The 115,343-nt window shown below is 27.3% G+C and carries 123 protein-coding genes, 1 tRNA gene, 1 other RNA gene, 2 pseudogenes, 1 riboswitch and 1 other annotated feature (2 of these 129 cut by a window edge); of the genes and pseudogenes, 17 read left to right on the top strand and 110 right to left on the bottom strand.

Going from position 1 to position 115,343, the window contains the following annotated elements; translation table 11 throughout:
* The 4 genes from T352_RS06045 to T352_RS0101150 all read right to left on the bottom strand — a co-directional run.
* On the bottom strand, positions 1–8 hold the start of the coding sequence (locus tag T352_RS06045; protein ID WP_051615673.1) for a GNAT family N-acetyltransferase. Its footprint begins 490 nt before the window's first position; the window shows 8 of its 498 coding nt (coding positions 1–8); its start codon is at positions 6–8; its stop codon lies off the left edge, out of view.
* A gap of 203 nt (positions 9–211) precedes the next feature.
* Positions 212–649 carry a D-aminoacyl-tRNA deacylase gene (gene dtd / locus T352_RS0101160; RefSeq protein WP_026391402.1) on the bottom strand — a complete coding sequence of 146 codons (438 nt, stop codon included), beginning with the start codon at positions 647–649 and terminating at the stop codon, positions 212–214.
* Positions 646–2,823, bottom strand: coding sequence for a RelA/SpoT family protein (locus T352_RS0101155; RefSeq protein WP_162151078.1), 2,178 nt, complete (start codon positions 2,821–2,823; stop codon positions 646–648). The genes dtd and T352_RS0101155 overlap by 4 nt, the downstream gene beginning before the upstream one ends.
* A gap of 19 nt (positions 2,824–2,842) precedes the next feature.
* Positions 2,843–3,355 (bottom strand): adenine phosphoribosyltransferase, encoded by a 513-nt coding sequence (locus T352_RS0101150; protein ID WP_026391400.1) that lies wholly within the window; start codon positions 3,353–3,355, stop codon positions 2,843–2,845.
* A gap of 118 nt (positions 3,356–3,473) precedes the next feature.
* Between T352_RS0101150 and T352_RS0101145 the strand changes: the two genes are divergently transcribed.
* On the top strand, positions 3,474–4,721 hold the full coding sequence (locus T352_RS0101145) for a replication-associated recombination protein A (protein ID WP_051615670.1): 1,248 nt from the start codon (positions 3,474–3,476) through the stop codon (positions 4,719–4,721).
* Positions 4,722–4,773: 52 nt separating this feature from the next.
* Here the strand turns inward: T352_RS0101145 and T352_RS0101140 are convergent, their stop codons facing one another.
* Both T352_RS0101140 and T352_RS0101135 read right to left on the bottom strand, forming a co-directional pair.
* Complete coding sequence (locus T352_RS0101140) at positions 4,774–4,998, bottom strand: hypothetical protein (RefSeq protein WP_026391398.1); 225 nt, start codon at positions 4,996–4,998, stop codon at positions 4,774–4,776.
* 211 nt (positions 4,999–5,209) lie between these two features.
* Positions 5,210–6,883, bottom strand: a complete 1,674-nt coding sequence (locus T352_RS0101135) for a ribonuclease J (RefSeq protein WP_026391397.1) — start codon at positions 6,881–6,883, stop codon at positions 5,210–5,212.
* 168 nt (positions 6,884–7,051) lie between these two features.
* Between T352_RS0101135 and recU the strand changes: the two genes are divergently transcribed.
* Positions 7,052–7,630 (top strand): Holliday junction resolvase RecU, encoded by a 579-nt coding sequence (recU, locus tag T352_RS0101130; protein ID WP_026391396.1) that lies wholly within the window; start codon positions 7,052–7,054, stop codon positions 7,628–7,630.
* Here recU and thiT read toward each other — a convergent pair.
* Both thiT and T352_RS0101120 read right to left on the bottom strand, forming a co-directional pair.
* Positions 7,606–8,604: an energy-coupled thiamine transporter ThiT gene (thiT, locus tag T352_RS06790; protein ID WP_051615668.1), complete on the bottom strand. Its 999-nt coding sequence runs from the start codon at positions 8,602–8,604 to the stop codon at positions 7,606–7,608. The two genes, recU and thiT, sit on opposite strands and share 25 nt — an antisense overlap.
* A gap of 52 nt (positions 8,605–8,656) precedes the next feature.
* Positions 8,657–8,754, bottom strand: a riboswitch (TPP riboswitch).
* 63 nt (positions 8,755–8,817) lie between these two features.
* Positions 8,818–10,113: a pyrimidine-nucleoside phosphorylase gene (locus tag T352_RS0101120; protein ID WP_035344717.1), complete on the bottom strand. Its 1,296-nt coding sequence runs from the start codon at positions 10,111–10,113 to the stop codon at positions 8,818–8,820.
* A 65-nt stretch (positions 10,114–10,178) separates the two neighbouring features.
* Between T352_RS0101120 and T352_RS0101115 the strand changes: the two genes are divergently transcribed.
* A complete protein-coding gene (locus T352_RS0101115) occupies positions 10,179–10,760 on the top strand; it encodes a histidine phosphatase family protein (protein WP_026391394.1) in 582 nt (193 codons plus the stop codon).
* 57 nt (positions 10,761–10,817) lie between these two features.
* On the opposite strand, the gene T352_RS0101110 is transcribed toward T352_RS0101115, so the two are convergent.
* The 15 genes from T352_RS0101110 to tgt form a co-directional block, all read right to left on the bottom strand.
* Positions 10,818–11,615: a lysophospholipid acyltransferase family protein gene (locus tag T352_RS0101110; protein ID WP_026391393.1), complete on the bottom strand. Its 798-nt coding sequence runs from the start codon at positions 11,613–11,615 to the stop codon at positions 10,818–10,820.
* The gene (locus T352_RS0101105) at positions 11,616–12,086 is read right to left on the bottom strand and encodes a dihydrofolate reductase (RefSeq protein WP_026391392.1); all 471 of its coding nucleotides are present in this window, start codon (positions 12,084–12,086) and stop codon (positions 11,616–11,618) included.
* Positions 12,083–12,949, bottom strand: coding sequence for a thymidylate synthase (gene thyA, locus T352_RS0101100; protein WP_162151077.1), 867 nt, complete (start codon positions 12,947–12,949; stop codon positions 12,083–12,085). The genes T352_RS0101105 and thyA overlap by 4 nt, the downstream gene beginning before the upstream one ends.
* A gap of 19 nt (positions 12,950–12,968) precedes the next feature.
* Positions 12,969–14,342: a dipeptidase PepV gene (pepV, locus tag T352_RS0101095; protein WP_026391390.1), complete on the bottom strand. Its 1,374-nt coding sequence runs from the start codon at positions 14,340–14,342 to the stop codon at positions 12,969–12,971.
* A gap of 98 nt (positions 14,343–14,440) precedes the next feature.
* Positions 14,441–14,791 (bottom strand): single-stranded DNA-binding protein, encoded by a 351-nt coding sequence (locus T352_RS0101090; RefSeq protein WP_026391389.1) that lies wholly within the window; start codon positions 14,789–14,791, stop codon positions 14,441–14,443.
* A gap of 166 nt (positions 14,792–14,957) precedes the next feature.
* Entirely contained in the window at positions 14,958–15,665 is a 708-nt protein-coding gene (gene deoD, locus T352_RS0101085; RefSeq protein WP_026391388.1) for a purine-nucleoside phosphorylase, read from the bottom strand.
* Positions 15,646–16,320: a deoxyribose-phosphate aldolase gene (gene deoC, locus T352_RS06035; RefSeq protein WP_162151076.1), complete on the bottom strand. Its 675-nt coding sequence runs from the start codon at positions 16,318–16,320 to the stop codon at positions 15,646–15,648. Before deoC ends, deoD begins: the two co-directional genes overlap by 20 nt.
* 47 nt (positions 16,321–16,367) lie before the next feature.
* A complete protein-coding gene (locus T352_RS0101075) occupies positions 16,368–17,057 on the bottom strand; it encodes a hypothetical protein (protein ID WP_026391387.1) in 690 nt (229 codons plus the stop codon).
* Between the two features lie 10 nt (positions 17,058–17,067).
* Positions 17,068–17,922, bottom strand: a complete 855-nt coding sequence (locus tag T352_RS0101070) for a hypothetical protein (RefSeq protein WP_026391386.1) — start codon at positions 17,920–17,922, stop codon at positions 17,068–17,070.
* Positions 17,923–17,966: 44 nt separating this feature from the next.
* The gene (gene surE / locus T352_RS0101065) at positions 17,967–18,698 is read right to left on the bottom strand and encodes a 5'/3'-nucleotidase SurE (protein WP_026391385.1); all 732 of its coding nucleotides are present in this window, start codon (positions 18,696–18,698) and stop codon (positions 17,967–17,969) included.
* On the bottom strand, positions 18,695–21,400 hold the full coding sequence (gene ileS, locus T352_RS0101060) for an isoleucine--tRNA ligase (RefSeq protein WP_162151075.1): 2,706 nt from the start codon (positions 21,398–21,400) through the stop codon (positions 18,695–18,697). Before ileS ends, surE begins: the two co-directional genes overlap by 4 nt.
* A gap of 226 nt (positions 21,401–21,626) precedes the next feature.
* Complete coding sequence (sepF, locus tag T352_RS06785; RefSeq protein WP_026391383.1) at positions 21,627–21,953, bottom strand: cell division protein SepF; 327 nt, start codon at positions 21,951–21,953, stop codon at positions 21,627–21,629.
* A gap of 75 nt (positions 21,954–22,028) precedes the next feature.
* Positions 22,029–23,126, bottom strand: coding sequence for a redox-regulated ATPase YchF (ychF, locus tag T352_RS0101050; RefSeq protein WP_026391382.1), 1,098 nt, complete (start codon positions 23,124–23,126; stop codon positions 22,029–22,031).
* Between the two features lie 36 nt (positions 23,127–23,162).
* A complete protein-coding gene (ftsZ, locus tag T352_RS0101045; protein ID WP_026391381.1) occupies positions 23,163–24,290 on the bottom strand; it encodes a cell division protein FtsZ in 1,128 nt (375 codons plus the stop codon).
* Positions 24,291–24,351: 61 nt separating this feature from the next.
* Positions 24,352–25,464, bottom strand: a complete 1,113-nt coding sequence (gene tgt, locus T352_RS0101040) for a tRNA guanosine(34) transglycosylase Tgt (protein ID WP_232361954.1) — start codon at positions 25,462–25,464, stop codon at positions 24,352–24,354.
* Between the two features lie 102 nt (positions 25,465–25,566).
* Here tgt and T352_RS0101035 point away from each other — a divergent pair, with 102 nt between their 5' ends.
* Both T352_RS0101035 and T352_RS0101030 read left to right on the top strand, forming a co-directional pair.
* Positions 25,567–26,049 (top strand): QueT transporter family protein, encoded by a 483-nt coding sequence (locus tag T352_RS0101035; RefSeq protein WP_026391379.1) that lies wholly within the window; start codon positions 25,567–25,569, stop codon positions 26,047–26,049.
* A gap of 70 nt (positions 26,050–26,119) precedes the next feature.
* The gene (locus tag T352_RS0101030) at positions 26,120–26,725 is read left to right on the top strand and encodes a nitroreductase family protein (protein ID WP_026391378.1); all 606 of its coding nucleotides are present in this window, start codon (positions 26,120–26,122) and stop codon (positions 26,723–26,725) included.
* 49 nt (positions 26,726–26,774) lie between these two features.
* On the opposite strand, the gene T352_RS0101025 is transcribed toward T352_RS0101030, so the two are convergent.
* Together T352_RS0101025 and ssrA are read right to left on the bottom strand one after the other, a co-directional pair.
* The gene (locus T352_RS0101025; RefSeq protein WP_026391377.1) at positions 26,775–27,116 is read right to left on the bottom strand and encodes an iron chaperone; all 342 of its coding nucleotides are present in this window, start codon (positions 27,114–27,116) and stop codon (positions 26,775–26,777) included.
* A gap of 200 nt (positions 27,117–27,316) precedes the next feature.
* Positions 27,317–27,654, bottom strand: a transfer-messenger RNA (tmRNA) gene (ssrA, locus tag T352_RS07010).
* Positions 27,655–27,739: 85 nt separating this feature from the next.
* On the opposite strand from ssrA, the gene T352_RS0101020 reads away from it, so the two are divergent.
* Complete coding sequence (locus tag T352_RS0101020) at positions 27,740–28,843, top strand: AI-2E family transporter (RefSeq protein ID WP_026391376.1); 1,104 nt, start codon at positions 27,740–27,742, stop codon at positions 28,841–28,843.
* Between the two features lie 40 nt (positions 28,844–28,883).
* On the opposite strand, the gene T352_RS0101015 is transcribed toward T352_RS0101020, so the two are convergent.
* From T352_RS0101015 to T352_RS07225, 14 genes are all read right to left on the bottom strand, one after another.
* Positions 28,884–29,726 carry a hypothetical protein gene (locus T352_RS0101015; RefSeq protein WP_026391375.1) on the bottom strand — a complete coding sequence of 281 codons (843 nt, stop codon included), beginning with the start codon at positions 29,724–29,726 and terminating at the stop codon, positions 28,884–28,886.
* Between the two features lie 171 nt (positions 29,727–29,897).
* Entirely contained in the window at positions 29,898–31,169 is a 1,272-nt protein-coding gene (locus tag T352_RS0101010) for a hypothetical protein (protein WP_026391374.1), read from the bottom strand.
* A 131-nt stretch (positions 31,170–31,300) separates the two neighbouring features.
* Positions 31,301–31,570 carry a hypothetical protein gene (locus tag T352_RS0101005; protein ID WP_026391373.1) on the bottom strand — a complete coding sequence of 90 codons (270 nt, stop codon included), beginning with the start codon at positions 31,568–31,570 and terminating at the stop codon, positions 31,301–31,303.
* A 9-nt stretch (positions 31,571–31,579) separates the two neighbouring features.
* Positions 31,580–31,732 (bottom strand): hypothetical protein, encoded by a 153-nt coding sequence (locus T352_RS07185; RefSeq protein WP_162151074.1) that lies wholly within the window; start codon positions 31,730–31,732, stop codon positions 31,580–31,582.
* On the bottom strand, positions 31,732–32,763 hold the full coding sequence (locus T352_RS0100995; RefSeq protein WP_035344713.1) for an ABC transporter permease subunit: 1,032 nt from the start codon (positions 32,761–32,763) through the stop codon (positions 31,732–31,734). Before T352_RS0100995 ends, T352_RS07185 begins: the two co-directional genes overlap by 1 nt.
* A gap of 12 nt (positions 32,764–32,775) precedes the next feature.
* Positions 32,776–34,275, bottom strand: coding sequence for a sugar ABC transporter ATP-binding protein (locus T352_RS0100990; protein ID WP_026391371.1), 1,500 nt, complete (start codon positions 34,273–34,275; stop codon positions 32,776–32,778).
* A gap of 72 nt (positions 34,276–34,347) precedes the next feature.
* Positions 34,348–35,373 carry a galactose ABC transporter substrate-binding protein gene (locus tag T352_RS0100985; protein WP_026391370.1) on the bottom strand — a complete coding sequence of 342 codons (1,026 nt, stop codon included), beginning with the start codon at positions 35,371–35,373 and terminating at the stop codon, positions 34,348–34,350.
* 110 nt (positions 35,374–35,483) lie between these two features.
* Entirely contained in the window at positions 35,484–36,434 is a 951-nt protein-coding gene (locus T352_RS0100980; protein WP_026391369.1) for a substrate-binding domain-containing protein, read from the bottom strand.
* Positions 36,418–38,142, bottom strand: a complete 1,725-nt coding sequence (locus tag T352_RS0100975; protein WP_026391368.1) for a sensor histidine kinase — start codon at positions 38,140–38,142, stop codon at positions 36,418–36,420. Before T352_RS0100975 ends, T352_RS0100980 begins: the two co-directional genes overlap by 17 nt.
* On the bottom strand, positions 38,123–39,706 hold the full coding sequence (locus T352_RS0100970; protein ID WP_026391367.1) for a response regulator transcription factor: 1,584 nt from the start codon (positions 39,704–39,706) through the stop codon (positions 38,123–38,125). The genes T352_RS0100975 and T352_RS0100970 overlap by 20 nt, the downstream gene beginning before the upstream one ends.
* Before the next feature lie 45 nt (positions 39,707–39,751).
* Complete coding sequence (locus T352_RS0100965; RefSeq protein WP_026391366.1) at positions 39,752–40,909, bottom strand: galactokinase; 1,158 nt, start codon at positions 40,907–40,909, stop codon at positions 39,752–39,754.
* Complete coding sequence (locus tag T352_RS0100960) at positions 40,906–42,375, bottom strand: UDP-glucose--hexose-1-phosphate uridylyltransferase (protein ID WP_162151073.1); 1,470 nt, start codon at positions 42,373–42,375, stop codon at positions 40,906–40,908. The genes T352_RS0100965 and T352_RS0100960 overlap by 4 nt, the downstream gene beginning before the upstream one ends.
* Positions 42,372–42,770 carry a substrate-binding domain-containing protein gene (locus T352_RS07230; protein ID WP_210994337.1) on the bottom strand — a complete coding sequence of 133 codons (399 nt, stop codon included), beginning with the start codon at positions 42,768–42,770 and terminating at the stop codon, positions 42,372–42,374. Before T352_RS07230 ends, T352_RS0100960 begins: the two co-directional genes overlap by 4 nt.
* A gap of 26 nt (positions 42,771–42,796) precedes the next feature.
* Complete coding sequence (locus tag T352_RS07225; protein ID WP_051615662.1) at positions 42,797–43,348, bottom strand: LacI family DNA-binding transcriptional regulator; 552 nt, start codon at positions 43,346–43,348, stop codon at positions 42,797–42,799.
* A 111-nt stretch (positions 43,349–43,459) separates the two neighbouring features.
* On the opposite strand from T352_RS07225, the gene T352_RS06020 reads away from it, so the two are divergent.
* Positions 43,460–44,419 carry an aldose epimerase family protein gene (locus T352_RS06020; protein ID WP_026391364.1) on the top strand — a complete coding sequence of 320 codons (960 nt, stop codon included), beginning with the start codon at positions 43,460–43,462 and terminating at the stop codon, positions 44,417–44,419.
* A gap of 94 nt (positions 44,420–44,513) precedes the next feature.
* On the opposite strand, the gene T352_RS07355 is transcribed toward T352_RS06020, so the two are convergent.
* The 18 genes from T352_RS07355 to rny form a co-directional block, all read right to left on the bottom strand.
* Complete coding sequence (locus T352_RS07355) at positions 44,514–44,642, bottom strand: P-loop NTPase family protein (RefSeq protein ID WP_269146495.1); 129 nt, start codon at positions 44,640–44,642, stop codon at positions 44,514–44,516.
* A 155-nt stretch (positions 44,643–44,797) separates the two neighbouring features.
* On the bottom strand, positions 44,798–45,055 hold the full coding sequence (locus T352_RS0100945) for a hypothetical protein (protein WP_026391363.1): 258 nt from the start codon (positions 45,053–45,055) through the stop codon (positions 44,798–44,800).
* A 106-nt stretch (positions 45,056–45,161) separates the two neighbouring features.
* Positions 45,162–46,112, bottom strand: coding sequence for an ankyrin repeat domain-containing protein (locus T352_RS0100940; RefSeq protein WP_026391362.1), 951 nt, complete (start codon positions 46,110–46,112; stop codon positions 45,162–45,164).
* 68 nt (positions 46,113–46,180) lie between these two features.
* The gene (locus T352_RS0100935) at positions 46,181–46,456 is read right to left on the bottom strand and encodes an HU family DNA-binding protein (protein WP_026391361.1); all 276 of its coding nucleotides are present in this window, start codon (positions 46,454–46,456) and stop codon (positions 46,181–46,183) included.
* A gap of 88 nt (positions 46,457–46,544) precedes the next feature.
* Positions 46,545–47,546, bottom strand: a complete 1,002-nt coding sequence (locus T352_RS0100930; protein ID WP_051615660.1) for an NAD(P)H-dependent glycerol-3-phosphate dehydrogenase — start codon at positions 47,544–47,546, stop codon at positions 46,545–46,547.
* A complete protein-coding gene (gene der, locus T352_RS0100925; RefSeq protein ID WP_162151072.1) occupies positions 47,543–48,850 on the bottom strand; it encodes a ribosome biogenesis GTPase Der in 1,308 nt (435 codons plus the stop codon). The genes T352_RS0100930 and der overlap by 4 nt, the downstream gene beginning before the upstream one ends.
* 14 nt (positions 48,851–48,864) lie before the next feature.
* Entirely contained in the window at positions 48,865–50,265 is a 1,401-nt protein-coding gene (locus T352_RS0100920; RefSeq protein ID WP_026391358.1) for a S1 RNA-binding domain-containing protein, read from the bottom strand.
* Position 50,266: 1 nt separating this feature from the next.
* The gene (gene cmk / locus T352_RS0100915; RefSeq protein ID WP_026391357.1) at positions 50,267–50,926 is read right to left on the bottom strand and encodes a (d)CMP kinase; all 660 of its coding nucleotides are present in this window, start codon (positions 50,924–50,926) and stop codon (positions 50,267–50,269) included.
* 54 nt (positions 50,927–50,980) lie between these two features.
* The gene (locus tag T352_RS0100910) at positions 50,981–51,709 is read right to left on the bottom strand and encodes a pseudouridine synthase (RefSeq protein WP_026391356.1); all 729 of its coding nucleotides are present in this window, start codon (positions 51,707–51,709) and stop codon (positions 50,981–50,983) included.
* A 40-nt stretch (positions 51,710–51,749) separates the two neighbouring features.
* A complete protein-coding gene (gene efp / locus T352_RS0100905; protein WP_026391355.1) occupies positions 51,750–52,313 on the bottom strand; it encodes an elongation factor P in 564 nt (187 codons plus the stop codon).
* Between the two features lie 57 nt (positions 52,314–52,370).
* Positions 52,371–52,856, bottom strand: coding sequence for a shikimate kinase (locus T352_RS0100900; protein WP_162151071.1), 486 nt, complete (start codon positions 52,854–52,856; stop codon positions 52,371–52,373).
* 3 nt (positions 52,857–52,859) lie between these two features.
* Complete coding sequence (miaA, locus tag T352_RS0100895) at positions 52,860–53,720, bottom strand: tRNA (adenosine(37)-N6)-dimethylallyltransferase MiaA (RefSeq protein ID WP_084301339.1); 861 nt, start codon at positions 53,718–53,720, stop codon at positions 52,860–52,862.
* The gene (gene mutL, locus T352_RS0100890) at positions 53,717–55,414 is read right to left on the bottom strand and encodes a DNA mismatch repair endonuclease MutL (RefSeq protein ID WP_162151070.1); all 1,698 of its coding nucleotides are present in this window, start codon (positions 55,412–55,414) and stop codon (positions 53,717–53,719) included. The genes miaA and mutL overlap by 4 nt, the downstream gene beginning before the upstream one ends.
* Before the next feature lie 9 nt (positions 55,415–55,423).
* Positions 55,424–57,946, bottom strand: coding sequence for a DNA mismatch repair protein MutS (gene mutS, locus T352_RS0100885; RefSeq protein WP_026391351.1), 2,523 nt, complete (start codon positions 57,944–57,946; stop codon positions 55,424–55,426).
* Positions 57,947–57,964: 18 nt separating this feature from the next.
* Entirely contained in the window at positions 57,965–59,368 is a 1,404-nt protein-coding gene (locus T352_RS0100880) for a hypothetical protein (RefSeq protein WP_026391350.1), read from the bottom strand.
* Between the two features lie 95 nt (positions 59,369–59,463).
* Positions 59,464–59,799 carry a YlbF family regulator gene (locus T352_RS06015; RefSeq protein WP_051615658.1) on the bottom strand — a complete coding sequence of 112 codons (336 nt, stop codon included), beginning with the start codon at positions 59,797–59,799 and terminating at the stop codon, positions 59,464–59,466.
* Positions 59,799–60,554, bottom strand: a complete 756-nt coding sequence (locus tag T352_RS0100870; RefSeq protein WP_026391349.1) for a TIGR00282 family metallophosphoesterase — start codon at positions 60,552–60,554, stop codon at positions 59,799–59,801. The genes T352_RS06015 and T352_RS0100870 overlap by 1 nt, the downstream gene beginning before the upstream one ends.
* Before the next feature lie 78 nt (positions 60,555–60,632).
* Positions 60,633–62,213: a ribonuclease Y gene (gene rny, locus T352_RS0100865; protein WP_051615656.1), complete on the bottom strand. Its 1,581-nt coding sequence runs from the start codon at positions 62,211–62,213 to the stop codon at positions 60,633–60,635.
* A 164-nt stretch (positions 62,214–62,377) separates the two neighbouring features.
* On the opposite strand from rny, the gene T352_RS0100860 reads away from it, so the two are divergent.
* Positions 62,378–62,962, top strand: coding sequence for a hypothetical protein (locus T352_RS0100860; protein ID WP_026391347.1), 585 nt, complete (start codon positions 62,378–62,380; stop codon positions 62,960–62,962).
* Between the two features lie 66 nt (positions 62,963–63,028).
* Here the strand turns inward: T352_RS0100860 and recA are convergent, their stop codons facing one another.
* On the bottom strand, positions 63,029–64,024 hold the full coding sequence (gene recA, locus T352_RS06010; protein WP_035344709.1) for a recombinase RecA: 996 nt from the start codon (positions 64,022–64,024) through the stop codon (positions 63,029–63,031).
* Between the two features lie 40 nt (positions 64,025–64,064).
* Complete coding sequence (gene pgsA, locus T352_RS0100850) at positions 64,065–64,616, bottom strand: CDP-diacylglycerol--glycerol-3-phosphate 3-phosphatidyltransferase (RefSeq protein ID WP_026391346.1); 552 nt, start codon at positions 64,614–64,616, stop codon at positions 64,065–64,067.
* Positions 64,617–64,766: 150 nt separating this feature from the next.
* Between pgsA and rpsT the strand changes: the two genes are divergently transcribed.
* Positions 64,767–65,030: a 30S ribosomal protein S20 gene (gene rpsT / locus T352_RS0100845; protein WP_026391345.1), complete on the top strand. Its 264-nt coding sequence runs from the start codon at positions 64,767–64,769 to the stop codon at positions 65,028–65,030.
* Between the two features lie 27 nt (positions 65,031–65,057).
* On the opposite strand, the gene T352_RS0100840 is transcribed toward rpsT, so the two are convergent.
* From T352_RS0100840 to T352_RS05985, 18 genes are all read right to left on the bottom strand, one after another.
* Positions 65,058–65,711, bottom strand: a complete 654-nt coding sequence (locus T352_RS0100840) for a 3'-5' exonuclease (RefSeq protein WP_026391344.1) — start codon at positions 65,709–65,711, stop codon at positions 65,058–65,060.
* A 2-nt stretch (positions 65,712–65,713) separates the two neighbouring features.
* A complete protein-coding gene (gene holA, locus T352_RS0100835; protein WP_026391343.1) occupies positions 65,714–66,661 on the bottom strand; it encodes a DNA polymerase III subunit delta in 948 nt (315 codons plus the stop codon).
* A 41-nt stretch (positions 66,662–66,702) separates the two neighbouring features.
* Positions 66,703–68,598 (bottom strand): ComEC/Rec2 family competence protein, encoded by a 1,896-nt coding sequence (locus tag T352_RS0100830; protein WP_162151069.1) that lies wholly within the window; start codon positions 68,596–68,598, stop codon positions 66,703–66,705.
* A gap of 121 nt (positions 68,599–68,719) precedes the next feature.
* Positions 68,720–69,235 (bottom strand): helix-hairpin-helix domain-containing protein, encoded by a 516-nt coding sequence (locus T352_RS0100825; RefSeq protein WP_026391341.1) that lies wholly within the window; start codon positions 69,233–69,235, stop codon positions 68,720–68,722.
* A gap of 49 nt (positions 69,236–69,284) precedes the next feature.
* Positions 69,285–69,602, bottom strand: coding sequence for a ribosome silencing factor (rsfS, locus tag T352_RS0100820; protein ID WP_026391340.1), 318 nt, complete (start codon positions 69,600–69,602; stop codon positions 69,285–69,287).
* Positions 69,577–70,149 carry a bis(5'-nucleosyl)-tetraphosphatase (symmetrical) YqeK gene (gene yqeK / locus T352_RS0100815; RefSeq protein ID WP_162151068.1) on the bottom strand — a complete coding sequence of 191 codons (573 nt, stop codon included), beginning with the start codon at positions 70,147–70,149 and terminating at the stop codon, positions 69,577–69,579. The genes rsfS and yqeK overlap by 26 nt, the downstream gene beginning before the upstream one ends.
* Positions 70,146–71,144, bottom strand: a complete 999-nt coding sequence (locus tag T352_RS0100810) for a GTPase (RefSeq protein WP_162151067.1) — start codon at positions 71,142–71,144, stop codon at positions 70,146–70,148. Before T352_RS0100810 ends, yqeK begins: the two co-directional genes overlap by 4 nt.
* Positions 71,128–71,682: a YqeG family HAD IIIA-type phosphatase gene (locus T352_RS06005; RefSeq protein ID WP_035344706.1), complete on the bottom strand. Its 555-nt coding sequence runs from the start codon at positions 71,680–71,682 to the stop codon at positions 71,128–71,130. Before T352_RS06005 ends, T352_RS0100810 begins: the two co-directional genes overlap by 17 nt.
* Entirely contained in the window at positions 71,669–72,154 is a 486-nt protein-coding gene (gene greA, locus T352_RS0100800; RefSeq protein ID WP_026391337.1) for a transcription elongation factor GreA, read from the bottom strand. The genes T352_RS06005 and greA overlap by 14 nt, the downstream gene beginning before the upstream one ends.
* A gap of 39 nt (positions 72,155–72,193) precedes the next feature.
* Entirely contained in the window at positions 72,194–72,874 is a 681-nt protein-coding gene (locus tag T352_RS06770; protein WP_026391336.1) for a YgjP-like metallopeptidase domain-containing protein, read from the bottom strand.
* 7 nt (positions 72,875–72,881) lie between these two features.
* Positions 72,882–73,151: a DUF1292 domain-containing protein gene (locus T352_RS0100790; RefSeq protein ID WP_026391335.1), complete on the bottom strand. Its 270-nt coding sequence runs from the start codon at positions 73,149–73,151 to the stop codon at positions 72,882–72,884.
* A gap of 1 nt (position 73,152) precedes the next feature.
* Positions 73,153–73,575 (bottom strand): Holliday junction resolvase RuvX, encoded by a 423-nt coding sequence (ruvX, locus tag T352_RS0100785; protein WP_026391334.1) that lies wholly within the window; start codon positions 73,573–73,575, stop codon positions 73,153–73,155.
* On the bottom strand, positions 73,572–76,145 hold the full coding sequence (alaS, locus tag T352_RS0100780) for an alanine--tRNA ligase (RefSeq protein ID WP_162151066.1): 2,574 nt from the start codon (positions 76,143–76,145) through the stop codon (positions 73,572–73,574). The genes ruvX and alaS overlap by 4 nt, the downstream gene beginning before the upstream one ends.
* A 47-nt stretch (positions 76,146–76,192) precedes the next feature.
* Positions 76,193–76,360: a binding site (T-box leader), on the bottom strand.
* 31 nt (positions 76,361–76,391) lie between these two features.
* On the bottom strand, positions 76,392–77,276 hold the full coding sequence (locus T352_RS0100775; RefSeq protein WP_026391332.1) for a phosphatase PAP2 family protein: 885 nt from the start codon (positions 77,274–77,276) through the stop codon (positions 76,392–76,394).
* Entirely contained in the window at positions 77,276–78,154 is an 879-nt protein-coding gene (locus T352_RS06765; RefSeq protein ID WP_026391331.1) for a patatin-like phospholipase family protein, read from the bottom strand. Before T352_RS06765 ends, T352_RS0100775 begins: the two co-directional genes overlap by 1 nt.
* A gap of 1 nt (position 78,155) precedes the next feature.
* Positions 78,156–78,599, bottom strand: coding sequence for an SsrA-binding protein SmpB (gene smpB, locus T352_RS0100765; protein WP_026391330.1), 444 nt, complete (start codon positions 78,597–78,599; stop codon positions 78,156–78,158).
* A gap of 10 nt (positions 78,600–78,609) precedes the next feature.
* On the bottom strand, positions 78,610–80,586 hold the full coding sequence (gene rnr, locus T352_RS05990) for a ribonuclease R (protein WP_026391329.1): 1,977 nt from the start codon (positions 80,584–80,586) through the stop codon (positions 78,610–78,612).
* A gap of 42 nt (positions 80,587–80,628) precedes the next feature.
* Complete coding sequence (locus tag T352_RS05985) at positions 80,629–81,525, bottom strand: alpha/beta hydrolase (RefSeq protein WP_051615655.1); 897 nt, start codon at positions 81,523–81,525, stop codon at positions 80,629–80,631.
* Positions 81,526–81,663: 138 nt separating this feature from the next.
* On the opposite strand from T352_RS05985, the gene T352_RS0100750 reads away from it, so the two are divergent.
* From T352_RS0100750 to T352_RS06995, 4 genes are all read left to right on the top strand, one after another.
* Positions 81,664–82,230 carry an NAD(P)H-dependent oxidoreductase gene (locus tag T352_RS0100750; protein WP_026391328.1) on the top strand — a complete coding sequence of 189 codons (567 nt, stop codon included), beginning with the start codon at positions 81,664–81,666 and terminating at the stop codon, positions 82,228–82,230.
* Between the two features lie 71 nt (positions 82,231–82,301).
* The gene (locus T352_RS07180) at positions 82,302–82,439 is read left to right on the top strand and encodes a helix-turn-helix domain-containing protein (protein WP_162151065.1); all 138 of its coding nucleotides are present in this window, start codon (positions 82,302–82,304) and stop codon (positions 82,437–82,439) included.
* Positions 82,440–82,469: 30 nt separating this feature from the next.
* Positions 82,470–82,808: a helix-turn-helix domain-containing protein gene (locus T352_RS07175; protein ID WP_162151131.1), complete on the top strand. Its 339-nt coding sequence runs from the start codon at positions 82,470–82,472 to the stop codon at positions 82,806–82,808.
* A gap of 41 nt (positions 82,809–82,849) precedes the next feature.
* Positions 82,850–83,224: an IS3 family transposase gene (locus T352_RS06995; protein WP_084301337.1), complete on the top strand. Its 375-nt coding sequence runs from the start codon at positions 82,850–82,852 to the stop codon at positions 83,222–83,224.
* Here T352_RS06995 and T352_RS05980 read toward each other — a convergent pair.
* Positions 83,138–84,316 carry a phage portal protein gene (locus tag T352_RS05980; protein ID WP_051615653.1) on the bottom strand — a complete coding sequence of 393 codons (1,179 nt, stop codon included), beginning with the start codon at positions 84,314–84,316 and terminating at the stop codon, positions 83,138–83,140. The genes T352_RS06995 and T352_RS05980 overlap by 87 nt on opposite strands.
* A gap of 18 nt (positions 84,317–84,334) precedes the next feature.
* A pseudogene (locus T352_RS07295) lies at positions 84,335–84,766 on the bottom strand (MepB family protein).
* 83 nt (positions 84,767–84,849) lie between these two features.
* On the opposite strand from T352_RS07295, the gene T352_RS06755 reads away from it, so the two are divergent.
* Entirely contained in the window at positions 84,850–85,176 is a 327-nt protein-coding gene (locus T352_RS06755; protein WP_051615649.1) for an IS3 family transposase, read from the top strand.
* A 293-nt stretch (positions 85,177–85,469) separates the two neighbouring features.
* On the opposite strand, the gene T352_RS0100725 is transcribed toward T352_RS06755, so the two are convergent.
* The 4 genes from T352_RS0100725 to T352_RS0100710 form a co-directional block, all read right to left on the bottom strand.
* Positions 85,470–87,614, bottom strand: a complete 2,145-nt coding sequence (locus T352_RS0100725) for a heavy metal translocating P-type ATPase (RefSeq protein WP_026391326.1) — start codon at positions 87,612–87,614, stop codon at positions 85,470–85,472.
* Positions 87,604–87,975, bottom strand: coding sequence for an ArsR/SmtB family transcription factor (locus tag T352_RS0100720; protein ID WP_026391325.1), 372 nt, complete (start codon positions 87,973–87,975; stop codon positions 87,604–87,606). Before T352_RS0100720 ends, T352_RS0100725 begins: the two co-directional genes overlap by 11 nt.
* 221 nt (positions 87,976–88,196) lie before the next feature.
* Positions 88,197–89,216: a nucleotidyl transferase AbiEii/AbiGii toxin family protein gene (locus T352_RS0100715; RefSeq protein WP_026391324.1), complete on the bottom strand. Its 1,020-nt coding sequence runs from the start codon at positions 89,214–89,216 to the stop codon at positions 88,197–88,199.
* Positions 89,209–89,817 (bottom strand): DUF6088 family protein, encoded by a 609-nt coding sequence (locus tag T352_RS0100710; protein WP_026391323.1) that lies wholly within the window; start codon positions 89,815–89,817, stop codon positions 89,209–89,211. Before T352_RS0100710 ends, T352_RS0100715 begins: the two co-directional genes overlap by 8 nt.
* A gap of 902 nt (positions 89,818–90,719) precedes the next feature.
* Here T352_RS0100710 and T352_RS07390 point away from each other — a divergent pair.
* Positions 90,720–90,923: an integrase core domain-containing protein gene (locus T352_RS07390; protein ID WP_162151063.1), complete on the top strand. Its 204-nt coding sequence runs from the start codon at positions 90,720–90,722 to the stop codon at positions 90,921–90,923.
* A gap of 164 nt (positions 90,924–91,087) precedes the next feature.
* Here T352_RS07390 and T352_RS0100705 read toward each other — a convergent pair whose 3' ends face one another.
* The 4 genes from T352_RS0100705 to T352_RS0100690 form a co-directional block, all read right to left on the bottom strand.
* Positions 91,088–92,113, bottom strand: a complete 1,026-nt coding sequence (locus T352_RS0100705; protein WP_162151062.1) for a hypothetical protein — start codon at positions 92,111–92,113, stop codon at positions 91,088–91,090.
* Between the two features lie 319 nt (positions 92,114–92,432).
* Positions 92,433–92,627 (bottom strand): hypothetical protein, encoded by a 195-nt coding sequence (locus tag T352_RS0100700; RefSeq protein WP_026391321.1) that lies wholly within the window; start codon positions 92,625–92,627, stop codon positions 92,433–92,435.
* Positions 92,628–92,688: 61 nt separating this feature from the next.
* Positions 92,689–93,591, bottom strand: a complete 903-nt coding sequence (locus T352_RS0100695; protein ID WP_156951168.1) for an IS3 family transposase — start codon at positions 93,589–93,591, stop codon at positions 92,689–92,691.
* Positions 93,528–93,902 carry a transposase gene (locus T352_RS0100690; RefSeq protein WP_026391319.1) on the bottom strand — a complete coding sequence of 125 codons (375 nt, stop codon included), beginning with the start codon at positions 93,900–93,902 and terminating at the stop codon, positions 93,528–93,530. Before T352_RS0100690 ends, T352_RS0100695 begins: the two co-directional genes overlap by 64 nt.
* A gap of 64 nt (positions 93,903–93,966) precedes the next feature.
* Between T352_RS0100690 and T352_RS05965 the strand changes: the two genes are divergently transcribed.
* Entirely contained in the window at positions 93,967–94,497 is a 531-nt protein-coding gene (locus T352_RS05965) for an IS3 family transposase (protein ID WP_051615644.1), read from the top strand.
* 94 nt (positions 94,498–94,591) lie between these two features.
* On the opposite strand, the gene T352_RS0100680 is transcribed toward T352_RS05965, so the two are convergent.
* The 18 genes from T352_RS0100680 to T352_RS0100595 all read right to left on the bottom strand — a co-directional run bounded on the left by T352_RS0100680 (position 94,592) and on the right by T352_RS0100595 (position 108,555).
* Positions 94,592–94,668, bottom strand: a tRNA-Arg gene (locus tag T352_RS0100680).
* A 105-nt stretch (positions 94,669–94,773) separates the two neighbouring features.
* Positions 94,774–95,418: a tRNA (adenine(22)-N(1))-methyltransferase gene (locus T352_RS05960; protein ID WP_051615642.1), complete on the bottom strand. Its 645-nt coding sequence runs from the start codon at positions 95,416–95,418 to the stop codon at positions 94,774–94,776.
* Entirely contained in the window at positions 95,405–96,631 is a 1,227-nt protein-coding gene (rpoD, locus tag T352_RS0100670) for an RNA polymerase sigma factor RpoD (protein WP_026391318.1), read from the bottom strand. Before rpoD ends, T352_RS05960 begins: the two co-directional genes overlap by 14 nt.
* The gene (gene dnaG, locus T352_RS05955; protein ID WP_162151061.1) at positions 96,621–98,396 is read right to left on the bottom strand and encodes a DNA primase; all 1,776 of its coding nucleotides are present in this window, start codon (positions 98,394–98,396) and stop codon (positions 96,621–96,623) included. Before dnaG ends, rpoD begins: the two co-directional genes overlap by 11 nt.
* Positions 98,397–98,409: 13 nt before the next feature.
* On the bottom strand, positions 98,410–99,777 hold the full coding sequence (locus T352_RS0100660) for a glycine--tRNA ligase (protein WP_026391317.1): 1,368 nt from the start codon (positions 99,775–99,777) through the stop codon (positions 98,410–98,412).
* A 15-nt stretch (positions 99,778–99,792) separates the two neighbouring features.
* Complete coding sequence (gene recO, locus T352_RS0100655) at positions 99,793–100,458, bottom strand: DNA repair protein RecO (RefSeq protein ID WP_162151060.1); 666 nt, start codon at positions 100,456–100,458, stop codon at positions 99,793–99,795.
* Positions 100,451–101,350 carry a GTPase Era gene (era, locus tag T352_RS0100650; protein ID WP_051615637.1) on the bottom strand — a complete coding sequence of 300 codons (900 nt, stop codon included), beginning with the start codon at positions 101,348–101,350 and terminating at the stop codon, positions 100,451–100,453. The genes recO and era overlap by 8 nt, the downstream gene beginning before the upstream one ends.
* Complete coding sequence (cdd, locus tag T352_RS0100645; protein ID WP_026391314.1) at positions 101,340–101,735, bottom strand: cytidine deaminase; 396 nt, start codon at positions 101,733–101,735, stop codon at positions 101,340–101,342. The genes era and cdd overlap by 11 nt, the downstream gene beginning before the upstream one ends.
* Positions 101,736–101,739: 4 nt before the next feature.
* The gene (ybeY, locus tag T352_RS0100640) at positions 101,740–102,156 is read right to left on the bottom strand and encodes an rRNA maturation RNase YbeY (protein ID WP_051615636.1); all 417 of its coding nucleotides are present in this window, start codon (positions 102,154–102,156) and stop codon (positions 101,740–101,742) included.
* Positions 102,146–103,099 (bottom strand): PhoH family protein, encoded by a 954-nt coding sequence (locus tag T352_RS0100635; RefSeq protein WP_026391312.1) that lies wholly within the window; start codon positions 103,097–103,099, stop codon positions 102,146–102,148. The genes ybeY and T352_RS0100635 overlap by 11 nt, the downstream gene beginning before the upstream one ends.
* 116 nt (positions 103,100–103,215) lie before the next feature.
* Positions 103,216–103,389: a 30S ribosomal protein S21 gene (rpsU, locus tag T352_RS0100630; protein WP_026391311.1), complete on the bottom strand. Its 174-nt coding sequence runs from the start codon at positions 103,387–103,389 to the stop codon at positions 103,216–103,218.
* A gap of 78 nt (positions 103,390–103,467) precedes the next feature.
* On the bottom strand, positions 103,468–104,145 hold the full coding sequence (locus tag T352_RS0100625; protein WP_026391310.1) for an RsmE family RNA methyltransferase: 678 nt from the start codon (positions 104,143–104,145) through the stop codon (positions 103,468–103,470).
* Positions 104,146–104,187: 42 nt separating this feature from the next.
* The gene (gene secG / locus T352_RS0100620) at positions 104,188–104,421 is read right to left on the bottom strand and encodes a preprotein translocase subunit SecG (RefSeq protein WP_035344698.1); all 234 of its coding nucleotides are present in this window, start codon (positions 104,419–104,421) and stop codon (positions 104,188–104,190) included.
* A 58-nt stretch (positions 104,422–104,479) separates the two neighbouring features.
* Positions 104,480–105,508, bottom strand: a complete 1,029-nt coding sequence (locus T352_RS0100615) for an ABC transporter substrate-binding protein (RefSeq protein ID WP_162151059.1) — start codon at positions 105,506–105,508, stop codon at positions 104,480–104,482.
* Positions 105,508–106,302 (bottom strand): iron ABC transporter ATP-binding protein, encoded by a 795-nt coding sequence (locus tag T352_RS05950; RefSeq protein WP_051615634.1) that lies wholly within the window; start codon positions 106,300–106,302, stop codon positions 105,508–105,510. Before T352_RS05950 ends, T352_RS0100615 begins: the two co-directional genes overlap by 1 nt.
* Positions 106,295–107,287: an iron chelate uptake ABC transporter family permease subunit gene (locus T352_RS0100605; protein WP_162151058.1), complete on the bottom strand. Its 993-nt coding sequence runs from the start codon at positions 107,285–107,287 to the stop codon at positions 106,295–106,297. The genes T352_RS05950 and T352_RS0100605 overlap by 8 nt, the downstream gene beginning before the upstream one ends.
* Positions 107,280–108,242: an ABC transporter permease gene (locus T352_RS0100600; protein ID WP_035344692.1), complete on the bottom strand. Its 963-nt coding sequence runs from the start codon at positions 108,240–108,242 to the stop codon at positions 107,280–107,282. The genes T352_RS0100605 and T352_RS0100600 overlap by 8 nt, the downstream gene beginning before the upstream one ends.
* On the bottom strand, positions 108,235–108,555 hold the full coding sequence (locus T352_RS0100595; RefSeq protein WP_026391305.1) for an antibiotic biosynthesis monooxygenase family protein: 321 nt from the start codon (positions 108,553–108,555) through the stop codon (positions 108,235–108,237). Before T352_RS0100595 ends, T352_RS0100600 begins: the two co-directional genes overlap by 8 nt.
* A gap of 184 nt (positions 108,556–108,739) precedes the next feature.
* On the opposite strand from T352_RS0100595, the gene T352_RS0100590 reads away from it, so the two are divergent.
* A complete protein-coding gene (locus T352_RS0100590) occupies positions 108,740–109,339 on the top strand; it encodes an MBL fold metallo-hydrolase (RefSeq protein ID WP_051615633.1) in 600 nt (199 codons plus the stop codon).
* A gap of 17 nt (positions 109,340–109,356) precedes the next feature.
* On the opposite strand, the pseudogene T352_RS06750 reads toward T352_RS0100590, so the two are convergent.
* The 5 genes and pseudogenes from T352_RS06750 to mgtE form a co-directional block, all read right to left on the bottom strand.
* Positions 109,357–110,877, bottom strand: a pseudogene (locus T352_RS06750) (carboxypeptidase M32).
* A gap of 13 nt (positions 110,878–110,890) precedes the next feature.
* The gene (gene fni / locus T352_RS07165) at positions 110,891–111,820 is read right to left on the bottom strand and encodes a type 2 isopentenyl-diphosphate Delta-isomerase (protein ID WP_162151057.1); all 930 of its coding nucleotides are present in this window, start codon (positions 111,818–111,820) and stop codon (positions 110,891–110,893) included.
* Positions 111,821–111,829: 9 nt separating this feature from the next.
* On the bottom strand, positions 111,830–112,822 hold the full coding sequence (locus tag T352_RS07160; protein WP_162151056.1) for a mevalonate kinase family protein: 993 nt from the start codon (positions 112,820–112,822) through the stop codon (positions 111,830–111,832).
* A 21-nt stretch (positions 112,823–112,843) separates the two neighbouring features.
* Positions 112,844–114,178, bottom strand: coding sequence for a magnesium transporter (locus T352_RS0100575; protein WP_026391303.1), 1,335 nt, complete (start codon positions 114,176–114,178; stop codon positions 112,844–112,846).
* Between the two features lies 1 nt (position 114,179).
* Positions 114,180–115,343, bottom strand: the 3' portion of a protein-coding gene (gene mgtE / locus T352_RS0100570) for a magnesium transporter (protein WP_026391302.1). It continues 147 nt past the right edge of the window; only the last 1,164 of its 1,311 coding nucleotides appear in the window; its start codon lies off the right edge, out of view; the stop codon is at positions 114,180–114,182.

Below are 115,343 nucleotides of genomic sequence, written 5' to 3'. Positions count from 1 at the left end.
TAAATCATAAATCCTCCTATATAAATAAAAAATATTCGTCTTTAAAAAAGATAAGGACGAATACTTTCCGCGGTGCCACCTTAATTCTAGTATGTACTAGCGCTTAATTATGTATGTATGTCTCAAAAGGTGTCACAGTTGTTTCCAACATCCTTTGTCATCAACGATTTAATTACTTCTATATTTTATATTATAAATGCTTATTTGTCAATTATAAATCTTCGATTATAATTGTCACTGGGCCATCATTCGTGAGTGATACTTGCATATTTGCTCCAAACACTCCAGTTTGGACTGGTATTTCCTTACTTAGATCATTTATAAATTCTTCATAGATTATTATTGCTTCAGTCGGATTTTTAGCATCTATAAAAGATGGTCTATTACCTCTTCCAACATTACCATATAGTGTAAACTGAGAAACAAGTAAAATCTCACCTAAGACATCTTTAATGCTTAAATTTAATTTACCTGCTGAATCTTCAAAAATTCTAAGATTAATTAATTTTTTTACATATTTAGGAATTAATTCTAAACTATCATCTTTATGAATACCAAGTAGAACTAAAAAACCTGTATTTATGCTTCCTGTTAAGACTCCGTCTGAAACAACACTTGCAGAGCTTACTCTTTGGACTACTAATTTCATCTATAATCACGCTCCACGCTATAAACATCACTAACTTTTTGAATATTTGCAATTAGTTTTTCTAACTTTTCTTTATCTTCAATTAATATTTTTAACTTTATAACTGTTTCTAATGATTGTGTTGTATTTGAGTTCATCTCAGCAACGTTAACATTAGAAGCATTAACGATTTTTACAATGTCATAAAGGAATGTCGGTTTACTTGGTCCAATGATTTTAAGGAGAGTTGGGAATTTTCTATCAACTTTAGTTGCCCAATAAACTTCTATTTTTCTATTTTGATCAAGGCTAATTACATTAGGGCAATTAATATCATGCACTACAATTCCACCAACCTTTGACACATAACCTAAAATATTATCTCCAGGTATTGGAAAACAACAACTACCTAGTTTAATTTGTGGATTAGTTAATCCTTCAACAATTACACCAGTTTCACTTGTTGAGTGAATTGCTCTTGTGGTTTTTTCCATTTGACGTTGTAGATATTGTTCTTTATTAATTTCAGTACCAACAATTTTTGCAATAACTGTTTTTGCACTAATATTATTTTTAGCAATTTCAACATATAAATCTTCTAGATTTCTAACGCCATTTTTACTAAAGTGTTCTTTTACAAATTCATCTGTAATGTCTTCTGATATTTTATTATTATTTAGTTCTCTTAAAATAATATCTTTACCAGTTTCAGCTAACATTTCTGCATTTTTCTTATTTAAAAATGACTTTATTTTATGTTTAGCATGATTGGACTTAGCAATCTTTAACCAAGATTCACTAGGACCAAATGAGCTTTTATTTGTCCTAACAGAGACAATATCACCAGTCTTTAACTCTGAATCAAGTGATACTATCTTATTATTAACGGTTGCACCAACCATTTTATTTCCAACATCACTATGAATTCTATAAGCAAAGTCAATTGGTGTTGCTCCCTTAGGTAATTCTATTACTTCACCTTTAGGTGTAAAGACATAAACATTGGCACCTAAAATATCACCTTTGACACTTTCAACAAACTCTTCAGAACCACTAGAAATGTCATCAATATCTTCACTCATTTTTAGTAATTCACCATACCATTTGAGTTTTTGTGCCATTTCAAATTGTTCACGTTCTTTTGAATAGTTTTTATTTTCTTTATAAGCCCAATGTGCTGCAACCCCTAATTCAGCAACATCATCCATCTCTTTTGTTCTAATTTGCACTTCAAAAAGTGTTCCGTCATTAAACAAAACAGTAGTATGTAATGATTGATAAAGGTTAGGTTTTGGAACAGCAATATAGTCTTTAAATCTTCTTGGAATCGGGGTGAAATTAGCATGAATTAGCCCTAGGGACTGATAACATGATTCAACTTTATCAACTATTATTCTAATTGCTAAAAGGTCATAAATATCTTCAAAACTACGTTTGTTAATATACATTTTCTTATATATACTGTAAATATTTTTAATTCTACCTTTTATCTTATAATTTGTTAAACCATTGTCTTTTAATAATTTATCAATTACACCTGTAATATTATTAATACTTTCTTCTCTTTCATCTTTTTTAGATTGAATAAGTCTTGATACTTCATAATATTTTGCTGGTTCTGCATATTTTAAAGCACGATCTTCTAGTTCTGCTTTAATCACGAATAACCCTAATTTATGAGCTATAGGTGCATATATTTCAAGAGTTTCTTTAGCAATTCTAATTTGATTTTCTGGTCTCATTGAATCAAGAGTTCGCATATTGTGAAGTCTATCTGCAATTTTAATTAAAATTACTCTTATATCTTTAGCCATTGCAATTAACATTTTTTGATGATTATCTGCTTGTGATGGTGCATCATGAAACTCTAGTTTCGTTAATTTTGTTACCCCATCAACGATGAATGCAACATCTTTACCAAATTCTTTGCTTAAATCCATTAAAGTTACACTTGTATCCTCAACAACATCATGAAGTAGTGCAGCTTGTAGTGTATTTGGTCCACTGCCTACGTTAGCTAAAATAATTGCAACAGCAACTGGGTGAGTAATATATGGCTCACCAGATTTTCTAAGTTGGCCTTGGTGACTATTACGTGCTAAAATATATGCTTTTTCTATCTGGTTTCTATCTTGTTCATTTAAGATATATTCTTCATATACCTTAGCGAGTGATTCAAATAATGAATCTACCATAATATCACTTCCTATTTTCTTAGTATTTTACTAATGATAAACAATCATACTCTTTGATTAATTCTCTACCTTTTAAATCTTCTAATTCAATTAAAAATCCAACTCCCACAACAACTCCACCTTGACTTTCAACTAAGTCAATTGTAGCTTTAACTGTCCCACCTGTTGCTAGTAAGTCATCAATAATTAAGACACGTTCACCTTTTTTAATATCATTTTTATGAATTGAAAGTGAGTTACTTCCATATTCCAAATCATACTTTATGTCTGCTGTTTCTCTAGGTAATTTACCAGGTTTTCTAACTGGAACAAAACCAATTGATAAACTATGAGCAACTGGACAACCAAAAATGAAACCTCTAGCTTCTGGTCCAACAATTAATGTTGCTTTTTTTTCTTTTGCAAATTCAATTAATTTATCATTAGCATATTTATATGCTTCTCCATTTGCCATTAATGGCGTAATATCTCTAAATAATATTCCTTCTTTAGGAAAATTTTCAACACTTGCTATATATTTTTTTAAATCCATGTTAACCTCCAACATATAATTTATACGTTACTATTTTACCACAAAATGGTACTTTTTAACAATAAGTACCACCTTATATTATAGTAATAATGGTATAATTAATTTAGGATGTGATTTAATGGAACCACTAGCAAGCAAAATGCGACCAAAGAGCTTTGATGATATTTTAGGTCAAGATCATTTAGTAGGAGAAAACGGAATAATTAGAAAAATGGTTATGAAAAATAAACCATTATCTTTTGTGTTATATGGGCCACCTGGAACCGGTAAAACAACAATTGCAAATATTTTTAGTAAAGAGATTAATATGGAATCCTTCATTTTCAATGCTTCTACTGATAATAAAGCAAGACTTCAAGATATCATTCATACTACTAATTTTAATAATATAGTATTAATTGTTGATGAAGTTCATCGCATGAAAAGCGATATTCAAGATTTTTTATTACCTTATTTAGAAAATGGTAAAGTAACTATGATCGGTTTAACTACTACTAATCCAAATCATAGTGTAAACTGGGCGATTAGGAGCAGGGTTAATATTTATGAATTAAATCCAATTAGTGATAAGGATTTAAAAAACTTAATATTTAAAGCTTTAAAATATTTAGATATAGAAATTAGTATTGATGATGAGGCTATGGATTTATTAATTAGATATGCCAACAATGAAGCAAGATCTCTTCTAAACTTAATCGATACCGCAACACTCTACCTAGAAGATGGCGCAACTCTAACGAAAGAACTAATCAAATCTATTTTAGGTAATCCAAAATTTAATTTAGATAAAAATCAAGATAATTATTATCTTTTATTAAGTGGCCTACAAAAATCAATCAGAGGATCTGATGTTGATGCAAGTCTTCACTATCTTGCAAGACTAATTACACTTGGTGACTTAGAAAGTATTCTTAGAAGACTAATTGTAATAGCTTATGAAGATATTGGTCTAGCTCAACCTGCAATGGGTGGTAAGGTAATGGATGCATATCATGCATGTAAGACTATTGGTTTTCCTGAGGCTTCAATTATTTTATCAGCAGTTGTAATTGATATGGCGGTTAGCCCTAAATCAAATACCGCATATCTTGCAATTGATAAGGCGCTTACTAGATATAATCAAACAAATGCTAGTGATGTACCTAATTATATAGACAATAACTTAATAAAAGCTGATCCATCAATTTACCATTATCCCCATGATTCAGCTGGTTCATTAAACGATCAAAGATACTTACCTAAAAAAATTGAATCTGATATTTATTATGAACCTAAAGATGAAAGTAAATATGAAGCAGCGTTAAACAAAAGATTGCTTGAAATAGATAAAATAAAAGGCATTCGTAGAGTTAAAGAAAAAAAGTAAATATATATAAATAAAAGAAGTGCTAATTACCTAATTATAATTAACACTTCTTTTAATTTAGTTCGAAGTTTGCTTTATTGTATTCGTATTCAATAACTTCGTTTCCATACTCAACGATTAACTTGTAAAGTTTTTTAATTTCACTTTTTAATTTGAAAGTATTTAATAATCCTGTAGTATTACTTAATTGTCTTTCTTTTTCTAAAAGTAATCTATCTAATTCTGCAACTCTTCTTACGTTAAATTCGTATTTGTTTTCTGATATATGTTTAAACATTTTTTCTTCCTCCTTCTTATCTTTACACATAAATTATAGCATTAAATTTTCTTAAAAAAAGTGTTTCGATTTTTAATAACGCTTACTTTTTATGAAAATGTTTTCTTTTTTAAATGGTAGCGTTTCAATTTTTTTAAATGTTTTATAAATAAAAAAATCCCACATTTTATCGATATTTATTACTAAATATTTCATAAAGTGGGACTATTTTTTATTTAATTTCTGTTGAAACTATGACAGGAATAATAATTGGATTACGTCTTGTTTCAGTATAAATGAATTTTGCTAAGTCATTTCTTACATCTTTTTTAAAATCATTCCAATTAATATATTTATTATTTAAATGATCTTTACTTGTTTCTAAGAATGTTTCTTTAATTTGATTTAATAATTCTTCTGCTTCCTTAATATAAACAAATCCTTTAGTTACTATTTCAACATCACCAACAATTTCTTTTTTTCTTGGATTAACATGAGCAACTATTATTAATGCCCCATCTTCTGCTAGTATTTCTCTATCTCTAAGTACGTAGTCATTAACATCACCAACTGCAGTTCCATCAATCAAGATTTCTCCAGCTCCAATTTCACCTTTACTTACAAATGGTTCATCAGCAAATGTTAAAACATCACCATTATCCATATTAAAGATTCTATCATCACTGTATCCTAAGCCATTAGCAAGTTTTCTAACGCGATACTGATGTCTAAACTCACCAATTACTGGAATAATATACTGTGGTTTTAACATATTGATCATCATTTTTATTTCATCACTACTTGCATGATTTAATGATAATAATCTTGGGTTTACAACTTCAACTTTTGCATCACTTCTAAATAAAATATCTAGTGTTCTTGCTGCCATTTTTTCAGTACCTGGTACTGGTGCTGTCATAATCAAAACTGTGTCACGATCATTAATATGAATTAATCTATCACTTCTTTTACACATTCTTTGAATCATATAAAATGGTTCATGTCTGTTTCCGGTAATTAAAGCAACAATATTCTTATCATCATTTTTATTTTTATCATCAATAAATTTTAAGTTAATTAAAGATGCTTCAGGAATATTTAAGTAACCTTCGTTAATTGCAATATCAACTATTCTTTGAGCTTTTCTTCCAATAATTGCTATCTTTTTATTGTGTTCGATTGCGATATCAATAATTCTTTGAATTTTTTGCAGATCCGAAGAAAATAATGAAACTAAAATTCTACCTTCTGCATTTGAAAAAACACTATTTAATTTATGATCAAGTTCTAATTGCATATTACTTGTTCTAACATCATTTGCACCAATTGATTCAATTAAAAGTGCTAAAACATTTTTTTCTGCTAATTGATTGATTTTTGCAAAGTCTGTCTGATATTTAATATCACCAGATTGATCAAATGTAAAATCACTAGTATATACAATATTTCCTTTAGTAGTTTGAATTGCTATACCAACTGATTCTGGAATTGAATGCGTAGTATTAAAAAATGTAATTCTAACATTGCCAAATTTAATTATATTATTTTGACTTATAACATTTAATGTATAATCTTCTAATTTTAAACCTGCTTCTTTTAAATTATCTTTCACTATTTCCATTGTGAAATTAGTAGCATAAACAGGTACATTAATATCTTTTAAAATATGTGATAAGGCTGCTATATGATCCTCATGAGCATGACTTAAAAAAATACCTTTTATTCTATTCTTCACTCTTATTAACATTTTGTAGTCTGGTACTATTTCATCAACCCCAAAGAGTTCGCTACCTGGATATTTAATACCTGCATCTAAAATAAATAAATCATTATCTACTTCTATTACAAACATATTTTTTCCATTTTCAGCTAATCCGCCTAGGGCAAAAAAACGAATTTGACTCATTATATTCACTTCCTTTATCGTCTTATTACTTTCTTATTATAACATGTTTTATTTAAAATATTCATGAAAGCATTTTATTTATTTTAATAAATTAAATAGCTAATGTTTTAGAACTCTTTTTACCTTTAAAAAATATCTAAATAATGTTAAAATAAAAATGGTGATTAAATGAAATATCCAAATAAAAAAACTTTAGTTAAACAGGAAACTAATTATGCAAATCTAGGCATGACTCTAGAAAGTGATTTAGAGTATACAAATAACTATTATTTAGTTAATGATATTGCTGTGATTCATAAAAAACCTACCCCAGTACAAATTGTAAATGTTAGTTATCCGTCAAGAAATAAGGCTAAAATTACTGAGGCTTATTATAAAACTCCATCTACAACTGACTTTAATGGAATCTATAAGGGTAAGTATATTGACTTTGATGCTAAAGAAACTAATAATAAAACAGCTTATCCATTAAGTAATATTCACGAACATCAAGTAACTCATTTGAGAAATGTTGAAAAACATGGTGGGATTGCTTTTTTAATTGTTCATTTTAAAAAACATAACAAGTATTTTTTCTTGCCATTTAGTATTTTAGCTAAATATTGGGATAAAAAAAGCACTGAGAGAAAGTCGATTCCTTATACCGAATTTCTACAAAGTGCTTATGAAATTAATATTAAATATAATCCAAGATTAGATTATTTAAAAATTATTGATGAATATTATTTAAGTCTTGTTTCTAAATAAATAAATTTCTTACTTAGCATAATAACGAAAATTAAACTAGCTAATGCTGATACAGCCATATATGGTAAGTTATATAAAATAAATGAATAAAACCATACATTTTTACCATCAGCATAATCGCTAAAGAAAATAACCCCTGATAAACCATGCATTACATATCTTAAGAATGAACCAATTAAAACTGCCAAAATAACTGACTTTAAAGAGCCTTCTTGGGCTTTTTTGCTAAAAAGACCACTTACTGCTACTAATAAAGTAAAAGGGATTAAATAGTCAAAAAAGATTGATCCAACATGTAAGATAAAGCCATCTGTAAGTAGATTTACTACTCCATAAGTAAATCCCATGATTGCTCCAGCTTTTACTCCTCTTCTTAAGCCAAAAATGAATAGTGGTAACATTGATAATGAAAAACTTCCACCATTTGGTAATTCAAGTGCAGGAATCATTTTTGAAATTAATGATAATACTACTGCAAGAGCAGCAAAGATAGCACCTTCTGATAAAACTTCTACGGTAATTTTAGAAGTTTCTTTTTTCTCTATAAATGAAAATACAAGCTCTAAAATTAAAGTAATACTAATAATTGCATTTGCGAGTGAAAATCCAAAGGCAAATCCGTTTCTTTTATCTTGATCAATCGGAAATATTATTAAAGTATATATATTTATTATTAAGAATAGAGCATATAAAGTAATTTTAATATACTTTTTATTCTTAGAATCTTCTAATAAATGATTACCTAATTTAATCAAATCTAATATAACTAGTATAGCAATTAAAACTATGCTAATTATAACTAATACTTTTGGCAGTAATAAACTCATGTTACTATATATAAGTTCTTTATTCTCTGTTCTACCAATAACAATTCCATTACTCAGGCTTCCTAAAATTAGGCTTGCTGAAGTAACTAATATCAAGTTTAGTATTAATCTTAAAATAAGACTTACTAACTTTTCTTTATTTTGCATATTTCTCCTCCTATAAATAAAAAATTCTTTGGCATACCAAAGAAATAGTTAAAAAAATATTTTAAACTATCCCTCCGCTAGTACTAACTAGATCAGGTTATGCGAGTCGATGTTAATCTCTCAGCCCATTGGGCACCCCGTAGCAAAACTATAGTAACATTAATTAATAAAAAAATAAAGTAAATCGATTTGAGATCTACTTTATTATAAGTTTTATTTAATTATTCCTAAAATAAGTTTATTAGTTAAGTGCTTATCGCCAATTATAATATTATTAATAATTAGATTAGTTGCTTCTTCAATTCCTTTTTCTGTTACATATAAAGTTGCAATTGTATCACCTTTATTAACCTTGTCACCTATTTTAACATGGAGATCTAAACCAACTTTTAAATCAATTATATCTTCTTTAAACTCACGTCCAGCTCCAAGTCTACTTGCTGCAACTCCTATTTCACTAGCATTAATCTTTTCGACATATCCTGATTTTAATGCTTTAACTAAAACTTTTTTATGGGAAAATAGTTTCTCTGGATTATCAATATAAGAAACATCACCACCCTGAGCAATTACCATTTCTCTTAATTTTTCTAAAGCTTTACCATTTTTAATTACTTCATCTAACATTTCTAGAGCTTCATCGATATCTTTTGCAAGTTTAGCATCTACTAATAAATGAGAACTAATCACATTTGTTACTTCTAAGACATCTTTAGGTCCTTTTCCTGATAATGCAAGAATTGCTTCATATACTTCAAGACCATTACCAATATAATGACCTAGTGGTTCTTCCATGCTAGTTAAGATTGCAGTTACTTTTTTACCTGCTAAATTACCTATACTTACCATTAATTTTGCAAGTTTAGTTGCATCTTCAACTGTTTTCATAAAGGCACCAGAACCTACTTTAACATCAAGACAAATAGCATCGCTACCACTTGCAAGTTTTTTAGACATAATACTTGATGCAATTAAAGGAATGATATCAACAGTCCCTGTTACATCTCTAAGTGCGTATAACTTTTTATCGGCTGGCGCAACATCACCACTTTGACCAATAATTGAAACACCAATTTCGTTTACTTGTTTTAAAAAGTCAGTAAAAGGAACTTCTACTCTAAAACCAGGAATACTTTCTAATTTATCAATAGTTCCACCAGTATGGCCTAGGCCTCTACCACTCATTTTCGCAACCTTTGCTCCACATGCAGCTAGTAATGGTCCTAAAATTAAGGTAACTGTATCACCAACACCGCCAGTTGAATGTTTATCAACTTTAATTCCATTAATTGAACTTAAATCAAAGATATCACCACTATCTCGCATTGCAAGAGCTAAGTTGGTTGCTTCCTCATCAGTCATACCTACATAAAAAAGACTCATAAGTAGTGCACTCATTTGATAATCTTTAATATTACCATTTGTATAGTTGTCAATTAAGTAATAAATTTCTTCCTTTGATAGTTTATTACCATCTCTTTTTTTAATGATTAAATCTACAATATGCATATAATCAACTCCTCTAAGATTATTTTACTATATTATGTTATAATAATAAAGGAAAAGGTGATAATATGCGTATATATTTAGTAAGACATGGTCAAACAAACTATAACTTAAAACGACTTGTCCAAGGAAGAATTGATGAACCACTAAATAAAACAGGAATAAAACAAGCTAAGCAAACTGGTCAATTAATTAAACAATTAAATTTCAAGTTTGATAAAATAGTTTCAAGCCCGCTTTCAAGAGCGTTTGAAACAGCTTATTTAATAGCTAAAAAAAATAACTATAAAGATAATATTATATTAGATAATTTACTAGTTGAGCGTGACTTTGGGCAATATGAACTAACAGAAATTAAAGAGTCATTTCCTATAGTTATGCAAGATGGATTTAATGAAAATGGCTTTGAAGATACAGAAACACTTAAAAAAAGAATTAAAAGTGCTATAAGTAATCTTTATTTGAATCATTCTGATCAAACACTTATTTTAACAGTTCATGCTCATGTTATTAGAACAATTTATGTTTTAATGGATGAAAACAAATATAATTATACTAATTTTTATTTAGGTAATTGTTCAATTCACGTCTTTGATTTTGATGGATCAAATTTTAATTTAATTGAAACTCATAATAATGATGAAGCGTAATTTATAAATTAATAAAAATAGTTTAGTCAGGTTTAATCCAAACTAAACTATTTTTTATTATTTTAAGTTACTAAATGGTTCATTAATTGTATCTTTTATTAATTCTCCAAGTTCGGTTGTTTGAAGATGAGATACTGTCTCATATTTAATAATCGGATGAATTATGAGTCTGACCTTGTAGAATTTCAAGAAAAATCTTTTCTTAGAAAATTTTGTACCACCAATAATTGTTATTGGTAAAAAATCAGACTCTGCTTTTGTTCCAATTTTGAATGCTCCACCTTTAATTTCAAGAATTTCCTCAGTTTCCCTAGTTTTAATTCCACCTTCTGGGAAAATTAACATTGCATGTCCTTTTTTCACATTTTCAATTGCTTTTATCATTGTCTTAGCAGTTTTTCTATTGTCATCTCGATCAATTGGCAAACACCCAACATATGACATGTAATTTGATAAAATTGGTATTTTATATAGTGAAATTTTAGGGGTAAAAGCTAAACCACGATTTAAAGCTGTCATAATTAATACTGGATCTGTTTGTGATTTATGATTAGCATACAAAGTTAGTTTACCATTTTTTGGAATATTTTCTTTTCCCTCAACATCCACTACTGCTCTAAATATAAAGAAACTGAGGAATTTAGCTGCACTTTTTGATAAGTAATACTTAAACTTAGTGTTTACTTTTGTAATTTTCATTAAAGGCATTAATAAAATTAATAAAATAGCTAAAACTAGTATACCAACAAAATAGCCTAGAATTATATAAACTGGTATTAAAAACCAAAATGAGAATAACGTATAGCCAAAATAAATGGTTAACATCCATGTGACTAAAAATATTATAGATATCATTTATTTTATCCTTTCATATTCAGAAAAAATTAACATATTTTCTGTCTTATAGTTTAATAATTTAAATTTATTTAAATCAAATTTTGGAAAATAAACATTTCCTTCATATCTATTTAAGATATATGTGATTAAAAGTCTATCTGCATAAGGAAGAGATAGCCTATAAATTGTTGGGCCACCAATTACAAACAAATTTTCTTTATTGTTTGCTAAAAATGCATTAATGTCTTTTATTAGTGTTGCATCTTTGTAGGTTGTATCTTCCAAATTAGCAACATACACTTTTTTAAATGGAAAAGGTTTATCTTTGTAATAACCTTTCATTGACATATAGGTTATATGTCCCATTAATACAATTTGATCATTAGTTTTACTCTTAAAGTACTTTAAATCTTCTTTAATATGCCAAGGAAGCTTAGAATCTTTGCCTACAAGCCAATTTTCATCCATGGCCCATATTAATGTAATCATACAGCAACAACTCCCTTAATTAACGGATATGGGTCATATTCTTCTAAGGTAAAGTCTTCATATTTGAAGTCAGTTATATTAACTATATCTTTATTAATTACCATTTTAGGTAATTTTTTAGGAGTTCTAGTTAACTGTAGGTTAATTTGCTCAACATGATTTAAATAAATATGAGCATCTCCCATAGTATGAATAAACTCTCCCACTTCTAAGTTAGTAACTTGTGCTACCATCATTAAGAATAGACTATAAGATGCGATATTAAATGGTACTCCTAGAAAAATATCTGCACTTCTTTGATAGAGTTGAAGTGATAATTTATTATCATTTACATAAAATTGCATAAATGCATGACATGGTGGTAACATCATGTCTTTTATTTCTGCTGGATTCCAAGCAGAGATAATATGTCTTCTTGAATCTGGATTATTTTTTAATCCATTAATTAATTCACTAATTTGATCTATGCCATTGAAGTTGCGCCACTGACTACCATAAACAGGTCCTAAATTACCATATTTATTAGCAAACTCTTCATCATTTTTTATTTTTTCAACAAATTCTTTTAATGTTTCATTTTGATAGTCTGGACTTTTCTTATAATTGTCATATGGCCATTCATTCCAAATGTTTACGCCATTTAATACTAGATATCTAATGTTTGTATCTCCACTAATAAACCATAATAGTTCATAAATAATCGATTTTAAATGAACTTTTTTAGTGGTAAGTAAAGGAAAACCCTCACTTAAATCATATTTAACTTGATAGCCAAACATACTAATTGTTCCTGTATTTGTACGATCACTTTTCTTAGTTCCATTAGTTAAGATATCTAAACACATATCTAAATACTTACGCATAAAATCTCCCCTTAAATTTTTATTTTGCTAATTCATATAAACTCTCAGTATAAATAATTGTTGCTAAAATAAAATCATCAATATCGATATATTCATCTTTTTGATGGATAAATGATGGTTTACCTGGGAAATGTGGTCCAAAAGCAACTACATTTGGCATTGCTCTAGCAAATGTTCCCCCACCAATTGTTATAGGTTTTGCATCTTGGTCATTTGTATGTTTTTGATAAACTTTCATTAATTTACTTACCAATTCTGAATTTGGATCATTATACAATAATTTTTGATGATGATTATAACTTACTTTATAGTCATTAAATAATGTTTTGATTTTATCAAATAATTCTTCAAAAACTACACCATTTGGATATCTAATGTTAAGAACTAACTTAAATTCATTCAACTTAGATTCTAATACACCTAAGTTAACTGTTAAATCGCCCATTTCAGCATCAGTGTAATTGATTTTTAATTTACTTCCTCTTGTTTCATTACTTAAGTACTTATCGATTGTAGTTGTTAATTCATTTTTAATATTATTTTCAATTAAGAAGTTATTTAATAAATCAATTGCATTACTACCTAGTTCAGGTGTTGATCCATGAGCACTAATACCATCTACTGATAGTACTAAGTTATTGTCTACAACTTCGTATTTACCATTAATATTATTATCATTTAAATATTTCTTAAAATTATTTAGTAATTCTTTATCATTTACTAATATTGCTTTTGCATTATCGGGAACCATATTATCTCTAAGTCCACCAGTAAAGCTAATTAATTTTGATTGATCGAAAGTTCCTTCAATATTTATTCTTACTATCCCTTTTTCAGCATAAATTAAAGGAAAATCTGCATCAGGAATAAATCCTGAAACTGGTGTTTCTGGATGTTTTGAAAAATAATGATTTACACATCTCCAACCACTTTCTTCATCACTACCTAAAATAAGTTTAACTCTCTTTGTTAAAGGAACATTTAGTTTTTTTAATATTTTAAGTGCATAATACGCTGCCATTGTCGGTCCTTTATCATCTTCTGTTCCACGACCATACATTTTATTATCATGAATTTCTGCACCGTATGGTGGATATGTCCAACCACTTCCTGCTGGAACAACGTCAAGATGACCAATAATTCCAACAAAATCTTTGCTATCTCCGTACTCGATGTGACCAGCATAGTTATCGACATTTAATGTTTTAAAACCATCTTTTTTTCCTAAGTTTAACATAAAATCAAGTGCTTCCTTATTACCTTCACCAAAAGGAGCCTCTACTCTATTTGGGTCAAATGTTGTAAGTTCTGAATTAATTTTAATTAAATTACTTAAATCTTTAATAATTTCTTCTTTTCTTTTTAATACTTCTTCTTTGAAGTTAATGTTCATAATAATCACTCCTTATAATATTCTATCATATTTTTACTGTTTTAATGAAATTAATACTAAATTTTTAACGACTAATAAAAAAGGAATAAGATATACTCCTATTCCTCTAATTCCTTTTCCAATTTTTGTTTGCTGCTAGATAAAAAAGTAATTTTTTCTGCAATAACTTCTATCATACCTAGTTTTTTATCATCAGGTAATTTATATTGCCATGACTGAATTCTGCCTTTTACTGCAAGCATAACTCCCTTTGACGTGTAACTTTTAACTGTACTTGCTAATCCCTCCCATGCTGTGACTGAAATAAAATCAGTATCATACTCACCATTATAATTTTTAAATGATCTTTGAACAGCTAACTGAAATTTAAGTACTTTTTTTCCATCTTCTAAGATAAGTGGTTCTGGTTCATGTGTAATTCTTCCTACTAATACTAGTTGATTCAACATTATAATCTCCTTTTTTTATTTTATTATAACCAACTAGTATAAATAATAAAAATTACCAAATTTGATTTATTATTATATAATACTTTATATTTTAGTAAAAAAAATAACTTATAAACCTAAGTTTACAAGTTATTATCTAAGTTTTATTAATTAATCAGTTAATTGATTAAATACTATTTAGAGCAACAAGAATCATATCTTTAAATGATTTTTGTCTCTCTTCTGAAGAAGTTGCTTCTCTAGTTACTAATGAATCTGAAATTGTTAATAAACAAGCTGCTTTTTTGCCTAATGCTTTTGCATTTGCAAATAATGCAAATGATTCCATTTCAACACAAACTGCATTATGTTTTTCATAAATTTCTTTATATTCATTGTGATTATTACGGTAAAATACGTCTGAAGAGTGAATTGTTTCTTCGTGTAATTTAATATCTAATTTTGCAGCTGCTTTTTTCAAACGATTATTTGTTGAAGTAGTTGCTGATATTTTTTTGCTTCCTGTTACTCCCATTGTTTTAGCATAGCTTGATTCTGTCCATGCATTTTTTGTTAAAACAACATCGTATAAATTAAGTCTATCTGTATATGCACCAGCTGAACCTACTCTAATAATTGTTTCAACATCATAAAATGCATATAATTCGTATGAATAAATTCCTATACTTGGCATTCCCATTCCTGAACCCATTACAGTAACAAGTTTTTTACCAAACTTTCCAGTATAACCTAACATATTTCTTACACCGTTGATTTGTACTACATCGGTTAAGAATGTTTCAGCAATAAATTTTGCTCTAAGTGGATCTCCTGGCATAATTACTGTTTTAGCAATTAAATTTTTGTCTTTTAACTCAATATGTGGTGTTGGTATCATTTTTATTCTCCTTTTTCATAACGATGTCGACTCCATTAGAAGTACCAATTCTTGAAGCACCTGCATCGATCATTTTCATAGCATCTTCATAAGTTCTAACTCCACCTGAAGCTTTAACTAATGCATTTTCTTTAACTGTATCTTTCATTAATTTAACATCTTCAACATTTGCTCCACCGGTACCAAATCCTGTTGATGTTTTTACAAACTGTGCGCCTGCTTCAACTACAAGGTTTGATGCTTTAACAATTTCTTCTTTTGTTAAATAACAAGTTTCAATAATTACTTTAACTGTTCTACCACTTGCAGCTACTACAACACCTTCAATTTCATCTAAAATGAGGTCATAGTTACCTGATTTAAGGGCATGAACATTAATAACCATATCAATCTCGTCGGCACCGTTGATAACAGCATCTAGTGTTTCTTGTGTTTTAACGATTGCTGTATGAGTTCCGTGTGGGAATCCAACAACTGTACAAACTAAAACGTCTGTATTTTTAAGTGCATCTTTGGCATATGAAACCCAAATTGGATTAACGCAAACACTCTTGAAGTCATATGTCTTAGCTTCACTAAGCAGTTTATCTATCTGATCCTTAGTAACATTTGCCCCTAACTTTGTATGATCAATATACTTGTTTAATTTCATCTGTCTTACCAATAATATATTCTCATATATTAAATCCTTTCATATTTTTATTCACTAACTACTAATTGTTTTTTATTTTTAATTCCATTTGTAAACAAATTTGTAAATAAATTGATAAGTGGTCCTAAACCAAATACAATTATCAAACTAAATACATTTATTTGTTCTGTAAAATTAACACCTTTAGTTAAAATTGCAATTAAGAATGCAACTAACATAAATGTTCCATCTAGTAATATTTTTGCTAGAGAATAATTGTTTAATTTATCTGCTAAGAATATAGCAAACTCATCATATGGTGATTTAACAGTTTTCTCTTTAATCATAATTGCAACACTAATTGCCATAACTACAAGTGACACTAGTGCAATAATAATTGCTATTAATAACCTATCGGTACTAAATAATGTTTGACCATCTTTTAAAACTAGATTAAATATTTTTTCAAAACTATTAATCCAAATATTAATTGCCTCTCCCATAACAAAGACAACTAAAAGGGTAAATAGTACTGCTAATTTTCTAGTTGTTATTAATAAAAATAAAACTAATGAAACATTAATTATGATTGTCCAATTTCCAACATCTAGTAACTTTGTACTTCTCATTAAAAAGTATGCGAGAGCATCAACTGCACCAGCACCAAGTCCTGATATAATAACACCAGCTACTCCAAGAGCGAGTAAGATTAGTGATAATATTTGGAAAAAGGCAAATCTAATATTTTTTCTGTTCACACTTTCTCTCCTAATCTATTAATTTAGTATGTTTAATAAATTCAAATGCTTCTTTAATTTTACTAAATTTATACTTCTTTAAAATCTTATTTATTTTTTTTAAGTTTTTCTTAGGAACAACATATGTTCCTTTTAAAAAACCAGGTACTTCTTCTAGATATTTTCCTGCTACTTCATAAAACTCATCTGCATTAATTATTGAAGAATCATTTCCTCTATTAACTATTATATAATCTAGATATATTGGTAATACTGTTAAGGTATCATATTTCCATTCAAATGCTACTTTTACACTTTTATCTTCCATTTTCATAAATAAATAAAATGGAACAATCGTTTCTTCTTGTTGATAGTGTTTTTGAAGTTCATAAATGTCATTTAAATATCTTAATATTCCGTGTAATTTATCTTTTCTAACAAGTGCATATTCATTTAGTAATTTAGGATTCAACTCTAAATATTTTTGTTTAATACGCATAAAGATATTCATAACTAAGTCTCTTCTATATTGTAAGACATCAACAAATGTTTCATGGAAAACAAATAGACTAAACTTATCTACTAATCTTTTTGTTATTTGTAAAACTTTTTCAACAAAAAAGTCTGGAGCAAGTGTTGAAATTTCTAATTGGAAATTTAAATCATAATATTTTGGATCTAAGCGATAAATTTCTTTAACTTGAGATTTAGGCATGAAAAAAAATCTACAAGTTAAATCCAGTCTAGGATCTACATAGTTAAAAACTAAGCGATTGTTTGAATCATCAATTGTTATACCGTCAATAACTTCAAAGAAAGCAATAACTGCTTCAATGTTGATATCTCTAGTATTTGCTTTAAAGAAATGCAAGCGAAAAAAATCCATATAATCACCTCTGTCTATACTATTTTATCATATAAATGTTTTTTTTATTTATTTAACTTATTTAATAAGTCAAAATCAGTTCTTGATAATGTAACTGGTGTAATTGAAATATAGCCATTTTCAAAAGCCCAAACATCACTTGTTAATTCTTCGTTATATCTAGTCAGACTTCCCTTTAAATAATAAGTATCTTCTTCATTTGTTTTTTTCACAAATTCTGAATGATAATATCTTCTTCCTTGGTGAGTATAAATAACACCTTTAGGTTTTTCAAAACTAAATTTAGGGAAATTAATGTTTAAAATACCATCATTAATATAACTTTTGTTTTCAATTACTTCATCTAATGTTTTAATTGCTTCGTCATATAAGTAATCTAATTCTAGATTGTCAGCTGAGATTGCAATTGCATTTACACCGTAAATTTTAGCTTCTTTTGCAGCACCAACAGTTCCTGAATATAAAATATCCATCGCAATGTTAGGTCCATCATTAATTCCTGATACTACTAAATCAAATTCAATATTAAATAAGGAAAGTCCTGCTCTTGTAGCATCGGCTGGTGTCCCATAGACTTTAAGTGCCCCAAGTGTACCTGGTATTAGCGGTGCTTGTTCAATTTTTAAAGTACTTGAAAGTGAAATAGCATGACTTTTTGCACTTTGCTGTACTGCAGGTGCTGAGACATAGACCTTACCATGAGGAGTAAGTGCTCTTGCTAAAATTTCTAATCCTTTTGATTCAATTCCATCATCATTAACTAATAAAATGTTCATTTATTTAATTCCTCCACAACATTATTACATCTTTCACATAAATTGTTTGAATTTAATTTCTTAAATGTTCTCCAACATCTTTCACAAACATGTCCGCCATATTTACTTACTTTAATTTCTAACATATTTCCTTCAGTTACAATAACTTTTGAAGAAATTAAGACTAACTCTAAATCAAGATCTAAATATTTTATTGCTTCAATTTGTTCTTTTGTTAATTTTAATTCAATTAATGATTCTAATGACTTACCAATTACTTTCAAAATTCTTGCTGTTTCTAATTCTTTTAGAACTTCTTCTCTTAATTCTTCAAAAATTGCAAATGAATCAACTAATTTTTGATCGGTAAAATCATTTTTCTCAGGCATACTTTCTAGATAAATATCTTCATATTGTCTATGTGGTAATTCCCAGTATGCTTCACTTGTTGTATGTGGAATAATTGGATTTAATAATTTTAATAATCCTAGTAAGATATCATATAGAGTTGATTGAATTGCTCTTCTTTCAAAATTATTTTCTAATTCAATATATAAAACATCTTTAATAAAGTCTAGATAAAATGCTGATACATCATTAATAATAAATGGCATAATTATTCTATATACTTTATCAAACTCATAGTTATCATATGCATCAATTACTTTATTTACAACTTCACGATATTTAAGTGTCATTAATCTATTTAGTTTACCACGCATTGAATAGCTGATATAGTTCTTACTTGGATCAAAATCAAATAAATTACCTAACATATATTTAAATGTGTTTCTTATTTTTCTATATGATTCGCTTGTTTGTTTAATTAGTTCATCACTAATTCTAACATCACTTTGATAAGATGTTGTTGCTACCCATAATCTTAGTAAGTCCGCACCTTGTTGATCCATCATTTTAATTGGATCAATTACGTTGCCTTTTGACTTACTCATTTTGTAGCCCTGTCCGTCTAAAACAAATCCGTGACTAACAACATTTTTATATGGTGATTTACCTGTAACTGCAACACTTGTTGTAAGTGATGAGTTAAACCATCCACGATATTGGTCAGAACCTTCCAAATATAGGTCAGCTTGAGTTGGTAGGCCTCTTTCTTCTAAAACCTTATAAGATGTACCACTGTCAAACCAAACGTCCATAATGTCTTTTTCTTTTGTAAATATTCCGTTTGGACTATTTACGTTTTTATATCCCTTAGGCATTAAATCTTTAACATCATAATCGTACCAAATATTAATACCATGTTCTCTTACTAAACTAGAAATATGTTTGATTATTTCATAGTCTAAGACAGCTTCACCATTTTCTGCATAGAAAATTGGTAGTGGAACACCCCAGACTCTCTGACGACTAATTACCCAGTCATTTCTCGATTCAATCATATTTGATAATCTAACTTCACCCCATGCAGGAGTCCAGTTAATATTTTTAATTTCTTCTAATAAATTTTCTCTCAAAGGATCGATACTTGCGAACCATTGTGGGGTTGATCTAAAAATAATTGGTTTTCTAGTTCTCCAGTCATGTGGGTATGAGTGAACAATTTTTTCTTGTTTAACGAGATAACCAAGTTCTTCTAAATCATTAACAATTTCTTTGTTTGCAACTTCATAAAATAATCCTTCATATTTTCCAGCCTCACTAGTCATTACACCTTTACCATCTACTGGACTTAAGATGTCTAACTTATAAAGTAATCCTACTTCATAGTCATCCTCACCATGGCCAGGGGCAGTATGAACTAAACCAGTACCATCTGTGTTTGTTACATGTTTTCCTAAGATAACTTTTGAGATACGGTCATATAATGGATGTTTATATTCAATATTTTCTAGTTCATTTCCTTTGAATCTTTTAATTACATTTAATGCTTCTAAGTTTAATTTTTGATTTAAACTTTCTAATAAATCTTCTAGTAAAACTAATTTTCCAAATTTTGTATCAACTAAAACATAATTAAAATCAGGATGAACTGATACAGCAAGGTTTGCTGGAAGTGTCCATGGAGTTGTTGTCCAAATTAGAAGATTTGCATCTTTTAATTCATTATTTTGATTTACTAATGGAAATTTAAAGAAGATTGATAGTGATTCTTTATCTTGATATTCAATTTCAGCTTCAGCAAAAGCTGATTCACTACTTGGTGACCAGTAAACTGGTTTTAGGCCACGATAAATTAAATTTTTCTCAGCCATTTTTCCAAATACTAATAATTGATCTGCAATATATTTTTTATCTAGAGTCAAATAAGGATTATCCCAATCCCCTAATATTCCTAATCTTTTAAATTGTGATTTTTGTTTTTCAACTTGTTCTAAAGCAAACATCTCACATTTTAATCTAAAGTCTACGATTGAATGCTCTTCTCTTTTAATTCCTTTTTTTACTACTTCATTTTCAATTGGGAGTCCATGAGTATCCCAACCTGGAATAAAAGGAACATAAAAACCCTTCATTGTTTTATATCTTAAAACAAAGTCTTTTAAAGTTTTTTGTAGGGCGTGACCAATATGGATATTACCATTTGCATATGGAGGTCCATCATGCAAGATAAACGGTGTATTATCCTTATTCTTTTCTAAAACTTTATTGTATAAATCCATTTCTTCCCATTTTGCTTGAAACTCTTTTTCTCTAACGCCTAAATTTCCTCTCATCGGAAAATTTGATTTTGGCATTAATAATGTGTCTTTTAATTCCATTTCTTTCACCTCAAGTTATTTAAATATAAAAAAATACGTCCTTAATAAGCTAAGGACGTATAAAATACGCGGTACCACCTTAGTTCCAGATAAAATATCTAGCACTCAATTATTAATTTACTCCAAGTTGATTACATTATATTATTACTTTTAGGCTTACACCAATTCCTAAATCGCTTATTAGTAAATCTTATATAATGGTTATTCTCTTCATCGTAAGATTAAATTATAAATTATCAATAAATTTCTTTATCGAACCATCTTTGAATAAATCTTCATCACCAAATAAGAAAATTGTTCTAGATATTTCAATAATTTCACCATTTATTGCGTAAACTACACCAGATAGGAAAGCAATAATCTTATTAGCATCATCAATTTCTAATTTTTCCAAATTAATTACTAATGGTTTACCATTAATTAAATCTGTTGCTAATTTAGTTAAGTATTCATCATTTGCTTCAAATAATTGTTCAAAAACAATTAGTGAAGATTTTTCAACTTGATTAACTACTTCAACTGGTTTTTTCTTAAGAAAACTAAAAAATCCCATTTGCTCCTCCTTTTAATACAATTTACTATTCTATTTTATCATAATAATTTAAAAAAAGTATTTATTTAATAATTTTTAAACGTTAAATCTGAAATTTAAAATATCTCCGTCTTTTACAACGTATTCTTTTCCTTCAATTCTAACTTTTCCTTGTTCTTTTGCTATTTGTCTTGAACCTGCTTTAATTAAATCATCATATGCAATAGTCTCAGCTGCAATAAAGCCTCTTTCAAAGTCTGTATGAATAATTCCAGCACATTGTGGTGCTTTCATACCTTCAACAAAAGTCCAAGCTCTAACTTCTTTAACACCTGCTGTAAAATATGTTCTAAGACCTAATAAATGATATGCTTCTTTAATTAATTTATTTAGTCCACTTTCTTTTACACCATATTCTTCTAAGAAAAGTAATTGATCTTCATAATCTAAGTGAGCAATTTCCATTTCTAATTGTGCACTAATTGGAACAACAATAGTATTATCTTTTTTAGCATATTCTAATAAATCTAAATAGTTTTTATTAGATTCTGGGTTTTTTAACTCAAAATCTGCAACGTTTGCAACATAAATTGATGGCTTTAAAGAAAGCATGTTAAAGTTTTTGATTTGTTTAAATTCATCTTCACTTAAATCAACAGTCTTTGGATCAATATCATTTAAAATTGCCTCTTTAATTTTTGTAAGTGCTTGTAATTCTAAAACAATTTCACGTTCATTTTGTTTTGCTTGTTTTGTTAATCTTGGTAGTCTTTTTTCAATTTGTTCTAAGTCTGCAAGTTTTAATTCCATTTTAATTGTATCAAGATCATCAATAGGGTCAATTTTATTATTAACATGTGTAATATTTTCATCAACAAAACATCTAACAACGTGACAAATTGCATCTACTTCACGAATATGACTTAAAAACTTATTACCAAGTCCCTCGCCCTGTGATGCACCTTTAACTAATCCTGCAATATCTGTAAATTCAAATGTTGTTGGAATTACTTTTTGTGGGTTAATTATTTTTTCTAACTCATAAAGTCTTTCATCTTGTACTAAAACCACGCCAACATTAGGGTCAATTGTCGCAAATGGATAATTTGCAGCAAGCACATCTGCTTTAGTAATTGCGTTAAATAATGTTGACTTACCAACATTTGGTAAACCTACTATTCCTGCTTTTAACATATTTTGTTCCTCTTTCCATTAAAAAAGGCTTACGCCTTATTTTTTTAACCAAGAAGGTAAGTTTACCTTACTCTTTGGTTTATCATTTACTTCTATGTCTTTTTCAACTGGACTTGTAATAAATCCTTCTTTTGAAAAAGTCATTTGTTCATCTGTTGTTTTATTAAATAATTCTGATGCAAAATTATCAAATGTCTTTTCTTTAGCTCTAAGTTCATAGCCAGTTGCAATAACTGTAACGATTAATTCATCATCTAAATCAGCATTTACTGTTGTTCCATAAATAATATTTAAATCATTTTCAACAGCATTTCTAATTTCTTGTACGGCATTTTCCATTTCAAATAATGTAACATTTGTTCCTGATGCAATATTAACAATTGCATCTGTTGCACCATCAATTGAAACTTCAAGTAATTTTGAATGAATTGCTTTTCTTGCAGCATCGATTGCTCTATTTTCACCACTTGAAATACCAATTCCCATTAATGCAGTACCTTTATCTTGCATAATTGATCTAACGTCTGCAAAGTCAACGTTAATTAATCCTGGAATAGCAATAATTTCTGCAATCCCTTGAACCCCATGTCTTAAAACATTGTCTGATTCTTTAAATGCTTCTAATAATTGGGTATTTTCATTTGATACTTCAATTAATCTTTGATTTGGTACAACAATTAATGTATCAACATGTGGTTTTAGATTCTCCAAACCTTCGATTGCTAAATCCATACGTTTTTTACCTTCAAAGTTAAAAGGTTTAGTTACGATAGCAACCGTTAAAATTCCCATTTCTTTTGATATTTTTGCAATCACAGGAGCAGCACCAGTTCCAGTTCCACCACCCATACCTGCAGTAATAAATACCATATCACAACCTGTTAATATTTCTTTAATATCATCAATTGATTCCATTGCAGCTTCATAACCAATATTTGGTTTTGCACCTGCACCTAATCCCCTAGTTAAATTTTTTCCGATTTGAAGACGTTCTTCTGCTCTTGATTTTTTTAAAACTTGGGCATCAGTATTCACATCAACAAAAGTAACACCTTTAACATCGTTTCTAATCATACGATCAACAGCATTACCTCCGCCTCCTCCAACACCAATAACCTTAATAATCGGTTTTTGGCTAAACTCTACTGAATTGTCAAAAAGCATCTTAATTTCCTCCCACTTCACTCTTGTTTATATTATACATTTTTAACTAAATATTATCAATTTATTTAAAGTAATTTGTATTTTGTTTCATCTCTTCTAAATAATCTAATAATCTATCTTCTTTGATTGCTTGTCTAATCTCACTCATTAAATGTTTTAAATAGGAAAGATTTTGATAAGTAAGTAATTTCATTCCTAAAAATTCTTCTGCCTTAAAAAGATGTCTTAAGTAAGATTTTGAATAGTTATTAAGTCTATTATTTAATTTTGGATCTAGTGGTTCTAAATCTGACTCAAACTCTTGTCTTTTAATATTAACTTTACCATAAGTTGTAAGTGCACTACCATGTCTAGCATTTCTAGTTGGAAGGACACAGTCAAACATATCAACACCATTAATTACGTTCATAATTAAGTCCTCTGGTGCTCCTACCCCCATTAAATATCTTGGTTTATCAAATGGTAAGATCGGATTTAAAAACTTAGTAATTTCATACATTTCTTCCTTAGTTTCACCAACCGATAGACCACCTATCGAATAACCTGGAAAATCAATTTTCATTAATTCTTTTGCACTATATTCTCTAAGTTCTTTATTTAACCCACCTTGAACAATTCCAAATAAAGCTTGATCAGATTTAAGTGCATCTTTACCACGTTTAGCCCATCTAATTGTTCGCTCTACACTATTTTTCATATAATCATATGTTTCATATGGAGGTGGACATTCATCAAAACTCATGATGATATCAGCTCCTAAATCTTCTTGAATTTTAATTGCATCTTCTGGACTTAAAAAAAGTTTAGATCCATTTTTATGATGTCTAAAATGAACTCCCTCTTCAGTGATTTTTCTAAGTCCACTAAGTGAAAATACTTGAAAACCACCACTATCAGTAAGTAGTGCCCCATCCCAGTTCATAAAGCCTCTAATTCCACCATGTTTTTTTACTATTTCATTACCTGGTTGTAACCATAAGTGATATGTATTACCTAAGATTAATCCTTCAGATACTTCTTTAATTTCATCAACTTCAAGTGTTTTAACGGTTGCTTGTGTGCCAACCGGCATAAAAAAAGGTGTTTCAAAAACACCATGAGGTGTAGTTAATTTTCCTAATCTTGCTCCACTTTGCTTACATACATGTAAGACTTCAAATTTAATTCCCATAATACCAACTCCGTGATTGATATTATAACATAATTTTGGTATAATACAAAAGTATTATTGCTGTACCCTAGGAAACCAGCAAATAAATTAAAACAGGGAGGAATTATGAAAGATTTTAAAGTAAAAAATCTTACTTTAAATGCATTATTTGGAGCAGTTTATATTGTTTTAGTCTTAGCATTTAATTTTATGAGTTCAGGAGAAATTCAGTTTAGAATTGCAGAAGTTTTATTAGTACTTGTTATTTTCAATCCTAAGTTAATATACGGGTTACTTCTTGGAACATTTATTTCCAATTTTTTACCAGGAGGATTTGGATTAGTTGATGCTATATTTGGTACAACAGCCAGTCTAATTGGGATACTTGGTTTAATTCTTTTTAGAAAGAAACCTTTAATTGGCTTATTTTTTCCAGTCATTGCAAATGGATTAATAATTGGATTTATGCTTCATTTTTTAGCCGAAGCTCCACTTTTACTTACTATTCTTACAGTAAGCTTTGGACAAGCAGTTGTTTTATATTTACTAGGCTATCCATTTTACCGTATTATTAGTAAGCGAGATGATTTAATTGAACTTTTAAAATAAGCCAATCAGTGGCTTATTTTTTTATATATGATAAAATATTTATTGATATTTTAAAGAATAGAGGAATAAAATGAGCGTTTTTACAGATAGAAAATCAATTAGAAAATACGATAAAAATCATCAAATTCCAGATGATATATTAAATAAAATCTTAAAAGAGGCTTTTAGAGCTCCAACAAGTATGAATATGCAACCAAATAGAGTTGTTGTTGTAAGATCAAAAGCGGAAAAAGAAAAGTTAAAAGATGTACTTTACGGTAATCAAATTCAACTTGAAACTTCAAGTGCATTTATAATAATTTTTAGTGATTTAGAAAAGTTTGATATGGCTCCTAAAATTTTTAATATGGCATATGAAAATGGCTTAATGCCAAAGGAAGTTAGAGATAGACAAATTGAAAATGCACTTATTTACAAAGAAAAATTTACTAGTGATCACTTAAAAAGAGATGCATATATTGATGGTGGACTACTTGCAATGCAATTAATGTTAGTAGCAAAATCTTATGGTTATGATACATGTCCAATTGGCGGGTTTAATCACCAGACAATTAATGATGCATTAGACATCGATAAAAAACTACTTCCTATCTTAATTGTATCTATTGGAAAAAAAGATGAGGAAGGTTTTGCCTCACTTAGATTAGGTTTAGAAGATACAGTAATATATAAATAAAGTATTTAATTAAAAAGAAGTTTTAATGATTATTATTCATTAGAACTTCTTATTTTTTATTATATTCATAAATCTCAAAAAGTATTTTAGCAACTTCATTAATTAAATCATAAGGTATTTCTTTGTTAACCTGGAAAATTAGATTATCTTTACTATTTCTATATATTTTAGTTTCTTCAATTAGTATATCTTTAGGAAGTGGTGGAAAAACACTAATATGATTTTTAAATGCCCCACAATAAAAGAATGTCTTATTGATCTTATATGCTAAAACTCCATAAGATATTACTTCTTTTGAATCTGGAAATAAGCTTTTAATATTTAATCTAATTTTATTTATAATACTTTTTTGTGGCTCGTTTAGTCCATTAACGTATTCATCTACAGTCATGTTAAAACCTCCCAATTTGATATTTTTATTATATCAAAAATATTTTAATGAATATAGTATCATACATAATTAAAAGTGTTTTTACTTTTTATATTAATTTATTTTTTTTTGTTTCTATCACTAAAAATAAAAAAATCCTAATTCTTTTCATTACAAATAGTTTGTAATATTAAGAGTTAAGGAAATTATTTTATATATATTGGTGGAGATGAGGGGAGTCGAACCCCTGTGTAAGAAACTTTCAAATATACTTTCTACATGTTTAGTTTATTTATGTTTTTCATACTATTAACTAAACAAACAAAAGTTAATAGTACAATCCTTTATAATTCATTTAACTTAAAGGAGTTAGTTAAATATAACTTACAGTTAAGAGCGCAAATAAAAGGTAAGTGCTTCTATTATTGCTGGCTACTTTATCTTAAGCAGCGAATTGTAAATTTTGGTTTCCGGTTATTAAATAACCCGACTTTTTTACTTGAGTAACCAAGACATGCTTATATATTTTACGGTACCCTATCGAGACCAGTACATCCCCGCATTGTTATAATACATTATTTGCTTAATATTGTAAAGTTTAAAATATAATATGTTATAATTTACGTATTAACCGGAGGTAAAATATGAAAAATACAATTAAAACCTTATTAATAATCTTATTAGTCTTAGTATCATTATTAATATTTCATGCTTTAAATACTTATTTTCCATCAAATATCATTTCCAAGGTTTTTGGAGCATTAAAATTGGTGTTAACACCAATATTAATATCTCTGATTATCCTTTATCTAATTAATCCTTTTACAAAAAGGCTTGTTAAGAAACATAAAGTGAATAAAAAAGTTGCTATTGCGATATCTTTAGTTCTTTTCTTACTCGTAGTTATTGCTTTATTATTTTTCATAATTTATTTTTCATATACACAGGGTGTATTACTTTATGAACAATTAACTGATCCCGTCTTTTTAGAGGAAGTTAGATTATTTTTAGAAAAATATAATCTTGGATCTGTTTATGTAATGATTAATGATTATATTGAAAACTTTGACATAACTTTATTTTTTGGCTCACTTCCTTCATTAGTTTCTTTAATCGCTCAAACAGTTATGACAATAATTTTAGTTCCAATTTTCTTATGGCACATGTTAAGTATTGATGAAACTATTGAATTAACTATCAAAGATAATATTCCAAGCAAATGGCAAAAAAATGTTATCCCGATACTAAATGATTCAAATGATGTTGTTGTTGCTTATTTTAGAAGTAAAATTTTATCAATGATTTTCTTATTTGTAATCTTTGTTGTTGTATATCTACTCTTAGGTCTACCTGTTGGTTATGCTTTCTTATTTGCATTCTTAATTGCCATCTTAGATTTAATACCTTATGTCGGTCCAACTTTTGGAATAGTTGTACCTGTAATATACTTATTTGCTGCTAATGGATCAAATATTTTATACAATCAAGCTTGGCACCTAAATAGTCTAACCGTAATTATAATTTTAATAACAATTAACATTGCTGTCCAGTTTATACAAGGTAATATTATTGTTCCAGCTCTCTCAGGTAAAGAAATGAAGATTAACTCAGCACTAATTCTTGGTTTCATGTTATTCTTTGGCTATATTTTAGGGGTTTGGGGAATAATTCTATCAATACCACTCGGTGGTATAATAATCGTTATTTGGAAGCATTTTAAGCAATCTTCACTCTTTAAAGATGAATAAATAAAAGGTGGACTTAAGTTATCTTAAGTCCACCTTATTTTTATATATATTCGTTATAATCTAAGTGTTCAATAAAAGGCTGTTTTGTTAGTCTAAAATTTGATGAGTTTATTTTATATGTATGTAATCCAACTCCTTCTATTTGGGTTGGATTTGTAAAATATAACTCACTTATTCCCTTAATTGTTACACCTAAGATACTTACAACACTGATTGAAATTTTAATCTTAGAAAAAGGGTTTAATATATCTTCTTTAAAAAAATTACTGTTTTTGTTAAATACTAAATTAATAATCACATTATTTCTTTTTGTCTGTTCATTATATAAAATATATCCTTGTGTTTCTTCTTCGTGTTCAAGCGGTTTAAATTTAAACACTTCTAAGTCACGCTCAAATTTAATGTTGCTAAGTAAAATACTACCTGCAGTTTTTCCCTCTACTACTTTAAATGGAATTCTCATTGAGTAAAACATTAATTCCTCATTTAAGTCTAATCCTTCTTGCATCATATGAAAACTCGGGGATTCTTTACTATAAAATCTTGGAACATATCTTGGAGATTCAGAATAGATTAAAGCTCTATCATTAAATTCAATTGTTGAGTAGTTATTTGCAGCAAATTGTAATTCTCTAAATAGTTCAGCACGGTAGTTTGAGTCATCGTTAATCTTGCTAACTGTTTTATTATGAACATAAACCATTAAACTAAAAGCTGTACTTGCTCCAAATGAAGCAAATGCCACAATTAAAACAGCAATTCTAATTCCAATAACATCAAAATTAGCCGCAAGATAGTCTCCATAGAATAAAGAAATAACTGAGAGGATAAACACAATGACTAACACTATGATTAAAACCTTTGTACTTTTTGAACTTTTCATAAGTCACCAATCCTTCTATTTAATATAAAAATATAAGTTTAAATATTTGTTATCACTACTTCTATTATACTATAAAAATTATATATTTGTAATCTAAATGTACGAATATATAATCTATTAATGTAAAACAAAAAGGATAATCTTTTAGTAAATGATTATCCTTAATATATATTAATTTAATTCTTTGTTTTTATTTGAAGACTCCTTAATAAAACCAGTTGTTAAACCAATAATTCCACCAATCATTAAAATAACAACACTCATAAGTGGCATATTAAAGTCTTTCTTAACTTCAAATTCAGGACTTGTAGTTCTTTGATATCTAACAAGTGAATTTGTATAATCTAAATTAAATTTATTAAAATATTTTACCGTATCAGACATTTTTTCTACAGAATCAAGTACGAATGTTTCAAATGCTTCATCTATATTTTGATTATCAACTGCAATTAAGGCTTCTAATTCATTTTTCTCATAATTTAAGTAAACATTTTCGATAGTTCTTTTTTCAATTTCCTTATTATAAACTTCTAAATCTAATATTGTACCTGGAAGTGGAACTTGGTTAAGTATATCAATTAAATCACTAATTACCTTGTTGTTGATTTCTATTTCTTTTTCAAGCATAAGTAACTTTTGTTTTACATTTTTTAACGTTTCTTCATAGTTTCTAATATAATTTTTCTGATTTACTTCTTCTTCTAAACCTTCTACATTTACAACTGTATTATACCAAAAAATGTAGTCAGTTTGTAATTTATCTATATTAACACCATCAATTGTTACTTGACCATATTTATCAATAAATTTTTGAAAACCATTTAATGTTAGAGTATATTGATTTCTAATCTGATAAAAAATTTGATCATATGTTAATCCTTCTAATATTTCGGTAACTTCTGTGTTAAAAATTGAATTACTGTCAAAATAGTTAACAAGATTAAGGCTATTATTTTTTTCTTTTGCTACTTCTAAGACTTCTTTATGAATTTCCTTAATAAAATCTTTTGCTAAATTTTTATTATAATTAAAGTGTTTTGTGGGCATATTTATTTTAAAATATCTTTCAATAACAACTTCATTCTTTTCATCCTTTTTTTCATTAACATCAAATAATAATTTATCATCATTTAATAGTTCATCAATATTTAACGTCTTAAACTTTTCAAGATTTCTATTTTTTATTTTAGTTAAAAATTCCTCATTTTCCAGAGATCTAAAATCAAAAATAGAACCATCAGCATACAAACCAGTATCTGACCCAATAAAATTATAGTTGAAATTATTTGAAACATATGAAGTTTTTCTATTTATAAAATAAAGTGTTGCAACGCCAACCAATGTTATTGATAGTGTAACAATTATTATTAAGATTTTATTTTTCCAAATTTTTATCCATAAATCATATAAACTTATTTCATTATTTTGTTCTAGATTATCCATTAATTCAATCTCCTTCAATTTTTATAATGATATTATATCATAATTATATAGTAAATCAATTGATTTTAAATATTTTGTTCAGTGGACAAACAATATTTATCTTTTAAAAAAATAGGTTAAAACCTATTTGATTAATATAGATATTTATAAGCTAATATAATTAGTGCAATCTGAATTATGGTAAGTATTACTTCTGTTATAATAAATTTTCGATTTTTCGTTTCAAAATTGAAACCAATCATTGCAAAAATTGCTCCAAAAGCTCCCATTAAAATACTTGAGATATAAACATAACTTAATTTAATTGTTTTTTTATCAGTATTTTTTTCCCTTTCCATTTGAAAAGCAAGAACTAAAACAGAAAGACTTGAAATCACTGTTAATAAAATTACTATATACATTTAATCACCTCAAATAACTAATAATAAAATAAGCAAAATAAATACAATTGAAGAAATAATAATAAAAATTGTAAATCCTTTTGTACTTCCATTTAGATTAGCATAAAATCCCCCTTTATTGATCGCGTGCTTCTCTTCCTTTTTTTTGTCTTTTTCTTCCATTATCTTCTTACTAAATATTTTCTCATATCAATTGCTGTTGCAAATAAAATAACAAAACCTTTAATTGCATATTGTAAATTCGCATCAATCCCCAAGAATACGAATGATACAGTAATTAATTGTAATAAGAATACACCTAATAAAATTCCTTTAATCTTACCAACCCCACCAGAGAATGATACGCCGCCTATAACACAGGCTGCAATGGCATCAAGTTCAAAGTTAACACCAGTTGCCGCATTATTTGATCCAACATATGCACTAGTTAAAAAACCGTTTAATCCATATAAAACACCGGCAATTAAAAATACAAGCATAATTGTTTTGTTAACATTAATACCAGATACTGTTGCTGCATCAGGATTTGAACCTACCGCAAACATATTTTTACCAATAACTGTTTTATTCCAGACAAACCACATAACTATAAGTGCAACTACAGCATATAATACTAAAAATTGTACTTTCACCCCAAAAATTCTAAACATTTCTCCAGTTACAGCATTACTAAAATCTGGTCTAAGTCCACCAATTGGTTTACCTGCATTAGTTCCTAAACTAATATATTGTAAACTTATAGCATAAACTATTAACTGGGTTGATAGAGTTACAATAAATGGATGTAGTTTAAACTTTGCAACAAAAAATCCATTGAATAAACCAATTAGTCCACCAATAAACATTACTAGAATTAAAACACCAAAAATTGGCACATTTCCAAGTGCTGGAAACATTTTTGATGGATAATCAGATCTTTGAAGTAGACTCGCTGTAATAACAGCAACTAATCCAATTATTCTACCAGCTGATAAATCTGTCCCAGTTAAAACAATAATTCCACCAATCCCAAGCGCTATTGGTAATCTAAATGCAGTTTGTGTTAATACGTTTATTATCGAATTAATTGATAAAAATCTTGGTTGCATAATTGTAACTACTAAAATAAATAATCCTAATAAAATATATAGTGAGTTATTAATAATAAATTCACTTACTTGTTTTCTTGTTATATTACTTAATCTTTCTTTCATAAATACCTTCCTTTAAATATATTTAGTTGCTAAGGTCATTACTTCTTCTTGAGAAGTTTTATCTGTATCAACAATTCCAGCTACTTTTCCATTTGAAATAACCATAATACGATCTGACATTCCAATCAATTCAGGCATTTCTGATGAAATCATAATTATTGATTTCCCTTCATCTACCATCTTGTTCATTAACTGATAAATTTCATATTTTGCGCCAACGTCAATACCTCTAGTTGGCTCATCCATTAATAAGATTTCAGGTTTAGTCAATAACCATCTACCAATAATAACTTTTTGTTGATTTCCACCTGAAAGACTTGAAATTTTTGTCTTTGACGAAGGTGTTTTTACACTCATTTCATCAATTATTTTATTGGTGTCATATTGCATTTTCTTATCATTTAAAGCTAGTTTATATTCTTTATATGAATTAAGATTAGATATAACTGCATTTTCTTTAACACTCAAAACTCCAAAAATTCCATTTTCTCTTCGCTCTTCTGTAATCATAGCAAACCCATTTTTAATTGCATCTTTAGTATTTTTAATATTAAGTTTTTTACCATTTAAAATAACTTCACCTTGTTCTTTACTCATATATCCAAAAATAAGTTCTAAAATCTCTGATCTTCCTGCGCCAACTAGTCCAGAAATACCAAGTATTTCGCCCTTTCTAAGATCAAACGATACATCTTTTACAAGTGAACGATGTGTTGCACCTAAGTTTTTAACTTGAAGTAAGATCTCTCCAACATTCTTTTCTCTAATGGGAAATCTACTTTCTAAACTTCTACCAACCATATCTTTAATAATCTTATCCATGGTTAAATCTTTAGAATTATTTGTTGAAATATATTTACCATCGCGCATAATTGTTACTCTATCTGAGATTGCTAATATTTCTTCCATCTTATGTGAGATGTATATTATACCAACGCCTTTTTCTTTTAATTTTTTTATTATTGCAAATAATTGTTCAACTTCTTGATCTGAAAGTGAAGATGTTGGTTCATCAAAAACTATTACCTTAGCATTATGTGATACTGCCTTAATAATTTCAATCATTTGTCTTTTTGAAACAGACAAGTTCGATAAAGTTTCTCTTGGATCAACATCAATGTTAAATTCTTCTAATAATTTTTTTGTTTCCTTATACATCTTTGGTTCATCAAGCATGAACTTATATTTAAGTGGATATCTTCCTAACCATAAGTTATCCATTACATTTCTTTTAGTAGCTTGATTTAATTCTTGCTGAACCATTGCAATTCCACTATTTAATGCTTGTAGTGCATTATTAAAGTGAACTTTTTTTCCCTCTAAAAATATTTCCCCACTATCTTCAAGATAAATCCCAAACAAGCATTTCATCAATGTTGATTTTCCAGCACCATTTTCACCCATTAAAGCATGAACTTCTGAAGCTCTAACGTCTAGCGAGACATTATCTAATGCTTTAACGCCTGGAAATGATTTACTTATATTTTTTATTTCTAATAAAATATCACTCATATAATACCTCTTCTCTAAGATAAGATAAGGCGATTAATAAATAATCGCCTTACTTATAAAATTCAAATGATCTTATTCCTTTGTAAATTTTGCGTAAGGAATACGTACTTTATCTACACCTGTTTCAAACTCATAGCTTAATCCTTCATTGAATTTTTGGCCATTTTGGATATTTTGAATAAATTCTCTAACTGCTGTTGCCATTGCAACACCATCTTGTTTAATACTTCCTGCCATTTCTCCTCTGTTAATTGCATCTACTGCTGTAGCTGTTGCATCAACACCTAAGACTGGAATATATTTAGTTTTATCTGTTCCATTATATCCTTTTTCTTTTAATGCTTGAATTACACCAAGTGCCATATCATCATTATTTGCAAAAACGATATCAATTTTATCTAATACAGCTGAATCTGAAATAACTGCTTCAAATAATGTTTTAGCTTTTGCAGTATCCCATGCAGCCATTTGATCTTCTGCTAATTTATCTAATGCTGGTTTACCAGCTTCAGTTAATAATCTATTTGCTTCTTCGATTGAATATCTTGTTCTACCATTTGCTTCAGGATTATCTAAATCTGCTCTTAACATTACATAACCAATTTTACCATCACTATTACGATCTGATTTTGCATAGTCTTTTGTTAAAATATCAAATGCTAGTGATCCTTGCATGTATCCAGCTTCATCTGGGTCAGTTCCAATAAATGCTGTTTGTCCTTTATATGAATTAACTGCTGCATCTGTTATTTCTCTATTAAAGAATAATACAGGAAGTTTTGCATCTTTTGCTTTTTCGATAACAACATTTGCTGATTCAGTTTCAACAACGTTAACTACTAATAAATTTGAGCCTTTTGTTATTGCTGCATCAATTTGTGTATTTTGTGTTTCTTGACTTGATGCTGCATCATGGAATTGATATTTTAAGTTATCTATACCCTTAAGTTGTTTTTCTAATTCCGATCTTACTCCACCAATATATGTATCTGAGTATTCATAAATGAACACATCAACTACAAACTCATCACTTTTAGTACATGAAACTAGTACTAAGCCTAAAACTAAAATTGAAATCGATAAAATTATTTTTTTCATTTTTTCCTCCTAATTTTTTATCTACTTCAATTATATTTGTAAGCGCTTTATAATAAAATGTAAAATATGACTTAAAACAATGTAAAATTTGACACATAATATGAAAACGCTTATTTTTTTACTATTTCCCCTTTTATTAGTTGAAATCTCTCTTCATAGTTGAAGTCTGAATCAATGATCCCCTTTAATAAATAATCAGTTATTTTCTTAATTGCTTCAGTTTGTGCAACAATATCATTAGTTACTGTTGCATAAATTTCATTATTATCTATTGCATTAAGTCCACTATTAGTACCATCCACACCAATAATTTTCAAATCTATTTCCCCATATTTTTCTTTTAAATAGTCTACTGCTCCAAGTGCCATATCATCATTATTAGAAACAATGAGCTCAATGTTATCTAGCATTTGGTCTAATTCTTTCATTTTATCAAACGCCTGTTTTCTATCCCAGTTAGCTACACTTATAGCAAGTAGTTCATATGAAACATCAAGTTTTCCTAAGGAATCAATAAATTCAATTGTTCTAGACTCTGAATCTTGATGACTTTGTTCACCTTTTAAAATAATTGTTTGAATAGTTCCATCATTATTTTTATCTTTAATTTTATAGTTAGCGACCATTTCTTTTACAATGTTTGCTTGTAAAAGACCTGTATTTTTACTATCTGATCCTACATAATAGCTATTTTTACTATCATTTAATAAGGATTGCGGTTCTCTATTAATAAATATTAAAGGGATATTATTTTGTTCTGCTTTTTCTATGAATGAACCTGATTGTAATCTATCAACTGCATTTACAATGATTAAATCAAATTTTCTATCAATAAAATTAATAAACTGACTTGTTTGTTTAAGTTGATTTCTATCCGCGAATCCTACTTCATAATAATATTCCTCTTCAATAGTATTTATTACAGAAGTTAAATATTCTTTCATAAAAGTATCTTCCTTATCATAAATTAGGATTCCAATTTTTTTATGACTATTGTTTTTACAACCACTTAGTAATACTACTAATGTTATTAAAATTATATAACTAATTATTTTTTTCATTTTCATCACCTACTGGAATTAATATTATGATTGAAGTTCCTTCATCAGCAAGGCTAGTTATTTCTAGTTTTGCAGACTTACCATAATAAACTTTTAATCTTTGATAAATATTTTTAATACCAACACCATCTGATAAGTCGTCATTATCCATCATTTGATAAAGTTCTTTAATTTTTTCTTCTGTCATTCCATAACCATTATCAATAACTTCAAATTTTATTAATTCATTATATCTAGAAACATTAATATATATTTTACCATTATCTGTTATTTTATTAATACCATGATAAAGAGCATTTTCAATTAGTGGTTGTAGAATTAATTTCATCGTCTTAAGTTCTAATATTGATTCATCTTCAATATTTATTTCATAAGTAAATTTATCTTTATATCTAACTTGTTGAATTAGTAGATAACTCTCTGCATGACTTATTTCATCTTTGACAGTTATAATATTTCTTCCCCCTGAAATACTTATTTTAAATAATTTAGATAAGGCTAAAATCATCATTGTTGCTGATTTATTATCATTATTATCAACCATATATACAATTGAATCTAATGTGTTATACAAAAAATGTGGATTGATTTGATTTTGAAGTGCTTTTAATTCACTTTTTCTTTGTAACTCTTTTTCCTTAATGACACTGTTCATTAAATTATCAATTCTATTAATCATAATATTAAAATTATTACTTAATATTTCAACTTCTTTAGGATATGTTATTTCTACCTTAGTTAAGTCTAATTTCTCATCTCTTTCAATATTGCTCATAGCATCTTTTAACTTGTTTAAAGGTCTAGTTATGCCAATTGAGATCGAATAAAATATCAATGATGAAATAAGAAGAAAAATTGTAGTAAATAGGGTTGTTGATAATAAAAATGCACGACTTGATTGAATATTATCATTAATATTTAAATAGACTCCTATTCGCCATGGAGTATTACTAATTGAGCTTAAAATAAAATACATATGTAAATCATTTACTTTTACTGTATCATTACCTAGAATGGTTGTTTTAAAAAGTTTGATTTCAGTTTCATCAGTATAATCACTTGTCTTAGATGAATAAATATATTCATATCTATTGTTAATAATTGAAATATGACCATTATTGCCAAGATTTGATTTATCTGCTATATTTATCAAGTCTGAAAAATCTAAATACATTTTTAAGATTGCATATTCATTATACTTATCTATTGGAACATACTTAGATATACTTATTTTATATTTACCATCTACATATTCAGGTCTTGAATAAAAGTGGGTTGTTTGATCTAATTTTGCTTCTATAAACCAGTCTTCTTTTGTAACATCACTTAAAATAGAATCGTTATTAGTACTTACTAATAAATTGCCTGATAAATCATAAATGGAGATTTCTTCATATTTTGGATCAAGATAACTAACTGTATTAATTAATTCTAAAGTTTTATCCTTATTTACTCTTATATTCTCATTAGAAATTAGTGTCTGAATTTGATTTGAAATATTAATAATATCATTTGTATACATCTCAAAATTATAAACAATTTGTTCATTAATTGTTTCAGCTTGTATCTTTGTTATATTGTTAGTATTTCTTGAAAATGTTAATTGGGAAATAAAAACAATACCTATTACAAGTAGAGTCATCATTAAAACAAATGTACTTGTAATAATTAACCAAAGCGGTTTACTTTTAGGAGTTTTCATGTTCATCACGGTACTCCTTAGGTGATAGTCCTAAATGCTTTTTAAATGAATGGCTAAAATAGTATGGGTCATTATATCCTACAAGACTTGCAATTTCAATAATTTTATTTGGTGTATTAAGCAATAATTCTTTTGCTTTTTCCATTCTAATATTAGTTAGATATTTAACAAATGTTGTTTTATAGTTTGTTTTAAACAAAGTTGTTATATAACTAATACTAAATCCTACCATATCAGCTAATGTTTCTAAATTTAGATTACTATCAGTATAATTATTATTAATATATTCTAAGATTAAATTCATATTATGACTAGTTTTATTTTCAATGTAACTATAATTAATGTTTTGTATTTTTGAAACTAATTCATTAAACCAGTTAAATGCTTCATCAACAGTTTTAAAACTTAACAAAGTTTTATAAAGATGACTATAACTTATTTCATCTTTATTTAAATTAGCTTCTTCACTTAATCCTTTAAGTATTGAGTTTAAGATATTAGATAAATTAAACTCATAGACGTTTAAATATTCTGTATATGTGATAATTCGTTTAATCTCTACTAAAACATTTTTTGCTTTTGTGTTATCTTGTTCATATCTAACCATATAAGTTAATTTTTTATAAATATTGTCATCTATTAAATAACTATTTTTATTATCTTTTTCTAAATCACTGTAGAGAAATACTTGCATACCACCAAATAATTTTCTTGATGTTATTGCATTTTTACTTTCTAAGTATAGTTGTTTATAGTTTGGTTTATTATTAGAAAAACTACTTAGTCCAATACTTATTTCCATACTTAATTGTAATTTAGCTTTTGCTATAATTAACTTCATTGTATCAATTAGATTTTCCTTTATAAAACTCTCACTCTTCTTAAGAAGAACAACAAGATCATATTCTTTGTGGAATAAGTGATAGTTAAAACCACTGATGTATAACTGATTTGAAATAAGTTTTTCAAACATTTCTTTATCTTCATCTTTATAAATTTGATCATAATCAAAATATCCAACTACGAAATTGCTGTAGTCTAAATTGATATTTATTCGGTCTAATTGATATTTAAAATTATCATTAACAACATTTTTGTTTAAAAGTTTAGATAAGTAATTCTCTCTAATTACAGCAATATTGTCATGATAAAATTGATTAAATTCATCAATGTTGTTTTCAACAGATTTTTCTAGTTCTATTTTATTTTTTGCTTTTGTAATTATTTTTGAAAGTTCATCAAAACTTATTGGTTTAGAAATAAAACCAACAACTTCTAAATCAATTGCTTCCTTTGCATAACTAAGTTCTTCATATCCAGTTATGATTATTATTTTTATTAATGGATTAATTTTTTTGAGCATTTTAGATAATTCAATTCCATTAATAAAAGGAATATGAATATCGGTTACTAAAATATCTGGTGGATTAATTGATAACTGATTATATGCATCATCACCATTATCAAAACTACTTTCTAAAACTAAATCTTCATCATTAATTTTAGCAATCATTTGTTTTAATCTTTCTAATACAATATGTTCATCGTCTACTACACTTAATTTATACATAACTACTCCTTTTATATAATAATAAAGAGAAAAAAGTCAAAGACTTTAAATCTCTTTAGTTCCGTCTGCTGCTATGACATTATAAAAAGAAGGTTCATAGCCCATTACTTCATTATATTTAGTTTTTACTTCTTTTACTACTTTACCAATTAAATCTTTTTTTACGATTGAAACTGTGCATCCACCGAAACCAGCACCAGTCATTCTTGCACCTAATGCTCCATTTTCAAGTAAAGCAAAAACTAAAGTATCTAACTCAATGCCTGTAACATCATAGTCATCTTTTAATGACATATGTGATTTTGTCATAAGATTAGCAAATAAAGCAATATCATTATTGTTTAGGGCATTCATACTGTCTATTGTTCTTTGTTGTTCGGTTATAACGTGTTTTACGCGTTTAAATAATATTTGATTATTTAATATTTTTTCAATATTATCTAACTCATCAATCTTTAGGCTACATAAGTCTGCAATTTTATAATGTTTTTTAAGTATTTCAAGGGCACTTCTACACTCGTTAAATCTTTCATTATACTTAGAATCATGTAAGCCTCTTTTTTTGTTGGTATTTACAATTAGTAACTCATATTCACCTAATTTTAATGGTACATAATTAAAGTCTAATGTGCTTGTGTTTAATAAAATTGCATGTTCATTTTTACCCATTGCAATCGAAAACTGATCCATTATACCGCTATTTACACCAATATATTCATTTTCAACTTCGCGGCCAAGTATTGCCATCTCTTTTTTTGTTAGTCCTAGATTATTTAAATCATTTAGAATTACTAAAATAAGTAATTCTAGTGATGATGATGATGATAGTCCTGCACTAGTTGGCATATTTGAGTTTATATATAAATCAAATCCTTTATCAATTATATAACCATGTTTTCTTAATATGAAAAATACTCCTTTAACATAATCAGTCCAGTCATGAGTTTCGCTTTTATCTAATTCGCTTAAGCTAAAAGCTTTAACTTCCTTACTAAATCCATGTGAAAATAATCTAACCTTATCATCTTCACTAAGTCTTACTGCCCCATATGTTCCGTAAGTTATTGCTGCAGGCATTACAAATCCACCATTATAATCAATATGCTCACCTATTAAATTAACACGTCCTGGTGAAAAATATGTTCTTATTTTGTCTTCTTCTTTAAATACATCTTTAAACCCTTCAATTACTAATTTTTTCATAAAATAACCCCTTCTAAATATTTAATAAATTGATTAATTCCTAAATCATTTAATTTGAAAACTCCACAGTCTTCTAATATTTCTTCAAACTTTTTAGATAGTTCACTTTCAATTAGTTCATCGATATTTTCTTTTGTTGCAAGAGCCTTAAAACTATCTGCCCACTTTTGATGTTTTATGGAATTATCATTTAATTTTTTATCAAAAAGTAAATAATCTTTTACATCTTCTAACTCATCTTTTAATCTACCTGGCAAAATTGCAAGACCAATTGCTTCAATTAAACCAATATTTTCTTTTTTAATATGCCATTTATCTTCATGTGGATGATATATACCACCTGGATGTTTGATACTTGTTTGATTATCTCTTAAAATTAAATCAAGTACATACTTATTATCTTTTTTTCTTGCAATAGGAGTTATTGTATGATGTGGCACTTCATTAGTATATGCTTTAATATTAAGTTCTTGATTTGAATAGTTTTTCCATGTTTCTAGTATCTTATTTGCAAATAATAGTACTTTTTCTTTTTTCTTTGATTCAATTCTAATGGTAGAAAGTGGCCAATTTAATATTTTAAATATCGTATTATCAATGTTTTTCTCATATAATGAACTTGCTAATTCAATTGGAAAAACATGACTACCACCTTGATAATGTTCATGCGTTAAGATTGATCCCCCAACAATTGGTAAGTCTGCATTTGACCCAAAAAAGTATCCATCAAATTCATCTGTTAAATCAAGCAATCTTTCAAATGTTTTATTTTCAATTTTCATTGGGTGATGCGAATCACTAAAGACAATTGCATGTTCATTATAGTATATATACGGAGAATATTGAAAAAACCACTTTTCATCTTTTAGGTTAAACTGAATTAAGCGATGTTGGTTGCGGGAATCTCTACTAAAATTACCTAAAAATCCTTCGTTTTCTTTACATAACAAACATTTTGGATATTCACTTTGTTTCGCGTTTAACGCCATTGCTATGCTTTTTGGATCTTTCTCAGGTTTTGAGAGATTAATTGTTATTTCTAAAAAACCATATTTAGATGCTCTTTTAAAAGCTATATTTTTATCTATTCTATCTTTTCTAATATAGTTTAAGTGGGTTACATACTCATATAAATTTCTTGTAGCTAGTTTGTTATTAGTACTTTTAAGTAAGTCAAAATCATTTTGAATAGTGGAGGGTAATTTTGCAAAAACATTCATTATTTTTGAATCAAATAAATCTCTTGCAGTTTGTGAGCCATCAAGCATATTACTCGCTTCTAGTTTATCTAAGATATTATTTAATGCATCAGATGGATATAAAATATCAACTGGTTTATACTCTTTATAGTCTAATTCTAAATTAAGTAGTCCATAAATTTGATTTTTAACATATATATAATCTCTTTTAGTAATAACATTATTTTTAATTTCATAATTAATTAAATTTTCAATATCTTGTCTCATTTAATTAGCTCCTTCGTACTTTTTCTTATTATTAGTTTAGTAGAAATCAACACTTTTTCTCTAACTTTTTTCCCCTTTATTGATTCCAGTAATAAGTTAACTGCTTTTTCACCCATAAAATCTTTGTAAACTTTAATTGTAGATAGTGGTGGTATTGTATATTCACTTTGTGGATTATCATTAAAACCAATAATAGAAACATCATTTGGTACATTAATATTTGCTTCATATAAAGCTCTTAATGCTCCAATTGCCATTGCATCACTTGCTATTAAGTAGGCTTTTGCTAATCTATTACTTTCAATTATTTCTTTCATTAATAAATATCCGCTTTCAATTGAAAATTTACCGATATGAACTTTTGTCTGTTCTTTAAAATAGTTTCTAAAAAACAATTCTCTTCTCTCGCCGATTGGTTGTTTTAATGTCTGGGTATATTCTCTCCCACAATATAACCAATATCACTAATACCTAAATCTAGTAAATATTTAATTGCTTTTCTATATGATTCTTCAAAATCTATAACTACGCTATCAAACAATTCTTCATCAGGAGATGAATCAACAAAAACTAGATGTTCATATTTATTTTGAAACAGTTTTATTTCTTTCTCATCAAACTTACCAATTGCAATTGCTCCTCTAGCATTAGGTAATTGTTTTGAAAAATCATCTAAAAATACTTTGTGTAATTTAATATTATTTGATATTGCACTATTTTCGACACCAAGTCTAATTGCAAGATAGTAATCATCTTCTAATTCCATTTCTCTTGTATACCAATGTATTAGTGCAATCTCTATTTGTTTTGGAACTTTAACTCTTGTTTTATAAGATAGTTTATCTGCAATTTCTAAAACTTTATTTCTAGTATCATCAGTTACATTTAATGTATCATCTAAATTTAATATTCTAGAAACTGTTGAAACACTAACTCCAGCTTTTTCTGCAATATCTTTTAATGTAGCACTCATTTTAAAACCACCTCTTTTAATTAATTTTATTATAACATAATTTTTACTAAAACTTTACTAAAATTATATTTTGTGTTAAAATTTGATTATAACAATTAAGGGGAAGATAGTATGGAAGTATATAAATTAGAAAATAAATATCAAAAAGTTGAAATTTTAAGTTTTGCAGCAACTATTTATAAGTGGTATGGTTTTAAAGATATGAAAAATATCGTCATTACAAATAAAGAATTAAAAGACTACAAGCATCATGGTAATGGATATTTAGGAAAAACAATAGGCAGGGTAACCAATAGAATAAAAGATGGAGTTTTTCATTTAAATGGAATAAAATATGAGTTAGATAAAAACTTTGGAACAAACTCAGGTCATGGTGGTCCTAAAGGATTTAGTAATAAAAACTTCAATTTAGTTAAGAAAACTAACAATACTTTAATACTAAAGGCTACAAATTATGATATGGAAGATGGCTATCCAGGTGATATTACTTTATTTGTAACTTATAAGATTTGCAAAAATAGTTTGAAAATTACTTATAAAGCTAAATCAAATAAAGATACTATTTTAAACATTACAAATCATAGTTATTTTAATTTAAGTGACGAAAAGGATATATTAAATCACAGATTATATATGGATTCAAATAGATCACTTGAAATTGATGAAACTCAAGCCGTAAATGGAAACATTTTAAATAATTCTGATACTTTATTAGATTTTAGAGAAAATAACTTTATAAGAGATATTATTAAGGATGAAAGTTTTATTAAACTAGGAGGGATTGATAACTTCTTCTTATTTAATAGACAAAGAAAAATCTTACTTTCTTATAATAATAAAAAACTTCTAATTAGAACCTCTTATCCAGGAGCTCAAATTTATTCAGCAAACTTTCCATTAAAACAACCCCTATTAGAAAGACAATACGTTAAACACGTTGGGTTAGCTATTGAGCCAAGTTTTGAGCCTGATGCGATTAATCATGATAATTTTTCTAATATAATCTTAAAAAAAGATAAAACATATAAATCAACAATTAAATATTGTTTAAAAGATAAAAAAGATGTCTAATAGGACAACTTTTCTATCTAACACGACTCATAAATTTTTTTAATTCAAGTGTTTCAGGATTATCTAAAAATATAGGTTTCCCTTGCTCTATTATTTAACTATCATTTAAATAAATAACATAATCAGCAAAGTCCTTAACAAAACTAATGACATGAGTTACAAATATAAAATCTTTACCTAAATCTTTCAAGTCTTCTATCGGAGATAACACTTTATCAGTCAAAACTGTACCAAGTAAACTTGTGGGTTCATCTAAAAAAATAATACTTGGATTAATAGTTAAGGCTTTTGAGATACTTGATCTTTGAGCCTGTCCACAAGAAACATTTTTAGGTATTTTATTAATTTGATCTTCTAATTTTAGTAGTTTTAAATATTTTAAAGCAATTTTATATGCTTCTTTTTTTCTATATTTCTAGTTTTTTCTAAAACTATTGTTATGTTTTTGATGAGCGAGAGATTAATCATCATCAGCGGCATTAATACTCTTACTACTTGAGGAATAATTATATATCGATATTTTTGATATGAGGTAAAACCAAACAACTCCATTGGTAAAATTTTAATATCAACAGATATCCCACTTGAAGTGCCTGATTGATTTGTAGTTTCAAATGGTGAATATCTCAAATCCATTCCAACCTTTATAGTGCTATCTTCTTTTCTCATTATAGAATATTTGAGTTAGATTGCAATTAATACGAGTTAAAAAAAACTTCTATTTTACTAGAAGTTTATGATTTTATCTAATTTTTCTAAGAATTGAAACTGCATCTTTTAGATTATAAAGTTTTGCATAATCTAATGCACTAAAATTGTATTTATCATTTTGTAAAACATGATTAGTCTTAACTAAATGATCTAAATAATTATAATCTCTATTGAGCGTTGCTATTGAAAGTGCTTGTTTATTAACTAGTCTTTCATATTTAGGTAACATCTGATAGTTAGACAAAATATTTTCAATATCATATTTTTCATAAATTAATGCATAATCAATTGCAGATTCTCTTTGTTCATTTTTTATACTTATATAAATATCATTATTAAGTAATGCTTTAACTGTTTCTTTAGTTCCAAATCTTACTGCATTAAAAAGTGCTGTTTCATAATTCTTGTTTAAAAGATTAGGATTTAATCCTTCACTTAGTAAATAATAAATTAATAAGTCGTTTGTTGTTTTTGCAGCATAATGTAATAACGTATTATTGTTTGCATCAACTAATAAGATTGACTGATTTGAAAAATTTAAAATATATTTAATAATATCTATTTGACCATTTATAACGGCATAATGAATCGGATATAATCCTTCATTAGTTACTATCTTATAATTTATTTCATTTTCAAGTAATAACTGAATAAATAGCTTATTACCTTTTGCTGCAGCAAAATGAATTATTGATTCTCCTTTTTTATTTAATATATTTAGATTAGCATTACTATTTATAAGGATTTTTGCAATATCATACTTTGCTTTTCTAGCACAATCAAAAATTGGTGTTTCACCAAACTTATCTTCTACATTAACATTAACACCTTTTTTTATAAGTTCGTGAATAACATCCATTGCATTACCTAAGACAGCATAATGAAGTAGTGTTTTTCCCTTTTCATCAGTAATATGAGGATTATATTCCGTTTGTTTAAAATACTTAATATCATTAATCATTGCTTTTTCAAAAATTAACATAAATATTACACCCTTATCCTAAAATATATTAAATAAAAAGGTTATAACATTGTTATAACCAAATTAACTTATTTCTTTACAGCATCCTTCAATAATTTACCTGCTCTAAATGCTGGCGATTTTTGTTCTGGTACAACAATAAGTTCACCATTTCTTGGATTTTTACCAGTTCTTTCAACTCTTGTACGAACTTCAAAAGTACCGAATCCTGTAACAACTACTTTCTCACCACTTGCTAAAGTTTCTGTAATTGTATTAATTAAAGTATCAACAACTAAATTAACATCTTTTTGTGTCATTTCTGTTTTCATAGCAACAACTGCTAATAATTCTGTTTTGTTCATAAATACCCTCCTATTTTTATATTATAATTATAACATACTTTTTTTATAATGAAAACGTTTTAATTATAATTATTGCATAATAAGGCTATTATTCTAGGGTTTCAGGCTTTAAATCACGACTTAGAAGCTGTTTTATTCCTTCTTTTATTGAAATATTGTTTTCTAAAATATCAAAAGCAGTATTTATCATCGGTAATTCAACACCGTACTTTTTGGATAAATCGTTAAGTGCATAGATAGTTCTAAAGCCTTCAATTGTTTGAGTTGAGTTTTTATAAATCTCATCTTTAGTCATTCCCATACCAATTTTTCTACCACCTTGGAAGTTTCTAGATTGTTCACTTGATGCAGTAACAATTAAGTCTCCAATTCCGGTTAGACCAAAAACTGTCTCTTTCTTACCACCCATTATTTCAACTACTTTTAAGATTTCTAATATACCTCTAGTAATAATTGCAGCACGAGCATTTTCGCCGAGACCATATCCAGCTGCTGCACCACTAATAACAGCAATCGCATTTTTAACTGCACCACCAACTTCAGCACCAATTAAATCATCAAGTGTATAGGTACGAATATATGTACTATTTGAGACTAGTTCTTGAACTTCTATAGCAAAATTTTTATTATTGCTTGCACTTGTTAAAAGTGTTAATTTGCGATCAATCACTTCTTCTGCATGGCTAGGACCGGTTAGACAGACAAAGCCATTATTATTTTCATGATCTATTTCATCTTCTACTATTTCAGAAACTCTTTTTAGTGTTTGTGGTTCAATTCCTTTTGAGATATTAATAAATCTACTTGGTCTATTAATAAATTCATTCATACTTTTTAAAACAATACGCATTGCTGCAGTAGGAACTGCAAGAATATATGTATCACTAAATTCGATTGCTTTTTTCAAATCAGTAGTTGCTTTTATATCTGCATCTAGAGTGTTGTTAAAGATTGGGTGGATATGTTTATTATTAATAGCATCAACATAACTTTCATTAATCTCATAAATTAAAACTTCATGGTTGTTGTCTCTTAAGACTTGAGCCATGGTAGTACCCCAAGCACCACCACCAATTACAGATAATTTCATGATTCTTTTCTCCTTAAAATTAATTTTATAGGTGTTCCTTCAAAATCAATTGCTTCTCTAAACTGATTATTTAAATATCTTAAATAGGAAAAGTGAACATATTCAGGTTCATTAACAAATAATAAGAATGTAGGAGGTTTGCTTGCTACTTGTGTTATATATGAAAAGTTAGCTTTACCTCTATTATGAATCGGTGTTGGATTAAATGATACTGCATCTTGTAAGATTTGATTTAAGATACTTACTTTAATTTCTTTAGTATAGTTTTCATAAACTTTTAAGATTTCTGGAAATATTGTTTCAATTCTCTTATCTTCAAGTGCTGAAGTAAAGATAATTGGTGCATAGTCAATAAACTTGAAATCTTCTCTAATCTTTTTCTTCATTTTATCCATGGTCTTATCATCTTTAGTGACAATATCCCATTTATTTACAACGATAATTACAGCTTTATTTGCTTCAACAGCATATCCAGCAACATTTTTATCTTGTTCAACAATTCCTTCATGACCGTCTACAACAATTAAAACTACATCAGAGCGATCAATTGCTGTTTGTGTTCTAATAATGCTATATTTGTCAGTATTTTCATAAATACGGCCACGTTTTTTAATACCTGCAGTATCAATAACTGTGTATTTTTGATTCTTGTATGTAAAATCAGTATCAATTGCATCTCTTGTTGTTCCAGAGATATCACTGACTATTACACGGTTTTCTCCTAAAATGCTATTAGTTAATGAACTCTTACCAACATTAGGTCTACCAATAAGGGAGAATCTAATTGAATCAGCGTCAAATTCTTCACTATAGTCATCCATATAACTAATTACTTTATCTAATAAATCTCCCATCCCAATACCATGATGAGTTGATACTGCAATTGGTTCATCAAAACCCAATTGATAAAACTCATAAATATTAGTTAATTGATTTACATCATCTATTTTATTAACAGCAAGGATTACAGGTTTATTTGATTTATATAATAAATTGGCAATATAAGTATCACCATCAGTGACGCCTGATTTACCATCAGTTAAGAAGATAATTAAATCTGCTTCATCGATTGCTAAGTTAGCTTGTTCTTTAATTTGACTTAAAAAGGGCGCATCAATAATATCAATGCCCCCTGTATCAATCAGACTAAATGTTTTTGTTAACCACTCAGCTTTAGTATATATTCTATCTCTTGTAACGCCTTCCATATCATCGGTTATTGCGATTCTGTTTCCAGCAATTCTATTAAATAAGCTAGACTTACCTACGTTAGGTCTACCTACTATTGCTACTGTGAATGGCATAATATCACATTCCTTTATTTTTTAAGTTGGTCTCCAAATAGATCACCAATTGTTTGTGTTCCTTCATCTGAATCATTTTCTAAATATTGTTCAAATGATTCTCTTTCTTTCTTTTCTAAAACTCTTACGATTGATAATTTTAGTTCCCATGTTTTTGGATTTGCTTCAATAACGATTGCTTCATCAATCATATCTCCTTTAGAGAAAAATGATTCTAATGAACCTTGTCCTAAAATAGCATCTTTTGCTAAGATTGTTCCCTTAACACCTTCTACTTCAACTGTAAGTTCTTTATTTGATACTTCAAGCACTTTTGCACTTGTAATATCTCCACGTTTAACTGTGACATTTCTCCATGGATTTTCTTCAATTGCTTTTCTTGATAAAGCAATTCTTTCCTTTTTAACATCCATATTTACAATTTTTAATGTGATTTCATCATTAATATTTGTTTGTGTGTCTAAGTTAAAACTTGGATCCCATGAGTAATCATTTCTATGTAATAATCCTCTCACATCTTCTGCAAGTTCAATGATCATTCCAAATGGTAATTTTTGGAAAACATGTCCTGTTACTTCATCACCAATTTTTTTATCTGCTAAGTAAGCAGCAAATGGTGTAGGTAATAATGCTTTCATTGATAAATCAAGTCTGTTACCTTCTTTTTTAATAACTTTAACTGTTACTTCTTGTCCAATTTTTAACACTTCATCTAATTTTTCAATTCTATGGTGTGATACTTGGGAAATTCTAAGTAAACCAATTATGCTATCAAATCTTACATATGCAGCATGTTTATCAATTTTTTCAATAACACCTGTTAATACATTACCTGTTTGAACTGATTCTAATTGTTCTTTTCTTTCTTGCATTTTTGCTTCAAAAGCTTCTTTTTTAGCCGCTTCAAAAATTTCTTTTCTTGAACCAACAATTCTTGTAAATCTACCATTTCTTGAAGCTTCAATAATATTAATTTCTAACACTTTATTTTTTAAGTCTTTTTTATTTTCAATTAAATCGTAGTCTAATAAAGTGTATGGTAAAAACACTTCATAGTCTAAGTAATTTAAAATTAAACCTTTTTCTTCTATTTTTTTAACTTTAGCTTTAACAATTTCTTTTGTTTCAACTAATTTTTCAATTTTTTCAAAATTTTCTAGTTTAATAAGTGGTAGTCTTGAAATTAAAATCATAACAGGTTCATCATAGTTCACTTTTTGAACCTTACCTGTTACTTTATCTCCAACTTTTACAACACCTATGAAGCTTTCAAGTGACTTATCATAATTATCTAAATGCATTTTTGCTTCAGTTAAACTTTTAACGTCTAAATAGATGGTGTTATCTGTTACCTTTATTACTTCTCCTTCAACAATTTGTCCAACTTTTAATAAATTAACATCTTTCATATCCATCTTACAAATTCTCCTTTTTCTCAATCATTAAAATTATTTTATTTACAACCTCATCGATTGTCATGTAGGTTGTATCTAATTCAAAAGCATCTTTTGCTTTCTTTAGTGGTGCTTCTTTTCTAGTTGAGTCTTTTTCATCTCTAACGATAATATCATTTATTACGTTATCAATATGGTCCACTTTTCCTTTTTGCACATTTTCAGCATATCTTCTTTTTGCCCGTTCTTCAACGTTTGCAGTTAAGAAAATTTTTAAATCTGCATTTGGTAATACTACAGTCCCAATATCTCTACCATCCATCACAACACTAATATTTTCGGCTGCTTTTTTTTGAAGATCTACCATTTTTTTCCTTACATACGGAAAACTTGAGACAAGGGATACGTTATTTGTAACTTCTTCACTTCTAATATCAATACTAACATTAATACCATTTAGAAATATTTGGTCATTTTCATAAGAGATATTTATTTTCTCTAAAAAACGATATTCAGATTCGTTATTCAAATCTATCTTATTGTTTAGTGCCCATAGTGTAACAGCACGGTACATTGCACCGGTATCAATATGTGTCCAGTTTAATTTTTTTGCAATTAAACCACTTATTGTACTTTTTCCTGAACCAGCTGGGCCATCAATAGCTACATGAAATTGCTTCATTTCCTACCCCCACTCAATCTATATTATATCATATAATTTGTTTTTTTGTTTGTGTTATTTTAATGCAAAAAGTTTTTTTACCTCATGAACTTTGAGTTCACGATAACCACCACGGATAACTCCTTCTAAATTTAGAAACCCAAATCCGGTTCTTGTTAAGGTCTTAACAGGAAATCCTGCTTCCTCAAACATCAATTTAATATTTCTATTTCTTGTCTCATCATTAACTACTACTCTAAGTAGTGTTGTTTGCGTATTTTTATCAATTTCTATTAAATTAATTTCTTTTGCTTTCATTAAATATTTTTTTCTTATTGTAACACCTTTTCTAATTTCAATAAGTTTCTTTCTAACAATTACTCCAGAAACCCTAACAATATATTCTTCATCTATTTGTTGTTCTTTCTTTGTTAAAAGATTTGTTAACTCACCATCATTAGTTAATAATACTAGTCCTGATGTATCAATATCTAATCTTCCAATTGGATAGATTCTAAAACCATCATATTCTTCATTAATAAGTTCTATAATTGTTTTTCTATTTTTTTCATCACTATTTGTAACTAAGTAACCTGTTGGTTTATTCATTAACAAATAAACTTTTTTAGGTGCTTTTTTAATTAAAACGCCTTCTACTTCAATTTCATCGTTTTTATTTACTTTAACGCCTAATTCTTTAACGACAATACCATTTACTTTTACTTTACCTTCCAATATTAAAACTTCAGCTTTTCTTCTAGAAGCGATATTACTTTGGGCTATTACTTTTTGTAATCTTTCCATAATTAAACCTTTCTTTAAACAAAAAGGCTAGATAGCCTTATTATTTATCTCTAGATACATATGATGAATCTGTTGTTTTAACAACAATTTTTTCACCAGTTTCAATAAATAGTGGTACTTTAATAACTAATCCTGTATTTAAAGTAGCATCTTTCATTGCATTTGTTTTTGTATCACCTTTTACTCCAGGAACTGTATCAACAACTGTTAATACTACGTTTTCTGGAATTGATATACCAATTACTTCTGTATCATTGAAATAAACAACTTCAACATTCATATTTTCATAAATAAATTTGATTTGATCTTCTACTAATGCAAGTGGGATTTCTACTTGATCATATGTTTCATTATTCATAAACACATGATTTACACCATCATTGTATAGGTATTGCATTGATACTCTTGAGATTTGTGCTTTTTTTACTTTTACACCAGCATTAAATGTGTAATCAATTACTGCACCAGTTCTTAAGTTTCTTAATTTTGAACGAACAAACGCTGCTCCTTTACCTGGTTTAACGTGTAAAAACTCTAATACTTGAAAAATATTTCCATCAAATTCGATAGTCATATTTGTTTTAAATTCGTTTGTTGAAATCATTTAAATCGCCTCCGTTTAATATAACGTTATTATTATACTATAAATATAGGTAAAATATCAACTATTTGTAACAATCTTTAATATTTGATCTATTGTTTTATTATAATCTTCTTCATTTTCAACTATATCAGTTGCAAAGTTTTGATATAGTAAAAATCTCTTTTTACTTAAATCTTCAATTGAATATTTTTCAACTAAAAAATTAGGATATCCTTCATTTTTTCTTTTTTCTAATATTTGATCACTAACTGTTAAATAGATTACTATTCCATCAATTAAGTTTTTATTCTTTCTATCTTCAACTACACTACATGTTGTTGCTATTACTGTGTTATCTTCTTTTAAAAGTTTTTCTAATAATATTTTTTCTTGATATTTGACGGTTTCTTCGCCAAGGTTAGTATATATTTCATCAATAAACATTAATGCTTCTTTTTCAATTTCTGTATTAATATCGATAAAATTAAAAGAAAGTTTTTCTGCTAGTTTTAAACCAATAAAAGTTTTACCTGAAAAAGGCATTCCCACTAAATATATTTTCATATTTTACTCCTTTAAAAATGAAATAACATCACTATAAATCTGATTTTCAGTATCCTCATCAAATGGATCATATAGTGTTGTATTCATTTGATTAATAAACCATGTTTTTTGTTTCTTAGCTAGATTTAGTGAACTTCTAATAATTGCTGTTTTAGCTTCTTCTAAAGTATATTCACCTAAAAAATAATGATGTAGTTCTCTATAACCAATAATATTTAAAAATATATTATTATCAAATAACATCTTTGCTTCTTCAATCAAGCCACTATTAATCATTATATCTAATCTTTTAATTAATAGTTCTTTTAATTTTACCCGATTAACGTCTAAATAGATTGTAAAAATATCAAAAAGTTTATTATTGCTGCCACTTTTTTCACTTCTTAGGTTACCACTTTTTGCTAAATTAAGTGCTCTTACTAATCTAACACGATTGTCTTTGTCTATTTCAATATTTTTATCAAGCTTAATTAATTCTTCATAGATTTCTAAATTTGATTTGTCTATAAACAAATCATTTTCTTCTTCCTTATTAAACTCATAGTCATATAATGCACTTTTAATATAAAAACCTGTTCCCCCAACTAAAATTGGCGTATTTATATCATTAATGAGTTTTCTTGCATCAGTTTGAAAATTAAATGCACTATATTCCTCACCTACATGCTTAATACTAAATAAATGATGTTTGATGTTTTCCATTTCATGTTCTTTAATTTTAGCAGAACCAATATTTAGTTCTTTATAAATTTGAACGGAATCACCGTTTATGATCTCGCCATTTATTTTCTTAGCAAGCTTTACAGAATATTTAGTTTTACCACTACCGGTTGGTCCAACAATTACAATAACTTTTTTCATCATACAATCCTTTTAAACATTCTTTCAATTTGGTAATTATTAATATTAATAATTGTAGGTCTGCCATGAGGACAAGTATAAGGGTTACTTGCATTTCTTAAACGCTTCATTAAATTATCTATTTCAATTCTTGATAGTTTATGATTTGCTTTAATGGAGCCCTTACAACTCTTTGATTTTGCTACATCATCTAATAAAACTTTAACACTTATTTCTTTATTGTTTTCAATTAAGAATATCATATTAGTAATTACTAGTTCTAAATCTTTTTCCAATAAAAATGATGGATGACTTAGTAAATGATTATTTTTATCAAAATAAAAACCAAATTTATTAAATATTTCAAGATATTTATCTATCAGTGAAAAATCACTTGGCAATAAATCAAGTTCTTTTGAGATAAGCATTTCTTCAACTATTATTTCATAATTATCATAGAATTTTAAATAATATTCATAGTTTACACGCTCTTCTGCTGTGTGCTGATCTACTAGAAATAATCCGTCCTCATTTTGAAATAAAAGATATGTCCCTGATAAAACACCCACATACTCTAAATCTGGAAGTTTTTTATTTATATTTTCTTCATTTATTAATAAATTATTATTTGTTTCTACTTCATAATTAAATTCAAGTGGAAAGGCAGTATATTGTTCTTCTAATTGTTCATATTTTTTTTCTAAAACTTTAAAGTTATTAGGTATTTCATGAACACTATTATTAAGAGCATTTTTAATAATTACTTCCAATTGATATTTAAGCATTGAATCATTAGCAAATTTGATTTCAAGTTTTTGTGGATGAATATTAACATCTAATAAATATGGGTCAATCTTTATAAAAATTAAGGCAACCGGATATCTTTTTGTCATTAAAAAATTACTGTATCCATCAATTACCGCATTAGTTAATTGAAAGTTTTTTACATATCTCCCATTAACAAAAATAGAGATATCATTTCTTTTTGGTCTAGTAAACTTAGGTGATACTAAATATCCTTTAACATTAATATTACTAAAAGTCTCATCAATAACCTTAATGTCTTTTAAAACTTGACTACCATATATATTATCCATTAAATTAAAGACATCATTAGTCCCATAAGTTTCTTTAACTAATTTATCATCAATTAATAATTTAAATCTAATACTAGGATTTGAAAGAGCTAGTTTATCAAAAGTTTCAATAATTAACATTCTTTCAGTATACTCACTCTTTAAATACTTTAATCTTGCTGGTGTGTTATAAAATAAGTTCTTAACAGTAATTTCTGTTCCTATATTTAATGATACTATTCCTTCATCAACTATTTTCCCATTATCAAAAACAATGAAATTACCATTTTCTTCACTAACTCTTGATTTAATTAAGACGTTACTTACTGCAACAATTGCTGCAAGTGCTTCTCCCCTAAATCCTAAAGTATTAATGCGCTCCAAATCAATTTCTTCCTTAATTTTTGATGTTGCATGACGTAAAAAGGCAAGCTTCAAGTCTTCCTTGCCAATTCCTACTCCATCATCAATCACGGTAATTTCCTTTAAACCATTATTATATGCTTTAATTACGATTGATTTAGAATTTGCATCGATTGAATTTTCTACTAACTCTTTAATAATTGATGCTGGTCTTTCAACTACTTCACCGGCCGCAATCATATTAGCTAGTCTATCATTCATTACTTTAATTTTATTCATTACTACCTCTTATTTTTTTAATTTATTTTGTAAATTTTTTAGTAAAACTATCGCATCAATTGGTGTTAATTTATCAATGTTTAAATCATTAATATCTTTTATTACTTCTTCATGGGTGTAGTTTACTATTGCTTTTTCTTCAGCAATATTATAGTTAAATAAATCAATTTCTATTTCTTCTTTATTTCCTTCAAGTTTATTTAAAATTTCTTCACTTCTTTTAATTAATTTTTTAGGTAAGTTTGCAAGTGATGCCACTTGAATTCCATAAGAGCGATCAGATGCTCCTTTTTCAACTTGATGAAGAAAAATCATTTTACCATTTTCTTCTTTTGCTTTAACATGTAAGTTTGTTATATTACTATATAAATTTTCAAGTTTTGTAAGTTCATGATAATGTGTTGAAAATAAAGTTTGAGCTTTAATTTCATTTGCAATATACTCAATCATTCCCTGAGCAAGAGCAATCCCATCATAGGTTGCAGTACCTCTTCCTATTTCATCAAATAAAATTAGCGAGTTCTTAGTAGCAAATGTTAGTGCTTCATTACTTTCTACCATCTCAACCATGAAAGTTGACTTACCACCAGACAAGTCATCTGATGAACCAATACGAGTAAAGATTGCATCATATATTGGAATATTTGCACTATCTGCAGGTACAAACGAACCAACTTGAGCTAAGTAAATAATTAAAGCAAACATACGCATATAAGTTGATTTACCACTCATGTTTGGTCCTGTAATTAAAAATATTTCTGATTCATCAATTACAATATCATTTTTAATATAATCAGTAAATTTTTCAACAACTGGATGTCTACCATTAATTATTGTTGTTTTTCTATCTGTTAAATTAATAGTAGGTCTTACATAATTATTTTTCTCAGAAGCAATCTTCAAACTTAAAAATACGTCAATTTTGGCAATAGCACTAGATAATTCTTGTAATGAAGCAATATATTTACTTGCTTCATCTTTGATGCTTTGGAATATTTCATATTCTAAAGCTATAGCACGTTCTTTTGCATTTAAAATTTCATCTTCTTGTTCTTTTAATTCCTTTGAGATATATCTTTCACTATTAGTTAGTGTTTGTCTTCTTTCATAACCATGAATGTCTTCAACCTGTAAGGCTTGCATTTTACTGATTTCAATGAAATAACCAAAGTTTCTGTTATATCCCACTTTTAAATTTTTAATACCAAGACGTTCTTTTTCTTGATTTTCATAATTTAATAACCATTCTTTACTATCTTCATTTATGTTTAATAAATGATCTAAATCTTTATTAAAATTAGGTTTAATCATTCCACCTTCCTTAGTTTGAATTGGTGGATTATCAATGATACTTCTTTCAAGTAAATCTTTTAATTCTTGATGTTCTAATATTTGATCATTTAATATATCTAATTCCTTATTACCAAAAGCTTTTAATATTTCTTTTAGTCTAGGAATATGTTTTAATGTAATTTTTAATTGTTCTAGGTCTCTTGCATTAATAGAATTAAATGAAAGTTTTCCAATAATTCTATTAACGTCATAAATATTATCTAAGATATCTAAGATATCACTTCTAAGTATTATCTTATCAAATGCTTCAATCAAATCATATCTTTTTTGAAGAACATTATAATCTGTTAAAGGATGATTTAAGTAGTGCTTTAATAATCTAGTACCCATAGCTGTTTTTGTATTATTTAAATGATAAAAAACTGTTGTTTTAGGGTTATTTGTATTAGATTCTACAATTTCTAATTGCTTTAATACTCTATAGTCCACCTTTAAATAATTATTGTTCTCTTCTGGTTTAATTGTTTGTAAGTGATTAAGTGGTTGTTTTTGGGTTGTTGATAAATAATGAGATAAATGTCTTGCTCCAATTTTTTGACTAGGAAGTAATAAATTAGCCCACTTATTATCATGTGTATTATATTCATTATAAACCGTAACATAAACATTACTTTTTTTCATCTCTTCAATTAAATAAGTATCAGACTCATTAGGTATAATTAATTCTTTGATTAAAGAAGATTTAATATAGTCAATCACTTCATTTTTATTTAATGAATCAAGTAAAAATGATTCACCTGTAGATATATCAGCATATGTTAAAAGATAACCTTCTTCTTGTAAAATTAAGCTTGCTATAAAGTTGTTACTTCCACTTTCTAAAATATCATCTTCAAAAACAGTACCTGGTGTGATAAGTCTAACTACTTCTCTAGTAACTAATCCTTTACCTGGCTCTGATGTTTGTTCAGCAATAGCAATTTTATAGCCATTTTCAATCAATTTTTTTATATATGGTTTAACAGAATGATGAGGAACTCCACACATTGGAATTTTTGCACCTGCATCTTTTGAGGTTAATGTTATCTCTAAAACCCTTGATGCAATAATTGCATCATCAAAAAACATTTCATAGAAATCACCTAACCGAAAAAAGACTATCGCATCAGCGTAGTCTTCTTTAATTGTTAAATATTGTTGTATCATTGGGGTATAGGTTTTATTGTCAGTATTACTCATAAGTAAACCCCCTTTTTATTAATTCCAAGGCCAATTTATATTTCTAATTTTATCGAATAAATCTTGATTGAAGAAAATATACTTAACGATAAAATCTTCAACATTCTTAAGTGCTGCTGGTGCTCCTGATGGAGTTGAAAGTGCATAGATTGCAAATATTAGAGCAAGTAAAATAGCGATTAAAATAATTATTAATATTACTCTGAAAAATATTGCAGCAGGACTTCTTTTCTTTTTAGGGAAATCATTTAAACTAATGCATTCATCATCTTTTGTTTCAACTTGACTTTCCACATAACTAATATCATCATTTATTAATTTAACAAATTTCTTATTTTTAACACCACGATAATCCACAGCGTTAATTGCTTTTTCTTCTACAGCACTAACATCAAATAATTTTTCTTCAGGAACAATATACTCTAATGTCTTAGGTTTATGTTTTTCAACAAGTGCTTCTTCTTTTGTTTCTTCTAAAACTTCATTTGATGCTTCTTCTTTTAATTCCTCAAGTGATTTTCCATAAATTTCTGTTTCATCTTCCTCAACAGTTTGACCTAATTCTTTAGCTTCAACTTCATAGACAGAGGATGAAGGAATATAATATTTTTCTTTTGTTGTATGTGAATTCTTTAGTACATACTCAATAACTTCTTCTTTTTTAAGTTCTGTAGATGCTTTAATGTTATTATCTTTAGCATAACGTTGAAGAAGCATAATATTTAATTTACTTAAGTCTTTTTCAAGTTCTTCTGTATATTCATCACGATCTTTTAATTCTTGAATCATAATGTCTAATAGTTCTTGTTTTTTTAATCTTTGAGGTACACTAACATTATATTTTTGACCAATTTGTCTAATTTCAGTAATTGTTGAACTCTTGTATAATACTGGTCTAATTGCTTCTGGATTTAATCCATCAATTTCACCATCATTATCAAAGAATAATGCATTCAAATTATTATTATATAAGACAAGATCTGTATTTTTTACATCGCTAGTTTTATATGCTTGTGAGAGTGTAATTAACTGATTAAAGTCATTTTTGTTTATCTCACGACTTATCATGTCATTTACCAATCTTAACCATAGTTGTTCTAAAAATAAGTCATTTAATTCTTGGTCATTATAAAATTTGAATAAGTTTACTAATTGTGTTTCTGTAAACTGATTAAACCATGATAAACGATAATTCATCTCATCAGCCAATGAAGAACGTTCTCTTCTTGTTTCCATAATTTTTGGTCGTAATAACTGTTTTAATACTTCCATTCTGATTGTTCTATTAAAATTAAATCCAATTTCAACAAAAAAATCCATAATAACTTCTGATGGTGTCTTTACTAACCCCTCTAATAAATCACCAATTAAATAGTTGTTATCTAAAACTGTGATAACACTGTCTTTTTCTAATTTTGCCATTCTTAAACCCCCTATTTTCCAATATTCTATATTATTATAATATAATTTTTTTATATTATTATCAAGTATAATTATTTAAAAGCGTTAAAAAGATGCTATTTAGTCGTTAAATCCTTCATTATGCCTTTTTCTACAATATTTGTAAAATCACTCAAAAATTGATTTATTTCAGTTTGTAACATCAAATATTCGCTTAAGAGCGGATATTCAACAATTTCATTCATTTTTATATCATAGTTTTTTTCTAATTCCTTTAGGGCATTGTTTTTACTAAGTGCTCTTGCATGAACAATCTGTTTTTGAATTAATTTTAAGTCTCTTAAAAGTTTTTTTAACTTTTTATTGCTATTTACTATTTTTTCTAATTCTTTATATCTAATTACTTTTTCATCAGCAAGTATATTATTAATAATCTTATTTTCTATTTGCATTACTCCATCTCCAAATGAATTTTTTCAATTGTTTTTTTATCCAAATCCAAATAAACACCATTTAATTGTTTTTTACCATTTTGAACGAGATTTGCTCTTGCATAACCTGTTTTGAATCTAGTGATTGCAATTTCCTTATCCACTCCTATTATTCCATCAAGTGGTCCAGTCATACCAACATCGGTGATGTATAATGTCCCGTTAGGAAGTAATCTATCATCATTAGTTTGAACATGAGTATGAGTCCCGAGTACAGCATCTACTCTACCGTCTAAATAATGGCCTAGAGCAATTTTTTCACTACTTGCCTCTGCATGCATGTCAATAAAAATATAGTCTGCGTTATTTGCTTGAATAATTTCATCAACTACTAAAAAAGGACTTGGTAAATTAGGATCCATAAAAATTCTACCTAACAAATTAATAATTAATATTCTTTTTCCATTTATATTAATAACCTTAAACCCTTTTCCAGGTGCACTTAAATAATTAGCTGGTCTAATTATATTACTATCATCGATAAAATTAAAAATGTCTTTGTTGCCAAATGTCCAATTACCCATTGTAATAGCATTAACACTTAGCTTCATCAACTTTAAATAAATTTCTTTTGTAATCCCTCTACCATTTGCAATGTTTTCACCGTTTACGATTAAAATATCTGGTCTATATTGTTTTTTTAATTCAGTTATTTTATTCTCAAATATTTCAATTCCGGGATTACCATATAAATCCCCAATAAATAATACTCTCACATTATCACTTTTCTTTCTTAAACTATTTATATTTTAACATAAAAATAAAGGTTAGAAAATTAATTCTAACCTTTAATCCTATTTAGCAACTTCTGAAGCTCTTGTTTCTCTAATTACAGTAACTTTTATTGTTCCCGGATATGTCATTTGCGCTTCAATTTTTTCTTTAATTTCACGAGCAATTTTAATAATTTCTAAATCGTTAACTTCATTTGATTTAACAATTACACGAACTTCACGTCCAGCTTGAATTGCATATGATTTATCAACACCATGAATTGAACTAGAAATCTCTTCTAATTGTTCTAATCTTCTTAAGTATGTTTCAACTGATTCTGATCTAGATCCAGGTCTTGCTGCAGATAATGCATCAGCTGCTGCTACTAAAACACCAATTGCTGTTTCAGCTTCAACATCACCATGGTGACTTGCAATAGCATCAATTACTTCTTTTGGTTCTTTATAGCGTTTTGCTAGTGAAACACCAATTTCAACATGACTTCCTTCAACTTCATGATCAACTGCTTTACCAATATCATGTAATAAACCAGCTCTTCTTGCAAGTGCTTCATTTTCACCAATTTCAGCTGCAAGTTTTCCGGCAAGGTATGCTGTTTCTATTGAATGCTTTAATACATTTTGACCATAACTTGTTCTAAAATCAAGTCTTCCTAATAATTTAATTAAATCTGGATGAATTCTTCCAACTTGTGCTTCAAACACAGCATTTTCACCACGTTCTCTGATGTACATATCAACTTCAGTTCTTGCTTTTTCAACAACTTCTTCAATACGTCCTGGATGAATTCTACCATCGGAGACTAATGTTTCAAGTGCTCTTTTTGCAATTTCTCTTCTAATTGGATCAAATCCGCTTAAAACTACTGTCTCAGGCGTATCATCAATTAGTAAATCCACCCCTGTTAATGCTTCAAGAGTTCTAATATTACGTCCTTCACGACCAATAATTCTACCCTTCATTTCATCATTTGGAATAGTAATAACACTTACTGTACGTTCGGTTGTAGTATCAGCTGCATATTTTTGCAGTGCAAGCGTTAATAAATCTTTTGCCTTAGCCTCAACCTGATTCTTAGCTTTTTCTTCCTCATAGTGAATGTATTGTGCTATCTCATCAGCCATATTATCTTTTACTTTATTAAAGATAATTTCTTTTGCTTCTTCTTGTGATAAATTTGCTACTTCGTTTAATTTTTCTTCTTGTGCTCGCAATAATTCTTCCACTTTGCTATTTAATTGTTCAAGTTCTTCGTTTCGTTCTTCTAACCTAATTTCTTTATTGCCTAAGAGTTCTTCACGTTTATCAAGATTAAATACTCTTCTATCAACTGATTTTTCCCTTTGATCTAATTTTTCTTCTAGGCTTACAATAATACGTCTACGTTCCTTAATATCGTCTTCCATTTCTTTTTTTAAGGTAAAAATTTCTTGTTTAGCTTCTAGGATAGCCTCTTTTTTGGCCTTTTCCGCTTCTTTTTTACCTTCTTCAACAATATTTTCAACCTGTTCTTTAGCTTCTCTAATTGATTTATCATGAGTAATTACTCTTACAAAAAATCCTATTATAAAGCCAACTACAATGGATAGCAAACCGGAGATGATTGCTGGTACAAGACCTTCTAATGCTAAAAATAACATTAAAACACCTCCATTTATTTTAAATTTCAAATTTATTTTCTTTAAATATTTCTATTCCTTTTTATTATAGCATATTTTATTTTATATTAACATAAATATCTAATATTTATTTTACTTTCAACAAATTCTATTGTATAATCATTAAAGATGCGGAGGGGTTTTATATGAAAGAAAAAAATACAATTAACTTAACTGTATATTCTAAAAAAATTGTACTTATATTATTTATTTTTGTTTTACCACTTATTTTGTTATCCTTATTTTTTATTAAGTTTAATAAAACTAGTACCAGATTTTATTTTAATAAAAATGGAGATAAGCCAATTTACTTATATCAATCTGATATAGCAAAGAAAAAAGAATTTAATAAATATTTTAAAGAGTTTAATTTGGAGGTTGTTGACTCTTTTAAATATGAAGATAAGGATAATATTTATCCTAAAGGCAAACTTACTATTGAAAAAAACTTTATACCTCAATCTTATTATAAAGACTCATATTTTAGTTTTAGATGGGTTTTAGCTGCTGATTATATGGATGCACAATCCCAAGTTAGTTCAGTATCAATTACTGAGACTAAGTCAAAATCAACTATTATTTATCCATTTAATTTACCAAATAGAAAATATCTGTTGTTTAAAGTTAATAGACCAAATTTATATATTGAGATCAAAATTAGTAATACACCATTAAATAGTGAAGATGTTATTCTTTATTATAAGATTGATTTAAATAACTTAGATTATTAATTAAAATGTAGTTTAATACTACATTTTTTTATTAAAAAAAGTTGTTATCTCTAACAACTTTAGTAATTATCGCTTAATATTATAATGTTCTAATACTTTTTGTAAAACTGTATCATATAATTCTTTATTTGCTTCTAAGAACATCTTAGCATTATCTCTACCCTGACCAATCTTTTCATCATTATATGAATACCATGATCCTGACTTTTTGATAATATCTAATTCTCCTGCAAGATCTACTAATTCTCCTGCTTGTTGAATTCCTTGACCATATATTAAATCTGTTGTTGCTACTTTAAATGGTGGTGCTACTTTATTTTTAACAACTTTTATGTTTACTTTATTACCAATTATATCTGTTCCTTGTTTTAATGCTTCACCTTTTCTAACTTCAAGTCTAATTGTTGAATAGAACTTTAAAGCACGACCACCAGTTGTAGTTTCAGGACTACCGAACATAATACCAACTTTTTCTCTAATTTGGTTAATAAAAATAACTGTTACATTACCTTTTGAAATTATACCTGATAACTTTCTCATTGCTTGACTCATTAGTCTTGCATGTAATCCAACGTGAGAATCACCCATATCACCACTAATTTCTGCTTCGGGAACTAATGCTGCAACTGAGTCAATTACAATTGTATCAACAGCACCACTTCTAATTAATGCTTCAGTAATTTCTAACGCTTGTTCTCCTGTATCTGGTTGAGATAAGATAAGTTTATCAATATCAACACCTAGACGTTTTGCATAACCTGCATCAAGTGCATGTTCAGCATCAATAAATGCAACTGTGCCACCGATTTTTTGTGTTTCAGCTATCGCATGTAATGCTAGTGTTGTTTTACCACTACTTTCAGGCCCGTATATTTCAATTATTCTTCCCTTTGGATAACCACCAACACCAAGTGAAATATCAAGTGTTAGTGAACCTGTTGAAATTGTTTCAATTTCTTGAGCTGGTTGATCACCTAGAACCATAATTGAACCCTTACCATATTGTTTTTCTATTTGTTTTAGTGCATTTTCTAAAGCTAACTCTTTTTTATCTTTTGACATCAAATCACTCCCTATAGTATATTAGTTCAAATAATTCTTTTTACTCTTTAAATACTTCAATATTTTTAATCATATAGTCAACACCACTTATGAGTGTAAACAATATTGCTAGATACCATAATATATTACCGTAAATTACAGGTAATGTAAAATCATTAAACATCATAAATATTAATGCAATCATTGTTGTTATAGTTTTTAATTTACCATATGGTGATGCTGCTACCACATGACCTTTTTCAATTGCTAGTATTCTCATACCTGTAACTGTAAACTCTCTAAATATTACAATTAAAACTGCCCAGAATTCGACTCTTCCAGTTTGAATTAAGTATACCATTGCTGCTAAGACTAAAACTTTATCAGCAATTGGATCTAAAAATTTACCGAAATTTGTTATTTGATTATATTTTCTAGCAATATAACCATCAACAAAATCTGTAAATGATGCAACTACAAAAATTATTGCTGCAATTAACTGAAATAAACTAAGTCCTAAAAACCCTGGATCACCTTGTTCTAGTACTAAAAATACGACCATAATTGGTATTAATATTAATCTTAAAATTGTTATTTTATTTGCTGTTGTCATTTTCTTCTTAAACATTCTATCTAATAAAACGTTTCTCCTTTTCTATTAATAATATACACTATAATTATTTTATCATAATAATTGGATAAATGTTGCATTTTTCGATTTCTTTTGTTATAATAAACCGTGTTATAAATTGGAGGTGAACTTATGGCTAACATAAAACAACAAATTAAAAGAAACAAAACAAACGAGAAATCACGTTTACGTAATCATGCATTTAAATCATCTACTAAAACTGCTATTAAAGCTGTAGAGAAGGCAGTTGCTTCAGGCGATAAAGACCAAGCATTAAGCTCACTACCGCTAGCACATAAAAAGTTAGACCAAGGACAAGCTAAGGGCGTATTCCACAAGAACTTCGTTGCAAGACATAAATCATATTTAGCAAATCTAATCAACGGATTAAATTAATAAAATTAGACACATAGTGTCTTTTTTTTATAATTTATCAATCTCGCCAAATCCACCATATTGTGCAACATATCTAACCTTATCTAATTTAGGACCACTAACCCCATATTTTTTATTAAATCCAATAACATTGACATATTTTTCAATGTTATTTTTTTCTTCCTTCATAGCAAGTAAAAGTGCGTAAGTTGCTTTGACATCATCTAAAGCACGGTGAGTATTTGGAAAATTAATTTGATATTTTAAAACACCACTTTCAAGTCTATGTGGAAACTTATGACGGTCTTTATAAATTGCCATAATATCTAAAATATCATTTTCTAGTTTAAAGTTTTTATCATAATTATTATAATAAAAGTTAAGTAGGAAGCCTAAATCGAACTGAATATTATATGCAATAAGTAATGTATCTTTGTTTATTAAACTATCTAGCCTATTAAAGCCCTCATTTTGCGATACACCGTGTTTTTCTTGCATTTGTGGTGTTATACCTGTTATCTCTGTAATCTTCTCAGAAATCGGATTATCGGTATTTAAAATAAGTGATAATTCATCTACTAGTTGAAAATTGCCATTCACTTTTTTATATTTTGCTGCACCTATTTCAAGTATCTGATCATTTGTTGCTGATAGACCTGTTGTTTCAAAGTCAAAAACTAATATTTCTTCATGTTTAAACATTTTTATACCCCCAATATTAATATTTCTAAACCGATTTTTTTATCGATTTTACCTGTTTTTATATCAAAATCAAGTCTCGCTAGTTTTTCTAATATATCTTCTAAACGTTTTAAATCTAATTCTTTTGCACTTTTAATTAAGTAGTATGCAACGCCACTTTTAATATTAAACTTCTCAGCAATTTGTTCCTGACTTAAATTATCTTCAAGTAAGAGTCTAGTTTGAATTAATTGTCTAACCTTATTACCGATACTATTAATTATTCTAATTGGATCTTCACTTCTAGCTATTAAATCATAATATATTTCAATAGTTTTAATTTGATTACCTATAACTAAATTATTGGTAAGTTCATAAATGTTTTCTTCTAAATTTCTACTTACTAATTTTACTACCGTATCTAGTTCAATCTTTTTACTAATTGATTCAAACATCATAAGTTTTTCTAATTCTTGTTCAACTAAAATAAGATCATAATCAGTTCTTACTAATAACTCATTTACCGCATCTGTCTCAATTAGATATTCTTTTTCCTTTAACATTTTTTTTATATAATCAGGAAACATATCTTTTGTCATATCTTTAATTTCAATAATTTTAGTATAATTTAAGATTGCCTTACCAATATTGCTTGTGCTATTTAGTAATTCTTTGAATACTAATATTAAATACACTTCTGGATTAGGGTTTTTAAGATACTTAACTAAACTCAACTGGAATGACTCATCTAATTTAAATAATTCATCTGCTTCTTTAATAATTACCAATTTTTCATCTGAAAATAATGATCCGGTATTTAAATCTTCTAAGATGTCAAAAAAATCTGCTTCTGTTAAATCGTATTTACTAATATTAAAATCATCGATTTTTGATAATAAAGAAAGTCTTCTTACTTCTTGATTCGTTAAATACTTATTATTCCCATATATTGTCGTTACTTGATCTAGCATTTAATCACTCCTATAAATTAACATTATTATTATACTATATATTAGTAAATATTTCTATCTTTAACGGGTTTAATGTTGTTATTATTTTTAACTTTAATTGTTCCCTCTTGCCATGTTATGAAATATTTAACATTATATATTTCTAATGTCTTAAGTGTATTTATAGATGGAAATCCAAATTTATTATCTATTCCAGCTGATATTAAAGCATATTTTGGTTTTACATAGTAAATAATTTTTTCACTACTGGAACTATCTGAGCCATGATGTGCAACTTTTAAAATATCAGATTTTAATAAAGCTCCATAATTATTTACTAAATCTACCTCTCTTTCTTTTTCAATATCACCTGTAAATAATACTTTAGTATCATTAAATGTTAATTTTAAAACAAGTGAATTGTTGTTGCTATCGTTATAGTCTTTTAGTGGGTCATAAAAAAATATACTATAACCTTTTTCATTTATTACTTCTTCATTTTTAATTATCTTATTTTTTGTTTTATAACTTTTCTTAATTTGATAGTCATCATAATTATTTAAAATAAGGTATTCAACTTTAAACCTATCTAAGATTTCCTCTGCTTCTTTTGTATGATCTAAGTGATTATGAGTCAATATTAAATATTTTATTTTAATTACTCCCTTATTTTCCAAAAAGCTTACTGTATTATTGTAAGCATCAATAACAACAACTTCACCATTTTTGATAAAAATACTAGAATCTCCCTGCCCAGAATCTAGAAAGTATAATTCACCTTCATTAAGGTTTAATTTTAGTTTAGGAATACTAATAAGTAGCATTATTGATAAAATTAGTATTTTATAATTTATTTTATCACTAGCTTTTAATATTATTAAAAGATAATAAATAAAAATTGATAAGGAACTTATACTAGAAACAACAATTTTATAATCATTAAATCTACTTATGGTTATTAGATTTACTATTACTTGAATAAGCTTTGATATGATCTCAGAGCCCATAAAATTATTTAAAATTGATAAAGGAAAAATAACATAAACAACCAAAATATAGTAAACAGGATAAAAAATTAAGTTTACCATATTAAAATTGTTATAAAAGGGAAGTGTTATTAAGCTTATCATTAAACCTATTTTAAATTGTTTAACAATAAAGTATTCGCTTAACTGATATTCTTTAAATAAATGAAGTGCTGATACTATAAGATAAGATATTAAAAAACCGGTATTAGTAATTAAATATGAATAAAATATTAGCGTTATTAAATAACTAAGATTCATCAATGAATAATTTGTTATACTAATCTCTCTTCTTCTTTTAATATTTTTAAGTAAGTAATAACAAAGAATTCTAAAAATACCAAATGCAAAGTTTGAACAAAAAAAGATTGTAGCAAGAGTAAATATAATTATTCCATCTTGAATTTTTTGTTCTAGATTAAAATAAAACATGATTTTTCTTATTAGCTTGATTAAAAAATAGATATGAATACCACTTAAACTAAATAATGTAATAATGTTTAAATCTTTTAGTTTTTGATTTGTATCATCATCAATTTTTGCTAAATTTAAAAATATTTTTAAATAGTTATCGTTTATTAGTAGTTTAGCCTTATATAGATTATTTGTTTTATTAAGTATGGTTAGATTATAGTCTTTAATTTCACCATAAACACCGATACTTTTATAATATTTATTAATATTAAAACTTCCGGGAGTCTTATATTCATATTTAGTTACTACAGATCCTTTTACTAAAACAATATCACCAACATTAAAATTTTTCTTAGTATATAGATAATATTTTCTTCTATTTATTTTTAATGTTAGTCTATTATTATCATTGTAATTTGATACTTCAACTATTGTTGCTTTATTATCAATAGTTTTAATTTTTGCTTTGTAGTTATTAAAAATAAATAACAAGATAATTAAAAAGAATAATATAGACATTATAACTTTACTATATTTATTTCTAAATATAATTAGATAACAAATGAGTGCTACTATAAAAAGATAATTGTTAAGTGAGAGTATAAATATAAATAAACCAATAAAGTAATAGTATAAATAGTTAGATTTCAAAATAGACAAATATTTTTTCATATGTTTTTTGTCCAATTTGTTTCACATTTAGCAATTCATCAATACTTTTAAATTTTCCGTACTGATTTTTATAAACTAAGATATTAACGGCTATATTTTCAGTTATCCCAGGGACTTGAATTAGATCTTTAAGTTTTGCTGTGTTTAGATTTATTTTAGTGAATACCTGGTTGTTTTCATCATTATTTTCAGTAGTTTTTTTTATATTAATTATTTCATTTTTGGTTAATAAATAGTTTTCATCAACCAAACTTAAATCTGCATCTTTCGTAAATCCACCAGCAAGTTTTACTAAATCTCTGATTTGGATTGGTTCAAAGAAAGTATATGCTTTAGGAAATGCAACTTCTCCTGTTAAAGTAATAGTAAATTTATTTGGATATACTACTTCCTCGTTTATTTTTTGTTCATTTTTATTTTTAGGCCAAATTGCTAAATTAATGAAAATAAAAAATAGTCCTATAATCATAAATTTGTTGCGCATTTAATCAACTCCTTTACGATATATTAGGACTATTATTATTTAATTACTTTTATTTAATTGTAATTTCTTTTACATCAGCAAGTCTTGCTTCAAAATTGTAAAATTTACGTTCAGTTTCGTTAAACAAGTGAACTATGATATCTTTAGCATCAACTAATGTCCAACCTGTATTTCTACCCTCAACCTTTTCTGTATCTAATAAACCTGCTTTTTTTAAGTAACCAACTGTTGCATTACTTTGACGATCACTCAAGGTTGCAAGTATTACATAATCGTAAAAGGGTGATTTGTTTTCATAGTGATAAACTTTCACATCTTTTGCATTAGTACTTTCTAATATATCAAGTATTTGTTTTAATCTTTCCATTTAATAACTCCTCATAATAATTTAATGTATCAATTTGTTTTTTTGCTAATTGCATATTTTTCTTTGCTAAATATCTCTCGTTACTCTTTATTGTTTCTACGACTGCTAAATCTAAGTCTTTAGTTGCAAGTTTGTATAAGTATCTTGAATTATTTTTACCATTTAAATAAATAGAATCACTAATAAATAATATTTTAAGTATTGGATTCATTGCTATTTTACCATAAACATGATTTTTTATAGCATCATATAAATCATCTTGAATTTTGTAATTCATTTTAAAATAATTTGCTGCACTAATTGCATGATAAAGATGTTGTTCATTGCTGTATTTTAAGAGGTCTTCATTACTTATATATTTTTCATAAAATAAATTTTCATTGTACTTTGCATAATCATGCATTAGGCCTGCTAAAAATGCTTTATTACTATCTACTTTGTGAATTATCGCTAGACTTTCTGAAATTCTAGCAACAGTTATAACATGTAATAATCGCTCTGGATATTTAGCAAGTTTATTTAAGACATCTTTGTAGATCTTTTTCATTTTAATAAGCTCTCACTAATTGTAAGTCTTAGTTTTTTAGGTAGTTTAACTGTTAAATTAGTATTACCACTTACTTGAATAAACATTAAATCAGCAATTGTGATATGCATTTTTTCTTGACCTATTTTGAATGTTTTACTAGTATACTCATACTCTAAGTTTAAATAATTATTTAGGTTTGCTAAATTATATTTCATTATTTTACTAAACTCATTAATATAAAAGACTAAGTTTACATCATTAGATGATGTTATTTCAATATAATCATTAATAACTAATTTTTGATTTTCTTTTAATTGATATACTTTAGGCTTAATGGTTTTACTTGGTAAAAGTTTACGATATTCTTCGTAATCAAAAATTTCTGATAAATTACCTGAAATATAATTACCAGGCATATCATAAATAGTTTTATCTAAGAAATTAGACTTAATAATTTCTTGTGTTAATCCTGCCTTATTTAAGTTAAGAACATCTTTATTATTAGTTAGAGATTTAAATATTGTTGATTTACCACTATTTTGATAACCAAATAAATAAATATCTTTTTGTTTTTGTTCCATTAAATAATGTTTTAAATTTGTTGTATCGCTTGGATTAATTGCTGACATAAAAATTATGTCAAAAAACTTAACTTTGTTTTTCTTAGCTAGTTTTTCAATTTTTTCATGTAGATAATCGAGATTAGTATCTCTTGGTAATAAGTCTACTTGGTTTAAAATATAAACATATTTAGCATTTGGTTGAATGCGCTCAATTGGTTGTGTAAAAAGTAGGTCTATTTGCATCACTGATTGAATAATTAAAACCAAGCTATGGTCTTTAATTTCTAAATATTTATCAGGATGAAAATGATTTTTAGACTTACCATAATTTTTTAAACTAAAACAATCAAAACAATAAGAATTATTTAAATCTTTAACATAACCTACTTTATTTTCATCAGTATTTTGTTTTAAAGCTCCACAGCCTAAGCACTTATTTTGATTCTGCATAACTCTTTAAAACCTCATTATATTTTTCTGGATATTTTTTAGCTACTTTTCTAATAAAGATATTTTCTAGTTTTCTATTATTTCTAGTTAAAATATGATCAGTTCTTTGTTTTACTGGTTTTACTAAAATAGTTTCTTTGATTTTTGTTCTATTTGCACCTAATATATCTGTCATCAACTGATCACCAATTACACATACTTGATCTTTTTTTACATTTAATAACTTAATACCTTTCTTAAAACCAAATTTAAGTGGTTTTTTTGCAAACTTGACATAACCTATATTTTTAAGATTTGAAGTTGCTGTTTTCACACGTTTTTTTCTTGAATTTGAAATGACTAAAACTTTAAAATTTTCGGATAATTTTTCTAGTAATTCTTGTTCCTTTGGTCCAATTACATTAATATCATAAGGAATTATTGTATTATCTAAGTCAAAAAACAAGGCTTTAATTCCTTGTTTTAATAGTTTATCGTAATCTATATCGAAAATACTCAAGACGTACTGACTTGGTATTATTTTCTTATAAATTTTCATTTAGAACATCCAATATTTTAATTGAGAATGTTTTTCCTGTTGGTGATTTATATGAAAGTACATCACCTTTTTCATGACCAATTAGGGCTTTACCTAGTGGTGAATCGACAGAGATTTTTTTCTTCATTGGATTTGCTTCAATAGTACCTACTAAATAATACTTAGCAACTTTACCTTGGTCTAAATGTTCAACTTCAACTACTTTTCCGATTTCAACAATGTCTTTATTGCTTAAACGGATAATTTTGGTATTTTTTAAAATATTTTCAATTTCAATAATTCTAGTTTCAATTTTTGATTGTTCATTTCTTGCTGCATCATAATCAGCATTTTCTGATAAGTCCCCTTGTTCTCTAGCTTCTTTTAAGAAAATAAGGTTTTGTGGACGTTTATTATCAATAAGATCTGTTAATTCATTTTTTAATTTATCAACACCATCTTGGGTTAATTCATAGATTTTATTATTGTTCATAAGTTAATCCTCCTTTAGGCTTGTTATATTATATCACTTTTAAAGCCAAATCGATATTGTTTTTATTGATTTATCATAATATTTATATTTTGGCATTAGTTTTTCTAAGGCATTATAAAACTTTTTACTATGATCAAAAGCAATCGTATGAGCATATTCATGCATAATAACATAGTATAGATAGTTAATATTAGCTTTTGCTAAAACAATGTTTAACGTTATTTCATTATGCTTGCGGTGATATGAACCAAATTTTGATTTGTAATATCCCGTTTTTATTGGGAGTTTTTCAATATTATTTTTTTGTAATATTTCTCCCACATCATCTTTTATTCGATTATACATATCAATTAAGTGATATTCATATATCTTTTTCTTTATTTTAGTTATATCCGTTAATTTTGTTTTAACAGTTAATTCATTATTATCTATTTTAAATTTTAGCTTAGTATTTTCATTAATGACATTTAGTTTATACTTAATATCTTCTAGAATAATTTCAAATTCATTTGGATATTTTTTGGCATGGTCTAAATACTTATGATAAAACTTATCAAAATTAGTTAAAATAAAATTAGTTATAGATTCATTACTTACATACTTAGATTTACTAATTTCTAAATATTTATCTTTAAATCTAAAATATGTATTTTTATTATCTTTTTTTATAATTACGTATGGAATAGTTTTATTATTATAATTTAGGTAATTAATATCCATCTTTAAATTAGTCTTCTAATTCTTCTTCTTCATCTTCTAGACCGTCAAAGTATTCTTCTAGTAATTCATCTAGAAGTTGCCATTCTTCTTCTGTCTCAATATCTTTAATTGCACCTTCACCATCTATTTGTTCTTCATAGATAGCACCACTAATATCACCTGATTCAACGAATTCAAATACTACATATTTTTTACCGTTTTTTTCATGAGTAAATAATATTGTCGCTAACTCTTCGCTTCCATCTTCATTAATTAATGTAATTTGATCATTTTCCATTTTAATTTTTCTCCTTATAATCTAAATAATTTTGTAAGATGATTGTTGCTGCAAGCTCATCTTTTTTCAGTTTTTGTTTTTTTCTTGAAACATTTTGACTAACCATTGCTTTAATTGCACTTTGAGTTGATGTTCTCTCATCCCATAATACAACATTTACGTCTATTTTACTTTTTAGCATATTAGCAAAATCAATACTAATCTGTCCTCTTATTCCTAAATCATTATTCATATGTTTAGGAAGGCCAATAACTACATCAGTAATTTGTTCTTTTTTAATGACTTCTAGAGTTAAATTTACCGCCTCTTCATAGTTGTCATCTTTAAAATATAGCGTTTGATAACTATTAGCAATAATCCCGCTTAGACTAATTGAAAATCCAAGTGATTTACTTCCTAGATCAATTCCTAAATATTTTTTCATAATTGTTCCTTAATAGCTTTGATTGCATTATCAATGTTTGAAAGATCTTTAGTTCCACCTTGTGCCATAGTATCACGACCACCACCACGGCCATTAGTTAGTTTTGTAAAATCTTTGACTAAATTACCAGCATGAGTCTTACCATCTGTTTTAGCAATAATTGTTGCCTCACTATTAGCTATATTGATTAATAATATTGTTTCTGCTTTAATTTTATCATATATTGCGTCAGTTAATTCCTTTAAAACATCACTGTTTAAGTCATTAGTTACTATTACTTCTTTTTTAGTAATGTTCTTACCAATAAATTTATCGATATTTTGTAAAACACTTAGTTTTTTTGTAGTTTCTAATTCTTTTTCTAACTGGTGAAGATAACTTCTTGCTTCAATTAATAATTCTTTATTATTTAATACTGATTGATATGAGTTTTCACTTAAATCTAAATAGTATTTTTTAGTACTATTTAGTTCACTTAGTTTTTCATTTATTTGATTAAATTCTTTATCAATATGCATCATAAAGACTTTTAATTCTTTTTTAATATTTGTATCAGTACTTGCAGTTATACGGTATGTTCCTGAACCAATCGATTCAATTTGTAAGACTGCAAAATCATTAATATCTTTAGTATTTGTTAAATGAGTTCCCCCACAAAGCTCAATACTATAACCCATATTTACAACTCTAACGATATCACCATATTTTTCGCCAAATAAAGCCATTGCACCAAGACCTTTTGCATCTTCCATACTCATTTGTTTAATTACGATATCTAGTGACTCTTTAATTTTTGCTTTTACAATTTTTTCAATTTCAATTATTTGATTATTTTCAATTGTATCAAAATGATTAAAGTCAAATCTTAAATAATTTTCATTAACTAGTGAACCTTGTTGGTTAACATGAGTGCCTAAAACATCTTTAAGTGCTTGATGAAGTAAGTGAGTAGCTGAGTGATTTTTTTCGGTATTAAAACGTGTTTGTTCATTTACTTTTGCCATAACTACTTGATTTTCTTCAAAATGATAATCTACTTTATGTAAAAACTGTCCGTTTGGTAATTTAATAACATCAGTAACATCAATATCATTGATTGTTCCCTTATCTGCTACTTGTCCCCCACTTGTTGCATAAAATGGTGTTTTTTCTAAGATTATACCTTCTTCAAAAACTTTAATTACTTTAGTTTCTATGCTTAAAGTGTCATAGCCTACAAATAAGCTTTTATCAAAATAATTTAAATATTCTTCTTGTTGTTCATTCATTCCATCATTTACAACTCTAGCATTTCTTGATCTTTCTTTTTGTTTTAAAAGTTCTTCCTTAAATGCTAAAACGTCTACTACTGCATTATTATCATTAGCATATTCAATTGTAAGTTCAATTGGAAAACCATATGTATCATATAATTTAAAAGCATCAGCGCCTGAGATTTGATTGTTGTTTCCTAAACTTTCAAAGAAATGTTTTTCACCTTCAGTAATTGTTTCTAAAAACTTTTCTTCTTCTTTTAAGATAATTTTAGTTACTATTTGTTCTGTAGTTACTAAATTTGGATAAAAATCTTTCATTGTTTCAATAACACTTGGAACTAATAAATATAAAAATGGTTTAGTTAAGTTAATTGTTCTTCCATATTTTACTGCTCTTCTAAGTACTCTTCTAAGAACATACCCTCTACCCTCATTAGATAAAATAGCACCATCGCCAATTGCAAATACTAAAGTTTTAATATGATCAGCAATAACTTTAAATGCAGCTTGGCCATCATATTTAACATTACTAATTTCTTCAATTTTTTTAATGATTGGATAAAATAAATCTGTCTCAAAGTTTGTTTTAACATCTTGTAAAATACATGCAAAGCGTTCAAGTCCTGCACCAGTATCAATATTTTTATTTGGTAATTCTGGATAATCTTTTCTCTCAAGTCCTTCTTTAGCATTGTACTGTGAAAAAACGATATTCCAAATTTCGATGTAGCGATCATTTTCTAAGTCATTTTCTAAAATTTCAATTCCTCTTGAATCATATTTTTCGCCACGGTCAAAAAAGATTTCAGTATTTGGACCACTTGGACCTTCACCAATTTCCCAGTAATTATTATCATTAGGTATTAAGTGTGATTCACTTACTCCTAAACTTAACCATTTGTTTTTTGCTGTAATATCTTCTGTATAATATGTAAAATATAATTTATCTAATGGGAAACCAAAGTATTTTTCATCAGTTAATAATTCAAAGCCAAATTCAATTGCTTCATCTTTAAAATAATCACCTATTGAAAAGTTTCCTAGCATTTCAAAAAATGTATGGTGTCTTGCTGTTAGTCCAACATTTTCAATATCATTAGTTCTAATACATTTTTGAATATTAGTCATACGTTTTGACTTTGGTGTTTCACTTCCATCAAAATATTTTTTCAAAGGGGCAACACCAGCATTAATCCAAAGTAGAGTTGGATCATTCTTTGGCACAAGTGGTGCTGACTCTACGATAAAGTGTTTTTTACTTTCAAAAAATTTTAACCATGTATTTCTAATTTCATTTGAGCTCATATATCTCATTTTATCAATTCTCCTTATAAATAATAAAAGTCCCTAGACATTAAATGTCTAAGGACGAAATAAATTCCGCGGTACCACCTTAGTTCTAGTTACCTAGCCCTTAAGATTTAATTTTATGCTCCTAAGTAGCTTTCATTTGTTAAATGCTTTGTTTTCACTATCCACAAAGTCTCTAAATTCATTTAATAAATTACTCTCTTAATCAACGCATTTTTATTTTAACATTAATAAATTAAATTGTAAAGATTAATTACTCTTAAAGATTTTAACGAATAAATATGGTGCACCAGCTGAGATAAAAAATGAAACAGCTAGATATCTAAAGAAATCATATACGTTATTATCTTTAGGGAATGCTTCTTTTAATCCTAAGTAAAATCCTAATGCTATTGCAAGTCCAATAATAAGCTTTAATATTTTATTTTTAACTGTTGTATTAACATCATGCTTGATATATAACTTATCAATTGCATAACCACTAATAAAACCGATAAACCCTGCTCCTGATATAAATAACTCATGATATTTTTCATAATCTTTACCAATTAAAAATGCAAGTCCAATTAGGATAAAAGGTATTACATATAAAGGATAAATATGTTCTTTATCTTTCATTAAATCAAATAACTTAAACATTAAATATGCAAATACTATCCCAATTATCGTACCAACAACAACGTCTGTTAAAAAATGTTGTCCTAAATACATTCTAGAAAATGGTACTAGTATTACTAGAGTAAATAAAATATAATTTATAACTCTATGTCTTCTTCCGTACTCATTTTTTAAAGAGTAAAAGGTTACACCTATTGCTTGGGAGTGCCCACTAGGAAATGAGTAACTTCTTGACTTAGTAAATACTGATTCAACCCCTTCATGAGTAAATGGTCTAGGTCTTTTAAAGATAACTTTAAAGACGTTATTTACTGCTGCACTACCAATAAATGCAAATAAAAACTTATATGCAAACTTTTTGTCAATTAACCAGTAGATTACAACAACAATTAATATAAATGCATACATATCACCTAACTGGGTAATAATATAAAATAGATAATCAAAAAATGGATTTCTTAAATTGTTTTGAATCCACTTAATTAATCCTAAATCAAACTTATCAATAAAACTCATTATTTATACCTCATTTTCATTTTTTTGAATAACTTATCATCAAATTCTTTATTAATCTCAAATATCTTAGGAGTAAAAATAAACTTTCCATCAACTATTACATTTTGTTTTATTAAGTCTTTAATCATTTTTTTAGTTGCTAGATATCCATAAATGTATTTATGGTCCAATCTTGTTCTTTCAAACATGATTGTATCAGCTAAATCAATAATCTTTGAATCATGAAACACATTTTTTGCACTAAAGTTAATAATCATTTTATTTGAGTCTTGATATTTATTTAAATCGTAGTAATTATCAAGTGGTACTAATAATAAAATATCACATTCTTTTTCAATTAAAAGATCAATTGTATATCTATCAATTAAACCACCATCTACATAGACTTGATCATAAATTACAGTTGGCTTAAATACAGCTGGAATTGATGAAGAAGCTAAGACAGCTCTTTTTGGTAGTGAGAAACTATTTAAATGAAAAACTTCAAGTTCTAAATTGCTTCTTCTTAAATTGTGATATTTGAAACTATTATTTACTAGTTTTGATGCTGTAATATATGCTTGATACTTTGATTTTTCTAAATTACTACTTTTAATATAACTTGATGTTTTAATAAAGAGTGGTCCTAAATCAAATAATGATCTGGAAAAATAAACTCTTTTTTTAAATACTAATTTATTATTTATATACTCCCAAACTCTAATCATATTATTAACATTTTCAAAGTTTAAAAATAACATTGTATTAATTGCCCCAATTGAGGTACCAGTAATAACATTAATTTGATCTAATAAATTATATTCTTCTAGTGCTTTTAATACTCCTAGTTGATATGTACCTTTGGCTCCCCCACCACCTAAAGCTAATCCAACTTTCATATTAATATCTAAACACTGCTTTCTTCATATGCATTTCTTGATCTTTCTTCTTTAAATCTTCACGCTTATCATAATTTTTTTTACCCTTAGCAAGTGCTATTTCTAACTTAGCATAACCATTTTTTAAGTAGAGGGAGAGAGGAATTACTGTATTACCTTCCTCTTTTACTTTTGTTTGTAATTTAATTATTTCACGCTTATTTAATAATAACTTTCTTGGTCTAGTTTCTTGATGATTAAACATATTAGCTTGTTCATAAGTACTTACATTCATATTTGTAACATAAGCCTCATTACCTTTAAAAGTAATATATGCCTCATTTATACTAACCTTCCCAAGTCTTATTGATTTAATTTCACTTCCAACCAATTTTAACCCTGCTTCGTATTTTTCAAGTACAAAGTAGTTATAATTTGCTAGTTTATTTTTAGCAATTATTTTCAAACCGAATCACCTACTTAATTTTAAAATCAATTTTTAAATCTAACATATCTACATCTGTTAGTATTACATTTATAAAACTACCTACTTTATATATTTTACCACCAATTACAAAAGCTAATGATTCTTCATTAAAACTACTTTCACGGTGGTTATTTTTAACATTAACAAATCCTTCAATACCTTTATCTGTTTTAACAAAAAATCCTGTTTTGGTAGGTTGAGTAATTTGCACTAAAAATTCTTCTCCTATTTTATCTACCATATACTCACATGATTTTAAGCTTACAACTTCACGTTCAATTTCAATTGCCTTACGTTCCATTGCCGATGTATGTTTACCAATTTCAGATAAATTGTTTTCATAATAGTTATATCTTTTTTTGTTGTTATTTTCACCAAATACTAATTCTTTTATAATACGGTGTAAAATTAAATCAGGATATCTTCTAATTGGTGAGGTAAAATGTGTATAGTATCTAGCAGCAAGGCCGTAGTGTCCCACTGGATTATTACTATACTCTGCTTTTTGCATTGCTCTAAGTAGAGTCATACTTACAATATTTTCATAGTCTTTATCATTTGATAGTTTTAAGATTTTTTGTAATTCTTTAGCATTTACAATTGTTTTTTTATTAAATGGAAGACCTAGTTTACTTAAAGTATCCATTGCTTTATCTAATTTTTCTGAATCTGGTTTCTCATGAATACGGTAAATGCTTGGGAATAAGTTTTCTTCCATATGGAAAGCAACTGTCTCATTAGCAATTAACATAAATGATTCAATTAATTCTTCTGCTACATCAGTTTTTCTAAGTTCAATATCTATTACTTTATTATTTTTATCAAAAATAAATTTTAACTCTTCAGTTTTAAACTCTAAAGCGCCTCTTTTATTTCTTAAGTTTTTGAGGATAACTGATAAATCTTCCATATTTTTAAGTACTTCATTTAATCTCTCATCTTGAAATTTTATATTATTTTTTAAATAATCATTTACTCTATCATATGTTAATCTTGCTTTTGAGTTTATAATTGTCTTTTCAATTTTATAGTCAATTACTTTACCATCTTTATTGATTACCATTAAACAACTAACGGTTAATTTATCAGTGTCTGGATTTAGACTACATAAATCGTTTGCTAGTTTTCTAGGTAACATTGGGATTACTTTATTTGCCATATAAACACTAGTAGATTTTTCATATGCCTTTTCATCGATTAGAGTTCTTGGTTTTACATATAATGAAACATCGGCAATATGCACACCTAAATGATAATTGTTATCTACTACTTTTAAACTAACGGCATCATCTAAGTCCTTAGCATCAGCACCGTCAATTGTAAAGATAAAATCATTTGTTAAATCAAGTCTAAACTCTTTTTCTTTATTAATGTTAATATTTAATTTATTTGCTTCTTTTTCAAGTAAATCAAAATCTGTTTCTGGCCAGTTATGATATGCAACTATTTTTAAGATATCGATATCTGGATCATCAATATGTCCTATTACTTGTTCTAATTTTGTATAGATTCGTTCATTTTTAATATCATTTACTTTAAGTTTAACAACACTTCCTGAGACAATAAGTGATTCATCATCAACAAGAATTGTTTTGAATAATGGCTTATCTGTATAATACTTTAAACCTTTACGATTTTTAAGTACGGTTGCGATAATAAACTCTAAACCTCTTTTAATAATTTTCTTTACTACTGGTTTTCCTTTTACCAATTCAAGTAAAATTATATCGTTATCCATTAAATTATTAGCTTGCGTTTTATTTAAAAATATATCTTCACTATCTTCTCTAATTAAGAAAGCAAAAGCATTTTTTTTATCAATTCTACCGATAAAACAGTTTTTCTTTAATTCTACACTACCATCTTTACTTACACTTAAACATGTGTAATCACTAATTTTAGATAATTCATCCTCATGAATTTTTCTAGTCTTTTCTTCATAAAATTTTAAATATATTTTTTCCATGAGTACCTCTTTCTAATTCAACTTATTATATCATAAATATGTTTAATTATTTAAAAAATCTACAATTTGATTTCTCGCAATCTTACCTTCGGGAATTGGAAATAAAACAAAAACATGATTCATTTTTTGATATTTGTAATAAGTTACTTTCTTATTATTTTTTAACTTTTTCATTAATAACTTAATATCTGGATATAAAATCTCGTCAGTTCCTGTAAATATTAAGGTTTTAGGAAGATATGTTAAATCACCATAAATTGGTGATAACATATATTGTTTTAAATCTTCATTATCAGCCCAAATTTTACCCATATACTTTAAACCTTCACGGCTAATCATTGGATCTCTATCTTCATAATTAATTATTTGAGGATTGGTCATTGATAAGTCTAACCATGGGGAGATTAAAACTAGTCTATTTGCTGTTCTTAAATGGTTCTTTTTTAAGTATTGATAATAGCTAAGAGCAAGACCACCACCAGCAGAATCTCCCATAAAATTTATCTCATCATAACCTTCATCAATAATATTATTATAAATATAATCTAACATTTCATAACAGTCTTTGTAGTTATATTTAGGTGCTTTAGGATAGATTGGAAATATTACTTTAATTCCTGTTTTTTGACATAAAAAATCAGCAAAACGGTAATGGAAAATAGATGGCTGACAGTTATATGCACCACCATGTAAATATAAGATTACTCTTTTATTATTTTCGCCAATATTAAAAATTTGAAAGTTTTTAAAACTCTCTTCTTCTACAATACTATGTAGTTTAGGTAGTTCAATTTTTTCATCATTTTTAATTAATCTACCTTCTAAGTATTTACTCGCATTAACTTCTGAGATAAATGGTTTTTTTGCATATGCAGTATATAATAAACCAGTTGCTAGTTTAGCTCTTATACTTACTTTCTTATACTTAATCTTTTTCAAATGTTTATCCCCCTAAACAACTATATACTAATATTATACTAAATATTTCATATTTTAATTTATTTTAACACTTTACTTGATATATATTTGTTTTAAACTTAAAATAGTAAAGGAATATTTTAGAAAGAAGGTTAGAAGATGAAAAGTCTTATTATATATGCACATCCTTATGAGGGAAGTTTTAACAACTTTGTGCTTTCAAAAACAAAAAATTTATTAATTGAGAAAGGTAATTTAGTTGATGTTATTGATTTAAATAGCGACGGTTTTAATCCGGTAATGACTAAAGACGATCTTAAATTATTTAGTAAGGGGGAATATTTTGATTCACTTGCAAGTAATTATGCAAAAAGATTAAAAGAGGCAGATGAATTAGTTTTAATTTTCCCAATATGGTGGTACGGAGAACCAGCAATATTAAAAGGTTTTTATGACAAGGTTTTATTAAAAGGACATACTTATGATGAGGTTGATCACCAACTAAAAGGTTTACTTAAAGCAGATAAAGCAACTATTTTAACTACTGCAAATATTACAGAAGAAATATTTAAGTTTTTAGGTGATCCAATTAAAAATGTTTTATCAAATGGTATTTTAAATACTGTTGGTATAAATAATGTTTCATGGATTCACTGTTCAACGGTTCATGATAATAGCTCAAGAGATGAATATTTAAATAAAATTGAAGATCACTTTAATAAGTAAGAAAATAGGCAATGATATGAACCCCAATAGTTGGACCAAGTAAGATTGGAAAGACTAATGGGGTTTTTATTATGAAATTAAATTTAAAAGATAAACTAGACATCATAGATTTATACAAAGAAGGAATGCCACAATCTTTAATAGCAATCAAATATAATGTAAGTGAATTAACTATATGGATACTTACAAGGCAATATAGAGAGCATTGAAGATCGTCATTTAGTGAAAAGGGTAAAAATATTAAATATAGGCCAGAATATAAGCTAGAGATAGTAAATAGAATATTAAACGGTGAATCAAAGTCATCAATAGCTGCAGAAGTTAAAATAAACGTTGGTCAAATCTATTCTTGGTATAAAAAATATAAGACTTTAGGTTATAATGGATTAAAACAAGATTTAAGAGGCGCACATATGAAGAAAAATAAACCTATTAAACCTAAAGGTAATCTTACTAAAGATGAAGAAATTAAATATTTAAAAGAAAAAAACGAACAACTAGAAATGGAACTAGATCTTTTAAAAAAGTTGAACGCCTTGGTTCGACAAAGGAAAGAGCCACCAAAGGCGAAAAAATAAGAGTTATCTATGAATCAAGGCATAAATATAAATTAAACAAAATGTTAAAGTTCTTTGAAATAAGTAAATCAACCTACTTCTACAATATTAACAACTATGAAAATCCTGATGTTGATTTAGAATTAAAAAATCTTATTAAAGAAATCTTTAATAAGCATAAATCAAGATATGGTTATAGAAGAATTACACTAGAATTAAGAAACAAAGGATTAGTTATTAACCATAAGAGAGTTAAAAGATTAATGAGCCAGTTAGGCTTATACGGATTAACTCCTAAAGCTAAATATAAATCATATAAAGGTGAAGTTGGTAAAACCGCTAATAACAAGTTATTGGTTAAAGTAGTTGATGAAGTTAAACATACTACTAATATGAAGAGAAACTTTAAAACAACTAGAGTAAATGAAGTTTGGTAGAGTTCTTGATTCATTTAAACTCATTATTCCCAGTCCCATTAATTTTTCAATTGCTGTTACCTTAGTATTCCAAGATGCATATTGTAATCTTTCACTATAAAAGATAATCTCTTCTCCAGATTCTATTTCTTTCTTAGTTAATAAACCTAAAGAAAAAGCCTCAGACATTTGAATGGCTAAAGGCTCAATAGTTTGTTCATAAAATGAATTAAACTCTTCTTCTGTATATTTAGAATGAAAGATTGCTGCTGATACACCAAAGTAATCTAATATCTTACTTTGTAAAAACTCTAGTGTATCTTTATCAGTTAGTTTAGGGTCTGTAGTAAGTGGTACATAGTCTGCTTTAAGATCTACAGGAATAATTGAACTTCCTCTATTTCTTATTGACTGTTTAAGTATTTCATTAAATGATTCTAATTGTTTATTTTTATCAGTATCACTTAACATTGCACTCATTTTTAGTAGACCTTTAATCTGCATAGAACTTTTAAGAGCATTATCTATTCCTTGTAAAACATTCTCATTAATCTCAATAGTCTTAAGTAATGCTTCTTGGTCACCACTTGAATTAGAACCACCGAATATTTGATCACTTTGATAAAATCTCTTAAGGTGAATGATATTTTCATGTGGAATAGTAAATCCTTCTGTTCCTTCAAAGTGAAATCTTAAATAATAGTTATCATAATTATCAACAAAGGGTTCAACAACAGTTGGCTTTAAAGGATATACTCCTTTAACCTCACCCGTGTACTTATCAAACATCGGATAAATAAATGCATTATCATTCACAAATAATGTAGTAATGATATTATAAATAAATTGATAAGGTGTCATTACTTCGTTTGGCTTATGCTTTAAAAGAAAAGACAGATTACCGAGTTTTTCAGTAACTGTCTTATCTTCTTTATTTTTAATATACCTTGGTTTAAGTTTTGCACACCGACTAGCTATTCTATCAATAGCAATCTTTACTACATCTGATTTTGAAATATTAGTTCCAAACTTAACTAATGGAATACTTATATCATTTACTAATTTAAAGGACTCTTTCGAGTCCTGTTTTTGTTTTCTTTTAAATATGGCCATAGTGACCTCCGTTTAAATTTATATTGGATATTCATAGAAATAGTTTAATTGCCAACTTTGAGTCTTAATAGCAGTACTATTTAGATTTTTTTCCCAATTTGGATAAACTCTGAAACCCATTTTTCCTTTTTTATTTTGAGATGAAATTATTCCATGTTTAATCAAATCTTTTTTATTGAATAATAAATATCCTTTTTTCTCTTAATCAACTATATTTACAATTAAAAAGTCAAACTTATCTGACTCATCAAAAGATCGATTAACCTTATCTTCTTTTCTCCAAAAAGTGACAAAATATCCAGCCTTGTTTGGTGTTTTTTTAGCTAGTCGTGAATAATAAAGAAGCATATTGTGTTCAAAAGAAAACCCTTCATATTCATAATTGAAAATATCATTTCCAACAAAATTATTGTCATTGAACAATTTGTTAATTAGCTGTGTAGTTTTCATTAAGAGTACCTCCATTTTATTATATTATAACATATTCTCATACTCTAGCTTATATCTATTTAATACCGCATAAGCAATTATTAATGCAACTGCACCATGCAGTTGTTGAATCATTTTTTAAGTATTTAAAAATAGATACTTACAATTATTATTACTATGATTCACTTGAAGATCTTAAATTAGGACTCGATAAGCATATAGAAATACATAATAATTTAAGGCCTCATACATACTTAAATAATATTACTCCTAATGAATTTGAAATTGAATACTATAATAACAAAAGAAGTCTACTGGAAAGTAGACTTCTTGGCTTTATAGAGATAAAAAAAAAGACCTTTTACATTATTGGTCAAACCGGTTTAATGTGTATAAAAAGTCTTGTTAAGTCCATAACCAAGCTCCTATAATTTATACTTTTATGAGAGTTGGATTACTACAAGTATTTCTGCAAAAGAAAAAGGACCAAGTAAATGATCCTTTGACTTCTAAGCACTAAAAGTGCCAGTACTCCATACTACACTTATAGTATTAAATTCTATTGTTTTTGTCTACATGCTTTAAGCACAATATGATTTGACACTGTTATTTTATGGCATGTTTCAATTAGTATTGATAACGTATTGCTTCCACTAATCATTAGTAAGTGTTGTGTTATCTTTAAGTTTCCGTTCACAAGAGTTATAGGATGTTACTTTTCATATTACTTATTTTTATCTTTTCTCATTAATCTCATACTGTTTAGAGCAACTAAAAGAGTTGCTCCCATATCTGAGGCAATAGCAAACCATAGTGTTAACCAACCTGGAATAACAAGTAAAAGTGCAATTATTTTAATTCCAATAGCAAATGTTATATTGCTCTTAATAATTCTCAATGTTTTTCTACTAAGTTTTATAATAAAAGGCAATTTTTCTAAATCATCACCCATTAGTGCAACGTCAGCTGTTTCTAATGCAGTGTCAGTTCCAGTAGTACCCATTGCTATTCCAACTGTTGCTGCAGCAAGGGCTGGAGCATCATTGACACCATCTCCAATCATTATTACATTCGTATATTTATCCTTAAGTTCATTTATAGCTTGAAGCTTGTCTTCAGGCATCAAATTAGCTTTTACAGTATCTAAATTTAATTCTTTAGAAATTGAATTTGCTGTTACGTCATTATCTCCAGTTAACATTATAACGTCTTTTATTCCCAATTTTTTTAGTCTTGAGATAACTGATTTGCTTTCTTCTCTAACTTGATCTGCAACTGCAAGGCAACCAAAAACTTCAGACTGTGTACCAATAATCATAATCGTTTTAGCTTGATGTTGTAAAATTTCTATACTTCCTCTTATATCATTACTTATAAAAATATTCAGTTCATCTACAAAAAGGCTTAAGTTTCCAATATAATAAGTTTCATTATTTATTTGACCTGTTAATCCTTTTCCAACTATGGCTTTAAAATTATCAACTTCTATATCTTTGAAGTCAATAGCATTATTTGCTCCGTACTCAATTATAGCATTAGCTAATGGATGGGTAGAGTTTTTTTCAAGAGCACAGGCTAAGATCATTAATCTCTCTTTTGAAATTTCTTTATTATAAATCATTATATCTGTGACTGTAGGATTTCCTTCAGTTAACGTTCCTGTTTTGTCAAAAGCTATAGCCTTTGCTTTCCCCATTTGTTCTAGATATATTCCACCTTTAACTAAAACACCTTCTTTAGCCGCATTTCCAATTGCAGAAACTATCGATATTGGTGTTGATATTACTAAGGCACAAGGACAACCAACAACAAGTACGGCCAATCCTTGATATATCCAATGGCTCCATTCACCTTTGAAAAATAACGGCGGTAAAAGTATTACTAATAATGCCACTATCATAATAATCGGTGTATAGTATTTCGCAAATTTATCCACAAAAGCTTGAGCTGGCGCACGCTCTCCTTGTGCCTCTTCAACTAAGTGAATAATTTTTGCTATTGTAGTATCGGTTACCAATTTTGTTATTTCAACTTCAATTAGTCCTTCTTGATTTAATGTTCCTGCATATACATTATCATTAATAGAAACACCAAGCGGCATGGATTCACCAGTTATTGCTGCTTGATTAACACTTGTACTCCCAGATATTATTATTCCATCCATAGCAATTTTATCACCAGGCCTAACTATCATAATATCTCCAATTATTATATCATTAACATTTACTGTCTTTTCAAATCCATCACGTCTTACCATCGCTTCTTTCGGAGCAATATCAACCAACATTTTAATAGACTTTCTTGCTTTATCCATCGTAAATTTTTCTAATTCTTCGCTTAGAGAAAATAAGATAACTACTATAGCAACTTCACTCCATTGACCTATGATTGCACCACCAATTACAGCAATCGTCATCAGTGTTTTCATATCAAAATTAAATTTAAGTAAATTCTTAATTCCAGAAACAAATAAATTATATCCTGATATTATCATCGAAAATACAAAAATTAAAATAGTAATTAAATTGGTTTCAGAATTAAGATAATTTGACAAAAGGCCTAATCCTAATAATATTACCCCTATTATATTTAGTTGATATTTACTTATAAAAGATTCCTTTACATTTTTATTTATATCTCTATGTCTGTCTTCTCTTATTATTAAATTCTCAAATGATCCCGCTTTTTCAAGTTCTTCAATACTTACATTACCAGAGACCGTTATTTTTGATGCTCCAAAATTAACATTTGCGTCTTTAACATTTTTTAATGATTTCACATTTTTTTCAAATGTATTTGCGCAACTTGCGCAGCTAAATCCTTCAACATAATATGTTTTTTTTTCATTGTTATTGCTATTATTGTTCACGTAAGCTCACCTCATTCACATGTTCTATTGTTGATTTAAGTATTGAAATGATATGATTATCATCCAGTGAATAAAAAGCTAGCTTTCCTTCTTTTCTATATTTTACAATACCTTGTTTGTACATACTTCTTAAATGATGAGAAGTATTTGCTACAGTAATACCAACTATATTGGCTAAATCACAAACACATAATTCACTTGCATGTGATAGAGAATAAGCTATTTTAGCTCTATTTGAATCAGCCAAAACTTTAAACAATAATGATGCTTCACTTATATTTTCGTTCTCTATCCTTTTTTTTGTTTCATAGACCTTTTCGGAATCGAAACAATATATGTCGCACGTACTATTTTTATACACATAATCACCTCTTATTTATATTTTATCATTAATCACCATATCATTCAAGTGAGAACTTGAGTGTTATAATAACTAATAAAAAAGACCTTAACTTCAATAAGAAATCAAGGCTTAGTTCATTTAGTATATAAGACACTATGAATATACTACTATTTTATTAATATTTAGTTTACTCTAAGTTTCCGTTCACTAGGATTATCGGACGTTTATCTTTGATTAATTTATTCTTTTATATTTGATTTTAATCCTGAAATATTATTGATTTTATTCTCTATTGCCTTAATAGTATCAATAATTTCATTGAATGTTATCTTATTATCGGACTTGTAAATCATACTCAACATATTATTATAATCTCTTTCTAGATTTAATAAGTAAGTATTATTAGGTATTAACTTAAATGTTCCTATTTTAGCATTTTCAAAGTCTGCCCATTTTCTATAATAGAATATCTCATGAAAAATTCTAACATCTTCAATAAGATCATCATCAAAATCAATATTATGTTTATAGTAAGATTTATACATTTTGTAAACATCGTAATAATGTCTTGAGTACCTAATTGGATAATTATCTACCCTATTTGCTTCTCTATGTAATATTAACAGTTTTTCAACAAAAGTTCTATTTGGACTGGTAACAAGTACTTCATACTGTCCTTCATTGAATAAAGTTGGGTATGCTTTATATACATATGAATCAAGTATTATTTTCTGATTAGGTTTCCAAGCAGATATTGGTCCAATTTCAATCTTTACTTCATTTTTAATGTATGTACTATCAAAACTAGATGGATATTTAACATATATTGATAGATCATCCTTACTTAAAGTTATTGATAGTTTATGTTTAATATTATTATTAAAGTAATCACTCATCTCAGGAATTAGTTCTTTCTCATAGAAATTTAAAGCAAGTTCATTAATTTTTTCTATTTGATTACTTCTTTGATTTCTTGACTCTTCATATAAATCTTTTAGTTTTACATTAATAGCGGATTCATTTAATATAATATCTATATCTTCAGAAAATCTATTTATTAAATTATATCCTTTTGATAAGCTCGTTCCACCTTTGAATTGAAAGAATTCTCTATATTTAGATTTTTTAAATAAAAACATTAAAATAAATGAAACCCAAATATCCTTTTCTACAATAATTGCAGGGATTTGTAATTTATTTGTTGTTAATATAACTACTTCATTAATCTCTTCTAAACTATTATTTAAAAATTTAAGCATTTATACAAATCTCCTTCAGTACTTCATAAATCCAATTTGTAATTTTTACTGATTCCTTTAGTATTAAGTCACATTCATTTACAGATAATTGATTTTTAATTTTATGTATTACTTCATCATTGATATTATCTTTACCTAAAGTTCTAATAGCACTAATTAATAAACTTGATTTATCATTTAATTCATTAATTTCCACACTTCTAGTATTTTTAAATTTTATTATCGTATTTCCGTATTCATAAGTTCTATAGGGACCTGTACTTAGATATTCGTAACTGGTTGGAACTTGTTCTGATAAACCAAGTAAATTAAGTGCATGATTACCTGTTGGTATTATTTTCCATGAGAAATTATCAGCAATTTTTAATGCAAGAGTGTGAGGATTTGTTGGTACTATTTCATTTGTTAGTTTAGATACTCTAGTCTTAGTATAGATACCATCAATAACCCTTGTAATATATTCTTCTTTATTTAATCTAATTAAAATTCTTTTTACTGTATCATATGAACCGTATTTTAAAAAATCTTTAACTGTAAATAAATTATTATTAGATGTGTTACTAATTTCATTTTTTATTTGGCTTGTTATTGATTGTTGCATATCATCACTCCTTGTCCCTTTTATTATATAGTTTAAGGGACATTAAGTCAATGATTTAATCTCCTCTACGGATCTTGATATGATTAATTATTATGCTTTTATATATATATACTCTTTAATTATAAATACTCTTCTTTTATTTTTAACCAATCATTTAATAAAACAGTAGAATAAAAATACGCTTTATTTATTATATACTTAGCTTCAGTTCTAATCTTAGTAAAATTCATTCAATTATTTGGAATAAAACACTAGCATTAGTTACATAAGTGTTTTTAGAACTAGAATTGACTAATATATTGGTTAAATTGTTTGTATCAAACTCATACACCAAAATCCTCATAAATTATAATACGGAATATGTACTTTAGTTGTAATATCATTACTTTAATAAAAACTAATAAATACAATGATACTTTCTATATTATTATATAAGTTCATAATTTTTTATAAAATTACTAAAAACACTCTTTTTATAGCATAAAAGGCTTTATATAAAAGAAAATGCCACCTAATATAGGTAGCATTATTTAATTTCAAGATGTGTTATTGTGAGTGAAATGCTACACAATTTTAATGAGCGCGAGTAAAATGCACCCATAAATGGCTTCACTGAGACCAAAATGCAACATAGTTTTCTGTTGAGTGTAGTAAAATGCACCTTTTTTATGCCTTTTAAATAAATATAAAATAGGTTTAATAAAGTCAATCTAAATGTCAATTTAAAAAAGAAAGTGTGCATGAAAGATTCCTTATTTAGTTTGTTAGGTGAACGCCTTAGTTTTTTTAATTCTATAAAAAGATCCTACCATGTTAAAGATGCAAGAATGATGATATAGTAGCAATAACTTTTTTAGAAACTCTACAATTTAAATATATTTTTTCTTTTAACTCATCTTACATTGGCTAAAAATAACAATTTTATTACTAGCAATAGTAATAAAGGTAATCCATATGATAATGCTCTAGTAGAATCATTCTTTAAAACATTTAAGCGTGAAGTTCTACCAAAGAGATATTATAAAACAAAGTCTGAAGCGAAGTTAGATGTTTTAAACTATGTTGAGGTATACTATAACAAAAAAAGGTGTCATTCATCACTGTGATATATGACACCTAATGAATTCGATTTACAGAATTCTTGATTTCTCTTAACTTTTTGTCCACAAAAGTATTGACAGTCCAAGTCTTTCCAATCTTACTTGGTCCAACTATTGGGGTTCATATCAACAACCTATTTTTTTTTACTTAATATAAAACTTTGTGACTATTAACGATTGCCAGGTATAGATATAACGGAACCTTCTACTATCAAATTAACTGGCATTTTTGTAGAAGTAGTGATTTTTCCACTTGATATCATTTCTTGAACTTCAATTAAGGAAAAACCTTCTAATCTAAAATACAACTCTGACTCATCCGAATGTTCATCAAGGATTTCAATCCATTCAATATTCTTTCCTTCAATAGTTCTGTAAATAGTTATTGGAATTCCGTCATTTTTAGTTGATGCATCAAAAATTACTTGACGTAACTCTTCATCAAAAACAGCAGCGAACAATGTGAATCCATCAGGCTTTCTAAAATATATAGTAGTATCCCAACTAGCGCCGAGCTTATCATCATATACTATTATAGGTTCCATTTCAGAACCTAGTATTATCGCTTGTATTTCTATTGTCAGACTACCGTCACCTACATAATTCAACCAAAATTGGTCTTCAGATATTTTTCCATTAACAATTATATTATATGAAACAGAACCTCCAAAATCATTAGAGAATAATTCATTGTGTACTACAACATAATTTCCATTTAAGTCTACTAAAGTTGTATTTTTTATCATATCTAATACTTCTTGTTTTTGTGTTTCTCCATCACTTACAATTGAAATATGGCTTGAGTCCTCAGGTATCGACACATATTGTTCTATACCGCCAACTTCTATCTTAATACCTTCCAAATCATAAGTTATTTCTGAATATTCAGTTATTTCAGGTGTACTGATCTCTGCAATAAAAGCTGTATTATTTTCGACAGATAATTTATCTAGTATAAAACCCTCTCCTAGCTTAATACCTGGATTATCTGACAATATCATTTCACCGTCTATGTTCGAACCACTTATAGTTGCTGACACTAGTTTGAATTTAGAACCTCTAGAATATTCAAAATATATTGTAGGTGACTGTCCTATTCTCCAGTACTCTGGACTCGATAACAGTTCGAGTCTCTCATCAACTTTCTTATTTGAAAGTAACATCTGTGTATTTGAACTTACATTCTCGGTTCTCAATCGAGCTTCAAACACTATCTTTTCTTTCTTTTTACAACCAACTACTACTAACGCTAAAAACATTAACATAAATATTGAAAATAATTTTTTCATTTTTATCTCTCTCTTTTTTTTTCATTTTAAGTAAAATACACCATACTTTAACTCAATGTAGATGAAATGCATCCTATTTATATATCACTGTTGTTAAAATGCACCCATTATATATTTTTAAAATTATGTTATTTTGCATATTGATGTGATTTCCTAAATGTTTTTACACCTTTATCCATGTTTTCATCACCCTTACATCCTATATCTATAATAGCATATATATAATTTAATTTCTAATGATTTTGGATTTTATTTGATCAGGTATGATTGTTTTAACATTAAATAATTTTTTAATTTTATAATGTGTAAATCTAATAGCATCAATTTCTATAGCTTGATTTAAGTAATCAAAATCTAATTTTGGATTATTTGTTCCACTTGCAGTTTTATAATTTTCAAAATCATTTTTCCAGTTTTCCAAAGTAATCTTATCTTCATTTGAATTGATACCATTTTCTTGTACTTTATGTTCTTTGTAGTTATTATATCATTTGTTGATTCATTAACCTATATTGAATAGGTGAATACCCACCTAGAGTTAGTTTAATTCGTTCATGATTATACCAATAGATATACTCATCAATTGTTCTAATTAAATCAGATAAAGATTTAACCTTTTGTAAGTAGATGGTTTCGCATTTAAGTGTCCCGAAGAAGCTTTCAACAACTGCATTGTCATATGCATTACCTTTAGCACTCATGGATTGAGTAAATGATGCTTTCTTAAGGTAATTACGATATTTAGGTGATTGGTATAGAATACCTTGATCAGAGTGTATGAGAAGCTTTGATAAGTCTTCATTTGGGTTGATTGCTTTCTTAAGAGTTTTTAGAATCAAGTCTTGATTTTGACTCCTAGAGATTTGGTATGCTTTGATTTCACCATTGTAAAGATCTTGAATGACCGATAAATATAAACGTTTACGATTGAATCTAAATTCCGTTACATCTGTGACCCATGCGATATTAGGTTCATCTTTTTTAAAGTCTCTTTTAAGTAGATTGGGTGTAATTTTGTTTGATATTTGAGAGATATAGCGATATCTCTTTTTTCTTACCTTACAAACGATATGTAACTCTTTCATGAGCTTTACAACGGTTTTATAGGCTATTTTGACCTGATAGAAGTTTTGAAGGGCGAGTTTAATACGTCTATAGCCATATGTTTTGTTACTAGCTTCAAAGATTTCTGAAATAAGTATCTTTATATCGTGATACTTATCAGTTTCTTTACGTTGCTCATAGTAATAATAAACAGATTTTGGAAGTCCTGATATTAGAAGTAGATCTTTTAATGCATATTTTCGCCTTAGTTCTTTAACTACATTGTATTTTTGTTTGTTTGTTCCTGTTTTTGAACTAAGGCGATGAGTTTTTTTGTGTATTCAAGTTCCATTTCTAAGTGTTTCACTTTAAGTTCTAAATTTTGTTCTACCTCTTTGGATGGTATATGGAATTTTCTAACTGGATTCTTACGGTAATCTTTTGGAGTTTGAAAGAATCGTTCTTTACCATAGAGTCTATACTGATAAACCCATCTTGCAGGTAATGTATCATTTAAACTTCCTGATGTTAAATACATATCATATTTACGCGCTGCTTGACTGTATGAGAGTTCATTTTCAATGATGTCTAAAACGACCTTTAATTTGAATTCTCCGCTCCATAGTCTATTATTTTTCTTTTTATCTTTCATATGATCCCTCCTGCATATATATTAGTTTACACTAAGTACAGGTTTTTGGTATCAGTTCAATTTATTGCTCAGAAATTTTAAAACTGATAAACCCAATGTTGCTTGGGTTGGTGATGTTACTGAATTTAAATTAAGTGATAACCCTTTTTACTTATGTGTAATAATTGATCTTTATTCTAGGAAAGTAATTGCTTATAGACTAAATTCACAAAATAACACTAACTTAATATCTAATACTTTAAAAGATGCTGTTGCTAGTAGAGGTAATTGTAAGAATGTTATTTTTCATAGTGATAGAGGAAGAAACTATACTTCTTTCCAGTATAGAGAGTTAATGAGATTACTACATGTAAGAGAATCATATTCCGATGCTGGTAGCCCTCATGATAATGCAGTTGTTGAATCATTTTTCAAATATTTAAAAAGAGATACTTACAATAATGAATATTATGATACTACAGAAGAGCTTAATTTTTCTATAAAAAACTATATAGAAATATACAATAATTTAAGACCTCATACACACTTAAACAACTTAAGTCCTAATGAATTTGAAATTGAATACTATAATAATGAAAATAAGCCTACTATATAGTAGGCTTATTGGCTTTATAGAGATAAAAAAAAGACTTTTTACATTATCGGCCAAACCAGTTTAATGTGTATAAAAAGTCTTGTCATGTCCACAATGGCGTTCGAGAAGGGATTCGAACCCCCGACCGACGGCTTAGAAGGCCGTTGCTCTATCCTGCTGAGCTACTCGAACAATTTTTAATTACTATAATATTATAGCAAAGTTTAATTGGTTTGTAAAGCATAAAATTGATTAAAATGTATTAAGTGCATATATTAATTATATATGCACTTAATATTATTTAGTTAGTTTGTCTATTATGTTATTTAAGTATGATATTTGCTTTGAAAAAGGCTCTCTGTGAGCTTTTTTCTTATTTATTAAGTAGTTATAGTTGTCTAATTTGTTTTGATAATAAGCGATACTCTCACTTCTTTTCATTAAAATAGGACCAAGGTATATTTCTTCTTCTGTTAATACCATCATACCTTTAATAGCTTTTATAATTACATAGTAATACTTGTTATCTAAAACAATAACTTCATCAATGATTTTATATTTATTGTCTAGTAAGTATTTTCTTAATCTTTCAACCTTATTGTTGGCTTGAAGGATGTATACTGTGTTTTCATAACCGGGATCTAGTGCTAAAATACTATTTATTAGGTTAGCACCCATCCCTGCAATTACTACACAGTCAAACTTTCTTGAAACATTTCTAAATCCATCACTTAAAATAAAGTCAACATTATATCCTTCAAGATTTTTTTTAGCACTTTCAAGTGGTTTTATATTAATATCTGTTGCTAGAGCGCTATTTATTTTATTATTTTGAAATGCTTTTTTGATTAAATATCCATGATCAGTACCGATATCTAATAAAACATCAGTATTTTTATCAATTAAACTTTCAATAATATTTAATCTGTTATTTTTTTCCATAGTAAAAATCACGTAATTTTTGTTGTCTTGTTGGATGTTTTAACTTACGCATTGCTTTTGCTTCAATTTGGCGAATACGTTCTCTAGTTACACCAAATTCTCGACCTACCTCTTCTAAAGTATAGGTTTTACCATCTAATAATCCATTTCTAAGTCTTAATACTTTCTCTTCTCTATCAGTTAGAGTTGATAAAATCTCATCTAAGGTTTGAAGTGTCATATCTTGTAACATTGATTCATGGGGATTAAGGGTATTTGTATCACTAATAAAATCACCAAGTGATGAATCTTCTTCTTCACCTACAGTTGATTCAAGTGAGATAGGTTCTCTTGATATTCTTTGAATATTTTGAATTTTATCAGCTGACATTTCCATTTTTTCACCAATTTCTTCTGGTGTTGGTTCACGACCTAGCTCCTGTGTTAATTGTCTTGTTATTCTTGACATTTTATTGATTGTTTCAACCATATGTACTGGAATTCTAATGGTACGGGCTTGATCAGCAACAGCTCTTGTTATTGCTTGTCTAATCCACCATGTTGCATAGGTTGAAAACTTAAATCCTTTTTCATAATCAAACTTATCAACAGCACGCATTAATCCCATATTACCTTCTTGAATTAAATCTAAGAATAATAATCCACGGTTTGTATACTTTTTAGCTATTGAAACAACTAAACGATAGTTTGCTTCTACTAATTTATTTTTAGCATTTTCAGCATGAAAGACTAATAAATCAAGTTCATGTTTTTCTTCTTTAGAAATAGGAATATTTTCTTCTTTAATTCTTTCTAGTTGTTCATATGCCATTTTACCTTTTTCAGTAATCTTAGCTAACCTTATTTCTTCTTCATGATTAATTAAAGAGATTTGCCCTATTTCTTTTAAGTACATTCTAACAGGGTCATCAGTTCTAACTGTGTTAATTGTTTCTTCTATTTCAAATAGTTCATCTTCTTCAATTTCTAATCCTGCTAAGGATAAATCATCTGGTTCATCTTCTAGGTAGTCATCTGAAATTTCTAATTCATCAATTTCTTCATTACCTTTTTGTATCTTTATTAAGATTTCAATATTATTCTCTTCTAATTCTTCTATTAGCTCTTCATATAAAATTTCATCTGTGACAAATTTTTTAACTTCTTCATCATCTAATTTTTTAGACTTACCCGCTTTTTTAATTAGTTGAGCAATTATTTTATCAAATTCCATACTTTTTATCCTCCATGATTTTATTTAACTTCTTAATTGTATCTTTATATTCAATTATCTCTTTATCAGTTTTTTGATTGTTATTTAATCTTTCAACGATAAGTTCTGCGAGATATTTTTTTCTTCTTAAAAGCTCTGTTGCTTTTAAGACTTCAATTTCTCGGTCTATCTTTTTATAATTTACTTCTTTGGTTCTTGAATTGTTTTGCCAGTCTAAATGTTTAAAGACTCTATCTTCTAAGTATTTATTTTGTTCTATATCAAGTAATTCTCTAAACTCACCTAAAATAAAATATTCATTATATTCATAATATGATATAAGCTTAGTTCTTAGACCAAATGCTACTAGATTAGAGTAATGACTAATTGTTAATTGGTCATTAATATATGTAAATAGTTCTTTACTTCTAGTCATTTCAATAAATAAGGCAATATCTGATAATTCAAATTTTGATTCAAGTTTATCTTCCTTGCTTTTTATTTCTTTTTCAACAAATGTTTTTTCTTTAGGTAATTTAATATCACTACTACTTATATTTAATCTTTTAGCCAGTCTTTCCTTATATAATGAAACAACTGACATATTTGCACCCTTTAACATTGATGCAACACTAGTTTGAAACTGTTTAATATCATTTGCATTATCAAAGTTTGTTTTTGACTCATAATATTCATACATAAACTGATATGAATCTACTTTGTTTTTAAATAACTCTAAATACTTATCTAATCCATACTTTGTTAAATATTCATCTGGATCTAATCTATCAGGTATTTTTAATACTTCAACTGATAAACTACTACTATTTAAGGAAGGAATTAGTTTAATCATTGATTCAATCCCGGCATTATCACCATCAAAGGCTAAAACAACATTTTTTGTTAAGTTACCAATTAACTTAATATGAGTAGCTGTTAGTGCTGTTCCCATTGTTGCTATTGCATTTTTAATTCCGTTTTGATCACTTTTTATAACATCGAAAAAGCCTTCATGAATAATTATTTCTTGTTTTCGATTTGCTTCTAACTTAGCATTTGATAAGTTATATAAAGTATCACTTTTCTTAAAAATTGGTGTCTCAGGACTATTTACATATTTATTTTTTTCATTTTTATCTAAACTTCTTGCACTAAAACCTACAACGTTATCGTATGTGTTAGTAATAGGAAAGATTAATCTATTTCTAAAAAAGTCATAGTACGATCCATCATCACTTTGCTTAACAAGTCCAAGCGTAATCATATCTGATATATCATGATTTTTTTCTTTTAAGTAATTAAATAATGTATCTTTATCATTAGGTGCATAACCTAATTTAAACTTCTTAATTGAATCATCACTGATGTTTCGCATATTTAAATAGCTTAAGACATTTTTCCCTGATAAGCTACTATTTAAGTTTAGTTGATAAAAACTAACTGCATCATTAGCAAGTGCATAAAACTTATCATTAACATTAGTATTTTTTCTTTCATACTCGCTAACTTCAATTCCTATTCTATTTGCTAAATCAATTGCTGCTTCATTAAAACTAATATTTTTGATTCTACGATAAAAATTAATCGGTCTCCCACCACTATGACATGTCATACACATTGCAATGTTTTTTTCAGGTGAAACTGAAAAACTTGGATTACTGTCTTCATGGAAGGGACAAAGGCCAAAATAATTCTTACCCTTTCTTTCCAAAGAAATAAACTCACTAACTAGTGAGACAAGATCAGTTTCATCATCTATTCTTTTTAATATTTCATCTGGAATCATCTAAATACCACCCTTAAAATTGAATTTTATCTTCAATATATGCTCTTAATTCACTAATATTTAATCTAATTTGTTCCATTGTATCTCTATTTCTTACAGTAACAGTATCATTTTCCATTGTTTCATGATCAATTGTTATTGATAAATATGTTCCAATTTGATCTTGTCTACGGTATCTTTTACCAATATTTTGAGTATCATCATAAACAACATCAAAATATTTTGAAAGCATGTTATAAACTTCAGTTGCTTTTTCGCTATGATCTTTTTTCATTAATGGTAAAACTGCTGCTTTATATGGAGCAAGGAATGGATGAATCTTTAACAATTCTCTTGTTGTTCCATTTTCCAACTCTTCAATTTGATATGCATCATTTAAAAATGCAAGGAAAAGTCTTTCAACACCAACTGATGGTTCAATTACGTATGGAATATATCTTTCATTAGTTTCTGGATCTAAATATGTCATATCAACGCCTGAATGGTTTTGATGTGATGTTAAGTCAAAATTTGTTCTTGATGCAATCCCCCATAACTCATCAAATCCCCATGGGAATTTATATTGAATATCAGTTGTCGCATTTGAGTAATGACTAAGGGCTTCTGGTTTATGATCATCAAATCTAATATTATCATTTTTAAGACCTAAGTCTAATAACCAGTTTTTACAAAACTCTTTCCATGACTTAAAGCTTTCTAATTCTGTTCCTGGCTTTAAGAAATATTGTAATTCCATTTGTTCAAATTCTCTTGTTCTAAAAATAAAGTTACCTGGTGTAATTTCATTTCTAAATGATTTACCAACTTGAGCAATCCCAAATGGTATTTTTTTTCTTGATGTTCTTTGAACATTTTTAAAGTTAATAAAAATACCTTGTGCTGTTTCAGGTCTTAAGTAAATTTGACTAGCAGTTTCTTTTACTACACCCTGGTATGTTTCAAACATCATATTAAAAGCTCTAATTGGTGCCCAGCTAAATTTACCACAGTTTGGACATTTAATTTGCTTGTTTGTTATAACATCAAACATTTGGTCATTAGTAAAACCATCTACATTCATGTTTGCATGTTCTTCAATTAATTTATCTGCTCTAAAGCGCATGTTACATGCACGACATTCCATTAGTGGATCACTAAAGTTTTTAAGATGACCACTTGCTTCCCATACTTTAGTATTTAATAAAATTGATGAATCAATTAATACGTTATTTGGGGTTTCTCTTTGAAATTTATTAATCCAAGCTCTTTTAATATTTTGTTTTAATAGTGAACCAATTGGACCATAATCCCATGTATTAGCAAGCCCACCATATATTTCACTACCTTGGTATACAAATCCTGTTATTCTAGCATATTTAACTAGTTCTTCAAAACTAATCATAATTTTACTTCCCTTCTATTCGAGTGATTTTAATTTAAGTTCTATTTTATCTAAATAATATTTATAGATAAATTTTTCAAATATATTTTTTTCTAGCAAAGTTAATGGTTCTAACTCTTTTATATTACCATATGTTAGTTTTAATAAAGTTACAGTCTCATCATAACTTAAATCAGGAGTTATTAAACTGTTCTCATAAACAATACTACCTTCATTAATACTAAAACCTTTAATTAACTTTCCATCATTTTTAAAGTTCATTCCATATCCTAAAATATATGTAAGTTTAAGCATGAAACTAATAATTCCTTCTATTATATTAGTGCTTGTTAAAACATCAAGAGTTAGTTGATATATTTTATTATAGTGTTCTTTTTCAATAATAACTTTATTTAAAACTTCAAAAATAACATTTACTTTTTTAGTAATAAAATAATCTTTCTTTATATTACTAAAATCATTAATTAATTTTCCGTTATTTAAATAAATAAAATCACTGTTTTTATCATCATTAAAACTTATTAATGTTAAATATTGAGCAAGAATTCTATCTTTACTATTTAGCTTTTGACTTCCTCTAGCATTTATTGTAATAATACCATCTTTAGTAAGTACTTTAAGTAATCTACTATTTTCAGTATAATCTTGAACTTTATAGATTATTCCTTCTTTATTATTCATTACCATAGCCATAGCGAATTAATTCGCTTTCGCGATTTCGCCAATCTTTTTTAACTTTAACCCAAAGTGTTAAATGCACCTTTAAATCAAATTTCTTGTTGATATCTAATCTAGCATCAGTTCCTATTTGTTTTAACTTACTACCGTTTTTACCAATTAAGATTCCCTTTTGGCTGTCTCTTTCAACAATAATTAGTGCTGTAACATCAAGAGTTTTATATTTTTTATTATAATTTAATGATTCAATAATAACTGCTGTTGCGTGAGGAACTTCTTCTTCTGTATAATAAAGAATTTTTTCTCTAATAAACTCTGCCATTAGTGTTTGTTCAGTTTGATCTGTTTTAACTTCTTCTGGGTAATAAAAAGGACCATCTTCTAATATATTAGTTATATCATCTAGTAAGTAATTAATATTTGTATCATTACTTGCTGAGATTGGATATACTCCTTTAAAATCATATTTTCCTAAATAACTAATAATTATTTCATCAATTGCACTTTTATTAGGTAATAAATCAATTTTATTTATAACAAGAAAGACCGGAATTTTAATACTATTAAAATATTCAATAATATAACTCTCAGCCAAAGAATAAGCCTTATCAACAACGAAGATTACAAAATCAACTTCTTTTAAACTTGATACTGCAATTTTATCAATTCTCTTATTTAATAAATCTTTTCCTTTATGCATTCCTGGTGTATCTAAAAATACAATTTGATTATTTCCTTTTGTATATATCCCAGAAATACGATGTCTTGTTGTTTGGGGTTTATTTGATGTGATTGCAATTTTGTCTTTTAATATTTGATTAATTAATGTTGATTTACCAACATTAGGGCGTCCAACGATTGCACCAAAGCCTGATTTTGTATTATTACTTGTCATTATCTAAAATAAACCCATATGGTAATAACTCATCTGGAGTAGTTTCTTTAACTTCTCCTTTTAAGTTAGTTAAAATAATTTTTGTATCTTTTGGCATTAACTCAAACATTACTTGACGGCATGCTCCACATGGTGAGATTGGTCTATCGTCATTTGCAATAATTGTAATGCTTAAAATATCTTCTTTTTTATATCCTTGGCTATATGCACTAAATAATGCACTACGTTCAGCACAATTAGAAAGTGGATATGATGCATTTTCTATATTTGCCCCATGAATGTAGCTACCGTCTTTCATTTTTATTGCCGCACCAACTGCAAATTTTGAATATGGTGAATATGATTTATCATATGCTTTTTTAGCTTCTAAAATATTTTTTTCCATATGTTTATTTCCTTTCAATTTTAGCTTTTTTCAAGATTTCATCTTGCATTGAAAACATAATCTTTTCTTCTTCTTTGTCTATATGGTCATATCCCAGTAAATGAAGATACCCATGAACCGCAAGAAAAGCAAACTCTCTTAAAGTACTATGTCCGTATTCTTCTGCTTGTTCCATTGCACGTTTGATACAAATAAAAACATCGCCAAGTGATTGTCCTTCGAAGTCATCATTAGGGAAACTTAGGACATCTGTTACTTTATCAATATTTCTAAAGTTTAGATTAAGTTCCTTAATTCTCTCCTCAGTAACAAAGACTATTTCAATACTTCTTTTGTTTTTCTCTTTTTTTAGAGCTTTTTTTATAATCTTTTGATACTCTTTTAAATTTTCATCTGTTTCATTAAAAAAATTAACTTTCATCTTCATATCGCTCCAATATTTTTTGCACTAAAGGATTTCTTACAACGTCAATTCTTTCAAATTTAAGAATAGATATATCCTTTAGTTCTCTAAGTAAAGATACTGCATCTTTAAGTCCTGAGTCTTTACTATACTTTAAGTCCACTTGAGTAATATCACCTGTTATAACCATTTTTGAATTAAATCCAAGTCTAGTTAAAAACATCTTCATTTGCATTTTAGTAGTATTTTGGGCTTCATCTAAAATAATAAAAGCATTATCCAAAGTACGACCACGCATATATGCCAGTGGTGCTATCTCAATTACATTTTTACTAATTAAATCCTCTACAATCTTCTTACCTAAAAACTCATAAAGAGCATCATATAAGGGAATTAAATATGGATCAATTTTTTCTTTAATATCACCAGGTAAAAACCCTAGTGATTCACCTGCTTCTACAACAGGTCTTGTTAAAATAATTTTCTTTATTTTATTAGTCTTATATAACATTACTGCATAAGCAACAGCAAGATATGTTTTACCGGTTCCGGCTGGTCCTATCCCAAAAACCAAATCATAGTTTGATATATATTCTAAATACTTAACTTGATTAATTGTCTTAGGAAAAATCGGTCTTCCACGTTCATTAACTAGTAATTGTTTGCGGTTTAAATAAAAGTCAAAAATTATAGTTTTATCTTCTTTGTCTTCTAAGAGTTTAATAATATAAATAATATCTCTCTCATTAAAAATAATGTTAGTTTGTGCGAGTTTTGTAATCATATTAAATAAATCTATTAAAATTAAATTTATTTCTTTACTAGCATTACTATAGATTTGTTCAGTTGATAAAATTAATTTAATATCATAATATTGTCTAATTACTTTTAAATTTTTATCATTAGGTCCAACAATACTAGAAATTAATTCTAAATGCTTTATTTCAAATATTTTTTCCATAAACCCACTCCCTTTATTAATTATATCATAATTAACACTAGTTTTTTAGCAAATAACCTTATATTCTTTAAGTTAAAAAAACACCTAACAAGGTGTTTTATTTAATCTACAATATATTAACGATTAGCTGTTTTTGCAGCACGACGACGCATTTTCTTTTCATCACTAGGTTTAACATAGAATTTGCGTTTTTTCGCTTCTGCGAGGGTCCCAGATCTTGAAACATCTCTCTTAAAACGACGTAATGTATCTTCAATTGATTCGTTATCTTTTACGACTATCTTAGGCATGTCGACCCTCCCTTCAAACACTTTATTGTGCTTCCTTTAGTATTATATATTATTATTGCTTAATTGTCAAAAGATTTTTTATTTTAATTGCTCTAAGAGTGAAATTGCAGCAATTTCAGCTGGATATATGTATTTTCCGAGTGTAATTAGACTTGCACCAATATTTTTTAAGTATAATCTCTCATTATTACTAATCCCACCTTCTGGACCAATAATAATACAAACGCTACTTTCTATTGATATTTTGTCTTTAATATCTTTAATACTTAACTCTTTTTCTTCTTCATCAGCAAGAATTACCAAGTCAAAAGACTTAAAATCAATTCTTTTTAAGTTATCACTTACACTAATATGTGGAATCATTTCTCTATGAGATAATTCTGCTGCTTCTTTAGCAATTTGGATGTATCTATCAATTTTATGATCACTATTTTTAAGTTTAGCAATACTTCTTTCAAACTCAGTTAAAATAATATTTTTTGCCCCAAAAATTGTACTATATTTAATTGTTGTGTCTAATTTACTTCCCTTTAAAATTCCTTGAACTAGTGTGATATTTAAAGTTTGCTCAAACGCTATATCTTCAATGTATTCATAACTAACCGTTTCACCAATGTTAATACTTGCTAAAAAGCATTTGTTATCTAAACATAGCTCAACCTTATCGCCACTTTTCATTCTCATGACATTTTTGATATGAAATAAATCTTCTTTATAAAAATATTTTGTCTTAGTATCTAAAATATATCTTTGCATAATATTTCCTTTCATTAAAAAGAGCGCAAAATTGCGCTCTAATTAAAAGTTTGCATGCATTACATTTGAAACAATAACAAATGCAATAAATAAAATTGCAAGTACAGTTGTTCCACGTAACATAAATAAATCAAATCCTCTTATTTTACGATTTTTAAATAATTCAGATTTTTCTCCACTAAATGCATCTTGTATATCATCATCACCTTGTTGTAATAAAACAAAAATTGTTAAGATAATACCTGTTGCAAGTGCTAACCAATCAAATAAATTCATAAATAGCCCTCCAATTACTTTCTTATTTTAGCAATATTTTAACTTTTTGTCAATCTAATCAATTAACTTTACTAATAAACGCTAAAATATCAGAAATCATTTGACTTGTTGACTTAATTCCACCTGTAATTGTATACCATGATTCAGCATGTAACATATAGACATTTTCATTTTTAATTGCTAAAACATCTTTAACAAGTGGATCTTTTAAGAAACTTAAATCACTGCCAGTTCCTTCAACAACTTGATTTCTATCCATAATAAAGATTACTTCTGGATTAACGTCTTTTAAGTATTCAGTGTTTGACGGGTTACCACCGTGACTATTTTCATCAAACTTATTACCGTTTGGATCTGCTTCTAGGAAACCAAATTCATTGAAAAATAAACCGTATCTTCCCTTTTTACCACTACCAACGGAAAAGCCTTTGCCGTTTGCTTGAATAAATAAGGCTCTAAAATCTTTTGCAAGTAAACTAATTTCATTAAAGTTTGTTTGATATTCCTTAATTTTTTCATCTAAAATATCTTTTGCTTCTTCGAAGATTTGTCCTAGAACAGCAAAGTTATTTTTTTGTGTTTCATAACTATATGTTGTTATCGATAAATCAAGGATATCCGCATTAGGATAATCTTTTTTTAATTCCTCATAATGCTTAGCACTTCTACCATCTAAGATAATTAAATCAGCATCAAATAAATCAAGAACTGTTTTGTCTAATAAAAATAATGTTCCTGTATCTGCATATTTTTTATTATCAAACTCTCTAAGAGATTCTGGTAGCGGATTACCACCCTTTGGTAGACCAAATTTTTCTATACCTAATTTTTCTAAGCCTATATATGAAAATATATCTGCAACTCCTAAGTTATATGTAACAACTTTTTTAGGATTAACTAAAAAATCATTTTCAACTATAACTTTTTTATACAAAGCCTCACCATTACCATCAAGTTTATCAAAAACTGAAACAGTTTGCTTAATGGTTATGCGTCTTCCTTCTCTTTCTTTACCAATTTCTACATTACATGATGTTAAAAGTAATGTAGTAAGCAATATACTTAAAATGAAAAATATTTTTTTCATTATACTTCCTCCTCTAGTGTAATATTTTTTTCTAGTAAATTATGATAAACACAAATCTTTTTTCCATTAAAACCAGCAATACAAAAATCATGATCAAAGACATCGTCTAAAATTTCTTTATTAATAATATCATTGGTTTTGCCCTCAGCAATAATCATTCCATCTTTCATTGCTACAATATGACTACAAAAAGCCGATGCAATATTAATATCATGCATAACAATAACAATTGTCTTTTTGTAATCTTTAACTAGATTTTCTAAAATAGTCATCATTTCTACTGCATGTTTCATGTCTAGATTATTTAATGGTTCATCTAAGAAAATATATTTTGTATCCTGTGCTAAAACCATTGCGATATAAGCTCTTTGTCTTTGTCCACCACTCATTTGATCGATATATGTATCTCTTAGGTCATCTAGTTTCATATATTTAATTGCTTCATTAATTTTTGCTTTATCAATATTATTAAGTCTACCTTTAGAATATGGAAATCTCCCAAAAGATACTAACTCTTCTACTGTAATTCTTATATTTATATTATTACTTTGTCTAAGTACTGACATTTTTTTAGCAATATCATTTGAGCTTATTTTATCGATATTAACATTATCGATTAAAACCTCACCACTTTTTTGTTTTAAAAGTCTTGATATTACACCAAGCAGAGTTGATTTACCCGCTCCATTTGGCCCAATTAAAGCAGTAATTTCATTTTCTTTAATCTTAAAATTAACATCTTTTAAGATTTGTTTGTTACCGTAAAATTGATTTATATTTTTAACTTCAATCATGAATATTCTCCTTTACTAACAGATATATCATATAAGCTCCACCAATTAAATTGACAATTATTGTAACTGGTGTCTTTAAATTAATTATCTCTAAAATTACATGGCCACCTAACATTAAGATTACTGCAAGCAAACTAGATACTACCATTAAGGTTCGATGCTTATTTGATTTGCTAAGTTCTCTTGCAAGGTTAACTACTATTAATCCTAGAAATGCTAAAGGTCCAACTAATGCCGTTGCTATTGCCGTTGATATTGTTACTAATATTAAAGTCTTATTAGTTTTTTTATTATAATTAACTCCAAGGTTTTTAGCAACATCTTCACCAAGAGCCATAACATCATAATTATTACGCTCTTTAAAAAATAAGAAAACTAGAATAATAGTTGCAACTAAACTTGGTAAAACAAGTTTTTCATTTATTGCATTAATACTAACATTAGTCATTGAGATTACTTGCTGAAAGTCTTCCGGATTCATTAAAACTTGAATAAAGTTTGACATACTTGAAGCAAGTGATGTTACTACTAATCCTAGTAACAATAATAAAATAATATTGTTTTTGTTTTTTCTTAGTAATGAAGTAAGCATTACTAAAACTACTAAAATCATGACTGATGTTGTTAAAACAAAGTTTAATGTATCATTTGTATATAAAATACTTTTGGTGCCTAAAAATGCGACGATTAAAGTTTGAGTAATAATAAAGATTGAATCAAAACCTAAGACACTGGGTGTAAGTATTCTATTATTAGTAATCGTTTGAAAACTAAGACTTGAAATACTTATTAAAACAATACTAATTATAATTGCAGTCATCTGAATAAATCTTCTTCTTGATATCTTTAATAAAACGAATAATAATTCTTTATCTATATTATTAAAATCAATTAAATTGCGGTACTTAAAGATCCAAACAAGCATAAAAGTTATAATCGATAAAATTGCTAAAATAGCAAGCACTAAATATTTCTTCTTAGTCATTATTTTTCACCTGCTTAAATATTAATAAAATAAAGATTATCGCTCCTGTTATTCCCATAGTAAAACCAACTGATAACTCAAATGGGAAAATTACTAATCTACTTATAATATCATTAGCTAAAACAAAGATTGAACCTAGTAATGCAATATCTATAATGTTTTTCTTTAAATTATCACCATAATACATTGAAACAATATTAGGAATAATTAGTCCTAAAAAAGGAAGTGGTCCAACTACTAAATATGTACTTGCTGCAATTAATGATGTTACGATTAGGCCTAAAAATAAAACTTTTTTATAGTTTACACCAAGATTAGTTGCAAATTCTTCACCTAGGGATGCAACATTAAACCCTTCAGCAAAAATTATCGCAATAAGTAAGACTGGTACTAAAATTAATAACATACTACCATTTAAGACATTTATATGGGAAAAGGTTCCCAAATTTAATGATGATAATAGTTGAAGCGTATTTGTTTCATAAGCAATTAGTCTAGTAACTGCACTTAATAATCCGCCATACATTAATCCAATTAAAGGAACATAAATAATATTTTTAAACTTTATTTTATTTAATATGAAAATAAAAAGTAATGAGGAAATTAATGCAAAAACGAAACTAAATATTAAGCGATAATAACTTGGAATACTACCAAGAAATATAAAAGAGATTAAAACACCAAAAGCAGCTGCATCGTTTGTTCCAGCTGTCTGTGGTGAGATGAACTTATTTCTGCTTAATGATTGCATAATTAAACCGGCAATACTTAGACTTGAAGCACTAAGTATAATTGCTAGTGTTCTTGGCATTCTACTTCTAAATAAAACATTATATGCTTCTTTGTTTCCCGACAACAAACTCTTAAGGGTTAGTTCTGAACTAACACCAATTAGTAGTGAAGCAATAACAAAAACAATAAAAAGTAGACTTAAAATAAATCTTTTTTTATTCATGCATATTAGTTATAAAATGTTCGTAGTAATTTCGTTCAACAGAAATTACTCCTACTGGTTTTACAGGATTTTCTTTCTTTTCTTTATGCATCTTAATATGCTCAGAACTTCCCTCCCAAACATAATAAGCTTTCTTATCGTTAAAGTATACTAATGTTTTAATTAAATCAAATTCCTTATTAGTAGTACTTATTAATACCTCTCTTTTAACAAATCCGGGTGATTTAAAAATAGGAGAATACTCATTCATCTTTTCTTTGTGTATATCGATAAATCCTTTTTCAAGTTTTACCGTTCTTTCTACGACAAACATAAAAAATTCCTCTTCCTAGTATTTAATTTTCATATGTGAAATTCTATTTCTAGAATCTATTTATTAATTACTATTTTTATTTTAATCTTTGATTATCTATTAGTCAATACAAATCATAATAATTATAAATAACTAACCTTTTTTATATAAACAAGAATATGTTATAATAATTTAGGTGATAAAAATGAAAATAGTAAAACAAGTTTTAGCAAATGAGTATATGAGTTCAAATGCTTATATTTTAATAAAAGATAATAAATGTGTCGTAATAGATCCCGGATTTAATGATAATAAGTTATATAACTACTTAGAAGAGCATAAATTAGTCTTAGATAAAATTATTCTAACCCATGGTCATTATGACCACTGGACTGGTTTAGAGGAGCTTTTGAAGCGTAATCCTAATGTGTTAGTATATGCATCTAGTCTAGATCACTACTTTTATCATAATAATCCTTTTACTAAGTATTTACCAAAAATTGATGTCGATTTAAATGATAAATTAGAAATTGACATTTTAGGAACTACTTTTAAGATTATTAAAACACCAGGACACTCCTTAGGAAGTATTTCACTTTATGCTAATGATATCTTATTCTCAGGAGATCTCTTATTTTATGAGAGTGTGGGAAGAACTGACTTATATGGTGGAAGTTTTAGAGAGCTTGAATTGTCAGTTAAAAATATCTATAATCTTCCTTTAAATACAATCGTTTATTCAGGACATGGTAGACCTACAACAATAAAACATGAGATTACAAACAATCCGTTTATTAAAAAGTAAAAATCCCAAACGGGATTTTATTTTTTTAATTCTTCTAAATTTTTTAACATGGTAAATTTGTTTTTTAAATAATCAATATAATACTTAGGATTAAAGGCCTCACCGGTTGCTTCAATTAGTAATTCTTCTGCAGTCTTTGATGCACCAAAACGGTTGATTTTAACTTTTAACCAGTCATTAATTAAATAAATATTTTCATTTTCAATAACACTTTCAACATTTAAATCACGATTCATTGCATTATATATTTGAACCGCATAAGCATTAGCTAGTGCGTAGACTGGAAAATAACCAAATGATCCAAGTGCCCAGTGAATATCTTGAAGTGGTCCTTCTAAATCATCTTTTGGTCTTACTCCAACATAATTAGCCATTAGTGTACGCCATCTTTTAGGAATATCTCTAACTTTTAATTTATCTTCAAATAATTCTTTTTCAATTTCATATCTAACCATAATATGGAGTGGATAAGTTAACTCATCAGCTTCAGTTCTAATTTTTGATCTTTTTGCATGATTGATAAAACGGTAATATTCAAGTGAATTAATTCCTGCTAATTGTTTAGGAAATACTTCTTCTAATTTTGGATAATGTCTTTTCCAAAAAGCAAATGATCTTCCTATCATATTTTCATAAAATCTTGCTTGAGCCTCGTGGAGTCCATAAGTTGGACTACCAAATAAGAATGTCCCATTATATTTCGGATCATTGTTTTGATCATAAATCGCATGACCCATTTCATGCATTATGCTAGTAATACTCGTTGTAAAATTATTAATTTCATAGTCAACAGTTATTCTAATATCTGTACTTGATATTCCAGAAGTAAAGGGGTGAACTGTATCTCTAATTGCTCCTCTTTTTAAATCAAAAGCAAATTGGTCAATAAAATATTTAGATATTTCTTTTTGTTTATAAATAGGATATTCTCTTGTTGTAAGTTTACGATTATAATTAGTTTTCTTGCCCTTAGTTATTAAAGCAACAAAAGGTACTAACTCCTCTTTTAAATTATTAAAGAAATCATCATAAAACTTTGTATCTTTACCTTCTTCATACTCATCTAATAAAACATCATAGCCTTATAAATCGGATGAACCAATATATTTAATTCTTCTTTTGTGGTAATCGACAATTTTTTCTAGTGCCGGAACAAAGATTTCAAAATCATTTTGATCTCTTGCTTCTTGCCAAACTTTTGTACTCTCAGCAAGAACTACTTGATAATCAATATACTCATTTATTGGTACACTTCTAATTACTCTTAGTTCTTTATCAATTTTTAAAATATCTTTTTTTAAATCTTCATCGTTTATTTTATTTAAGTTTTCTTTTAGATAATCAATATTACTTAAAAACTTACTATCTTTTCTTAAATCAAAGTACATCTCTGATAATACTTCAACTTGCTCTGCTCTAAATTTACCTGATTTCTTTGGTGCTTGCGTTTTTTGATCCCAGTTAATCAACCAGTCCACATAACGAAAGGCTATTATTTTTTTTCGATGTTCTTTATATTCTTTAATAATTTCATCCATAAAATTTACCCCCTTATTTATAAATTACAAAACACTTTTTCAAATCATTAATTAAATTATTTATTTTCATAAATGCTACTTCATCTTTGTATTTAGTTAAATTTAAAAAATATTTGCTAAGTCCAACTGCACTAGCGCCAAGCATTAGTGCTTTATAAATATCTAATGCATTTCTAATTCCACCAGATGCAAAAATTGTTGATTTAGAATCCTTTGCATTTTCTAGTGATTTTACAGTCGATATTCCCACATTTTCAAAGATCATATTTTGACTCTTACTACGAACTCTTTCAATAAATGCAAAGTTTGTTCCACCCTTACCACTTACATCAATATATTTAACACCAAGATTTTCTAAAGTGGTAATAGTTTTTTTACTCATCCCAAAACCTACTTCTTTAACGATGACTGGAACTTTAATGTTATTTACAATGTCTTTAATGTTTGAAGTCCACTTGGTAAAATCTCTGTCTCCTTCTTTCATAACAAGTTCTTGTATAACATTAATATGAATAGATAAAGCATCGGCATTAATCATTTTAACTGCCAGTTTTGCATCATCTAAAGTAGCATTAGCTGACACATTAGCAACAATTATTCCATCTTTATTAATTTGTCTTGCTACTAGATATGTATCAAGTAGCGTTTCATCTTTCAAAAAAGCACTACTTGAACCTAGAATTAATGGAATATTAAACTCTTTTGCATAAAGTGCTAGTTTTTCATTAATCTTTTTTGTTTTTCTAGATCCACCAGTCATTGCATTAATATAAAACGGATAATCTATTTCAAAACCTAGAAAATTAGTTTTAAGATTTACTTGATCCATACTTATATTTGGAAGACTATTATGTTCTAGATTAATTAAATCAAAATCATTTTCTCCCACTTTATTTAATTTTGCATATTTTACATGTTCATCTTTTCTTTTACTAATTTTCATTTTCTTACCTCAAATATCCATTAAATATAAATTGTTATCTAATAATTCTTTTTCCATGTGATAAAAATTAAAACCTTCTGGATATAATAATATTACACTATCTCCACCGCCAGCGCCACTAATTTTAGCACCAAGTGAATATTTATTTGTTATTTCAATAATTTTTTTTAATTCTACCGTATTTAATAAATCAACTTTTAAAATATTTTCTAACCATCTTTGATAATTTTTTAAATTTTCTTTAAGTTCTAAGTAATTATTTGTAATTAAGTTTTGATAAGTATTTTTAACAATTTTTTTAGCTCTCTTATACTCTTTTTTGGTAATTTTGTATTCTAAATTTTTAGTTTTATAACTTTTACCAGTCCAAATTGCCTTAAATTTTAAATCGGTTTTTATTTCAAATATTTTTAAATCCTTCCATTTCTTATTTAGTAGACTTGGATTATTTCTATTTTTTTCTAACCATTTTTTATTATATCTTTTGTAAAAGACCATTTTACCAAAACAAGCAGAGGCAAGATCACCACCTGATGTAATTTTATTTGCATCATATTGTGTAAGTACTCCTAGTTTAAATAATAAAAACTCATCAAACTCTATTTTATAAAACTTAAGTATCGACTTTATAACGCCAATAATAATTGCTGAACTTGAACCAAAACCAAACTTGTTTCCGTTTTTGTCTTCTAGTTCTGTCTTTATCTCTAAGCTAAATGGTACTAAGTTTATATTCATACTTTTTACATATAATAAAGCATTTTTAATTGCTTCTTTTAAAATTATATTTGAATTATCTTTTTCAAAGACAATTTCATCTTCTACTATATCAAAATAACTTATAAGATTTCTTGTCTTATAAGTATATTTTAAAGATTCTTCAATATTAAATATCATTCTTTTTGAAACGCTATAAATAATTGATACACCTTTTTTTTCTAAAATGTTGTATTCACCAGTTAGAAAAAGCTTACCATTCGTTTGTACTTCGATATGAATCACCACCAAATTTATTCATTAATATTATACCACATTTATCATTGGTAGTATTATTAATGTTGCAAAACCAAAATAAATAAATAGTGCTACTAAGTCATTTATTGTACTAATTACTGGTCCACTTGCTGCTGCTGGATCAATTTTTAATTTAACTAAAATAATTGGGATTAAAACACCAAATAAGTTTGCTAAAACCATTGAGAAAAATAATGATAAGCCAACGGTTAAACTAAGTAAAAATACACTGTCAACTAAGAAAATATCAAGACTTAAAACAAAGAAACTAAGAACAAAACCAAGGCTTGCTATAATCAAACCATTAATTAAACCAATTGCTATTTCTTTAAAAATATGTTTTTTATTATCAGAATTTTCTTCCTTGTCTAATTTTAAAATGGTAACAGCGATTGATTGTGTTCCGATATTTCCAGCCATCCCTAAAATTAAAGGTTGGAATAAAACAAGTGCTGTTACTAATTCTAGTGTGTTTGAAAAAATTGATAGAAATAAGGCAATTACTAAGTTTAAGACAATTGAAGCAAGTAACCAAGGTATACGTTGCATTGAACGTTTAATTGGACTACTTTCTTCTTTAAAGTCCCCAACCGCCACAAACTTTTGCACATTTTCTTCATAATCAAATGCAATTTCATCTAAGATATCATCCGCACTGACTACACCAAGTAAAACATTATTGTCATCAATAATTGGTATTAATTTTAAGTCATAATTACTAATTTTAGTAATCGCAAGTGATAATTTATCATCTTTATGTAGGGATACATAATTTTTTATTACTAAGTCTTTTATTTGTTCGTTTTTTCTTGCAATAATTAATTTCTTTAAACTTATTTTACCAATTAAAACTTCATTATCATCAACAACAAATAAATTATCAATAACGTCTTGCTCATCTACTTCATCGATTAACTGTCTCATTGCTGCAGCGACATTTAAATTAATATTAATTTTAATGAAGTCACTGTGCATAATTGAGACTGCTTTTGTTTCATCTAGTTTTAATAATGTTTCAATTTCTAAAATACGATCGTTTACTAAAAATGCATTTAAGTGTTCTTTATCTACATCATCTAGTTCAACATAAATTCTTTTTAATTCAAACTTATCAAGTTCATTTAATAACACTCTTTTTCTTACATCATCAAGTTGATTAAAGAAACTTAAAATATCATCATCTTCTAATTCTAAAAAGATATTTTTTAAAATACGGTATGGCATAATTTCAATTAAAATTAACTTATTTTCTGCTGATTCTTCATTATATAATTTTACAATGTCAACTGTATGCATTTTATTAATATCTTTTAAGATTTGACTTTTTGGTCTGTTAAAATTCATCTTATAATCCTCCTAACATTAAAGTTGCTAACCCAAAATAGATAAATAAACTAGAAAGGTCAACAATAGTTGTGATAAATGGACCTGATGCAACAGCTGGATCTATTTTTATTTTATTTAAAAATACTGGAATTATAAAGCCAACAATTGGTCCAAGCGTAATTGTAATAAAAAGTGATAAAGCAATTAGTAAAGAAACCATCATTGGTTCTTCCATTTTAAATGATATTGCTAAAAAATAAGTAATTATACTTGCAGCAAGAGCAAGAATAAAACCACTTAACATTCCTGATACTACTTCTTTAAATCCCTCTTTAAAATTAGCCTTATTGTTATAACTTAAATCTCTAAGTGTAACTGCTAGTGTTTGTGTTGCAACGTCACCAGATGCATCTAAAATTAGTGGCTGGAATAAAGCAAGTAAGCTTACTGCAAGAATGATTTCTTCAAATCTAGCGGCAGATAAAGCAATTGGAATCGATGTTAATAGTAAAATGATTAACCATGGAAGACGGTGGAGTGCTGCTTTAAAGATATTTTTTTCCTTAAATTCTTTAATTGCTGAAAGTCTCGCAAAATTTTCTTTACTTAATCTCTCAAATTCTTCAATCGCATCATCCAATGTTACAATCCCAACTAAGTTATCATATTCATTACAAACAGCAATTTCATAGAGATTATATTCACGCATCTGATTAATTGAATATTCAATATCATCATTATCAAAAACAAATGGAGTCTCTTTATATAAATCATTAATTAAAACATTACCTTTTGCTTTAATTAATTGGTTTAGTGAAAGAGTCCCTAAATATTTATTATTATTTACAACAAAAATCGTACCAATAGATTCTACTTCTGGTGCTTGTTCAATTAATATTTTCATTGCTTCTTTTACATTAAGAGTTGAATCAATTTTAACAAACTTAGAAGTCATTAAGAATCCTATTTCTAAAACATCATAATCTAATAACTTTTCAAGTGAGTTTTGATCATCAACAACATTTAAAATTTCTTTTTGTTCTAAATCAGGTAATTCATCAATTAGTCTTACAGCATCATCAATATCCATTTCTTTAATAATACTAATTTGTTTATCAATATCAAATTTTGTAAGTAACCTAACCGCAAAGTCCTCATCTAAATAAGACATTATCTTAGATAA

Source organism: Haploplasma modicum ATCC 29102, from assembly GCF_000687835.1.
Lineage (GTDB): Bacteria > Bacillota_I > Bacilli_A > Acholeplasmatales > Acholeplasmataceae > Haploplasma > Haploplasma modicum.
Note: the sequence above shows the minus strand (reverse complement) of the source record. Positions and strands in the feature narration are given on the sequence as shown.

Excerpts from the sequence above, each read along its gene's own strand:
- pgsA (WP_026391346.1), bottom strand. The coding sequence starts at position 64,616 with ATGACAACAGCAAATAAAATAACAATTTTAAGATTAATATTAATACCA.
- ruvX (WP_026391334.1), bottom strand. The coding sequence starts at position 73,575 with ATGAAAAAATATTTAGGAATTGATCTAGGAAGTAAATCACTTGGATTT.
- T352_RS0100965 (WP_026391366.1), bottom strand. The coding sequence starts at position 40,909 with ATGAAAAAATTAGTAATTGAAGGGTTTAAAGATGTATTTAAAGAAGAA.
- T352_RS0100930 (WP_051615660.1), bottom strand. The coding sequence starts at position 47,546 with ATGAAATTATCTGTAATTGGTGGTGGTGCTTGGGGTACTACCATGGCT.
- T352_RS05950 (WP_051615634.1), bottom strand. The coding sequence starts at position 106,302 with ATGATTGAAGTTAAAAATATAAATCAATTTTACGGTAACAAACAAATC.
- T352_RS0101010 (WP_026391374.1), bottom strand. The coding sequence starts at position 31,169 with ATGGATAATCTAGAACAAAATAATGAAATAAGTTTATATGATTTATGG.
- miaA (WP_084301339.1), bottom strand. The coding sequence starts at position 53,720 with ATGATGAAAAAAGTTATTGTAATTGTTGGACCAACCGGTAGTGGTAAA.
- T352_RS0100985 (WP_026391370.1), bottom strand. The coding sequence starts at position 35,373 with ATGAAAAAAATAATTTTATCGATTTCAATTTTAGTTTTAGGCTTAGTA.
- T352_RS0100605 (WP_162151058.1), bottom strand. The coding sequence starts at position 107,287 with ATGACTAAGAAGAAATATTTAGTGCTTGCTATTTTAGCAATTTTATCG.
- T352_RS05980 (WP_051615653.1), bottom strand. The coding sequence starts at position 84,316 with ATGGCCATATTTAAAAGAAAACAAAAACAGGACTCGAAAGAGTCCTTT.
- T352_RS0101150 (WP_026391400.1), bottom strand. The coding sequence starts at position 3,355 with ATGGATTTAAAAAAATATATAGCAAGTGTTGAAAATTTTCCTAAAGAA.
- T352_RS0101115 (WP_026391394.1), top strand. The coding sequence starts at position 10,179 with ATGCGTATATATTTAGTAAGACATGGTCAAACAAACTATAACTTAAAA.
- T352_RS0101005 (WP_026391373.1), bottom strand. The coding sequence starts at position 31,570 with ATGTATATAGTAATTTTATTAACAGTGATTTCAAGTCTTTCTGTTTTA.
- T352_RS0100980 (WP_026391369.1), bottom strand. The coding sequence starts at position 36,434 with ATGAAAAAAATAATTAGTTATATAATTTTAATAACATTAGTAGTATTA.
- sepF (WP_026391383.1), bottom strand. The coding sequence starts at position 21,953 with ATGGGATTTTTTAGTTTTCTTAAGAAAAAACCAGTTGAAGTAGTTAAT.
- T352_RS0100775 (WP_026391332.1), bottom strand. The coding sequence starts at position 77,276 with ATGAGTTTTATTGATAAGTTTGATTTAGGATTAATTAAGTGGATTCAA.
- era (WP_051615637.1), bottom strand. The coding sequence starts at position 101,350 with ATGACAAGTAATAATACAAAATCAGGCTTTGGTGCAATCGTTGGACGC.
- T352_RS0100810 (WP_162151067.1), bottom strand. The coding sequence starts at position 71,144 with ATGCAGAATCAAAATAAGTGCTTAGGCTGTGGAGCTTTAAAACAAAAT.
- alaS (WP_162151066.1), bottom strand. The coding sequence starts at position 76,145 with ATGAGATATATGAGCTCAAATGAAATTAGAAATACATGGTTAAAATTT.
- rsfS (WP_026391340.1), bottom strand. The coding sequence starts at position 69,602 with ATGGAAAGATTAAAACAAATACTTGATATATTAGAAAGTACTAATGCA.
- T352_RS0101135 (WP_026391397.1), bottom strand. The coding sequence starts at position 6,883 with ATGAGTCAAATTCGTTTTTTTGCCCTAGGCGGATTAGCTGAAAATGGA.
- T352_RS0100840 (WP_026391344.1), bottom strand. The coding sequence starts at position 65,711 with ATGTTTAAACATGAAGAAATATTAGTTTTTGACTTTGAAACAACAGGT.
- T352_RS0100945 (WP_026391363.1), bottom strand. The coding sequence starts at position 45,055 with ATGGATTTGAGATATTCACCATTTGAAACTACAAATCAATCAGGCACT.
- recU (WP_026391396.1), top strand. The coding sequence starts at position 7,052 with ATGAAATATCCAAATAAAAAAACTTTAGTTAAACAGGAAACTAATTAT.
- T352_RS0101035 (WP_026391379.1), top strand. The coding sequence starts at position 25,567 with ATGAAAGATTTTAAAGTAAAAAATCTTACTTTAAATGCATTATTTGGA.
- surE (WP_026391385.1), bottom strand. The coding sequence starts at position 18,698 with ATGAACATTTTATTAGTTAATGATGATGGAATTGAATCAAAAGGATTA.
- greA (WP_026391337.1), bottom strand. The coding sequence starts at position 72,154 with ATGAACAATAATAAAATCTATGAATTAACCCAAGATGGTGTTGATAAA.
- T352_RS0100710 (WP_026391323.1), bottom strand. The coding sequence starts at position 89,817 with ATGCAACAATCAATAACAAGCCAAATAAAAAATGAAATTAGTAACACA.
- thyA (WP_162151077.1), bottom strand. The coding sequence starts at position 12,949 with ATGCGTAAGTATTTAGATATGTGTTTAGATATCTTAACTAATGGAACT.
- T352_RS0100635 (WP_026391312.1), bottom strand. The coding sequence starts at position 103,099 with ATGGAAAAAATATTTGAAATAAAGCATTTAGAATTAATTTCTAGTATT.
- T352_RS0101025 (WP_026391377.1), bottom strand. The coding sequence starts at position 27,116 with ATGACTGTAGATGAATACGTTAATGGACTAAACGAGCCACAAAAAAGT.
- T352_RS07225 (WP_051615662.1), bottom strand. The coding sequence starts at position 43,348 with ATGAGTGCTACATTAAAAGATATTGCAGAAAAAGCTGGAGTTAGTGTT.
- T352_RS0100995 (WP_035344713.1), bottom strand. The coding sequence starts at position 32,763 with ATGAAAGAAAGATTAAGTAATATAACAAGAAAACAAGTAAGTGAATTT.
- mutS (WP_026391351.1), bottom strand. The coding sequence starts at position 57,946 with ATGAGTAATACTGACAATAAAACCTATACCCCAATGATACAACAATAT.
- T352_RS0101110 (WP_026391393.1), bottom strand. The coding sequence starts at position 11,615 with ATGATATCTATAATATTTTTAGTCACATGGATGTTAACCATTTATTTT.
- T352_RS0100975 (WP_026391368.1), bottom strand. The coding sequence starts at position 38,142 with ATGAACATGAAAACTCCTAAAAGTAAACCGCTTTGGTTAATTATTACA.
- T352_RS0100575 (WP_026391303.1), bottom strand. The coding sequence starts at position 114,178 with ATGAATTTTAACAGACCAAAAAGTCAAATCTTAAAAGATATTAATAAA.
- recO (WP_162151060.1), bottom strand. The coding sequence starts at position 100,458 with ATGAATAATAAAGAAGGAATAATCTATAAAGTTCAAGATTATACTGAA.
- T352_RS0100860 (WP_026391347.1), top strand. The coding sequence starts at position 62,378 with ATGAAAGAAAAAAATACAATTAACTTAACTGTATATTCTAAAAAAATT.
- T352_RS0101145 (WP_051615670.1), top strand. The coding sequence starts at position 3,474 with ATGGAACCACTAGCAAGCAAAATGCGACCAAAGAGCTTTGATGATATT.
- ybeY (WP_051615636.1), bottom strand. The coding sequence starts at position 102,156 with ATGAAAGTTAATTTTTTTAATGAAACAGATGAAAATTTAAAAGAGTAT.
- rnr (WP_026391329.1), bottom strand. The coding sequence starts at position 80,586 with ATGGAAAAAATATATTTAAAATTTTATGAAGAAAAGACTAGAAAAATT.
- holA (WP_026391343.1), bottom strand. The coding sequence starts at position 66,661 with ATGCTAGATCAAGTAACGACAATATATGGGAATAATAAGTATTTAACG.
- T352_RS0100715 (WP_026391324.1), bottom strand. The coding sequence starts at position 89,216 with ATGCTTAAATTTTTAAATAATAGTTTAGAAGAGATTAATGAAGTAGTT.
- efp (WP_026391355.1), bottom strand. The coding sequence starts at position 52,313 with ATGATTTCAACAAACGAATTTAAAACAAATATGACTATCGAATTTGAT.
- T352_RS06995 (WP_084301337.1), top strand. The coding sequence starts at position 82,850 with ATGTTAAAGTTCTTTGAAATAAGTAAATCAACCTACTTCTACAATATT.
- T352_RS0100830 (WP_162151069.1), bottom strand. The coding sequence starts at position 68,598 with ATGTCTATATTATTCTTTTTAATTATCTTGTTATTTATTTTTAATAAC.
- secG (WP_035344698.1), bottom strand. The coding sequence starts at position 104,421 with ATGAATTTATTTGATTGGTTAGCACTTGCAACAGGTATTATCTTAACA.
- T352_RS0101090 (WP_026391389.1), bottom strand. The coding sequence starts at position 14,791 with ATGTTGAATCAACTAGTATTAGTAGGAAGAATTACACATGAACCAGAA.
- T352_RS06765 (WP_026391331.1), bottom strand. The coding sequence starts at position 78,154 with ATGAAAGTTGGATTAGCTTTAGGTGGTGGGGGAGCCAAAGGTACATAT.
- T352_RS07185 (WP_162151074.1), bottom strand. The coding sequence starts at position 31,732 with ATGGAAGAAAAAGACAAAAAAAAGGAAGAGAAGCACGCGATCAATAAA.
- T352_RS06755 (WP_051615649.1), top strand. The coding sequence starts at position 84,850 with ATGCAACTGCACCATGCAGTTGTTGAATCATTTTTTAAGTATTTAAAA.
- yqeK (WP_162151068.1), bottom strand. The coding sequence starts at position 70,149 with ATGAAAAAGATCTACAAAGATGTCTTAAATAAACTTGCTAAATATCCA.
- T352_RS06015 (WP_051615658.1), bottom strand. The coding sequence starts at position 59,799 with ATGCAAATAGAAAATAAGATTATTAATAATATACTTGCTGATGAAAAA.
- T352_RS0100825 (WP_026391341.1), bottom strand. The coding sequence starts at position 69,235 with ATGCGCAACAAATTTATGATTATAGGACTATTTTTTATTTTCATTAAT.
- T352_RS0100660 (WP_026391317.1), bottom strand. The coding sequence starts at position 99,777 with ATGATTAGTTTTGAAGAACTAGTTAAATATGCTAGAATAACAGGATTT.
- rpsT (WP_026391345.1), top strand. The coding sequence starts at position 64,767 with ATGGCTAACATAAAACAACAAATTAAAAGAAACAAAACAAACGAGAAA.
- rpoD (WP_026391318.1), bottom strand. The coding sequence starts at position 96,631 with ATGGAATTTGATAAAATAATTGCTCAACTAATTAAAAAAGCGGGTAAG.
- rpsU (WP_026391311.1), bottom strand. The coding sequence starts at position 103,389 with ATGCCTAAGATAGTCGTAAAAGATAACGAATCAATTGAAGATACATTA.
- T352_RS06770 (WP_026391336.1), bottom strand. The coding sequence starts at position 72,874 with ATGGATATTAATTACCTAAATTATAATAATAAAACTATTCCATACGTA.
- T352_RS0100970 (WP_026391367.1), bottom strand. The coding sequence starts at position 39,706 with ATGTATAAATTAAGTGTAGTAGACGATGAACATATTGTATTAGAAAGA.
- deoC (WP_162151076.1), bottom strand. The coding sequence starts at position 16,320 with ATGAAATTAAACAAGTATATTGATCATACAAAGTTAGGGGCAAATGTT.
- T352_RS0100600 (WP_035344692.1), bottom strand. The coding sequence starts at position 108,242 with ATGAATAAAAAAAGATTTATTTTAAGTCTACTTTTTATTGTTTTTGTT.
- dnaG (WP_162151061.1), bottom strand. The coding sequence starts at position 98,396 with ATGATTCCAGATGAAATATTAAAAAGAATAGATGATGAAACTGATCTT.
- T352_RS0100910 (WP_026391356.1), bottom strand. The coding sequence starts at position 51,709 with ATGGAAAGATTACAAAAAGTAATAGCCCAAAGTAATATCGCTTCTAGA.
- T352_RS0100940 (WP_026391362.1), bottom strand. The coding sequence starts at position 46,112 with ATGTTAATTTTTGAAAAAGCAATGATTAATGATATTAAGTATTTTAAA.
- T352_RS0100990 (WP_026391371.1), bottom strand. The coding sequence starts at position 34,275 with ATGAGTGATATTTTATTAGAAATAAAAAATATAAGTAAATCATTTCCA.
- T352_RS06005 (WP_035344706.1), bottom strand. The coding sequence starts at position 71,682 with ATGAAAATTTATAAGAAAATAATACCAAGTCAGTACGTCTTGAGTATT.
- pepV (WP_026391390.1), bottom strand. The coding sequence starts at position 14,342 with ATGAACATTAACTTCAAAGAAGAAGTATTAAAAAGAAAAGAAGAAATT.
- T352_RS0100615 (WP_162151059.1), bottom strand. The coding sequence starts at position 105,508 with ATGAAAAAAATATTTTTCATTTTAAGTATATTGCTTACTACATTACTT.
- T352_RS05960 (WP_051615642.1), bottom strand. The coding sequence starts at position 95,418 with ATGGAAAAAAATAACAGATTAAATATTATTGAAAGTTTAATTGATAAA.
- dtd (WP_026391402.1), bottom strand. The coding sequence starts at position 649 with ATGAAATTAGTAGTCCAAAGAGTAAGCTCTGCAAGTGTTGTTTCAGAC.
- T352_RS0100880 (WP_026391350.1), bottom strand. The coding sequence starts at position 59,368 with ATGGCAAAATTAGAAAAAGACAGTGTTATCACAGTTTTAGATAACAAC.
- T352_RS0100750 (WP_026391328.1), top strand. The coding sequence starts at position 81,664 with ATGAAAAGTCTTATTATATATGCACATCCTTATGAGGGAAGTTTTAAC.
- T352_RS0100595 (WP_026391305.1), bottom strand. The coding sequence starts at position 108,555 with ATGTTTGTCGTAGAAAGAACGGTAAAACTTGAAAAAGGATTTATCGAT.
- T352_RS0100920 (WP_026391358.1), bottom strand. The coding sequence starts at position 50,265 with ATGGATATGAAAGATGTTAATTTATTAAAAGTTGGACAAATTGTTGAA.
- thiT (WP_051615668.1), bottom strand. The coding sequence starts at position 8,604 with ATGCAAAATAAAGAAAAGTTAGTAAGTCTTATTTTAAGATTAATACTA.
- recA (WP_035344709.1), bottom strand. The coding sequence starts at position 64,024 with ATGTCAAAAGATAAAAAAGAGTTAGCTTTAGAAAATGCACTAAAACAA.
- ftsZ (WP_026391381.1), bottom strand. The coding sequence starts at position 24,290 with ATGCTTTTTGACAATTCAGTAGAGTTTAGCCAAAAACCGATTATTAAG.
- ychF (WP_026391382.1), bottom strand. The coding sequence starts at position 23,126 with ATGTTAAAAGCAGGAATAGTAGGTTTACCAAATGTTGGTAAGTCAACA.
- T352_RS07180 (WP_162151065.1), top strand. The coding sequence starts at position 82,302 with ATGAAATTAAATTTAAAAGATAAACTAGACATCATAGATTTATACAAA.
- T352_RS0100690 (WP_026391319.1), bottom strand. The coding sequence starts at position 93,902 with ATGAAAGATAAAAAGAAAAATAATAGACTATGGAGCGGAGAATTCAAA.
- T352_RS0100960 (WP_162151073.1), bottom strand. The coding sequence starts at position 42,375 with ATGAGACAAGATATTGAAAATTTAATTAATTATGAAATTAAAAATAAT.
- T352_RS0100625 (WP_026391310.1), bottom strand. The coding sequence starts at position 104,145 with ATGCAAAGATATATTTTAGATACTAAGACAAAATATTTTTATAAAGAA.
- mutL (WP_162151070.1), bottom strand. The coding sequence starts at position 55,414 with ATGAATAAAATTAAAGTAATGAATGATAGACTAGCTAATATGATTGCG.
- T352_RS0101070 (WP_026391386.1), bottom strand. The coding sequence starts at position 17,922 with ATGGATTTTTTTCGCTTGCATTTCTTTAAAGCAAATACTAGAGATATC.
- der (WP_162151072.1), bottom strand. The coding sequence starts at position 48,850 with ATGCCATTCACAGTAGCAATAGTAGGTAGACCTAACGTAGGTAAGTCT.
- fni (WP_162151057.1), bottom strand. The coding sequence starts at position 111,820 with ATGAAAATTAGTAAAAGAAAAGATGAACATGTAAAATATGCAAAATTA.
- T352_RS0100790 (WP_026391335.1), bottom strand. The coding sequence starts at position 73,151 with ATGGAAAATGATCAAATTACATTAATTAATGAAGATGGAAGCGAAGAG.
- T352_RS0100900 (WP_162151071.1), bottom strand. The coding sequence starts at position 52,856 with ATGAAAATATATTTAGTGGGAATGCCTTTTTCAGGTAAAACTTTTATT.
- cdd (WP_026391314.1), bottom strand. The coding sequence starts at position 101,735 with ATGGAAAAAAATATTTTAGAAGCTAAAAAAGCATATGATAAATCATAT.
- T352_RS0101120 (WP_035344717.1), bottom strand. The coding sequence starts at position 10,113 with ATGCATATTGTAGATTTAATCATTAAAAAAAGAGATGGTAATAAACTA.
- cmk (WP_026391357.1), bottom strand. The coding sequence starts at position 50,926 with ATGAAGCAATTTCATGTAGCTATTGATGGCCCAGCTGGTTCAGGAAAA.
- T352_RS0101155 (WP_162151078.1), bottom strand. The coding sequence starts at position 2,823 with ATGGTAGATTCATTATTTGAATCACTCGCTAAGGTATATGAAGAATAT.
- T352_RS0101015 (WP_026391375.1), bottom strand. The coding sequence starts at position 29,726 with ATGAAAAGTTCAAAAAGTACAAAGGTTTTAATCATAGTGTTAGTCATT.
- ileS (WP_162151075.1), bottom strand. The coding sequence starts at position 21,400 with ATGGAATTAAAAGACACATTATTAATGCCAAAATCAAATTTTCCGATG.
- T352_RS0101020 (WP_026391376.1), top strand. The coding sequence starts at position 27,740 with ATGAAAAATACAATTAAAACCTTATTAATAATCTTATTAGTCTTAGTA.
- T352_RS0101105 (WP_026391392.1), bottom strand. The coding sequence starts at position 12,086 with ATGATTACATTAATATGGGCCATGGATGAAAATTGGCTTGTAGGCAAA.
- T352_RS0101140 (WP_026391398.1), bottom strand. The coding sequence starts at position 4,998 with ATGTTTAAACATATATCAGAAAACAAATACGAATTTAACGTAAGAAGA.
- T352_RS06020 (WP_026391364.1), top strand. The coding sequence starts at position 43,460 with ATGGAAGTATATAAATTAGAAAATAAATATCAAAAAGTTGAAATTTTA.
- T352_RS0101030 (WP_026391378.1), top strand. The coding sequence starts at position 26,120 with ATGAGCGTTTTTACAGATAGAAAATCAATTAGAAAATACGATAAAAAT.
- T352_RS0100935 (WP_026391361.1), bottom strand. The coding sequence starts at position 46,456 with ATGAACAAAACAGAATTATTAGCAGTTGTTGCTATGAAAACAGAAATG.
- T352_RS0100590 (WP_051615633.1), top strand. The coding sequence starts at position 108,740 with ATGAAAATAGTAAAACAAGTTTTAGCAAATGAGTATATGAGTTCAAAT.
- rny (WP_051615656.1), bottom strand. The coding sequence starts at position 62,213 with ATGTTATTTTTAGCATTAGAAGGTCTTGTACCAGCAATCATCTCCGGT.